General features: G+C 72.8%; 104 protein-coding genes and 1 tRNA gene (1 of these 105 only partly in view). 45 read left to right on the forward strand and 60 right to left on the reverse strand.

The genetic code is table 11. The features are described from left to right. Window positions 1-172: 172 nt before the first annotated feature. Window positions 173-727, reverse strand: coding sequence for an N-acetyltransferase (locus ACGF0J_RS22665; protein WP_393148845.1), 555 nt, complete (start codon window positions 725-727; stop codon window positions 173-175). Between the two features lie 61 nt (window positions 728-788). Then, window positions 789-1,646 carry an ABC transporter permease gene (locus ACGF0J_RS22670; protein ID WP_393148847.1) on the reverse strand — a complete coding sequence of 286 codons (858 nt, stop codon included), beginning with the start codon at window positions 1,644-1,646 and terminating at the stop codon, window positions 789-791. A 582-nt stretch (window positions 1,647-2,228) separates the two neighbouring features. On the opposite strand from ACGF0J_RS22670, the gene ACGF0J_RS22675 reads away from it, so the two are divergent. Both ACGF0J_RS22675 and ACGF0J_RS22680 read left to right on the forward strand, forming a co-directional pair. Further along, window positions 2,229-3,215, forward strand: a complete 987-nt coding sequence (locus ACGF0J_RS22675) for an aldo/keto reductase (RefSeq protein WP_393148849.1) — start codon at window positions 2,229-2,231, stop codon at window positions 3,213-3,215. Between the two features lie 49 nt (window positions 3,216-3,264). Then, window positions 3,265-4,539, forward strand: coding sequence for an activator-dependent family glycosyltransferase (locus ACGF0J_RS22680; protein ID WP_393148851.1), 1,275 nt, complete (start codon window positions 3,265-3,267; stop codon window positions 4,537-4,539). Between the two features lie 21 nt (window positions 4,540-4,560). On the opposite strand, the gene ACGF0J_RS22685 is transcribed toward ACGF0J_RS22680, so the two are convergent. The 4 genes from ACGF0J_RS22685 to rfbA form a co-directional block, all read right to left on the reverse strand. After that, window positions 4,561-5,379: an SAM-dependent methyltransferase gene (locus ACGF0J_RS22685; RefSeq protein ID WP_393148853.1), complete on the reverse strand. Its 819-nt coding sequence runs from the start codon at window positions 5,377-5,379 to the stop codon at window positions 4,561-4,563. After that, complete coding sequence (locus tag ACGF0J_RS22690; RefSeq protein ID WP_393148855.1) at window positions 5,376-6,914, reverse strand: aromatic amino acid lyase; 1,539 nt, start codon at window positions 6,912-6,914, stop codon at window positions 5,376-5,378. The genes ACGF0J_RS22685 and ACGF0J_RS22690 overlap by 4 nt, the downstream gene beginning before the upstream one ends. Window positions 6,915-6,996: 82 nt before the next feature. Further along, on the reverse strand, window positions 6,997-7,992 hold the full coding sequence (gene rfbB, locus ACGF0J_RS22695; protein ID WP_393148857.1) for a dTDP-glucose 4,6-dehydratase: 996 nt from the start codon (window positions 7,990-7,992) through the stop codon (window positions 6,997-6,999). Between the two features lie 6 nt (window positions 7,993-7,998). Next, window positions 7,999-8,886 carry a glucose-1-phosphate thymidylyltransferase RfbA gene (gene rfbA / locus ACGF0J_RS22700; RefSeq protein WP_393148859.1) on the reverse strand — a complete coding sequence of 296 codons (888 nt, stop codon included), beginning with the start codon at window positions 8,884-8,886 and terminating at the stop codon, window positions 7,999-8,001. Between the two features lie 112 nt (window positions 8,887-8,998). Between rfbA and ACGF0J_RS22705 the strand changes: the two genes are divergently transcribed. Further along, window positions 8,999-10,252: an activator-dependent family glycosyltransferase gene (locus ACGF0J_RS22705; protein ID WP_393148861.1), complete on the forward strand. Its 1,254-nt coding sequence runs from the start codon at window positions 8,999-9,001 to the stop codon at window positions 10,250-10,252. On the opposite strand, the gene ACGF0J_RS22710 is transcribed toward ACGF0J_RS22705, so the two are convergent. Then, complete coding sequence (locus ACGF0J_RS22710) at window positions 10,230-11,522, reverse strand: activator-dependent family glycosyltransferase (RefSeq protein ID WP_393148863.1); 1,293 nt, start codon at window positions 11,520-11,522, stop codon at window positions 10,230-10,232. The two genes, ACGF0J_RS22705 and ACGF0J_RS22710, sit on opposite strands and share 23 nt — an antisense overlap. Window positions 11,523-11,614: 92 nt before the next feature. Beyond that, window positions 11,615-14,494 (reverse strand): AAA family ATPase, encoded by a 2,880-nt coding sequence (locus ACGF0J_RS22715; RefSeq protein WP_393148865.1) that lies wholly within the window; start codon window positions 14,492-14,494, stop codon window positions 11,615-11,617. Window positions 14,495-14,769: 275 nt separating this feature from the next. Between ACGF0J_RS22715 and ACGF0J_RS22720 the strand changes: the two genes are divergently transcribed. The 5 genes from ACGF0J_RS22720 (at window position 14,770) to ACGF0J_RS22740 (ending at window position 18,677) form a co-directional block, all read left to right on the forward strand. Continuing rightward, window positions 14,770-15,522 (forward strand): NAD-dependent epimerase/dehydratase family protein, encoded by a 753-nt coding sequence (locus ACGF0J_RS22720; protein ID WP_393148867.1) that lies wholly within the window; start codon window positions 14,770-14,772, stop codon window positions 15,520-15,522. A 50-nt stretch (window positions 15,523-15,572) separates the two neighbouring features. Continuing rightward, window positions 15,573-16,133 carry a GNAT family N-acetyltransferase gene (locus tag ACGF0J_RS22725; protein ID WP_393148869.1) on the forward strand — a complete coding sequence of 187 codons (561 nt, stop codon included), beginning with the start codon at window positions 15,573-15,575 and terminating at the stop codon, window positions 16,131-16,133. A 48-nt stretch (window positions 16,134-16,181) separates the two neighbouring features. Further along, window positions 16,182-16,466 (forward strand): hypothetical protein, encoded by a 285-nt coding sequence (locus ACGF0J_RS22730; protein ID WP_393149218.1) that lies wholly within the window; start codon window positions 16,182-16,184, stop codon window positions 16,464-16,466. Between the two features lie 95 nt (window positions 16,467-16,561). Continuing rightward, entirely contained in the window at window positions 16,562-17,914 is a 1,353-nt protein-coding gene (locus ACGF0J_RS22735; RefSeq protein WP_393148871.1) for a nucleotide sugar dehydrogenase, read from the forward strand. 49 nt (window positions 17,915-17,963) lie between these two features. Next, window positions 17,964-18,677, forward strand: coding sequence for a class I SAM-dependent DNA methyltransferase (locus tag ACGF0J_RS22740; protein WP_393148873.1), 714 nt, complete (start codon window positions 17,964-17,966; stop codon window positions 18,675-18,677). On the opposite strand, the gene ACGF0J_RS22745 is transcribed toward ACGF0J_RS22740, so the two are convergent. Beyond that, window positions 18,620-19,954, reverse strand: coding sequence for an activator-dependent family glycosyltransferase (locus ACGF0J_RS22745; RefSeq protein ID WP_393148875.1), 1,335 nt, complete (start codon window positions 19,952-19,954; stop codon window positions 18,620-18,622). The two genes, ACGF0J_RS22740 and ACGF0J_RS22745, sit on opposite strands and share 58 nt — an antisense overlap. Window positions 19,955-20,424: 470 nt before the next feature. On the opposite strand from ACGF0J_RS22745, the gene ACGF0J_RS22750 reads away from it, so the two are divergent. The 3 genes from ACGF0J_RS22750 to ACGF0J_RS22760 are packed head-to-tail and all read left to right on the forward strand — an operon-like array spanning window position 20,425 to window position 24,549. Beyond that, complete coding sequence (locus ACGF0J_RS22750; protein ID WP_393148877.1) at window positions 20,425-21,042, forward strand: flavoprotein; 618 nt, start codon at window positions 20,425-20,427, stop codon at window positions 21,040-21,042. Between the two features lie 25 nt (window positions 21,043-21,067). Further along, the gene (gene lanKC / locus ACGF0J_RS22755) at window positions 21,068-23,599 is read left to right on the forward strand and encodes a class III lanthionine synthetase LanKC (RefSeq protein WP_393149219.1); all 2,532 of its coding nucleotides are present in this window, start codon (window positions 21,068-21,070) and stop codon (window positions 23,597-23,599) included. Continuing rightward, on the forward strand, window positions 23,596-24,549 hold the full coding sequence (locus ACGF0J_RS22760; protein WP_393148879.1) for an ATP-binding cassette domain-containing protein: 954 nt from the start codon (window positions 23,596-23,598) through the stop codon (window positions 24,547-24,549). Before lanKC ends, ACGF0J_RS22760 begins: the two co-directional genes overlap by 4 nt. Window positions 24,550-24,696: 147 nt before the next feature. On the opposite strand, the gene ACGF0J_RS22765 is transcribed toward ACGF0J_RS22760, so the two are convergent. From ACGF0J_RS22765 to ACGF0J_RS22775, 3 genes are all read right to left on the reverse strand, one after another. Then, window positions 24,697-24,770 (reverse strand) — tRNA-Lys (locus ACGF0J_RS22765). A gap of 46 nt (window positions 24,771-24,816) precedes the next feature. Next, the gene (locus tag ACGF0J_RS22770; RefSeq protein WP_393148881.1) at window positions 24,817-25,743 is read right to left on the reverse strand and encodes a nucleoside hydrolase; all 927 of its coding nucleotides are present in this window, start codon (window positions 25,741-25,743) and stop codon (window positions 24,817-24,819) included. A gap of 261 nt (window positions 25,744-26,004) precedes the next feature. Continuing rightward, window positions 26,005-26,397, reverse strand: coding sequence for an OsmC family protein (locus ACGF0J_RS22775; RefSeq protein WP_393148883.1), 393 nt, complete (start codon window positions 26,395-26,397; stop codon window positions 26,005-26,007). 112 nt (window positions 26,398-26,509) lie between these two features. Here ACGF0J_RS22775 and ACGF0J_RS22780 point away from each other — a divergent pair, with 112 nt between their 5' ends. Beyond that, window positions 26,510-27,289 (forward strand): FAD:protein FMN transferase, encoded by a 780-nt coding sequence (locus ACGF0J_RS22780; RefSeq protein WP_393148885.1) that lies wholly within the window; start codon window positions 26,510-26,512, stop codon window positions 27,287-27,289. A gap of 15 nt (window positions 27,290-27,304) precedes the next feature. Here ACGF0J_RS22780 and ACGF0J_RS22785 read toward each other — a convergent pair whose 3' ends face one another. Next, window positions 27,305-27,580, reverse strand: coding sequence for a hypothetical protein (locus ACGF0J_RS22785; protein ID WP_393148887.1), 276 nt, complete (start codon window positions 27,578-27,580; stop codon window positions 27,305-27,307). Between the two features lie 127 nt (window positions 27,581-27,707). On the opposite strand from ACGF0J_RS22785, the gene ACGF0J_RS22790 reads away from it, so the two are divergent. Further along, on the forward strand, window positions 27,708-28,088 hold the full coding sequence (locus ACGF0J_RS22790) for a phage holin family protein (RefSeq protein WP_393148889.1): 381 nt from the start codon (window positions 27,708-27,710) through the stop codon (window positions 28,086-28,088). A gap of 13 nt (window positions 28,089-28,101) precedes the next feature. On the opposite strand, the gene ACGF0J_RS22795 is transcribed toward ACGF0J_RS22790, so the two are convergent. Further along, window positions 28,102-29,067 (reverse strand): LacI family DNA-binding transcriptional regulator, encoded by a 966-nt coding sequence (locus ACGF0J_RS22795; protein ID WP_393148891.1) that lies wholly within the window; start codon window positions 29,065-29,067, stop codon window positions 28,102-28,104. Window positions 29,068-29,282: 215 nt separating this feature from the next. On the opposite strand from ACGF0J_RS22795, the gene ACGF0J_RS22800 reads away from it, so the two are divergent. Both ACGF0J_RS22800 and ACGF0J_RS22805 read left to right on the forward strand, forming a co-directional pair. After that, window positions 29,283-30,146, forward strand: coding sequence for an amidohydrolase (locus ACGF0J_RS22800; protein ID WP_393148893.1), 864 nt, complete (start codon window positions 29,283-29,285; stop codon window positions 30,144-30,146). Between the two features lie 61 nt (window positions 30,147-30,207). Then, window positions 30,208-30,798 (forward strand): cysteine dioxygenase, encoded by a 591-nt coding sequence (locus tag ACGF0J_RS22805; RefSeq protein ID WP_393148895.1) that lies wholly within the window; start codon window positions 30,208-30,210, stop codon window positions 30,796-30,798. Here the strand turns inward: ACGF0J_RS22805 and ACGF0J_RS22810 are convergent. The 4 genes from ACGF0J_RS22810 to ACGF0J_RS22825 all read right to left on the reverse strand — a co-directional run bounded on the left by ACGF0J_RS22810 (window position 30,776) and on the right by ACGF0J_RS22825 (window position 33,962). Next, entirely contained in the window at window positions 30,776-31,435 is a 660-nt protein-coding gene (locus tag ACGF0J_RS22810; protein ID WP_393148897.1) for a hypothetical protein, read from the reverse strand. The two genes, ACGF0J_RS22805 and ACGF0J_RS22810, sit on opposite strands and share 23 nt — an antisense overlap. A gap of 110 nt (window positions 31,436-31,545) precedes the next feature. Further along, entirely contained in the window at window positions 31,546-31,992 is a 447-nt protein-coding gene (locus ACGF0J_RS22815; protein WP_393148899.1) for a DUF6640 family protein, read from the reverse strand. Between the two features lie 76 nt (window positions 31,993-32,068). Then, the gene (locus tag ACGF0J_RS22820; RefSeq protein WP_393148901.1) at window positions 32,069-33,172 is read right to left on the reverse strand and encodes an FAD-dependent monooxygenase; all 1,104 of its coding nucleotides are present in this window, start codon (window positions 33,170-33,172) and stop codon (window positions 32,069-32,071) included. 37 nt (window positions 33,173-33,209) lie between these two features. Continuing rightward, complete coding sequence (locus ACGF0J_RS22825; RefSeq protein WP_393148903.1) at window positions 33,210-33,962, reverse strand: siderophore-interacting protein; 753 nt, start codon at window positions 33,960-33,962, stop codon at window positions 33,210-33,212. Window positions 33,963-34,213: 251 nt separating this feature from the next. Between ACGF0J_RS22825 and ACGF0J_RS22830 the strand changes: the two genes are divergently transcribed. After that, window positions 34,214-35,194, forward strand: coding sequence for a LacI family DNA-binding transcriptional regulator (locus ACGF0J_RS22830; protein WP_393148905.1), 981 nt, complete (start codon window positions 34,214-34,216; stop codon window positions 35,192-35,194). Here ACGF0J_RS22830 and ACGF0J_RS22835 read toward each other — a convergent pair. After that, on the reverse strand, window positions 35,160-36,389 hold the full coding sequence (locus tag ACGF0J_RS22835) for an MFS transporter (protein ID WP_393148907.1): 1,230 nt from the start codon (window positions 36,387-36,389) through the stop codon (window positions 35,160-35,162). The two genes, ACGF0J_RS22830 and ACGF0J_RS22835, sit on opposite strands and share 35 nt — an antisense overlap. Before the next feature lie 90 nt (window positions 36,390-36,479). On the opposite strand from ACGF0J_RS22835, the gene ACGF0J_RS22840 reads away from it, so the two are divergent. The 9 genes from ACGF0J_RS22840 (at window position 36,480) to ACGF0J_RS22880 (ending at window position 46,567) form a co-directional block, all read left to right on the forward strand. Then, window positions 36,480-37,484 (forward strand): ArsR family transcriptional regulator, encoded by a 1,005-nt coding sequence (locus ACGF0J_RS22840; RefSeq protein WP_393148909.1) that lies wholly within the window; start codon window positions 36,480-36,482, stop codon window positions 37,482-37,484. 62 nt (window positions 37,485-37,546) lie between these two features. Beyond that, window positions 37,547-38,560: a sugar-binding transcriptional regulator gene (locus ACGF0J_RS22845; RefSeq protein WP_393148911.1), complete on the forward strand. Its 1,014-nt coding sequence runs from the start codon at window positions 37,547-37,549 to the stop codon at window positions 38,558-38,560. 202 nt (window positions 38,561-38,762) lie between these two features. Next, entirely contained in the window at window positions 38,763-39,860 is a 1,098-nt protein-coding gene (locus tag ACGF0J_RS22850) for a sugar ABC transporter substrate-binding protein (RefSeq protein WP_393148913.1), read from the forward strand. Window positions 39,861-39,876: 16 nt separating this feature from the next. After that, window positions 39,877-40,707: an ATP-binding cassette domain-containing protein gene (locus ACGF0J_RS22855; protein WP_393148915.1), complete on the forward strand. Its 831-nt coding sequence runs from the start codon at window positions 39,877-39,879 to the stop codon at window positions 40,705-40,707. Between the two features lie 5 nt (window positions 40,708-40,712). Then, complete coding sequence (locus ACGF0J_RS22860) at window positions 40,713-41,939, forward strand: sugar ABC transporter permease (protein WP_393149220.1); 1,227 nt, start codon at window positions 40,713-40,715, stop codon at window positions 41,937-41,939. Then, window positions 41,939-43,423: an FGGY family carbohydrate kinase gene (locus tag ACGF0J_RS22865; protein WP_393148917.1), complete on the forward strand. Its 1,485-nt coding sequence runs from the start codon at window positions 41,939-41,941 to the stop codon at window positions 43,421-43,423. The genes ACGF0J_RS22860 and ACGF0J_RS22865 overlap by 1 nt, the downstream gene beginning before the upstream one ends. Then, window positions 43,420-44,940 (forward strand): FGGY-family carbohydrate kinase, encoded by a 1,521-nt coding sequence (locus tag ACGF0J_RS22870; RefSeq protein WP_393148919.1) that lies wholly within the window; start codon window positions 43,420-43,422, stop codon window positions 44,938-44,940. Before ACGF0J_RS22865 ends, ACGF0J_RS22870 begins: the two co-directional genes overlap by 4 nt. Further along, window positions 44,937-45,551: a histidine phosphatase family protein gene (locus ACGF0J_RS22875; protein ID WP_393148921.1), complete on the forward strand. Its 615-nt coding sequence runs from the start codon at window positions 44,937-44,939 to the stop codon at window positions 45,549-45,551. The genes ACGF0J_RS22870 and ACGF0J_RS22875 overlap by 4 nt, the downstream gene beginning before the upstream one ends. Further along, complete coding sequence (locus ACGF0J_RS22880; RefSeq protein WP_393148923.1) at window positions 45,548-46,567, forward strand: 2-hydroxyacid dehydrogenase; 1,020 nt, start codon at window positions 45,548-45,550, stop codon at window positions 46,565-46,567. Before ACGF0J_RS22875 ends, ACGF0J_RS22880 begins: the two co-directional genes overlap by 4 nt. A gap of 15 nt (window positions 46,568-46,582) precedes the next feature. Here ACGF0J_RS22880 and ACGF0J_RS22885 read toward each other — a convergent pair whose 3' ends face one another. From ACGF0J_RS22885 to ACGF0J_RS22895, 3 genes are read right to left on the reverse strand one after another with little or no spacing between them, the layout of a single operon-like run. Then, entirely contained in the window at window positions 46,583-47,437 is an 855-nt protein-coding gene (locus ACGF0J_RS22885) for a carbohydrate ABC transporter permease (RefSeq protein ID WP_393148925.1), read from the reverse strand. Next, window positions 47,434-48,321 carry a carbohydrate ABC transporter permease gene (locus tag ACGF0J_RS22890; RefSeq protein ID WP_393148927.1) on the reverse strand — a complete coding sequence of 296 codons (888 nt, stop codon included), beginning with the start codon at window positions 48,319-48,321 and terminating at the stop codon, window positions 47,434-47,436. Before ACGF0J_RS22890 ends, ACGF0J_RS22885 begins: the two co-directional genes overlap by 4 nt. A gap of 50 nt (window positions 48,322-48,371) precedes the next feature. Then, window positions 48,372-49,679 (reverse strand): ABC transporter substrate-binding protein, encoded by a 1,308-nt coding sequence (locus ACGF0J_RS22895; RefSeq protein WP_393148929.1) that lies wholly within the window; start codon window positions 49,677-49,679, stop codon window positions 48,372-48,374. 177 nt (window positions 49,680-49,856) lie between these two features. On the opposite strand from ACGF0J_RS22895, the gene ACGF0J_RS22900 reads away from it, so the two are divergent. Next, window positions 49,857-51,719, forward strand: a complete 1,863-nt coding sequence (locus tag ACGF0J_RS22900) for an ABC transporter ATP-binding protein (RefSeq protein WP_393148931.1) — start codon at window positions 49,857-49,859, stop codon at window positions 51,717-51,719. Window positions 51,720-51,880: 161 nt separating this feature from the next. Here the strand turns inward: ACGF0J_RS22900 and ACGF0J_RS22905 are convergent, their stop codons facing one another. Together ACGF0J_RS22905 and ACGF0J_RS22910 are read right to left on the reverse strand one after the other, a co-directional pair. Beyond that, entirely contained in the window at window positions 51,881-53,263 is a 1,383-nt protein-coding gene (locus ACGF0J_RS22905; RefSeq protein ID WP_393148933.1) for a penicillin-binding transpeptidase domain-containing protein, read from the reverse strand. Between the two features lie 59 nt (window positions 53,264-53,322). Continuing rightward, the gene (locus tag ACGF0J_RS22910; protein ID WP_393148935.1) at window positions 53,323-53,682 is read right to left on the reverse strand and encodes a MerR family transcriptional regulator; all 360 of its coding nucleotides are present in this window, start codon (window positions 53,680-53,682) and stop codon (window positions 53,323-53,325) included. 81 nt (window positions 53,683-53,763) lie between these two features. On the opposite strand from ACGF0J_RS22910, the gene ACGF0J_RS22915 reads away from it, so the two are divergent. Next, a complete protein-coding gene (locus ACGF0J_RS22915; RefSeq protein WP_393148937.1) occupies window positions 53,764-54,687 on the forward strand; it encodes an aldo/keto reductase in 924 nt (307 codons plus the stop codon). A 134-nt stretch (window positions 54,688-54,821) separates the two neighbouring features. Here ACGF0J_RS22915 and ACGF0J_RS22920 read toward each other — a convergent pair whose 3' ends face one another. Beyond that, a complete protein-coding gene (locus ACGF0J_RS22920; protein ID WP_393148938.1) occupies window positions 54,822-55,460 on the reverse strand; it encodes a TetR family transcriptional regulator in 639 nt (212 codons plus the stop codon). Window positions 55,461-55,551: 91 nt separating this feature from the next. On the opposite strand from ACGF0J_RS22920, the gene ACGF0J_RS22925 reads away from it, so the two are divergent. Further along, entirely contained in the window at window positions 55,552-56,862 is a 1,311-nt protein-coding gene (locus ACGF0J_RS22925; protein ID WP_393148940.1) for a GH1 family beta-glucosidase, read from the forward strand. A 52-nt stretch (window positions 56,863-56,914) separates the two neighbouring features. Here ACGF0J_RS22925 and ACGF0J_RS22930 read toward each other — a convergent pair whose 3' ends face one another. Continuing rightward, a complete protein-coding gene (locus ACGF0J_RS22930; protein ID WP_393148942.1) occupies window positions 56,915-57,811 on the reverse strand; it encodes a coiled-coil domain-containing protein in 897 nt (298 codons plus the stop codon). Window positions 57,812-58,068: 257 nt separating this feature from the next. Between ACGF0J_RS22930 and ACGF0J_RS22935 the strand changes: the two genes are divergently transcribed. Next, window positions 58,069-59,502, forward strand: coding sequence for an aldehyde dehydrogenase (locus tag ACGF0J_RS22935; RefSeq protein WP_393148944.1), 1,434 nt, complete (start codon window positions 58,069-58,071; stop codon window positions 59,500-59,502). A gap of 229 nt (window positions 59,503-59,731) precedes the next feature. Here the strand turns inward: ACGF0J_RS22935 and ACGF0J_RS22940 are convergent, their stop codons facing one another. The 4 genes from ACGF0J_RS22940 to ACGF0J_RS22955 form a co-directional block, all read right to left on the reverse strand. Beyond that, a complete protein-coding gene (locus ACGF0J_RS22940) occupies window positions 59,732-60,475 on the reverse strand; it encodes an alpha/beta hydrolase (protein WP_393148946.1) in 744 nt (247 codons plus the stop codon). A 139-nt stretch (window positions 60,476-60,614) separates the two neighbouring features. Beyond that, window positions 60,615-61,004 (reverse strand): AMP-binding protein, encoded by a 390-nt coding sequence (locus ACGF0J_RS22945; protein WP_393148948.1) that lies wholly within the window; start codon window positions 61,002-61,004, stop codon window positions 60,615-60,617. Between the two features lie 55 nt (window positions 61,005-61,059). Further along, window positions 61,060-63,921 (reverse strand): LuxR C-terminal-related transcriptional regulator, encoded by a 2,862-nt coding sequence (locus tag ACGF0J_RS22950; protein WP_393148950.1) that lies wholly within the window; start codon window positions 63,919-63,921, stop codon window positions 61,060-61,062. A gap of 52 nt (window positions 63,922-63,973) precedes the next feature. Next, entirely contained in the window at window positions 63,974-64,714 is a 741-nt protein-coding gene (locus tag ACGF0J_RS22955) for an AMP-binding protein (protein WP_393148952.1), read from the reverse strand. 187 nt (window positions 64,715-64,901) lie between these two features. On the opposite strand from ACGF0J_RS22955, the gene typA reads away from it, so the two are divergent. Beyond that, complete coding sequence (gene typA, locus ACGF0J_RS22960; RefSeq protein WP_393148954.1) at window positions 64,902-66,752, forward strand: translational GTPase TypA; 1,851 nt, start codon at window positions 64,902-64,904, stop codon at window positions 66,750-66,752. Between the two features lie 155 nt (window positions 66,753-66,907). On the opposite strand, the gene ACGF0J_RS22965 is transcribed toward typA, so the two are convergent. Next, the gene (locus tag ACGF0J_RS22965; protein WP_393148956.1) at window positions 66,908-67,537 is read right to left on the reverse strand and encodes a response regulator; all 630 of its coding nucleotides are present in this window, start codon (window positions 67,535-67,537) and stop codon (window positions 66,908-66,910) included. Then, window positions 67,453-68,712, reverse strand: a complete 1,260-nt coding sequence (locus tag ACGF0J_RS22970; protein ID WP_393149221.1) for a sensor histidine kinase — start codon at window positions 68,710-68,712, stop codon at window positions 67,453-67,455. The genes ACGF0J_RS22965 and ACGF0J_RS22970 overlap by 85 nt, the downstream gene beginning before the upstream one ends. Window positions 68,713-68,842: 130 nt before the next feature. Between ACGF0J_RS22970 and ACGF0J_RS22975 the strand changes: the two genes are divergently transcribed. Both ACGF0J_RS22975 and ACGF0J_RS22980 read left to right on the forward strand, forming a co-directional pair. After that, window positions 68,843-69,853, forward strand: a complete 1,011-nt coding sequence (locus tag ACGF0J_RS22975; protein ID WP_393148958.1) for a hypothetical protein — start codon at window positions 68,843-68,845, stop codon at window positions 69,851-69,853. A gap of 69 nt (window positions 69,854-69,922) precedes the next feature. Further along, window positions 69,923-72,457, forward strand: coding sequence for a hypothetical protein (locus ACGF0J_RS22980; RefSeq protein WP_393148960.1), 2,535 nt, complete (start codon window positions 69,923-69,925; stop codon window positions 72,455-72,457). On the opposite strand, the gene ACGF0J_RS22985 is transcribed toward ACGF0J_RS22980, so the two are convergent. Both ACGF0J_RS22985 and ACGF0J_RS22990 read right to left on the reverse strand, forming a co-directional pair. Further along, window positions 72,420-74,033 (reverse strand): DUF2079 domain-containing protein, encoded by a 1,614-nt coding sequence (locus tag ACGF0J_RS22985; protein ID WP_393148962.1) that lies wholly within the window; start codon window positions 74,031-74,033, stop codon window positions 72,420-72,422. The genes ACGF0J_RS22980 and ACGF0J_RS22985 overlap by 38 nt on opposite strands. A gap of 47 nt (window positions 74,034-74,080) precedes the next feature. Continuing rightward, complete coding sequence (locus ACGF0J_RS22990; RefSeq protein WP_393148964.1) at window positions 74,081-74,731, reverse strand: DUF2461 domain-containing protein; 651 nt, start codon at window positions 74,729-74,731, stop codon at window positions 74,081-74,083. Between the two features lie 165 nt (window positions 74,732-74,896). Here ACGF0J_RS22990 and ACGF0J_RS22995 point away from each other — a divergent pair, with 165 nt between their 5' ends. After that, window positions 74,897-75,844, forward strand: a complete 948-nt coding sequence (locus ACGF0J_RS22995; protein WP_393148966.1) for an anti-sigma factor RsbA family regulatory protein — start codon at window positions 74,897-74,899, stop codon at window positions 75,842-75,844. A gap of 28 nt (window positions 75,845-75,872) precedes the next feature. On the opposite strand, the gene ACGF0J_RS23000 is transcribed toward ACGF0J_RS22995, so the two are convergent. Then, on the reverse strand, window positions 75,873-76,457 hold the full coding sequence (locus tag ACGF0J_RS23000) for a sigma-70 family RNA polymerase sigma factor (RefSeq protein ID WP_393149222.1): 585 nt from the start codon (window positions 76,455-76,457) through the stop codon (window positions 75,873-75,875). A 248-nt stretch (window positions 76,458-76,705) separates the two neighbouring features. Here ACGF0J_RS23000 and ACGF0J_RS23005 point away from each other — a divergent pair, with 248 nt between their 5' ends. Further along, window positions 76,706-77,779: a PLP-dependent cysteine synthase family protein gene (locus ACGF0J_RS23005; protein ID WP_393148968.1), complete on the forward strand. Its 1,074-nt coding sequence runs from the start codon at window positions 76,706-76,708 to the stop codon at window positions 77,777-77,779. Between the two features lie 46 nt (window positions 77,780-77,825). Here ACGF0J_RS23005 and ACGF0J_RS23010 read toward each other — a convergent pair whose 3' ends face one another. After that, the gene (locus tag ACGF0J_RS23010) at window positions 77,826-78,821 is read right to left on the reverse strand and encodes an ABC transporter substrate-binding protein (protein ID WP_393148970.1); all 996 of its coding nucleotides are present in this window, start codon (window positions 78,819-78,821) and stop codon (window positions 77,826-77,828) included. A gap of 105 nt (window positions 78,822-78,926) precedes the next feature. On the opposite strand from ACGF0J_RS23010, the gene ACGF0J_RS23015 reads away from it, so the two are divergent. From ACGF0J_RS23015 to ACGF0J_RS23025, 3 genes are read left to right on the forward strand one after another with little or no spacing between them, the layout of a single operon-like run. Beyond that, entirely contained in the window at window positions 78,927-79,961 is a 1,035-nt protein-coding gene (locus ACGF0J_RS23015; RefSeq protein WP_393148972.1) for a FecCD family ABC transporter permease, read from the forward strand. Then, complete coding sequence (locus ACGF0J_RS23020; RefSeq protein WP_393148974.1) at window positions 79,961-81,004, forward strand: FecCD family ABC transporter permease; 1,044 nt, start codon at window positions 79,961-79,963, stop codon at window positions 81,002-81,004. Before ACGF0J_RS23015 ends, ACGF0J_RS23020 begins: the two co-directional genes overlap by 1 nt. Further along, window positions 81,001-81,789 carry an ABC transporter ATP-binding protein gene (locus ACGF0J_RS23025; RefSeq protein ID WP_393148976.1) on the forward strand — a complete coding sequence of 263 codons (789 nt, stop codon included), beginning with the start codon at window positions 81,001-81,003 and terminating at the stop codon, window positions 81,787-81,789. Before ACGF0J_RS23020 ends, ACGF0J_RS23025 begins: the two co-directional genes overlap by 4 nt. A gap of 83 nt (window positions 81,790-81,872) precedes the next feature. On the opposite strand, the gene ACGF0J_RS23030 is transcribed toward ACGF0J_RS23025, so the two are convergent. The 6 genes from ACGF0J_RS23030 to ACGF0J_RS23055 all read right to left on the reverse strand — a co-directional run bounded on the left by ACGF0J_RS23030 (window position 81,873) and on the right by ACGF0J_RS23055 (window position 90,629). Further along, window positions 81,873-83,543: a tetratricopeptide repeat protein gene (locus tag ACGF0J_RS23030; RefSeq protein ID WP_393148978.1), complete on the reverse strand. Its 1,671-nt coding sequence runs from the start codon at window positions 83,541-83,543 to the stop codon at window positions 81,873-81,875. A gap of 324 nt (window positions 83,544-83,867) precedes the next feature. Next, the gene (gene ftsY / locus ACGF0J_RS23035; protein WP_393148980.1) at window positions 83,868-85,049 is read right to left on the reverse strand and encodes a signal recognition particle-docking protein FtsY; all 1,182 of its coding nucleotides are present in this window, start codon (window positions 85,047-85,049) and stop codon (window positions 83,868-83,870) included. A gap of 73 nt (window positions 85,050-85,122) precedes the next feature. Continuing rightward, complete coding sequence (gene smc, locus ACGF0J_RS23040) at window positions 85,123-88,818, reverse strand: chromosome segregation protein SMC (RefSeq protein ID WP_393148982.1); 3,696 nt, start codon at window positions 88,816-88,818, stop codon at window positions 85,123-85,125. Window positions 88,819-89,045: 227 nt separating this feature from the next. Beyond that, a complete protein-coding gene (locus ACGF0J_RS23045; RefSeq protein ID WP_055505123.1) occupies window positions 89,046-89,240 on the reverse strand; it encodes a hypothetical protein in 195 nt (64 codons plus the stop codon). 191 nt (window positions 89,241-89,431) lie between these two features. Further along, window positions 89,432-89,707, reverse strand: coding sequence for an acylphosphatase (locus ACGF0J_RS23050; RefSeq protein ID WP_393148984.1), 276 nt, complete (start codon window positions 89,705-89,707; stop codon window positions 89,432-89,434). Window positions 89,708-89,729: 22 nt separating this feature from the next. After that, window positions 89,730-90,629 carry a LysR family transcriptional regulator gene (locus tag ACGF0J_RS23055; RefSeq protein WP_393148986.1) on the reverse strand — a complete coding sequence of 300 codons (900 nt, stop codon included), beginning with the start codon at window positions 90,627-90,629 and terminating at the stop codon, window positions 89,730-89,732. 79 nt (window positions 90,630-90,708) lie between these two features. Here ACGF0J_RS23055 and ACGF0J_RS23060 point away from each other — a divergent pair, with 79 nt between their 5' ends. Continuing rightward, window positions 90,709-91,890 (forward strand): MFS transporter, encoded by a 1,182-nt coding sequence (locus ACGF0J_RS23060; RefSeq protein ID WP_393148988.1) that lies wholly within the window; start codon window positions 90,709-90,711, stop codon window positions 91,888-91,890. Here ACGF0J_RS23060 and mutM read toward each other — a convergent pair. The 8 genes from mutM to ACGF0J_RS23100 all read right to left on the reverse strand — a co-directional run bounded on the left by mutM (window position 91,838) and on the right by ACGF0J_RS23100 (window position 99,850). Continuing rightward, window positions 91,838-92,683 (reverse strand): bifunctional DNA-formamidopyrimidine glycosylase/DNA-(apurinic or apyrimidinic site) lyase, encoded by an 846-nt coding sequence (mutM, locus tag ACGF0J_RS23065; RefSeq protein WP_393148990.1) that lies wholly within the window; start codon window positions 92,681-92,683, stop codon window positions 91,838-91,840. The genes ACGF0J_RS23060 and mutM overlap by 53 nt on opposite strands. Before the next feature lies 1 nt (window position 92,684). After that, the gene (gene rnc / locus ACGF0J_RS23070; RefSeq protein ID WP_393149223.1) at window positions 92,685-93,404 is read right to left on the reverse strand and encodes a ribonuclease III; all 720 of its coding nucleotides are present in this window, start codon (window positions 93,402-93,404) and stop codon (window positions 92,685-92,687) included. Between the two features lie 208 nt (window positions 93,405-93,612). Then, complete coding sequence (rpmF, locus tag ACGF0J_RS23075) at window positions 93,613-93,792, reverse strand: 50S ribosomal protein L32 (RefSeq protein ID WP_033409409.1); 180 nt, start codon at window positions 93,790-93,792, stop codon at window positions 93,613-93,615. 1 nt (window position 93,793) lies between these two features. Further along, entirely contained in the window at window positions 93,794-94,345 is a 552-nt protein-coding gene (locus ACGF0J_RS23080; RefSeq protein ID WP_393148992.1) for a YceD family protein, read from the reverse strand. A 71-nt stretch (window positions 94,346-94,416) separates the two neighbouring features. After that, a complete protein-coding gene (gene coaD, locus ACGF0J_RS23085) occupies window positions 94,417-94,893 on the reverse strand; it encodes a pantetheine-phosphate adenylyltransferase (RefSeq protein ID WP_393148994.1) in 477 nt (158 codons plus the stop codon). 26 nt (window positions 94,894-94,919) lie between these two features. Continuing rightward, window positions 94,920-95,618: an RsmD family RNA methyltransferase gene (locus ACGF0J_RS23090; RefSeq protein ID WP_393148996.1), complete on the reverse strand. Its 699-nt coding sequence runs from the start codon at window positions 95,616-95,618 to the stop codon at window positions 94,920-94,922. A 426-nt stretch (window positions 95,619-96,044) separates the two neighbouring features. After that, window positions 96,045-98,234 carry an ATP-dependent DNA helicase RecG gene (gene recG, locus ACGF0J_RS23095; protein ID WP_393148998.1) on the reverse strand — a complete coding sequence of 730 codons (2,190 nt, stop codon included), beginning with the start codon at window positions 98,232-98,234 and terminating at the stop codon, window positions 96,045-96,047. Window positions 98,235-98,305: 71 nt separating this feature from the next. Then, complete coding sequence (locus ACGF0J_RS23100) at window positions 98,306-99,850, reverse strand: DAK2 domain-containing protein (protein WP_393149000.1); 1,545 nt, start codon at window positions 99,848-99,850, stop codon at window positions 98,306-98,308. Window positions 99,851-100,049: 199 nt separating this feature from the next. Between ACGF0J_RS23100 and rpmB the strand changes: the two genes are divergently transcribed. Next, the gene (gene rpmB / locus ACGF0J_RS23105; RefSeq protein WP_101787934.1) at window positions 100,050-100,235 is read left to right on the forward strand and encodes a 50S ribosomal protein L28; all 186 of its coding nucleotides are present in this window, start codon (window positions 100,050-100,052) and stop codon (window positions 100,233-100,235) included. 119 nt (window positions 100,236-100,354) lie between these two features. On the opposite strand, the gene thiD is transcribed toward rpmB, so the two are convergent. The 3 genes from thiD to ACGF0J_RS23120 all read right to left on the reverse strand — a co-directional run bounded on the left by thiD (window position 100,355) and on the right by ACGF0J_RS23120 (window position 104,091). Further along, entirely contained in the window at window positions 100,355-101,149 is a 795-nt protein-coding gene (gene thiD, locus ACGF0J_RS23110; RefSeq protein WP_393149002.1) for a bifunctional hydroxymethylpyrimidine kinase/phosphomethylpyrimidine kinase, read from the reverse strand. Between the two features lie 30 nt (window positions 101,150-101,179). Then, a complete protein-coding gene (locus ACGF0J_RS23115) occupies window positions 101,180-103,003 on the reverse strand; it encodes a hypothetical protein (RefSeq protein WP_393149004.1) in 1,824 nt (607 codons plus the stop codon). 125 nt (window positions 103,004-103,128) lie between these two features. Continuing rightward, window positions 103,129-104,091 (reverse strand): thiamine-phosphate kinase, encoded by a 963-nt coding sequence (locus ACGF0J_RS23120; protein ID WP_393149224.1) that lies wholly within the window; start codon window positions 104,089-104,091, stop codon window positions 103,129-103,131. 68 nt (window positions 104,092-104,159) lie between these two features. Here ACGF0J_RS23120 and ACGF0J_RS23125 point away from each other — a divergent pair, with 68 nt between their 5' ends. Both ACGF0J_RS23125 and ACGF0J_RS23130 read left to right on the forward strand, forming a co-directional pair. Then, window positions 104,160-104,393 carry an Lrp/AsnC family transcriptional regulator gene (locus ACGF0J_RS23125; RefSeq protein ID WP_101787931.1) on the forward strand — a complete coding sequence of 78 codons (234 nt, stop codon included), beginning with the start codon at window positions 104,160-104,162 and terminating at the stop codon, window positions 104,391-104,393. Between the two features lie 15 nt (window positions 104,394-104,408). After that, the gene (locus ACGF0J_RS23130; protein ID WP_393149006.1) at window positions 104,409-104,837 is read left to right on the forward strand and encodes a DUF3515 family protein; all 429 of its coding nucleotides are present in this window, start codon (window positions 104,409-104,411) and stop codon (window positions 104,835-104,837) included. Here ACGF0J_RS23130 and ACGF0J_RS23135 read toward each other — a convergent pair. The 3 genes from ACGF0J_RS23135 to ACGF0J_RS23145 form a co-directional block, all read right to left on the reverse strand. Further along, window positions 104,820-105,914 carry a D-alanine--D-alanine ligase family protein gene (locus ACGF0J_RS23135; RefSeq protein WP_393149008.1) on the reverse strand — a complete coding sequence of 365 codons (1,095 nt, stop codon included), beginning with the start codon at window positions 105,912-105,914 and terminating at the stop codon, window positions 104,820-104,822. The genes ACGF0J_RS23130 and ACGF0J_RS23135 overlap by 18 nt on opposite strands. A gap of 96 nt (window positions 105,915-106,010) precedes the next feature. Further along, window positions 106,011-107,021 carry an NAD(P)H-dependent glycerol-3-phosphate dehydrogenase gene (locus ACGF0J_RS23140; protein ID WP_393149010.1) on the reverse strand — a complete coding sequence of 337 codons (1,011 nt, stop codon included), beginning with the start codon at window positions 107,019-107,021 and terminating at the stop codon, window positions 106,011-106,013. A gap of 4 nt (window positions 107,022-107,025) precedes the next feature. Next, window positions 107,026-107,736 carry a lysophospholipid acyltransferase family protein gene (locus ACGF0J_RS23145; protein WP_393149012.1) on the reverse strand — a complete coding sequence of 237 codons (711 nt, stop codon included), beginning with the start codon at window positions 107,734-107,736 and terminating at the stop codon, window positions 107,026-107,028. An 80-nt stretch (window positions 107,737-107,816) separates the two neighbouring features. Between ACGF0J_RS23145 and cofC the strand changes: the two genes are divergently transcribed. Continuing rightward, window positions 107,817-108,452: a 2-phospho-L-lactate guanylyltransferase gene (cofC, locus tag ACGF0J_RS23150; RefSeq protein ID WP_393149014.1), complete on the forward strand. Its 636-nt coding sequence runs from the start codon at window positions 107,817-107,819 to the stop codon at window positions 108,450-108,452. Between the two features lie 19 nt (window positions 108,453-108,471). Further along, window positions 108,472-108,678 carry a hypothetical protein gene (locus ACGF0J_RS23155; RefSeq protein ID WP_393149015.1) on the forward strand — a complete coding sequence of 69 codons (207 nt, stop codon included), beginning with the start codon at window positions 108,472-108,474 and terminating at the stop codon, window positions 108,676-108,678. 60 nt (window positions 108,679-108,738) lie between these two features. Here the strand turns inward: ACGF0J_RS23155 and ACGF0J_RS23160 are convergent, their stop codons facing one another. The 4 genes from ACGF0J_RS23160 to leuC form a co-directional block, all read right to left on the reverse strand. Then, a complete protein-coding gene (locus tag ACGF0J_RS23160) occupies window positions 108,739-109,038 on the reverse strand; it encodes an HU family DNA-binding protein (RefSeq protein ID WP_393149017.1) in 300 nt (99 codons plus the stop codon). A gap of 101 nt (window positions 109,039-109,139) precedes the next feature. Continuing rightward, window positions 109,140-109,391: a hypothetical protein gene (locus tag ACGF0J_RS23165; RefSeq protein ID WP_393149019.1), complete on the reverse strand. Its 252-nt coding sequence runs from the start codon at window positions 109,389-109,391 to the stop codon at window positions 109,140-109,142. Next, a complete protein-coding gene (gene leuD / locus ACGF0J_RS23170) occupies window positions 109,370-109,957 on the reverse strand; it encodes a 3-isopropylmalate dehydratase small subunit (RefSeq protein ID WP_393149021.1) in 588 nt (195 codons plus the stop codon). Before leuD ends, ACGF0J_RS23165 begins: the two co-directional genes overlap by 22 nt. Window positions 109,958-110,028: 71 nt before the next feature. Continuing rightward, on the reverse strand, window positions 110,029-111,414 hold the full coding sequence (leuC, locus tag ACGF0J_RS23175) for a 3-isopropylmalate dehydratase large subunit (protein WP_393149023.1): 1,386 nt from the start codon (window positions 111,412-111,414) through the stop codon (window positions 110,029-110,031). A gap of 87 nt (window positions 111,415-111,501) precedes the next feature. Between leuC and ACGF0J_RS23180 the strand changes: the two genes are divergently transcribed. After that, the gene (locus tag ACGF0J_RS23180; RefSeq protein WP_393149025.1) at window positions 111,502-112,218 is read left to right on the forward strand and encodes an IclR family transcriptional regulator; all 717 of its coding nucleotides are present in this window, start codon (window positions 111,502-111,504) and stop codon (window positions 112,216-112,218) included. Between the two features lie 58 nt (window positions 112,219-112,276). Next, window positions 112,277-113,400, forward strand: the 5' portion of a protein-coding gene (locus tag ACGF0J_RS23185; protein WP_393149027.1) for a hypothetical protein. 619 nt of this gene lie beyond the right edge of the window; only the first 1,124 of its 1,743 coding nucleotides appear in the window; it begins with the start codon at window positions 112,277-112,279; its stop codon lies off the right edge, out of view.

Here is a 113,400-nt window from a genome sequence, read left to right on the forward strand (position 1 = left end):
CGCTGAAAGATCTCCCATAACTCATCAGGCACCAGCCGCTGCAGGAACACTTCCACGACCCATACAACGAGCAACCACCAAATGAGTCACGCTCTTAGCGCGGCCGGTCTTAGCGCGGCCCGTCCTCGCGCGGCCCGTCCCGCGCGCATGGACCAGGCGCGAACGGCCCGCCCTAGCAGGGGGTGCGCGGCCGGGAGAGCCGCTGGAGCAGGTCCTGGCCGATGCTCTGCCACGCCTCGCGGTAGACCGCGAAGATGTTGAGGTCGCGCAGCTCGCCGCGGTCGTGGACGAACTGCCGGAGCGTGGCCTCCCGGCGCACGATCTCGGAAACGCCGCTCAGCTCGCCGACGGCCTGCTCCACCGTCCACAGGTACACCTTGCGAACGCTCCAGCCGGAGAAGGCGTAGTTGACGGTCAGCGCCGCGGCCGCGGCGCCCGTCTCCGCGCCGGCGGCCGGGTCCACGAACACGCCAGCCTGGACGTGACCGCCGTTGAGATCGAGCCGGTGCAGGCCGCTCAGCCCCGCCGGCGGGCCGCCGTCGCGTGGTGCGACCTCGAACTGGGCCGCGACCTCGCCGGGCGAGGACGCCCACAGCTCGGTGAGGACGTCGCGGCTGACCGCGCCCGCGAGCCCGTGACGGTCCAGGAAGCGGTGGACGCCGGCCCCGTCGAGGGGATCGATGGGCCGCAGCGTCGTGGTGCCGACATCCAGATGGGGAAAGATCACGACATGTTCTCCTTGTCCCGCTGGCGAGACATCGGGACGCCCTGAGCCTGGCGGACACGGGTCAGTCGACCTTCCTGAAGCGGGCGACGGCGAGCCCCGCGAACAGCACGCCCGCTCCCCCGACGAGGGCGATCTCCAGCGCCACCGGGACGGTCCAGCCGAACCACGAGATCCCGGGGTTGAACATTAACTCCACGCTCGCCGGGGCGTCGACATACGCGAACACGGCCTGGCGCATCGGGTCGACCGCGTACGTGAGCGGGTTGACCAGGGAAAGCGCCGACAGCCACCCGGGCAGGTTGCCCACAGGGAACAGTGCGCCGGACAGGAAGACCAGTGGCATCACGGCCAGCTGCGAGACCCCCAGATAGGACTCCAGCCCCCGCACCCGCGTGGCGACCATGATGCCGAAGGCCGAGAGGGTGAAGGCCGCCAGCGTCATCAGGGCGAACAGTTCCAGCATCAGCAGCGGGTGGTACGGGACTCCCGCCAGCCCTGCGGGCACCAGCAGCACCGCCCCCTGGACGGCCGACAGCAGGGTGCCCGACAGCACCTTGCCGGCCACGAGGGACGTGCGGCTCACGGGAGCGACGAGCATCTCGCGCAGGAAGCCGAACTCGCGGTCCCAGACCACCGAGGACGCCGAGGAGATCGACGTGACGATCACCGTCATGGCCACGACCCCGGGGAAGATCGCTGTCTCCAGCCTGATCCCGCCCGCGTCGGCGGGCATCAGCCCGCCGAACCCGCCGCCGACGACGAACAGCCACAGGATCGCCTGCAGGAACATGGCCACGGCCCGCGACACGTCGTGCACGAAGCGGATCAGGTCCCGCTGGAGCACGACCTTGACCACCCGCAGGCTCCGGCGGGCCCCCTGCCGGGAGCCCGGCGCCTCGACGACCGTCCGCACCGCCACAGCTCACCGTCCCAACGGGGAATTCGTCATGGTTTCGGATAATGGGCGTTCCCATGGGGCGGGCGGCGGGCGGGCGCTGTCAAATCTCGGCCTATTTCCGTCCCGCTGGCGAGACGTGGCCGGGCGGCGGCGACCGGGCGACGGCTCTTGAATTGGCGGCGACGGTCCGCGTAGGTTCGCCATCGAGTGAAATGGGCGGCGCATTGCCACCGGGTGGCCATTATGCGATTGCCGGGCCGCCGGAAACGTCAGGCCGACGGGGGCGATAAGACTACAGGTTAGCCGCCTTTCTCATGCCACCCGGGAGAACCGGCCCACGGCCGGCGCCGTCCCGGGAATCCTTCGCGAAAACAGAAGGGAGGTGTGAAAATGGATCTGTCCAACATTCTTGAGCTCCAGGAGCTCGAGGTGGCCCCCGAGTACGCCGAACTGCCTGGGAGCAACAACAGCACGATCACCTGCTGATGATTGACGGTGCGGGGGATCGGCGACGGTCCCCCGCATCCGTCCGCCGGGTGGGCCGCGGGCGCTCCAGGCGTCTCCTCGCCCCGTCGAAGGGCGGAATCAACGGACAGAGGGACGATGCAGCACACACATCTCGGCCGGACGGCGCTGGAGGTAAGCCGTCTCTGCCTGGGCACGTTGAACCTCGGCATCAACATGACCAGGGCGGAGAGCTTCCAGCTCCTCGACGAGGCACTGGCCCGGGAGATGAACTTCGTCGACACCGCCAACCACTACGGCTGGCAGGTCCACCGCGGGATGACCGAGGAGCTCATCGGCGACTGGTTCGCCCAGGGCGGCGGGCGGCGCGGCAAGGTCGTGCTGGCCACCAAGGTCTTCAACCCCATGAGCGACTGGCCCAACGACCGCGGCCTGTCCGCCCGCCACATCGTCGCCGCCTGCGAGGACTCCCTACGCCGGCTGCGCACCGACTGGATCGACCTGTACCAGATGCACCACGTCGACCGGCACGCCTCCTGGGAGGAGGCGTGGCAGGCGATGGAACTGCTGATCCAGCAGGGCAAGGTGCGTTACGTAGGCTCGTCCAACTTCGCGGGCTGGCACGTGGCGGCGGCCCAGGAGGCCGCCCGGCGCCGCAACATCGTCGGTCTGGTGTCGGAGCAGTGCATCTACAACCTGATCACCAGACACGTGGAGATGGAGCTCATCCCGGCGGTGGTCTCCTACGGGCTGGGGCTGCTGGCCTGGTCGCCGCTGCACGGCGGCCTCCTCGGCGGCGCGCTGCGCAAGCTGGAGGAGGGCACCGCCGTCAAGACGGCCAGGGGGCGGGCGATCGTGGCGCTGGACAAGCACGGCGAGACCGTCGCCGCGTACGAGAAGTTCTGCCACGAGATCGGCATGCGACCCGCGATCGTCGCGCTGGCCTGGGTGCTGTCCCGGCCCGGCGTCACCTCGGCGGTGATCGGGCCGCGCACGCTCGCGCATCTCGACGACGCCGTGGAGTCGCTGGACCTGCGGCTGGCCGACGACGTCCTGGACGAGCTGGAGAGGATGTTCCCGCCGATCGGCAACGGCGGCCCGGCGCCCGAGGCGTGGGCCTGGTGACCCGCCGGCCCGCGGCGGCGGGAGCCGCCCGCCACCCGGAGGTTCGCCCGTGCGCGTCCTGATCGCCACCGTCGCCGAGCGCACCAACTTCCTCGGGATGGTCCCGCTCGCCTGGGCCCTGCGCACCGCCGGGCACGAGGTGCGGGTGGCCAGCCAGCCTCGGTTGACGGACGTGGTGGCCGACACGGGCCTCACCATGGTCCCGGTCGGCCGGGACCACGACTTCTGGCGCGTCATGCGCAGCCACCGGTTCTTCGACCCGCTGCGTGACAGCGTGCCGCCGTTCGACCTGGCGGGGCTGCCCGACGAGGAGATCGCCTGGGAGCCGCTGCAGAGCGGGTACCGGCAGGTCGTGCCCTGGTGGTGGCGGATGGTCAACGAGCCGATGCTCGACGACCTGACCGCCCTGTGCCGGGCGTGGCGGCCGGACCTGGTGATCTGGGAGCCGAGCACGTTCGCGGGCGCGGTGGCGGCCAAGGCGTGCGGCGCCGCGCACGCCCGCTTCCTGTGGGGGGTGGACGTCTTCGCCCGCCTCCGGCACCGCTACCTGCGGCTGCTGCAGGCGCGGCCCGCCGGGGACCGTGCGGACGTGCTCGCCGGCTGGCTGCGCGCCTGCGCGGCCCGCTACGGCGAGACCTTCTCCGAGGACCTGACGACCGGCCACTTCACCCTCGACTGCCTGCCCGACGAGATGCGCCTGCCCGGCACCGGCGTCACGTACGTGCCCGTGCGGTACGTCCCCTACAACGGTCGCGCCGTGGTGCCCGCGTGGCTGCGCCGGCCGCCCGAGCGGAGGCGGATCTGCCTGACCCTGGGGACGTCGGCGACCGAGCGGCAGGGCGGCTACGTGCTGTCCGTGCAGGACGTGCTGGAGGCGCTGGACGGCCTCGACGCGGAGATCGTCGTCACGCTGCCGGATGAGGAGCAGCGGCGCCTGACTCGGGTGCCCGGCAACGCGCGCCTGGTGTCGTACGTGCCGCTGCACGCGCTGGCGCCGACGTGCTCGGCGGTGATCGACCACGGGGGCGCGGGCACCGTGCTCACCACCCTGTACTACGGGGTGCCGCAGCTCGTCATCCCCCGGCCCACGTTCGACGAGCCGCTGACGGCCCGGCAGGTGACCCGCGAGGGCGCCGCCCGCACGATCCCCAGCGGCCAGGCGACCGGTGAACGGGTGCGGGCGGAGCTGGAGGCGCTGCTGTCCGACGAGGAGGTCCGGCTGGGCGCCGAGCACCTGCGCCGGCGGCTGCTGGACCTCCCGGCCCCCAACGACGTGGTCGCCGTGCTGGAACGGCTCGCCGCCCGCCGGACCCTCGCCGGATAGCGAAGGGCTCGGCGGGCGCGATCACCAGCCGGCCGGGCGGGCGGCCAGCGAGGCGGCCCACGGCGGCAGCGGGCGCAGCAGCATCGTGACGAACCCCATCACCTCGCGGTAGCCCCGCCACCAGGCCTCGCGGTAGTCGGCCGCGTACCTGAGGATCTCCCGGCCGTCGCGTCCGCCGGCCGTCACGCCCCACCGGGTCAGGCCGCTGACGCAGGCCCACAGGAAGTCGTCCCACTCCTGCACGGTGCTGACGTGGCCGTGGACGGGCAGCCAACCGGCGGCGGCCACACGCTCGACGGTCGTGGGCAGGTCGGTGAACGCGTGCCGGTCCAGCTCCAGCGCCTTGAGCGCCGCCGCGGGCGGCTCCCGCTCCCAGAAGGGCTCGCCGATGAGGACGAGCCCGTCCGGTTCGACCAGCCGTCGCAGGTAGGCCAGGTTGTCGCGCAGACCGCCGAAAGCGTCCGACAGCCCCACGCACAGCACCAGGTCGTACCTCTCCCCCGGCGCGAACCGCAGCGCGTCCACCGCCTCGAACGTGGCGCGCCCACTCAGCCCCCGGCCGCCGGCCGCCGCCGCGGCCGCCTCGACGTGCGAGGCGGAAGCGTCGATCCCGTGCCCAGTGGCCCCCGGATACAGCTCCAGGGCGCGCAGCAGCCACGCGCCCAGCCCGCAGCCGACGTCCAGCACCCGCGCGCCGGGCCGCAGCCGGGCCGGCTCCAGCACGCGGTCCACGGACGCGTCGGACAGCGGGGCGATCACCGGGTGGGTGTCGCGGAGCAGGTTCCAGGTGGACTCGGTGTCGATCTCGTCGTACGTCACCGCCCGGCGGTCGTCGTTCACAGGCCGGCCTCCCCCGTGCGCCCGAGGTCCTCCTCCAGCACCCACTGACCCGCGGCGCGCGTCATCAGGTCGCGGGCGGCGCGCACCTCGGCGGCGAGCGGCCGGTCCCGGTCCAGGGGCGGCGACAGCTCGCCCAGTTCGGCCCACAGGGACCCGGCCTCGCCGAGGTCGCGGCCCGTGAGCGCGGCGTACTGGGCCACTCCGACGGCCAGCGACCCGCAGACCAGCCAGGCCAGCTCCACGGCCTCGGCCACCCCGTTGGCCCCGTTGAGCGCCATCGGCACGTGGTCCTGGTTGGTGCCGTTCGTGGGCAGGGCGGTGAGCGAGGCCGGGTAGACGAGCTGGCGGATCCGCGAGACGAACGATGTCGCGCTGATTTGCACCCCCGCCAGGCCGCTGCCGCTGCCGGGCCGGGGCGTGAGCATCGGCGGCAGGCCGCCGTTGGTGGTGGGCGCGCACAGCACGGCGAGCTGACGCTCGGCCAGGAAGGCGACCTGCTGCAGGCACAGCCCGAGCTGGTCGGAGCAAAGGCCGACGGGCATGGCGTGGAAGTTGCCGCCGTGCAGGATCTCGCCCTCGTAGCAGATGGGGTTGTCCGTGCAGCCCAGGGCCTCGCGGACGAGCACGTCCTCGGCCGACCGGAGCTGGTCCAGCACCGCGCCGAGCACCTGCGGCGCGCACCGGAGGCTGTAAGGCTCCTGCAGCGGGCGCGAGGTGTCGCGGGCGAACCCGGCCGGCAGTTCCGCACGCACCCAGCCGGCGACGGTGAGCTGGCCCGGCTGCCCGCGCACGTGCCCGAGGCCGGGATGGTACGCCTCGGGATTGGCTCCCAGCAGGCACGCGAGCCGGCCGGTCAGCGCGGCCACCGCACGGGTCAGCAGGGTGATGGCGTGGTGGTTGACGATGCTCACCGCCAGGCCGACGCTCGTCCCGTTCACGAAGGCGAGCGCCTCGCGGGCGGGCCACTCGACCGGTGTCGCGCCGAGCCCGGCGAGTGCCTCGGCCGCGGGCCGCACGGACCAGCGGCCGCTCATGTCGCGCACCCACGCCTCCCCCTGCCCGGCGTAGGCGAGCGCGGCCTGTGCCAGGGTCTGCAGGTCGCCGCTGGCGCTCACCGTGCCGTGGCGCGGGATCGCCGGGGTGAAACCGAGGTTCCACAGGTCGGCGAGGACCTGCCAGAACTCGGGCGACACCGCCGAGTGGCCGCGGCGCATGCTCTGCAGCCGCAACCAGACCACCAGGCGGCACACCTCGGGCGACAGCGGCTCGCCCTGCGCGGTCCCGAGGTGCGCGATCAGGCCGCCGCCCTGCTCGAACGAGGACTCCGACGCGGCGAAGTCCACGAGGGCGCCGAACCCCTGGGTTATCCCGTAGACCTTCTCCTTCGCGGCGATCGCCGTGGTGAGCACCTCGACGCTGGCCCGCATGCGGTCGATGTCGTCCTCGTCGCACTTGTCCAGCACCGCCTCCCACCCCGCGCTGCGCAGGATGTCGGCGAGCCCGCTGTTGCGCTGCCGCTCGGCAAAGACTGTCACGTGTCACTCCATGGGGTTGGTCCGGCTCCCGCCGCCGGAACGTCTCGCCGGCGGGACGCCCTGCGTCGGGTCACCGGCTCGGTCAGGAGCCGACCGGCTCGAACAGCTCCCGTTTCAGGGGCTCCCACCAGCTCCGGTGCTCGGCGTACCACCGCACCGTGCTCCGCAGGCCGTCGGGCAACGGCACCTCCGCCCGGTACCCCAGCTCACGGGCGATCTTGGCGCTGTCCAGGGAGTAGCGCCGGTCGTGCCCCTTGCGGTCGTCCACGAAGCGCACCGCGGACCAGTCGGCTCCGCAGATCTCCAGCAGGTGCCGGGTGGTGTCGAGGTTGGTCAGCTCCGTGCCGCTGCCGATGTTGTACACCTCGCCCGGACGGCCCCGCTCCGCGACGAGGGCGACGCCACGGCAGTGGTCGTCGACGTGGGTCCACTCCCGCACGTTGCGCCCGTCGCCGTAGACGGGGAGCTGCTCACCGTCGAGCAGACCGGTGATGAACAGCGGGACGAGCTTCTCGGGAAACTGGTAGGGCCCGTAGTTGTTGGAGCACCTGGTGACGCAGACCGGGAGCCCGTGGGTGTGGAAGAACGCCAGCGCGAGCATATCGCCGGCGGCCTTCGAGGCCGAGTACGGCGAGCTGGGCCGCAGCGGCTCGTCCTCCCCCCACGAGCCGGCGTCGATCGACCCGTACACCTCGTCCGTCGACACCACGACGACCTTGTCGACGCCGTGGCGCAGCCCCGCCTCCAGCACGACGTGGGTCCCCAGGACGTTCGTCGTCACAAAGGCGGAGCCGTCACGGATCGACCGGTCCACGTGCGTCTCGGCGGCGCAGTGCACCACCGTGGACACGTCCTTCACCAGGCCGTCGACCACGTCCGGATCGCAGACGTCGCCCTGCACGAAGGTCAGGCGCGGGTCGTCCGCCACGGGGGCGAGGCTCTGCCTGGTCCCGGCGTAGGTGAGCTTGTCGAGCACGACGATGTCGGCGCCGGCGAACGCCGAATAGGCTCCCGACAGGGCCCGACGGACGAAGTTCGACCCTATGAACCCGGCACCGCCGGTCACCAAGACGCGCATATGGATTCACCTTTGCCGAGAGTCGCTCCATGAGCGGGCCACGTCCATGACATATCTGCCATATTCGGAGTGCCTCATCTCGAGGCCCCTTTTATAACACGTCTCCGCGTCTATAAAACCCATTCCGAGCGCCGTCTCCTCAATGCAGGCTATCCGCCGGCCGGTCCGCCGCTGGGTCTCGCGCACATACTCCGCGGCCTCCAGGAGCGAGTCGCAGGTGCCGGTGTCGCACCATTGATATTCGCTGCCCATGGACACCAGCGACGCTTTTCCCTCGGCCAGGTAGACTCGGTTGACATCGGTGATCTCCAGCTCGCCGCGCGCCGAAGGGCGCACCTCCTTGGCGATGTCGACGACCTCCTTGTTGTAGAGGTAGAGGCCGGTGACCGCATGGCGCGAGCGCGGCCGCGCCGGCTTCTCCTCAAGCGACAGCAGGGCGCCCCGCCCGTCCAGCTCGCCGACCGCGTAGCGCCGCGGGTCGTCCACCTCGTAGCCGAACAACACGCAGCCGTCCACCTGCCGCCGCGCACTCGCCAGAAGTCCGCGCAGGTCAGGGCCGTGGAAGAGATTGTCGCCAAGGACCAGGGCGCACTCCTCGCCGTCCACGAAACGCTCGCCCACGAGGAAGGCGTCGGCGATGCCGCGCGGCTCCGGCTGCTCGGCGTAGGACAGGTCGATGCCCAGCTTCGAGCCGTCTCCCAGCAGGACGCGCAGCGCGGGCACGGTGGCGGGCGTGGAGACGACGAGGACGTCCCGAATTCCCGCCAGCATGAGAACCGACAGCGGATAGTAGACCATGGGCTTGTCGTAAACCGGTAACAATTGCTTGGACATCGGCAGGGTGACAGGATGCAGCCGCGTTCCGCTGCCGCCCGCGAGAACGATTCCCTTCATATTCCCTCCCGCATTGGTCGGTCCATTTCGATGCTAGGCGCCGGCCCCCTGCGCTCAACCCCTACCGACCCCCTCAAAGGCCGGCCCACATCCCGCCGGAAAGGAGCCCCGGATGCGTGTCCTCATCGCCACCCAGGCGGAGCGGTCGCATTTCTTCAGCCTTGTGACGCTCGCCTGGGCGCTGCGCACGGCCGGGCACGAGGTGCGGGTGGCCAGCCAGCCGGAGCTGGCCGAGACGATCGCCGACAGCGGCCTGACCGCGGTGCCCGTCGGCCACGACCACAGGTTCCGGCAGGTCATGAAACGCGTCGTCGACGCCCAGTGGCCGCGCTTCGACATGACGGTGGACCCGTCGGCGGAGGTGTCGTGGGAGTACGTGCGTGACGGGTTCCGGCGGCTGGTGCCCTGGTGGTGGAAGGTGGTCAACGAGCCGCTGGTCGGCGATCTGGTCGCGTTCTGCCGGCAGTGGCGGCCGGACCTGGTCGTGTGGGAGCCGACCACCTTCGCCGGCCCGGTCGCTGCGAGGGCCTGCGGCGCGGCCCACGCCCGCCTCCTGTGGAGCGTGGATCTGTTCGCGCGGATGCGCGGGTTGTATGTGGAGTTGATGGCCGGCCGGCCGGCGGGCGAGCGGGAGGACGTGCTGGCCGAGTGGCTGGACGGGCATCTGGGCCGGTTCGGCGAGCGGTTCGCCGAGGACGTGGTGTGCGGCCAGGTCACGGTCGACTACCTGCCCGCCTCGCTGCGACTGGAGACGGCCGGGGTGGAGTACGTGCCGATGCGGTACGTGCCCTACAACGGCCGGGCCGTGGTGCCGTCCTGGCTGCGCACCCCGCCGGAGCGCCCCCGCGTCGCCCTCACCCTCGGCAACTCCTGGACCAACCGTCTCGGCCGCTACGCCGTCCCTGTCCAGGACGTCCTGGACGCCCTGGCCGGGCTGGACGTCGAGGTCGTCGCCACGCTGTCGACCAAGCAACAGGCCGAGCTGACGCGGGTGCCGGACAACGCCCGCCTGGCCGAGTACGTGCCGCTCCACGCGCTCGCGCCGACGTGCCGGGTGGTCATCAACCAGGGCGGCCCCGGCACCGTCTGCACCACCGCCTCTCACGGGGTGCCCCAGCTCGTCCTCCACTACGACTGGTTCGACGAGCCACTGCTCGCGCGCGGGCTCGTCCGGGCCGGGGCCGGCGCCGCCGTCCCCAGCGCCGAGGTGACCGCGGCCGGGGTTCGAGAGCAGGTCGTACGGCTGCTGGAGTCCCCGTCCTTCGCCGAGGGCGCCGACCGGCTGCGCGCGGAGATGGCCGCCATGCCGGCTCCCAACGACATCGTCGCCCGGCTGGAGAGGCTCACCGCCGAGCACCGGCGGTGAGCCGGCTGCGGTGCTCCTCGGTGAGCCGTTCCAGCTCGAGCACCACCTGGTTGGGGCTCGGCATGGCCAGCACCTCCGCGCGCAGCCGCCGGGCCGCCTCGGCGAAGGACGGGTCGGCCAGCAGCCGTTCGAGGCCGGCGCGCACGTTGGCCGCGGTCGTCTCCTCCTCGCTCAGGGCGAGCCCGGCGCCCTGACGGGCGACGGCCCGCGTAAGCAGGGGCTGGTCGAGCAGGTTGGGCAGCATGAGCTGCGGCACGCCGCAGGCCGTCAGCGTGGCCAGGGTCCCCCACCCGCCGTGGTGGACCGCGGCGGAGCAGGTCGGCGCCAACGCGTGCAGCGGCGCGTAGTCGACCAGGCGGGCGTTGTCCGGCACCCGTGCCAGCTCGGCCTGCTGCCTGGCCGACAGCGTGGCGACGACCTCGACGTCCAGCCCGGCCAGGGCGTCGAGCAGGGCCTGCCCCGTCCCCATGTGCTCGTCCTGCCGGCTCGCGGCCGAGATCCCCATGGTCAGGGCCACGCGCGGGCGCTCCGGCGGCGTGCGCAGCCAGCCCGGCAGCACCGACCGGCCGTTGTAGGGCACGTACCGCATCGGCACGCGCGTGAGGCCCGCGCCGGCACCCGGCCGCAGCGAGCCCGGAACGCAGTCGATCGTGAACTGGCCGCAGGCCAGATCCTCGGAGAACCGCTCACCGAACCGCGCCAGACGGCCGCCCAGCCACCCGGCCAGCGCGTCCTCCCGCTCCTCCGGCGGCTGCTCGTCCCGCAGCCGCAGGAAGTGGCCCCGCATGAGCGCGAACTTGTCGGCCCCCCACACCAGCCGCGCGTGCGCGGCGCCGGCGACCTTGGCCGCGACGGCGCCGGCGAAGGTCACCGGCCCCCAGATCACCAGGTCCGGCCGCCATTCCCGGCAGTAGGCGACCAGGTCGTCCATCATGGAGTCGTTGACCATCCGCCACCACCAGGGCACCACCCGGCGGTAGCCGTCCCTGACGTACTCCCAGGTGATCTCCTCTGCCGGGCGGTCCGCCCGGCCGAAGAGCGGCGCCCGCTCCCTCAGACCGTCGAGCACCCGGTAGGTGTTCATCACCCGCCAGAGATCGCGATCCCTGCCCACGGGCACCGCGGTCAGGCCACTCCCGGCGACGGCGTCGACCAGCCGGGGCTGGCTGACGACGCGCACCTCGTGGCCGGCCGTGCGCAGCGCCCAACCCACCGGCACCATGCCCTGCAGGTGGGCGTTCTCCGCGATGGTCGCGATGACGACGCGCATCGCGTCTCCCTTCGGCTCGTGGAGCTCGGTCCGTGGAGCTCGGTCCGTGGCGGCTCGGGCTCGACTCGTGGGGCGCGGCCCGGGGCTCGCGGTCACGCGTCCGGGGCTCGGGGGCGCAGCCTCCCGGCGAGCCCGCCCCGGCCGTCGACGCCGAGCTTGCGGTAGATGCGGGTGAGGTGCTGCTCCACGGTGCTCACCGTGACGCTGAGCAACTCGGCGATCTCCCGGTTCAGGTACCCCTCCGCGGCCAGGGACGCCACCCGGTGCTCGGCGTCGCTGAGGAGCGGACTGGTCTCGTAGGCGCTCTCCGGCGGGTACGGCCCGGCGTCGCTGTCGCGGGGCACCTCGCTGAGCGCCAACGCCCGCCGCAGCGGTTCGGCCCGGCACTCGGCGGCCAGACGCAGCGCCCGCCGTCGCGCCTGGCGGGCCCGCGACCGGCCGCCCAGCACCTGGTGGGCGTGGCTCAGGTCGGCCAGCACGCGGGCCGTGCCCAGGCGGTCGCCGGAGCCCTCCAGCAGCGCGAGCGCCTCCGTCAGCAGCGGCACCCGCTCCACCGGGTCCCGCAGCGCGGCGCACAGCCGCAGCGCAGTCCCCCGCACCCGGGCCGAGGCCGCCGCCGGCTCGCTGAGCTGCTCGTCCAGCAGTTCCCGGCAACGGTCGCGGCGGCCGATCCGCAGGTGCGCCTCGGCTGCCCCGAGCCGCCACCGCGGGAACACCGGCAGGTCGGCCCCCCACCCGCTCATCAGCTCGCCGCAGGCCAGGAAATCGTCGAGCGCGGCGTGGGGCCTGCCCGTCGCCAGGTGGTAGTGGCCGCGAGCGTCCAGGTAATGCAGGCCGAACCGGGTCTGGAACAACGCGTCCGGAATCGGCCGACCGAGGTGGTGCGCGGCCAGGTCGTAGCTGCCCATCCCGGTCGCCGCCCGGACCAGCGTCGCCACCGGCATGCCGACGGCCACCCCCCAGCTCCGCGGCGGCAGATGACTGATCGCCCAGCTCGCGTGCCGCTCCGCCAGGGGCAGGTGGCCCTGCCGGACCGCGATCTCCGCTCGCAGCGCGGTCAGCAAGGCCCGCCACGTGGGCGCCCGCCGCCTGGCCGCCTCCCGCATCGCACGGTCGCACCACAAGGCCGCCCGTTCGGCGGCGTCCGAGCACATCAACGCCAGCAGCGCCGCCTCGACGGCCGGCAGCGTCGCATCGTCCAGCCGGGCCCCGCGCAGCACACCCTCCGCCTCGGCCACCGCGTCCCCCCGCGCGGGCTTCGCCACGCCCGGGCCCACCGGCGCGAGAGACCCCTCACCCTCCGCGGGTCTCGCCGGCGGGACTCCGGCACCACAAGCCCCCCGCCTCCCATTCCCGGCCGGGCTCACGGCCGGGCTCACGGCCGGGCTCAGGGTCCTGGGGTCCGTTGTGGTGAGTGGTGGGGTCGGCGGGTGAGGGAGGTTGGCCAGGAGTGGGGGGCATACGGCCGACAGCCATTCCCGCGTGGCCGTCAGCCCGGGTTCGTCGGCCCGGCCGGCGAGGGACGCCAGCGTCTGGCCGGCCTCGTGCAGCCGTCCGTGCCACAGCAGGGCCCGCACCACGTCGCCCGCCTCGCGCCAGGGCAGGCTGCCCTCACGCAGCGCCGTGGCCAGCATGGTGAGGTGCCGGTCGGTGGTGGCGGGGTTGAGCCGCCACCCGGCCCTGGCCAGCATGAGCGTCGTCTCCGCCCGCTGCGCCTCGTCGGCGCAGGCCCGGACCGCGAGGTTGAGGCAGTCGACGGCGAACTCGGCCTCGTCGTCCAGCAACGCCTGCGCCGCGGCCTCCTGAAGCAGCGGCACCACCCACGGGTCGGGCGCGTACAGGGCGGCCACCAGGTGCCTGGCGATGGCGGTGCGGGATCCCCCGTGGTCGCGCAGCAGCTTGGCGGCCCGCCGGTGCATGGCCGCGCGTTCCCGCGGGTCCATGTCGCCTAGGACGGCCATGCGCGCCTCCTGGTCGCGGAAGCGCCCGGCACGCAGGACGCCGATCCGGTCGAGCTCGTCCAGCGCCTGGCCGGCCGAGGCGGGGTCGATGCCGAGCAGCCGGTGGAGATGGTCCGGCCCGTCCTCGTCGAGGACGGCGGCCGCGCGGCCCGCCCACAGTCCCGTAGGCCGGCCCCGGTGCAGGCAGGCGAGCACCGCCCCGGCGTAGGCGTCCAGCGGCGGCCGATCACCGGACCGATCACCGGCCATGGGCCGGGCGGCGGTGCGGGCGGCGGTGCGGGCGGCGCGGACGTCCTCGGCGAAGGCGCGCACCAGCGCCGGGTTGCCGCCGCTCAACTCCCAGCACGCCGCCGCCAGACCGTCACCGGCGTCCGCCACGTGCCTGCGGAGCAGGGTCGCGACCCCGTCCTGGGTCAGCGCGCCGAGCTCGACCCGGTGGCCGTGCGGGTAACCGAGCAGTTCGATGTCGATGGCCTCCAGCAGCCGCCGGGGCCGGGCCGGCTCGGCCAGCGCGATGACGACGCGGGTCCGCTCCACCCGGCGGGCGAAGTACAGCAGGCACTGCAGCGACGCGGCGTCGGCGTGGTGCGCGTCGTCCACGGTGATCAGGACCGGCCGGCGTCCGGCCAGGCGGGCGACCTCGGACCACAGCCGGTGCACGAGTCTGGACTGCGCCGGCGTGCCGTGGACGGGCAGGGTCCACGTCCGGGACAAGGCCTCGTCCATCAGTGCCGCAAGCGGGCCGAGCGGGCCGTCGGCCGGCCCGGCCGGTGCGGGGAAGAGCTGGTTGAACAGCCCCATCGGCACCATGTTCTCGGCCCGCGACCCGATGGCGCCGAGGGTCAGGAAGCCGGCCGCGCGCGCCCGCGCGGCCCACTCGCGCAGCAGCGCGGTCTTCCCGCTGCCGGCGAAGCCCTTGATCGAGACCAGGCCGCCGCGGCCGGCCCGGCAGCCGGCGAGCAGCGACTCCAGCCGGGCGAGGGCGTCGTCGCGTTCCGTGAGATCGGTCATCGTGGTGCGTCAGCCCTTCGGACGGCACAATAACGCCGAGGCCCCGTCACCGCCACGGGCGTCATTCACCCGGACGCCGTCTGACGGGTCACCCATTATCGTTCGCGGGCGCCGCTCGGTTTGTCCCGCCAGCGGGACGCGCAGCCGGACGGATGCGTTATTCGGCACGGCGCGATGACGGCTTTGTCTTGGTCGCCGGCGACATGTTCTCATCTCGTACGGCGGGCCCGCGCCGCGGGTTCCGCGCATTTCCGGTCGAAAGGCGGTTCGCGGCAGTGGAGATCATCGGAAATGGTTTCCTGGCGAAACACCTGCGTCCGCTCGGCCACCGGCACGCCGGGGTGACCGTGCTGGCCGCGGGCGTGCCTCGCCAGGACCTGCCGGAGTCCGAGCACGCGCGCGAGGTGGCCCTGGTCGAGCAGGCGATCCGCGACTGCCGAAAGCGGGACCACAAGCTGGTCTTCTTCTCCACCGCCAGCATCTACGGCGGCGGCCGCGGCTGCCAGGGGCGCGAGGACGAGCCGATGGCGCCGCTGACCGAGTACGGCCGGCACAAACTGGGGCTGGAGGCGCTCATCCGCGACTCCGGCGTCCGCTACCTGACGCTGCGGCTGTGCTACATGCTGGGGCCGTACGCGCCACCGTTCAGGCTGATCCCGTCGCTGATCACGCAGATCCTGTCGGGGTCGGTGCGCGTCTACCAGGGCGCCTACCGCGACCTGCTGCACGTGGCCGACGCTGTGATGATCATCGACAGGCTCCTGGAGACCGGGATCGAGCAGGAGATCGTGAACGTGGCCTCGGGCGACTGCGTGCGCGTCGAGCTGATCGTGGACCATATCGAGAAGCGACTCAACGTGACTGCCGAAAGAGATTTCGCCGGTCTCGGGACGGCTCATTGCCTCTCGGTGGAGAAGCTCCACGGAATTATTCCGGAGCTGGCCGGCATGAACTTCGGTCCGGGCTATTACCAGCTCGCCATCGATCGGTATTTTCGGGAATCCGGGCACCTGCCGGGAAGCTTCTGAACATCCCGGTCCCGGTTAATCAGAATCGAATCAACCAGGGGCGGCGAACCATGCTCATTCCCCATGTCATAACGCGGCGCACGACGCTCGTCCCGGTGGACCCGGTGGTCGCCGGGCCGGACGTGCGGCGGGTCCTCGACAGCGAGGGGCTCGCCCGGCTGCCCGATCTGGAGGCGTTCCTGGCCACCGGCACGGACGACGCGGCGGAGACGGCCGCCCAGTTCTTCGTCGTGCGGACCGACACCGGGGACAAGGTCGGCTTCGCCTCGATGACGCACCTCGACACGGCGCTCGGCCAGGTGCGCGTCGACGTGGTCACCGACCCGCTCAGGACCGGGTTCGGCATCAGTCTCGAAGCGACGATGCTCGTGGTGAACTACGCGTTCGCCACCTGGGAGATCGGCAAGATCTACTTCTGCGCCACGCCACGGAACTTCGACACCCTGGCCGCCTTCCCCGCCATGATCACCGAGGAGGTGGAGCCTCCCGCCCAGGTGCGCGATCTCGGTACGGCCCACGGCCTGCGGGTGCTGTCGATCCACCGGGACCGGTGGGAGAAGTACGGCACCAGGTTCCTCGACCGGCTGGTGAAGAGCCCGATCGGCCGTTGACGGCTCGGTGACGAGAAGCGAAGACCTGACGAAGGGGACGTGAGCGAGATGCTCGAGATCGAGCGGAACGAACTGATCACGCAGATCAAGGTCCAGGCGATGACGATCCTGATGTTCACCTCCAGCGAGCCCGAGTTCGAGTTGCCCGAGCCCAGCAAGATGGACGACCTCGACTCGTTCTCGGTCGTGCAGCTCATCCTCACGCTGGAGGACATCTACGACGTGCGCCTGCTGGAGGACATGCAGCAGTTCGAGGGGAAGACCTTCGACGACCTGGCCGACTTCGTCGCCCTGCGCATCTCCCAGAACGACCAGGCCGTCCCACCCGCCTGACCGCGCGCACGTCCGCCGGGCCCGCAAGGCACACCCACCACGAAAGCGTGACATGAACCGACACATCACCCGTGCGACGAGATTCGGGGGCTGACATGCGCTTCCTGCCCGACTGGGAGAGCATCACGGTGTCCGTCATCGGTCTGGGCTACGTCGGGTCCTGCGTGGCCGCGGCCCTGACCGACCAGGGCATCCGCGTGGTCGGCGTGGACAACGACGCCTCTCTGGTCGCGGAGCTGACCGCCGGGCACTGCCGGTTCCGCGAACCCGGCCTGCCCGACCTGCTCGCCCGCGGAATCACCTCATCACGACTGAGCGTCACGACGGACTACGACGCCGTGTCCTCGACCGACATCGTCATCGTGGCGGTCGGCACCCCGGTCCGGCCGGACGGCGCCCTGGTGGACACCCAGCTCCGCGGCGCCTGCGAAGAGCTGGCCCGTGGGATCCGGCCCGGCCAGCTCGTCATCTTCAAGAGCACGGTGCCCGTGGGCACCACGCGCGGCCTCGTGGCGCCCTTGCTGGAGAGCTCAGGGCTGTCCTGCGGCGCAGACTTCGGCCTGGCCTTCTGCCCGGAACGCCTGTCCGAGGGCGTCGCGCTGAGCGAGCTGCGCCGCTTCCCCATCGTCATCGGCGGCTGGTGCCAGGACAGCGTCGACGCCGCCGCGGTGTTCTGGCAGAAGAGCATCGGCGTGGATGTGGTGCCCTGCGGGTCCGTCGAGGCCGCGGAGCTGGTGAAGCTGACGAACAACTGGTGGGTCGACCACAACATAGCCCTGGCCAACGAGCTCGCCCAGGTCTGCGCCAGGTCCGGCGTGGACGTGCTGGAGGTCATCTCGGCGGCCAACTCCATCCCCAAGGGAGAGGGCAGCGTCAACGTCCTCCTGCCGAGCGTCGGGGTCGGCGGGTCGTGCCTGACCAAGGACCCGTGGATGCTGTGGCGCTCGGCCCGCGAGCTCGGCGTCGAGCTGCGCACGATCCCCGTCGCCCGGACGGTCAACGACTCCATGCCCGGATTCACCGTGCGGCTCATCGTCGAGGAGCTGGCCAAGCTCGGCAGGAGCCCCGAGACGGCCACGATCGCGGTGCTGGGACTGGCGTTCAAGAACGACACGGGCGACCTGCGGGCCACCCCGGTCGCGCCGGTCGTGGCCGCGCTGCGGCAGGCCGGCGCGCAGGTGCGGCTGTACGACCCGCTCGTGACGGCCGGGGAGACCGAGAAGACCTTCGGGTCGGGTCAGGCGGAGTCCCTGAGGGAAGCGGTCCGTGACGCCGACTGCGTCGCCGTGCTGGCCAGGCACAAGCAGTTCGACGCGGTGGACTTCGCCGAGGTGCGCCGTGCCGCGGCGCCGTCGTGCGTCGTGGTGGATGGGCGCGCCTACTACTCACGGGACATGATCGACCGGCTTCGGGAGCTGGGCTTCTCCTACCGTGGGATCGGGCGTTAGGCGTAACGGACACGGCCGCCCGACGCCGGCCGGGAAACCGAGGGAACAGATGTACCCAGCGGAGCTGGCGGAGAGCTACAACCGGGTCTACCTGGGCCGGGGCAAGGACTACGCGGGCGAGGCCGCCGACGCCGTCCGGTGGGTCCGGCGCCACGCGCCCGGCGCCGCCTCGCTGCTGGACCTGGCCTGCGGCACCGGCAACCACCTGCGCCGCTACGCCGAGGCGTTCGACCGGGTGGAGGGCATGGACCTGTCGCAGGACATGCTGGCCATGTCGAAGGAGTCGCTGCCCGGCGTGCCGCTGCACCTGGGCGACATCCGTGACTTCGAGCTCGGCCGCACGTACGACGCCGTCTCGTGCCTGTTCGCCATCGGCCATCTGCAGTCGGCCGAGGAGCTCGACGCGGCCCTGGCGCGCATGGCCGCGCACGTGGTCAGCGGCGGGGTGGTGGTGGTCGAGCCGTGGTGGTTCCCGGACACGTTCGACGCCGGGCACGTCTCGGCCGAGGTGTTCGACGACCGGCAGCCCGTACTGGCCCGCATGTCGCACTCGGTGCGCACCGGCCGCAAGGTCCGCACCGACGTGCACTGCCTGGCCGCCCACCCGGGCGCGGGGGTGCGGCACTCGTCGCACAGCTTCGAGCTGACGCTGTTCACGCGGGAGGAGTACGAGGCGGCGTTCACGCGGTGCGGGCTGTCGCCCGTCTACGTCGAGGGCGCGCCCTGGGACTGCGGCCTCTTCGTGGGCGTGCGGGAGGGCTGACGCGCCGCGGCTCCGTCCGCCCGGTGCAGGGCCGTGAGCCGTTCCAGCTCCGCGACGACGTCGTTGGGCGTCGGCAGGGCGAGCATCTCGTCCCTGAGCCGCCCGGCCCCCCGGCGCAGGTCCGGCTCGCGGAGCAGTCGCACCAGGTGCTCACGGGTGCTCTCCTCGGTGACGTCGTCGCTCGGGATCATCAGCGCCATGCCCTGATCGGCCAGCCCGCGGGCCACCAGCCGGTCGTCGAGCAGCCGGCGCGGCAGGATGAGCTGCGGCACCCCGTGGACGGCCGCCGTGCACACCGTGCCCGGCCCCCCGTGGTCGATGACGGCCGAGCAGGTGGGCATCAGCGCGTGCAGCGGCACGAACGAGACCAGCCGGGCGTTGGGCGGCACGCTCGCCAGCTCGGCCCGCTGCCGGGGCGGCACGGTGGCGACGATCTCGACGTCGAGGTCGCCCAGCGCGTCCAGCAATCCCTGCATGGAGACGGCGTAGCGGCCGAGCCGCTCGGTCGCCGACAGCCCGAGGCTGAGGCAGACGCGCGGCCGTTCGGGCGGCACCCGCAGCCATGCGGGGACGACGGCCCGGCCGTTGTACGGGACGTACCGCATCGGGACGTAGTGCAGGCCGGCGGCCCGGCCCAGCGAGGCGGGCATGTGGGTCACGGTGAAGTGGCCCCGGGCCAACTCCTCCGTGAACCGTCCGCCGAAGCGCCCGGCCTGCGCGCCGAGCCACCGGGCCAGCACGTCGTCCCGCCGTCCCGCCGGCTGTTCGGCCAGCACGCGCAGGAACCGCTCGCGCATCCACCCGAAGAGGTCCACGCTCCACAGCACCCGGGCGTGAGCGGCGCCCGACGCCTGGGCCGCGATCGCCCCCGCGAACGTCCCCGGCTCCCAGAGCACCAGGTCAGGCTGCCACCGCAGGCAGAAGTCGGTCAGGTCGTCGATCATCGGACCGTTGACGGTGCGCCACCACCATGACACGACCTCGCGGTATCCCCAGGTCAGCTCCTGCCACGTCAGGTCGCCGGGCCAGCTCTCCCCCATGTCGAAGAACCCCGACCCCTCCTCCTCGCCGAACCGCCGGGCCCACTCGCGGTGGCGGTACAGGGCGTGGTCGCGGCCCACCGGCACCACGGTGAGCCCGGTGCCCGCGACGGCGTCCGCCAGCTCGGGCTGGGTCGCCACCCGCACCTCGTGGCCGGCGGTCCGCAACGCCCAGCCCAGCGGCACCATGCTGAGGAAATGCGTCTTCTCGGCGTAGGAGACCAGCAGGACCCGCATGTGTTTCTCCTCCCGCACGCGTGGGAATAGGAAAGCGCGCCGGACGGCTTCCGCGCCGCTTTCCCCGCGATGCGCGCGGGGGAAATGCCGAGCCGGCGCCCGCACCGTTCCGCGGGCCTGTCCGTGACGGTAGGCACCCACTCCCCCGCCCGCAACGCCGCAGCCCGCCGGGGCGGTCCGGCCGCTATCCGGCGTCCCGCCGGCGAGACGGCCGGACCTGCCGGAATACCGGTTGAATGCCGATGGGACACCCGGCGGAATACCGGTCGGAATATCGCGGAACGGGACCCGAATGGCGCCGGCAGGACGGCCACGGAGCATTCCCGGCCGCGGGTCACCGCCGGAAATTGACGCCGGCCCGCACCGAAAACTAACGTGCCGCGGGAGGCGGAATTCCAACGGGCGAGCGGCCACGAGCCGATTCGCCATGTCCCCAGGGAAAGGCCGATGTCCTGTCGCGAGGGCCCCACGTGACCAAGCCCCGCCGCGTTCCCGAGCTCGGCGCACGGCGCCTGCTGATCGTGGGCACCGGCGCCGTCGCCGCGATGCACCTGCCGTCCTGGCTCACCTGGCTCACCACCTCCTACCCGGACCTCGAGGCGCGGGTGGTGCTCACGCGCAGCGCCGAACGGTTCGTCAGCCGCGAGGCGCTGAGCGTGCTGATCCGCGGCGAGGTCCTTCCCGACCGCTGGCCGGACGAGCCCGGCCCCGAAGCGCTCCACGTGCGGCTCACCGAGTGGAGCGAGGCGATCGCCGTCTATCCGGCCTGCCTGAACTACGTGTCCAGGCTGGCGCTGGGCCTGGCCGACACGCCTTCGCTGCTGGCCCTGCAGTGCACGTCAGCGCCGATCGGCGTGGCTCCCTCACTGCCGCCGGGGGCGCTGGACAACCCCACGTTCCGCGCCCACCTCGACACGCTGGCCGAGCGGCCCAACGTGGTGGTGGCGCCCACCCTACCCGCGATCAGCGCCACGACCCGGCGGGCGGACGCCGCGGGCGCGCCCCCGCTGTGGACGCTGATCGACCTCGTCGAACGGCTGCGCCGGAGCCTGTCGCCCGACGCGGTCCCGCCCGCCGACGTCGTGTGACACGCGGAGGCAGTGCTTGAACGACATGGTGCAGTACTACACGCTGGCCGACCCGCTGTTCTACGAGGACGCCACCCGCTGGTCGGCCGGCGCCGGCCACCTCGGCGACGCCGCCTTCGGCGTGTCCGCCCGGCCCACGCCCGACGGCTGGACGCGCAGGCGGCGGACCGTGTGGGAGTCGCTGGAACCCGTGGGCCACACCTCGCCGGAGCAGGGCTGGAAGATCCACCTCTCGGCCACGCTGGAGAACGCCGACCGGATCTGCACCGCGGTCTGGGACTACTGCGTCGAGCACGGCGTGCCGTTCAAGCACCTCATCGACCGCAACATGCTGCTGGTGTTCAACGCGAAGTACACTCCGCGCGGCACCAGCGGCAAGCTGGTCACCGTCTATCCGCCGCCCGAGCGGTTCGCGGCCGTCGTCACCGACCTGGCCGAGCTGACCCGGGGCGAGCGGGGCCCGTACGTCCTCAGTGACCTGCGCATCGGCGACGGCCCTGTCTACGTGCGGTTCGGCGGTTTCGTCCGGATGCGGTGCGTGGACGACCGCGGCCGGATCACGATGGGCATCCGGCGGCCCGACGGGGTGCTGGTGCCCGACCGGCGCACGCCCTCCTTCGCCCCGCCCGACTGGGTGGACATTCCCGAGGTGCTGCGGCCGCACCTGGAGGCGCGCAGAGCCGCCGCCGCGCACGCCCCGCCGTACCGGGTGGAACGGGCGCTGCACTTCTCCAACGCGGGCGGTGTCTATGTGGCGACCCGGAAGGCCGACGGCCTGCGGGTGGTGCTGAAGGAGGCGAGGCCGCACACCGCGATCGACAACAACCACCTCGACGCCCCCGCCCGCCTGCGCGCCGAGAGCCGGGCGCTGCGCGCGCTCGCCGGCGTGCGGGGGGTGCCCGCGCTGTACGACGAGTTCGCCGCGGACGGGCACCACTTCCTCGTCCAGGAGTACGTCGAGGGCGAGCCGCTGGCGGTCTGGATCGCGCTGAACCACCCGTGGGCGACCATGGCCGAGCCGGCGCCGGCCGACCTGGCCGCCTACACCAGCAAGGCGGAGCGGATCGTCGGGTCACTGGCCGGCGTCCTCGGCGAGATGCACGCCCGGGGCGTGGTCTTCGGTGACCTGCACCTGGGCAACGTCATGGTGACGCCGGAGGGCACGGCCGCCCTGGTGGACTTCGAGCTGGCCTTCGACGCCGGTCGTGCGGGGTGGCGGCCGGGCCTCGGGGCCATGGGGTTCGTCGGTAAGGACAGGCGCGGCGCGGACCTGGACCGGTACGCGCTCAGCGCGGTCATGCTGGCGATGTTCCTGCCGTTCAGCAAGATCCATGTGTTGCAGCCAGGCAAGGTCCACCAGCTCGTCCGGGTGGTCACCCGCCACTTCCCGGTGCCGACGGGCTGGGCGGAGACCGTCCTGCGGGAGCTCGCCCCGGCCGGGTCCGCCGAGCGCACCGGCGAGCCGGACGACACGCCGCCCGACTGGTCCGCGATGTCGAAGAGGGTCGCGGCGGGCATCCTCGCCTGCGCCACCCCCGAACGCGAGGACAGGCTGTTCCCCGGCGACGTCCAGCAGTTCGTCTCCGGTGGCCTGTCGTTCGGCTACGGCGCGGCGGGGGTGCTGTGGGCACTGGACGTGACCGGGCACGGCCGCCATGCGGAGCACGAGCGGTGGCTGCTGCGGGCCGCGGAGCGCGCGGAGTTCCCCTATCAGGGCTTCTACGACGGCGTCGCGGGCATCGCCTACGCGCTCGACCACCTCGGCCACGCCGAGGCCGCGGCGGCCCTGCTCCGGCGGCACCCGCCGCCCGAGCGGGCGGGCGCCTCGCTGGCCTCCGGCCTGGCCGGGATCGGCGGCGCGCACCTGCACCTCGGCCTGCGGTGGGGCGACCGGGACCGGGTCCGGGCCGCGCTGGACGTCGCCGAGCGGCTGGCCGGCGCCTTCGCCGGCGGGGCCGCGCCCGCCGCGCCCGCCGCGCCGCCCGCCGGACTGATGCGCGGCTGGTCGGGCGTGGCGCTGTTCCTCCTACGCGTGTACGAGCACACCGGCGACCGGGTCTGGATCGACACAGCCGTGCGGGCGGTGCACCGCGACCTCGACGCCTGCGTGACCGGCCCGCACGGCGCGATCATGGTCGCGGAGGCGGGCGTGCGGCTGCTGCCGTACCTGGAGACCGGCAGCGCGGGCATCGCGCTGGTGATCGACGAGCTGATGCCGCACACCGGCGACGCCAGGATCCGGGAGAGCCTGCCCGGCCTGCTTCGCGCGTGCACGCCGTGGCTGGCCGTCCAGGCCGACCTGTTCCGCGGCAAGACAGGGCTCCTCCTGACCCTCGCCCGGCTCGGCCGGCCGGGCTGGGAACGGCACCGCGAGGTGCTGACCTGGCACGCGATCGAGTACCGCGGGCACCTGCTCTTTCCCGGCAACCTCGGCTACCGCCTGTCCACGGACCTGGCCACGGGCTCCGCCGGCGTGCTGCTGGCCCTCGCGGGCCAGGGCGGCGCCGGCGTGCCGTTCCTGCCGTTGTTCTCCCAGCGGCCGGCGGGCGCGCCGTGAGCGGCCCGGCGATCGCCGTCGAGCGCCTGGCCAAGCGTTACGGCGACCTGGAGGCCGTGCGCGGCATCGACTTCGAGGTGGCGAACGGCGAGGTGTTCGGCTTCCTCGGACCGAACGGGGCGGGCAAGTCCACCACGATCAACATGCTCTGCACGCTGCTCGCCCCCACCTCGGGGCGGGCGGCCGTCGCGGGCCACGACGTGGTCGCCCAACGCGACCGGGTCCGGCGCTCCCTCGGCCTGGTGTTCCAGGAGTCCACACTCGACGGGTACCTCACCGCCGTGCAGAACCTGCGCTTCCACGCCGAGCTGTACGGCGTGCCACGCGCCGCCGCGTCGGAGCGGATCGCAAGCCTGCTGGAGTTGGTCGGGCTCTGGGAACGCAGGGACAACTTGGTCTCCACCTTCTCGGGCGGCATGAAGCGCCGCCTGGAGATCGCCCGGGGCCTGCTGCACACCCCGCGCGTCCTCTTCCTCGACGAGCCCACGATCGGGCTGGACCCGCAGACCCGGGCGGCGATCTGGGGCTACCTGGGCGAGCTGCGCTCGCGGGAGGACATCACCGTCTTCCTGACCACGCACTACATGCAGGAGGCGGAGTACTGCGACCGCGTCGCGATCATGGATCACGGCGCCATCGCCGTGATCGGCGCCCCGGACGCGCTGAAGTCCGCGGTAGGCGAGGACCGGCTGTGGATCCGTACCGCCGACGACGCGGCCGCCGAGGCCGCGCTGCGTGAGCGGTTCGGCCTGGAGGCGGCGCGGCAGGGGGACGCGCTCACGTTCACGGTGCCGGAGGGCGAGTCCTTCCTGCCCGGGTTGATCACCGGGCTCGGCGTCCCCATCAGCGCGGTCCAGTTCGCCAGGCCGACCCTGGAAGACGTCTTCCTCGCCCACACCGGCACCACCATCAGGGACGACACCGGCCTGCCCCCCGCCACGGCGCACTGAGATTCTCGCCTTGGTGGGGGCCGAGGGGATGGCCGCTACCTCGGGGTTTCATACCCGTGTGTCCGGCCTGGTGGAACTCCGGGCCCGGATGATGCCCCCGGCTCACATGGAAAACCCCAGGCCACCGACCTGGGGTTTTCTGTGCTGTGCGCCGCCAGGGACTCGAACCCCGGACCCGCTGATTAAGAGTCAGCTGCTCTGACCAACTGAGCTAGCGGCGCCTGCAACACGTGTAACTGTAGCAGCCGCCGAGCATCGTTCGCACACTCAGCCGAGCCGGGAGGCCAGCCGCCCGTACGCCTCCAGCACCCGGTCCCAGAACCGGTCCACCTCCAGGGCGGTCGCCACCAGGGCGTTCGCGGGCCGGCCGCGCAGTTCGAAGTCGGTCACGGTCATCCCCGAGGTGTACCGGCCGGCGGTCTCGACGTGCACCACCGCGGGCAGGCAGGTGAACAGTGACGGGTCCAGGACGTACGCGACGGCGCAGGCGTCGTGGATGGCCGGGCCGCCCTCGGCCGTGACCATGCCGTACGAGGTGGTGGCGGGGATCAGCAGGTCGGCGGCCAGCCGGCCGAGCGGGCGCAGTCGTCGCAGGACGGCCTCGGTGACCAGGGCGGTGAGGGTCACGTCGAGCCCGAGCATCTTCACGGTCCAGCCGGCGTCGAAGACGATCGAGGCCGCCTCGGGGTCGGCGAGCATGTTGAACTCGGCGGCCGGGTTGTGGTTGCCGCGCGTGTAGGTGCCGCCCATGATGACGAAGTCGCGGGCCCACGCGGCGACGCGTGGTTCCCGGCGTACGGCGAGGGCGATGTTGGTCAGCGGGCCGGTGGCGGCGAGGGTGATCTCGCCGGGGGCGGCGCGCAGGGTGTCGACGATGAAGTCCACGGCGTGGCCGTCCGCGGCGGCGCGGGTGGGCGGCGGGAGGACGGCGTCGCCGAGGCCGGTGGAGCCGTGCACGTGGGCGGCACGGACGGTGTGCCGCAGCAGCGCTCCGGCGCTGCCCGGGATCACCGGCACGTCGCCGAGCCGCAGGAACTCGCGCAGTGCCAGGGCGTTGCGCGTGGTCTGGTCGAGGTCGACGTTTCCGCCGACGGTGGTGATCCCGACGATGTCCAGGGCCGGGGAGCCGCCGGCCAGGGCGAGCGCGAGCGCGTCGTCGATGCCGGGATCACAGTCGATGAGGAGCTTTGTCACGGAACCGCACCTTACGCAGCGTCCGGACATGAGTCGGGGCCGGGCAGTTCCCCCAAAGCTGCCCGGCCCCGATCGAAGGCGGTCCAGGCCGGCGATTCCCCCAAAACGCCGGCGGTCCCGCACTGCGGACTGCGGTCCCCCTCCGCGTCCGCCTCGGTAAAGGCTCTGCAGGCCAGTCGCTGTGCTCCCGACCTGCCTCGACATTACCGAGACGAATGCAACGGACGCGTCATAACGGGGTCGAATATCTGCCTAATCGGGCTACGAAAGCTCCAAACGGACCTCCGTGCCCTCCATGAGGGTGCGACTGACCGTGCAGTACTTGTCGTGCACCCGCTGGGCGACCGCCCGGTAGACCTCGTCGGCCTCCTCGGACGGCAGCTCGACATCGTAGGTGATCGTCACCGGGCCGAGCAGGTTGGACTCGACCTTGTCGGCGGCCACCGTCATCGCCAGGCGGACCAACTGGTGGCCGCGCTTGGCCGTGAGCGGCTCCACGGTCACGATGTTGCACCCGCCCACCGCCGCCAGGAGCAGCTCGACCGGCGTGAAGACGCCGTCCTCCTCGCCGCCGCCCATGCGCACCTCGGCGCCCCGGTCGTTCGTCGCTCTGAACCCGCCGTCGTCGGTCCGCTCCACACGCACGTTTGCCATGCCCCAGACCCTACTCATCCGGTCGTACGCCGGATGCTGGGCATACCGTTCGGTGAGCGGCTTAGCGTGACATTACGGCCCGCATGCAACGGTTGGCAGCGGACAAGGAGGCATGGTGACGACTTTTCCCGGAACCACCCGCGCTGAGACGATCAGCGGCATCCCCGTGAGCGTGGACATCCGCACGGCCCTGCCCCGCCGGGAGCTGGCTCCTCTGCTCGACGACGCCTTCGCCTGGCTGCGGTGGGTGGACGAGACGTTCAGCCCGGCCCGCGCGGACAGCCAGATCGGCCGGCTCAACGGCGGGCGGACCATCGAGCAGATCCCCGAGCTGGTCGAGGTGCTGCACCGGTGCGACGCGCTGAGCGAGCGCACCGGCGGATGGTTCGAGGCGCGGATCAACGGCGTCATCGACCCGTCCGGATACATCAAGGGGTGGGCCCTGGAGCGGCTGTCCCGCGCGCTGACCAACGCCGGCGCCGTGGACCACCGCCTGGACGCGGGCGGCGACATCAGGCTGCGCGGCTCGGCCGCGCCCGGCAGGCCGTGGCGGACCGCGATCCGCGACCCGCGGTCCGGGCTGCCCCGCAGGACGGTGGCGGCGTACGACCTCGCCATCGCCACCTCGGGGGGCGCCCCAGTGCTGAACCCGCGCACGGGCGGCCGCCAGTCCTGGCCGGGCGCGGTCACGGTGGTCGGGCCCGACCTCGGGGTCGCCGACGCGTACGCCACCGCCATGTACGCGATGGGACCGGTCCTGGCCAGGCGGTTCGCCACCGAGCTGGCCGAGGCGGAGCCGTACCAGACGCTGGTCATCGGCCGTGACGGCAAGGAGGTCGCCACGCCCGGCTTCGCGGCGTACACGGTGGCGGAGGACCGCCTGGTCGGGTAGGCAGGCGGTGCGGGGTCAGGCGTCCGGATGCTTGGACAGGTAGTCGATGTAGACGGGGCGCAGGGCGTCGCCGAGGTCGCCCTCGCCCGCGGCGAGAGCGTCGCTCAGCAGGGCGGACACCCGGCTGAGGTCGGCGGCCGTCTCGGTCTCGTGCCCGGACGCGGCCTCGGCCGCGGGGATGATCTTCAGCAGGTTCCACAGGAAGCCGACGTCCCCGTGGCGAACCGCGTAGCGGACCGCACGCTCGTGCAGTTCGCCGGCGGGCAGTGACTCCAGTCCCTCGATGCTCATCTCGTTGCCTCCCGGGCCCCTCTTTCCCTCGTTGCCGACCCGATAACGCCCCCGGACGGCCGGGCCACGTGAGCGTCGCGCCGGTGGGCTATCCGAACGCCAGGCCCGGATGGGAGGATCATCCAGCGTGAGATTCATCATCAGAACCCTCGCGGCCGCGGCCGCGCTGTGGGTGGCCGTCCAGCTCCTCGATGGCATCGAGGTCACCGCACCGACCGACTCCCCCACCTACTGGGGCACGCTGCTCATCGTCGCGCTGATCTTCGGCCTGATCAACGCCATCGTGAAGCCGATCGTCAAGGCGCTCGGCTGCGCGATCATCGTGCTCACGCTCGGGTTGTTCCTGCTGGTCATCAACGCGGCCATGCTGCTGCTGACGAGCTGGATCGCGGGGCAGCTCGACATCCCCTTCCACGTCGACGACTTCTATCCGGCCGCCTTCTGGGGCGCGATCATCATCAGCGTGGTGAGCTGGCTGCTGGGACTCTTCGTCCCCGACGGCGACTGACCCACGCCCTCGCTCAACCCCCGGGCGGGCCGGTGACCGAGCCGCGCTCGCGCAGGGTGGGCTGCTGGACGACGCGGCGCCGGCGGGCTGAGCCGTCGGCCGCCGCCGACACCAGCCGGACCGCGGCCCGCACGATGCCGTCGATGTCCCAGTCGACGGTGGTGAGCCCCGGCGTGAGCAGCTCCGACATGGGGTGGTCGTCGTAGCCCATGACCGAGACGTCTCTGGGGATGGACAGCCCCAGCTCGGCCGCCGCCGCGTAGACGCCGTAGGCGATGGAGTCGGCGAAGCAGAACACGGCGCTCGGCCGGGCGTCGCTCAGCACCCGGTGGGCGACCCGGGTGGCGGCGGCCAGCCCGTGGGGGGCGGTGGCGACGGTGATGTCGAGGCCGAGCCGGTCGGCCTCGGCCGTGACGTGCACGTCGGCCGGGCGGTCGGGGGTGCTGGCCCGGGTGGGGGTGAGCACGCAGACGCGCCGGTGTCCCAGCCCGCGCAGGTGCTCCAGTGCGAGCGTCACGCCGCGGCGGTTGTCGAAGACGACCTCGCCCGCGGTGCCGGCCAGCGAGTCGCCGATCGCGACCACGGGCACGGACTCGCACAGCTCCGGCCAGAACGCCGCCGCGGGGTCGAGCGGCTGCACGATCATGCCGTCGACCCGCTGGTCGCGCAGTTGCTGGGCGAGGGCGCGCTCGCGGGCCGGGTCGCCGACGGCGTCGAGGATCAGGGCATAGCGGTCTTTCTCCCGCAGCCCCCGGCTGATGCCGACGGCGAGCGACTGCTGCCAGAGGTCCTCCAGGGAGCCGCAGAGCAGGCCGATCATGCCGGTGCGCCCGCTGGCCAGCGCGCGGGCGATGGGGTCGGCCTCGTAGCCGAGCTCGGCGGCCGCTGCGCGGACCCGCTGCATGGTCTCCTCCGAGACCTGCATTCCGCGCAGCGCATAGGAGACGGCCGCAGGAGACAGCCCTGTCGCACGGGCCACTTCCCGGATCGTCGCTCTCTTCCGGGGCATCGCCCCAGACTATTGCGTGACGCCGACACTTTTCGGAAAGCCGTCCTACCGGCTCGCCGCCGCATTGACACGTCCTTAGGTGAAGCGGTTCACTGAACCGTATCACTGAACCGCTTCACAGAGTCGATTCGGCAGATCGACCAAGTTACCTATAAAGTCAGTAGGAAATACAGGGAGGTGTGATCGTGACCATCGACGTGCACCAGCACGTGTGGACCCCGTCCTTCGTCGAAGCGCTGCGCGCCCGCCGCGCGCCGCCCCGCCTGGACGGCTGGACGCTGCTGCTGGACGGCGAGCCTCCCTACGAGGTGGACCCCGCCGACCACGAGTCCCGTGACACCACCGGCCTGGAGCTGGCCCTGGTGTCCCTGTCCAGCCCGCTCGGCGTCGAATCCCTGCCGCCCGAGGAGGCGTGGCCGCTCATCGACGCCTACCACGAGGGCGCGCTGGGGCTCGGCGAGCCGTTCGGGGCCTGGGCCGCCACCTGCCACAGCGAGCCGGACCCCGGCCGCCTCGCCGCGGACCTCGACCGAGGCTTCGCCGGGCTGCAGATCCCGGCGACCGCCCACCCCGACGACGGGCTGCTGGAGGTGCTCACCGAGCGTGACCTGCCGCTGTTCGTCCACCCCGGCCCGGCCGCCCCGGCGCCCGCCGCGCACCCGGCCACGCCGGCGTGGTGGCCCGCGCTCGTGCCGTACGTGCAGCAGATGCACGCGGCCTGGCACTACTTCCACGCCGTCGTCCGCCCCAGGCACCCGGCGCTGCGCGTGTGCTTCGCGCTGCTCGCCGGGCTGGCGCCGCTGCACACCGAGCGGCTGCTCGCCCGGGGCGGGGACGGCCGCGGCCGGGTCGATCCGGGCTTTTACCTGGAGACCTCCTCCTACGGCCCGCGCGCCATCGACGCGATCGTCCGCGAACTCGGCGTCGACGTCGTGGTCAACGGCTCCGACGCCCCGTACGCCACCGCACCCGAGCCCGGACTCGGCGAGGCCGCCTCGCACGCGATCCGGGTCGTCAACCCCCGTCGTCTCCTGAGCAGAGTCTCCTGAGCAGAGTCTCCTGAGCAGAGTCTCCTGAGCAGAGTCTCCTGAGCAGAAAGGAAGCACTCACGTGACCGAGGCCGCCCAGCCGACCATCGAACGCAGCCGTCCCATCCAGGACGCGAGCGTGTGCGCCGGTCTCCCGGAGCGCACGCTCGACCGGCGCGAGCTGCGCGCCCTGGTCGACGATCTCGCCACCCGCCCGCAGGAGTGGGCGCACCACGTGGCCTTCCCGGACGACGGGGGCCGCCACTACGCCTCGCTGCACCGGGACGCGTACGTGGACGTCTGGCTGCTGTGCTGGCGTCCCGAGGACGACACGGGCTGGCACGACCACGACATCTCCTCCGGCGCGGTGCGCGTGGTGCGGGGCGCGCTGCTCGAATGCAACCCGCGGATCGGCGGCGAGCACCTGGAGACGGTGGTGGCGGAGGGCCAGTCGTTCTCGTTCGGGCCGGAGCACATCCACCGGCTGACGGGCGCCGTGCACGGCAGTGTGTCGATCCACGCCTACTCGCCGCCGTTGTGGCGGCTCGGGCAGTACTCGATCGACGGCACCGGCGTGATGCGCCGCGTCTCGGTCAGCTACGCCGACGAGCTGCGCCCGCTCGACCCGGAGCCGGAGGCGGGGCCGCCGGCTAGGGACGACGCCGTGGCCTGAGCACGCAGCAGGTCCCGCAGGCGTCCGCGTCCGGCAGCGTGACCCACAGGCAGCACGTCCTTCGGAAGTAGCCGTCGCCGTGGGGCTCGATCAGCCCGTCGACGGGCTTGCCCACCTGGCGCAGCAGCTCCATGAAGTCGCCGGGCACCACGCTGGTCAGCGGGTGGGCCAGGGCCTCGGCCGTCGAGCCCCACAGCGTCCGCTCGCCCACCTTGGCCAGCGAGGCGAGGGCCCGCACCAGCGGCTCCTGCGACTCGGCCAGCGCCCGCGAGATGGCCGCGGCGCCGGTGCCCCACTCCAGCCGGGAGGCGGCGATGGTCACGCCGGCGTCGGAGACCTTGAAGAAGGTGTCGTCCAGCGGCATGAGCGGGATCGGCGCGTCGAGCGCCCAGCCGAGGGCCATCGGCATCGTGTGCCAGTAGGCGTAGGTCTTCCAGAACAGCGCCGCGCCGACGTGGCGCGGGGCGTTGTAGCGCGCGGCCGTCTCGTCGGCCAGCTCGCCCAGCAGCGTGTACGGCTCGCGCAGCAGCTCGGCGGCGGAGGTCCAGCTGTCGTCCGGCGAGACGGTCAGCCCGGGCGCCAGCCCGATCACGCCGCCACGCTCGGCGGCCACTCGGTCGAGCACGTCGGTCACCACGCCGGAAGTCCCTTCCCCGCTTGCCGTAGGTAAGCCTTACCTAAGGTAGCAGGCTTCCCCGTGGCGGCCGCAACATGCGTCCCGGTACGGGATCGCGGCGCGAGCGCCGCTCAGCGCCGGACGGCGGGCTCCACGGGCCCGCGCGCCACCGCTGTCGCCGCGCCGAGCAGGACCAGGAGCAGGACGATCGCCATGAAGACCTGTCCGTGCAGACCGAGGACGAAGACGGTCCGGTCGGAGAACTCCGGGTCGTAGGTGGCGGTGTCGGGGAACAGCAACGCGCCGAACATCCCGAGCCAGGGAGTGGCCAGGACCGCGGCGGCGCACAGCAGCCTGCCGCGCTCGTTCCCGCCCCGCCGCCGGGCCAGGGCCAGGCCGATGAGGCCGAGGAGCACCGTCATGACCATGTACTGGGCGTCGTGGAACTTGGCGTGGGGCGGCCAGGCGGGGTTGAAGGCGTGCTGCGCCGCGAGGTCGGGGATGACGAGGTCGGCGAGCACGGCGCTGGTCGTGGTGATGCCTCCGACCATGGTGATCAGGGTCCGCGGGAGGGACATGGGCAGCCTTTCTGGAGGGAAGGGGGGTTCGCCGGTGGGCCGCCGCCGCGCGCGCGGCCCCGGGCGTGCGGAGATGTCAGGGTGTCCAGGTGTAGGCGGGGGTGAGCGAGCGGGCGAAGAACGCGCGGGGCAGCAGCGGCACGGCCGCGTCGCGCAGCGTGGTCAGCGGCGCGGACGTCCAGTGCGCGGGTGCGCCGACCTGGCGGGACAGGCGGGCGATCAGCTGGGTGCGCGGCCTTCGGGCGCTGTCGTAGGCCGCCAGGCCCCCCCGTACGCCGAGGGTGTCCACGGCCTTGGCCAGCGTGACGGCGTCCTCCATCGCCTGGCAGGCGCCCTGCCCGAGGTTGGGGGTCATGGCGTGGGCGGCGTCGCCGAGCACGGCGGCCTTCCCGTGGACGTAGCCGGGCAGGTCCGGCAGCTCGTAGGTGTCGTGTTGCAGCACCGACTCGTGCTCCGCGGAGTCGAGCAGCGCGGGGATCGGGTCGTGCCAGTGCGCGAAGCGTTCGCGCAGCTCGTCCAGGCCGACACGGGAGCCGGCGGGCGCGTTGGCCATCAGGTAGCAGTAGACGCGGCCGTCCGGCATGGGCACGTGCCCGAACCGGGCGCCTCTGCCCCACGTCTCCACGCTCCCCTCGACGGCCCGTGGCGGGGCGATGAGTCGCCAGGTCGTGTATCCGACGTAGCGCGGCCCGGGGAGGTCCGGCCAGAGCGAGCGACGGGTCACGCTGTGCACGCCGTCGGCGCCCACGACGAGATCCGCGGTGGAGGTGCCGTCGCCGTGGACGACCGTGCCGTCGGGCCGCACCTGGCGCACGTCGGTGCCCGGCCGCAGGCACTCTCCGGGCACCGCTTGGCGCAGCAGGTCGACGAGGGCGGCCCGGTGCACGGTCACCCACGAGCCGAAGCGGCGCCTGAGGCCGTCGACGTCGTTGCGGATCAGCCAGCCGCCGTCGACGCGGCGGATGCCCGCGGGCGGGCCGGCCGGGCAGGTGGCGCGCAGGCCGTCGCCGAGGCCGAGGGTGTCCAGGGCGCGCAGGCCGTTGGGCTGGATGGCCAGTCCCGCGCCGACCTCGGTGAACGCGGGGGCGCGCTCCAGGACCTCCACCTGCCAGCCGCGCCGGTGGAAGGCGACGGCCGCGGTCAGCCCGCCGATGCCGCCGCCCACGATGATGACTTTCACTGCCGGGTCTCCTTGTTGTGGTCGTGGCGTGCCGGGCTCAGTGCAGGCCCCGCTTGCCGGGTGTCCAGAACGGCTTCACCTTGATCGAGGTACGCGGCCAGTTGCGCTCGCGTACCAGGAAGTCGCGTACCAGCTGGCAGGTCCTGGCCTCGCCGGCCACGTATGCGGCGCCGGCGTTGTTCGGCAGGTCGAGCTCGGCCACCGCGGCCAGCAGCAGCCGGGAGGACGCGGCCGGCGCGCCGTGGCGGTGGACGCGGCGCAGCGGCGCCGGAGCCGGGACGGGCAGGTCGTGCTCGGGGGCGTCGCTCTCCAGGACCCCGTACACCTCTGCCGAGGCCCCCAGCGCGCGGATCATCGGCCCGAAGGCGGCGCTCGCGGTCTCCTCGCCGATGAACACGTGGTATTCCGCCTCGCGGGTGAAGAAGTCGCCCTGCGGCCACCAGAAGGTCACCGGGTCGCCGGGCCGGGCCTCTCGCGCCCACCTCAGCCCGATGCCGTCGCCCTCGTAGAGGTGGATCCGCAGTTCGAGGGCCCGCTCGTCGAAGTCCCAGATCGTGTAGGTGCGCAGCGTGTCGGCGGGGCGCAGGATGCCCGAGACCGACAGCGGGTCCTTCAGCTCGATCCGGACGTGCTGGCCGGGGGTGTAGGGGAAGGCGATGGGCCGGTCGGTCTCCAGCCGGAGGCGCCGCATGGTGGGCGTGACCTGTTCGGTGACGGTGACGGTCGCCGCCATGGCGTACTTGCCGAAGACGCCGGCCAGCGGGTTGCGCGTCCTGCGGGCCGTCGTCACGCGCCCCCACGCTCCCCGTGACGGCGGCGGCGGGTGTGAGCGCGCCGGGACATGCCCCACCACACGGCCGTCACCAGCAGCAGCGCGACGAGCGCGATCCCCCATTGAAGAGCCACAGACACTCCTATGCCATGTAGATGTGCTTAGAGCCATTAAGGAAACATAGATGCCCTAGAATGTCAATCGGCCCGTACGCTGACAGGGAGGGTGACAACGTTGTCCATGCGAGCGACATGGGACATGATCCAGGCGTGAGACCGACGATGAGGGACGTCGCCTCCGCCGCCGGCGTGGCGCTCAAGACCGTGTCACGGGTGGTGAACGGCGAGCCGGGCGTCCACCCGGGCACGGCCGAGCGGGTGCGCGAGGCCATCGAGAGGCTGGGCTACAGCCGCAACGAGAGCGCGCGCGTGCTGCGCCGCGGCCGCACCGCCACCGTCGGCCTGGTCATCGAGGACGTGGCCGACCCCTTCTACTCCGCGCTCGGCCGCGCGGTCGAGGACGTGACCACCGCGCACGGCTGCCTGCTGCTCAGCGGCTCGTCCGGCGAGGACCCGGCCAGGGAGCGCGAGCTGATCCGCACCTTCTGCGCGCGCCGGGTGGACGGGCTGATCGTCGTGCCGGCCGGCGAGGAGCACTCCTTCCTGCGGCCCGAGCTGGACGCGGGCACGCCCGCCGTCTTCGTGGACCGGCCGCCCGGCCCCGGCCTGGACGTGGACACCGTGCTCTGCGACAACGACGGGGGCGCCCGCCTGGCCACCCGCCACCTGCTCGCCCACGGCCATCGCCGGATCGCCTTCCTCGGCGACCGGCCGTCGATCTACACGGCCTCCCGGCGGCTGCACGGCTACCGCGCGGCGCTGGGCCGCCTGTTCGACGAGCGTCTCGTGTCGATGCGCGCACCCGCGCCCCGGGACGTGCGGGCCGACCTCGACCGGATGCTCGCCCTGGACAGCCCGCCGACCGCGCTCTTCACCGGCAACGGCAGGCTCACGACGACCGCGCTGCGCGCGCTGGACGGCAGGCCGATGGCGCTGGTCGGGTTCGACGACTTCGAACTGGCCGACCTGCTGCGCCCGGGGGTGACCGTGGTGGCGCAGGACCCCGCCTCGATGGGCAGGCTGGCGGCCGAGCTGCTGTTCCGCCGCCTGTCGGGCGACGGCGGCCCGGCCGAGCACCTGAGCCTGCCCGTCCGCGTCATTCCCCGTGGTTCGGGAGAGCTTCCTCCTTGACCGGCGCGGGGCGTTCCGGGCGCAGCACCCCCGCGAGGGCGAGGGCCACCACGACGCCCAGACCGCCGGCCACCGCGATCGCCGGGCCCGGCCCGGCCAGCTCGCCGAGCACGCCCACCAGTGCGGCCCCCGCCGCCTGCCCGGACATCAGGCCCGCCGACAGCAGCCCGAACGCCTGCCCGCGCACCTCCTCCGGCACCGCGTCCACGAACCGCCGCTGCAACCCGAGCTGGTACGCCAGCCCGGCCGTCGCCACCCCCGCGAGCGCCGCCGCCCCCGCCAGGCCGGGCCCGGCGGCGAAGGCCAGCCACGGCAGCCCGAGCAGCACGGCCAGCGGCAGCGACAGCCGTTCGCGCAGCGCGGGCGGCGCGAACCTGCCCACCGTGAACTCCCCCACCGCCATCCCGACGGCGGCCATCGCCAGCACCAGGCCGGCCCGGCCCTGCCCGCCGAGGTAGGGCACGACCATCGCCTCGGCTCCGGCCACACACGCCGTGGGCAGCCAGGAGGCCAGCAGCAGCCCGCGTACCCGCCGGTCGGCCAGCAGCCGCCCGTTCACCCGCAGTGTCTGCCCGACAGCCCCACGCGAGCCGGCGCCGGCGCTCCTCGCCGGCCGGCGTGGCAGTCCACGGCGGAGCAGCACGGCCGCGACCAGCGACAGGCCGGCCGTCGCCGCGAGCGCCCCGTCCGGCCCCACGGCCGCGAGGAACGCGCCGCCCACGGCCAGTCCCGTCACCTGCGCGGCGGCCGAGGTGACTCCCATGAGCGACCGGCCCAGCACGAAGGCGTCGCCGGGCAGCACGTCGGGCAGCAGCGCGGTGCGCGCCGCGCCGAACACCGGCGAGAACACCCCCGTGACCAGCACCAGCCCGATCATCGCCCAGACCGGCAGCCCCGCGTAGGCCAGCAGCAGGCAGGTGACCGCCCGCACCAGCTCCCCGGCGATCATCAGCGCCCGCGGCGGGAGCCGGTCGGCCAGCGACAGCAGGAACACCCCGCCGGCGATGTAGGGCAGCCAGCCCGCCATGTACGCGGCGGCCGACAGGCCGGGCGAGCCCGTCTGCGCGTACACCAGCACCGACAGGGCCAGCATCTTCACGGAGTCACCGGCGACCAGCAGCGCGAAGCTGCCGAACAGCACCTTGAACTCCCGGACGGCGAACACCTCGCCGAAGGTGGCCCCTCGCTCGCTCACGCCGCGCCCTCCCCCATCCCGCGTTCCGGACAGGGCCGATGCTCGCGCCACCGGCCGGCCAGGGGCCAACGTTTCGGATATAACCGAAAGGTGATCCGGATCGAGGTCACGTCGCAGGACGTGGCGGCCAGCAGGTTCGCCATCTCCCCGCTGATCGAGACGATGCACGCGCACTGGGTCCTCGCGCGCCGGATCGAGGCGGGGCCGCACCGGGACTGGGCCGCGCGGTGGCGCGGGTGCTACCTGGAGCTCGAACGGGCGCATCCCGCGCTGCGGGCCACGGCGGCGATCACCGGGATCAAGGGCGACAACGTCGACTTCGTCGCACCGCCGCCCGCCGGGGTGGGGGTGCCGTTCGAGACGGAGCTGGCCCGGATGCGCGCGACCCCGGTGGAGCAGGCGCACGCGGAGATCACCGCGGTGCTGGCGAGCCGGCCGCCCGTCCCGGACTGGGTCAGGGAGCTGCTGCTGGGGCCGGACGTCGTCCACGTGCTCGCCCGGGGGTGGGAGGCGCTGTGGCGGGAGATCGTGTCGCGGGAGTGGCCGCGCCTGCACGCCCTGCTGGAGCGCGACGTGGCGCGGCGGGCGGGGCGGCTGGCGGCGTACGGCTGGGCCGCCGCGCTGGAGGATCTGAGCAGGCAGGTGAGCTGGCACGACGACGGGCACATCGCGGTCCGCATGCGCGGCGACGGCGACCGGGCCGGCGGGCGGGACGGGCGGCACCGGCTCGGCGGCCGGGGCCTGCTGTTCGTCCCCTCGGTGTTCACCGGCAGAGTCGGGGCCTACCTGGAGGACGCCTGGCCGTACGCGCTGGTCTATCCGGCGTGGGGCGTGGCGGCCGGACCGCCGGCGCCGGACGGCGCGGCCCTGGCGGCGGTGCTGGGCCGCAGCCGGGCGCGGGTCCTGGCCGAGTTGGCCGTGCCCGCCACCACCACGCACCTGGCCGCGCTGCTCGGGCAGAGTGTCGGCACCACCGGCGGCCATCTGGCGGCGTTGCGCGGCGCCGGTCTGGTCACCGGGACACGCACCGGGCGCAGCGTCCGCTACTCCCGCACGCCGCTCGGCGACGCCCTGGTGGCGGGCGGCCTGCCGTGAACCGCCCCTGGGCGGGCGCGGGGCTCGCTAGCCTGGGGGCCGAGAGCACGGAGGTATAGTCGGTGGGCATCGGTTCCGCACACCTGTTCACGGACGAGGGAGAGGGCGCGCGCATGAAGGCCGCCGACGTCGCACCTGAGCCCCAGGGGACCAGGTTCCCTCCGGAGCTGATGTACGCGGCCGCGTCGCAGTACTACCTTGAGGACGCCACGCAGGCCGACATCGCCAAGCGGCTGGGCGTCAGCCGCGCCACCGTGAGCCGCCTGCTCACCGAGGCGCGCCGGCACGGCATCGTCGAGATCAAGGTGCACCGCCCCTCCACGCTGGAGGAGGGCCCCCTCGCCGCGGACGTGGCCGAGGCCCTGGGCCTGGAGCGGGTCTACCTGGTGCCCAAGGTGAGCGGCCCGGCGCTGGGGCCGTGGCTGGCGCCCGGCCTGGCCAGGGCGCTCGCCGGTGTGGGCCTGACGCCGGGCGACGTCGTGCTGGTGTCGTCGGGCAGCACCGTCTACGAGTGCGCCCGCGAGAGCCTCGGCCACTTCCCCGGCGTCACGATCGCGCCGGCCGTGGGCGGGCAGGAGGACCCGCAGCCCTGGTTCCAGACCAACGAGACCACCCGGCTGCTCGCCGAGCGGGTCGGCGGCGTGCCCGCCTACCTGTACGCGCCGGCCCTGCCCGGCCCCGAGCTGTTCTACTCCCTGCAGCACGAGCCGTCGGTGCGCAAGGTGATGGACCTGTGGGCGCACGCCAAGTGCGCGATCGTCGGCGTGGGGTCGCCGCCGCTGATGCGGCAGATCGTGCCGGCCTTCGTGCCGCGCTACGCCGACAGCCTGCGGCGCGCCGTGGGCGACGTGTGCTCGCGCTTCTACGACCGCGAGGGGCAGCCGGTGGGCTATCCGGGCAGCGAGCGGCTGGTGGCGACCGGCCTGGAGGAACTGCGCGGCATCCCCTGCTCCATCGCGGTCGCGGTGGGCCCGGAGAAGGTCGTCTCGATCATCGCGGGTGCCCGGGGCGGCTACTTCAACCGGCTCGTCACCGACGCGCTCACGGCCGAGAGCCTGCTCGCCGCCGTCGCCTGACCGGCCGTCCCGGCACCGGGGATCTACCTTCCACGGACGAACAGCAGGTCACCCATGTCCGAACACTGTGAACACTTTTGCTGGACAAAGGTTCCGAAGCCGCGCTAGCGTGAAGTGCACCACAACGCACCGCCGGGTGTGAGACGGCTCGGGTGCGGCGCTTGGGGGAACTCAAGGGACCCAGCAAGGTGAGGAACAACCCGTGAAAAGTGCGAAGAAGCGGACTACGACGTTCGCCGCGGCGGCGGTCGCGGCCAGCGTGGCCCTGGCCGGTTGCGGCTCCGGAACCGAATCGGGCTCCGGCGGCACCGGCTCACCGGCCGGCGGTGGCGGCGTGGAGAACGCCAAGGTGGCCTTCCTGATGCCCGACCTGGCCTCGACCAGGTACGAGCTGCAGGACAAGCCGCTGTTCGAGGCCAAGATGAAGCAGCTCTGCCCGAGCTGCACGGTCATCTACCAGAACGCCGACTCCGACGCCGCCAAGCAGCAGCAGCAGGCCAACTCGGCCCTCGCCCAGGGCGTGAAGGCCATCGTGCTCGACCCCGTCGACTCCGCCGCGGCGGCCACCATCGTCCAGACCGCCCAGTCGCAGCAGGTGCCGGTCATCGCCTACGACCGGCCCATCCCGGACAAGCCCGCCGACTACTACGTCTCGTTCGACAACGAGAAGATCGGCTCGATGATCGCCCAGTCACTGGTCGACCACCTCAAGGAGCAGAACGCCGAGGGCGGGCTCCTGCAGGTCAACGGCTCCCCGACGGACGCCGCGGCCGGCCTGATCAAGAAGGGCATCCACAGCGCGATCGACCCGAGCGGCTTCAAGCTGCTCGCCGAGTACGACACCCCCGACTGGCAGCCGGAGAAGGCGCAGACCTGGGTGAGCGGCCAGATCACCCGCTTCCGCGACCAGATCGCGGGCGTGGTGGCGGCCAACGACGGCACGGGCGGCGGCGCCATCGCCGCGTTCAAGGCCGCCGGAGTGAAGGTCCCGCCGGTCACCGGCAACGACGCCGAGCTCGCAGCGGCCCAGCGCATCATCGCCGGCGACCAGTACAACACCATCTCCAAGCCCATCAAGATCGTGGCCGAGGCGTCGGCGAACATCGCCTACGAGTTCATGCAGGGCAAGAAGCCCGCCGGCAAGACCACGCTCTACAACACCCCGTCCGAGCTGTTCGTCCCCACGGTCGTGACCAGGGAGAACATCAAGGAAGTGCTGTTCGAGAGCGGGATCATGAAGGCCGCCGACGCGTGCACCGGCGAGTACGCCAAGGGCTGCGCCGAGCTCGGCATCCAGTAGACCTCCGGGAGTCCCGTTGACCTCCACCCAGCAAGCGGCCGAGCAGCGGACGGACAGCGTCGTGCTGTCCCTGCGCGGCATCAGCAAGCACTTCGGCGCCGTCGCCGCACTCACCGACGTGGACCTGGACGTGCCCGCCGGGCACGTCGTCGCGATCGTCGGCGACAACGGCGCCGGCAAGTCGACGCTGGTGAAGATCCTGTCAGGGGTGCACCCGCCGGACTCGGGCACGATCTGCTTCGACGCGAAGGAGGTCTCCATCCCGAACCCGGCGGCGGCCCACCGGCTCGGCATCGCCACCGTCTTCCAGGACCTCGCGCTGTGCGAGAACCTCAACGTGATCCAGAACCTGTTCCTGGGGCAGGAGGTCCGCCCGCTCCGCCTGAACGAGGTGGAGATGGAGACCCGCTCGTGGGAGCTGCTCCGCCAGCTCTCGGCGAAGATCCCCAGCGTGCGGGTGCCGGTCGCGTCGCTGTCCGGCGGCCAGCGGCAGACCGTCGCGATCGCCAGGTCACTGCTCGGCGAACCGAAGGTCATCATCCTCGACGAGCCCACGGCCGCCCTCGGCGTCGCGCAGACCGCCGAGGTGCTCAACCTGGTCGAACGGCTCCGCGAGCACGGCCTCGGCGTCATCATGATCAGCCACAACATGGCGGACGTGAAGGCCGTGGCCGACACCGTGGCGGTGCTCAGGCTCGGGCGCAACAACGGGGTGTTCCCCGTGGCCGACGTGTCCACCGAGGACATCATCGCCGCGATCACCGGGGCCACCGACAACGCGGTGTCCCAGCGGAACGAGCGCAACCAGACGCGGCAGGCGCGGCACAAGGAAGGGCTCACCTCGTGAACACCATGGTCACCACCGACCGTCAGGACGAGCGGCTGCAGGCCCGCGTCGGCGTGCGCGGCGCGATCACCGACGTCGTCGAGCGGGCCCGCGGCGGCGACCTCGGGGTGATCCCCGTCGTCGTCGGCCTCGTCGTCATCTGGAGCGTGCTGCAGGCGCTCAACCCGGTCTTCCTGTCCAGCGCCAACCTGGTGAACCTCACCCTGGAATCGGCCGCGGTCGGCATCATCGCGCTCGGCATCGTGTGCGTGCTGCTCGTCGCCCAGATCGACCTGTCCGTGGGCTCGATCAGCGGCCTGTCCGGCGCGGTGGTCGGCGTGCTGTTCGTGCTGCAGGGCCTGCCCGTCTGGGCGGCCATCGCCGCCGCCGTCGCCATGGGCGCGGTGATCGGCTGGCTGTACGCGCAGCTGTTCAACCGGTTCGGCGTGCCCAGCTTCGTCATCACGCTGGCCGGGCTGCTCGCCTTCCTCGGGCTGCAGCTCTACGTGCTGCGCAGCCGGGGCTCGATCAACCTGCCCTTCGACTCCGGCCTGGTGCACTTCGCGCAGCTCGCCTTCGTCCCGGCCTGGCTGTCGTACACGTTCGCGGTGCTCGCCGCCGCCGGACTGTTCGCCAGCGGGTACGTCCACGCGCGCGAGCGCCGCAAGGCGGGGCTGTCGGCCAACAGCGTCACCATGCTCGCGGTGCGCAGCGCGGCGCTGCTGGCCGTGCTGGTGTTCGTGGTCTGGTACCTCGGCCGGACCCGCGGCGTCGGCTGGATGTTCGTGCTCTTCGTCGGGCTCGTGCTGGTCATGCACTACCTGCTGTCGCGCACCAAGTGGGGCCGGTCCGTCTACGCCGTCGGCGGCAACGTGGAGGCGGCCCGGCGGGCGGGCATCAACGTCAAGGCCGTCTACACCTCCGCGTTCGTGCTCTGCACCACCTTCGCCGCCGTGGGCGGCATCCTCGCCGCCGCCCGGCTCGCCGCCGTCAACCAGAGCAGCGGCGGCGGCGACGTCAACCTCAACGCCATCGCGGCCGCGGTGATCGGCGGGACGAGCCTGTTCGGCGGGCGCGGCACGGCGTTCAGCGCGCTGCTCGGCATCATCGTCATCCAGTCCATCTCCAGCGGCCTGACCCTGCTCAACCTCGACTCCTCCATCCGCTTCGTCGTCACGGGCGTGGTGCTGCTGCTCGCCGTGGTCGTCGACTCGGTCGCCCGCAAGTCGCGCACCTCCCACGGACGGGCCTGATGGCGGTCATCTGCGTCGACGCCGGCACCACGGTGATCAAGGCGGTCGGCTACGACGAGACCGGGGCGGAGGTCGCCCTCGCCCGGCACGAGACCGGCGTGTCCAGGCCCGCTCCCGGCCACGCCGAGCAGGACATGGCCGCGGTCTGGGACGCGGTCGCCAGGACCGTGCGCGACGTCGCGGCCAGGGTCGGCCCGGCCGACTTCGTCGCGGTCACCGCCCAGGGCGACGGCGTCTGGCTCGTCGACGCGGCCGGCGAACCCACCGGCCCGGCCATCCTGTGGAACGACGGCCGGGCCGCCGCCACCGTGAACGCCTGGCACCGCTCCGGCCTGGCCGAGCAGGCCTTCCGCGTCAACGGCTCGGCCGCCGCCTCCGGGCTGCCGCACGCGATCCTCACCTGGCTGAAGGAGCACGACCCCGGCCGGCTCGACCGCTCCGCCGCCGCGCTGACCTGCGGGGGCTGGATCTTCTCCAGGCTCACCGGCGAGATCGCCGCCGACGAGTCCGACGCCTCGGCCCCGTTCATGGACCTGCGCGCCCGCGCGTACTCGCCGGAGCTGCTCGCCCTGTTCGGCCTCGACTGGGCGGCGCGGCTGCTGCCCGAGCCGCGCGGCGACGCCCGCCGCGTCGCGCCGCTCACCCCGGACGCCGCCGCCCTGCTGGGCCTGCCGGCCGGCACCCCGGTCGTGCTGGGCCCGTACGACATCGTCGCGACCGCCATCGGCGCCGGCGCCGTCAGCCCGGGGCAGGCGTGCGGCATCCTGGGCACCACCCTGTGCACCGAGACGCTGATCTCCGAGCCGGACCTCGACGGCGACCCGGTGGGCATCACGGTCGCGGCGCCCGGCGGCTACCTGCGGGCCTTCCCCACCTTCGCCGGCGTCGAGGTGGTCCAGTGGGCGTGCCGCCTGCTCGGGCTGCCCGGCCCGGAGGCGCTGGGCGAGCTGGCCGCCGCGGCCCCGCCGGGCGCGGCCGGGCTGGCGTTCCAGCCGTACTTCTCCCCGGCCGGCGAGCGGGCGCCGTTCTCCGACCCGCTCGCCCGCGGCGCCTTCCTCGGCATGTCGTTCGAGCACGGCCGCGAGCACGTCGCCCGTGCCGTCCTCGAAGGGCTCACCCTCGTCATCCAGGACTGCCTGGCCGCCTTCGCCACGCCCCCGCGCGAGCTGCGGGCGTGCGGCGGCGGCTCCGCCAGTGAACTGTGGGTACGGATGATCGCCGACGTGACCGGCCTGCCGGTGCTCCGCTCGGCCGACGCCGAGGTCGGCGCGCGGGGCGCCCACCTGGTCGGGCTGGTGGCCACCGGCGCCGCGCCCGACCTCGCGGCCGCCGCCGGCAAGTACGTCCGGCTACGCGACCCCGTGCGCCCCGAGCCCGGCCCGTACCGGACGGCCTACCACGACTTCCTGGCCCTGCGCGAGACCACCGCGCGCACCTGGCCGCTGCTCGCCGGGATGCGCGCCCGGGCCGGGGGCCGGCCATGAGCGTGTGGATCGGCGTCGACCTGGGCACGCAGAGCGTCCGGGCGATGGCCGTCGCCGACGACGGCCGGGTGCTGGGCGCGGCCGGCCGACCGCTGACCAGCCACCGCGACGGGCCTCGGCACGAGCAGGACCCCGAGCAGTGGTGGCGCGAGCTGGCCGCCGCCACCCGCGAGGCGCTGCGCGACGTGCCGCCCGGGCGGGTCGGCGGGGTGGCCGTGGACGCCACTTCGGGCACCGTCCTGCTCGCCGGCGGCGACGGCCGGCCGCTCACGCCGGGCCTGATGTACGACGACCGGCGCGCCGCCGGCCAGGTGGAGCGGGTCAACGCCGCCGGAGCTGCGGTGTGGGAGACGCTCGGCTACCGGCGGATGCAGGCCACCTGGGCGCTGCCCAAGCTGCTGTGGCTGCTGCGGGACGCGCCCGCGGGGGCCCGGCTGACGCACCAGAGCGACTTCGTCAACCGGCGGCTGGTCGGCCGGGACGTGGCGACCGACCTGAGCAACGCGCTCAAGACCGGCGTGCACCTGATCGACGAGCGCTGGCCGGCCGAGGTGTTCGACGCGCTGGGCGTGCCCGCCTCCCTGCTGCCCGCCGTGGTCCGGCCGGGCAGCGTGCTCGGCGAGGTCTGCGCCGAGGCGGCCGCCGCCACCGGCATCCCGGCGGGCACCCCCGTGGTCGCCGGCACCACCGACGGCTGCGCGGCGCAGCTCGGCGCGGGCGCCCTCGTCCCCGGGAGCTGGAACTCCGTGCTCGGCACGACGCTGGTGCTCAAGGGCGTCACCCGCGACCTCGTCCACGACCCGCTGGGCGTCGTCTACTCGCACAAGGCGCCGGACGGCTCCTGGCTGCCGGGCGGCGCGTCGAGCACGGGCGCCGGCGTGCTCGCGCGTGACCTGCCCGGCCGCGACCTCGACGCGCTCGGCCACCTGGCGGCCGAGCGGTTCGGCCGGGGGCCCGGGGGCGGGCGCGCCCCTGACGCCACCATCTACCCGCTGGTGTCGCGCGGCGAGCGGTTCCCCTTCGCCGCGCCGGACGCGGAGGGCTTCACGCTCGGCGAGGTGACCGACGACGTGGACCGCTACGCCGCGATCCTGCGGGGCGCCGCGTACGTCGAGCGTCTCTGCTTCGACTACCTCGACCTGCTCGGCGCGCCCGCGGACGGCGAGATCATTCTCACCGGCGGCGCGGCCCGCAGCGCGTACTGGAACCGGCTGCGCGCCGGCGTCCTCGGCCGGCCCGTCACGTTGCGCGAGAACGCCGAGCCCGCACTCGGCATGGCGCTGCTCGCCGCGGTCGGCGCCGCCTCGCGCGGGGCGGGGCCCGACCGGACGCGCGAGGCGAGCCGTGAGATCACGGCGCGCATGGTGCGCACCCGAGAGATCGTCGAGCCGGGCGGCGAGGACCTGACCGAGCACTACCTGCGTTTCGTCGGCGAGCTGGAGGACCGCGGCTGGCTGGCCGCGCCCGCCGCCGCCCACGCCCGCACCCGCGCCGCACGCGAAAGGACCGCCCCATGACCCGGCTCGTGCTCGTCCGCCACGGCGAGACCGTCTGGCATGCCGAGAACCGCTACGCCGGGCTCAGCGACGTCGAGCTGACACCGCGCGGGCACGACCAGGCCCGGCAGCTCGCGGTCTGGGCCGCCTCCGCCGGCCTGTCCGCCGTCTGGGCGTCCACGCTCAGCCGGGCCCAGATCACCGCCGCGGCCAGCGCCAAGGCCGCGGGCGTGGAGCTGCGGGTGGACGACCGCCTGCGCGAGCTGGACTTCGGCCGCGGCGACGGGCTCACCGCCGCCGAGATGCGCGAACGCTTCCCCGAGGCGCGCGCCGCCTTCGAGGCCGACCCGGCCGCCCACCCGCTGCCGGGCGGCGAGGACCCGCACGAGGCGGCCACCCGGTTCACGGCCGCCCTGGACGACATCTGCGCCGCCCACCCCGGCGAGCGGGTGCTCGTCGTGGCCCACACGACCGCGATCAGGCTCGCCCTGTGCCGGCTCATCGGCGTGCCGCTGGGCTCGTACCGGCGGCTGTTCCCCCGCCTCGACAACTGCGCGGTCACCGAGCTGCGCCTGCGTGACGACGAGGTCGCGGTCCTTCAGTTCAACAGCCCGATGGGAGCCGTTTCTTGACCGTCCGAGTATTGGCCGCCGGAGACCATTTCGTCCACAACCGCCTGTTCGTCGACGCGCTGCGCGACGAGGTGCCCGGCGAGCTGGACGTCCGCGAGCTGACGCTGCCGTGGCCGGTGGTGCCCTTCGGGCCCGTGAGCGAGGTGAACGAGGCGTCCGACGTGGAGGACGAGCTGATCGAGGCGCTGCGCGGGGTGGAGATCTGCGTCACGCAGATGGCGCCGCTGACCCGGCGCGTCCTGGAGGCGTCCCCCGACCTGCGGCTGTTCTGCGTCAGCCGCGGCGGTCCGGTCAACGCCAACCTGGAGGCCGCCACGGCGGCCGGAGTCGCGGTCACCTTCGCCCCCGGGCGCAACGCGGTCGCCACCGCCGAGCACACCGTCGCCATGCTGCTGGCCGCCACCCGCCGCATCCCGCAGACGCACGCCGATCTCGCCGGGGGCGTGTGGCGGGGCGACTACTACAGCTACGACAAGGTCGGCCCGGAGCTGGAGGGCGGCACGGTCGGCCTGGTCGGCTACGGCGCGATCGGCCGGCGGGTGGCCCGCATGCTGGCGGGTTTCGGGGCCGAGGTGCTGATCTACGACCCGTACGTGGAGACGCCCGGCTCCGTCGAGCTGGACGAGCTGCTGTCGCGCTCCGGGTTCGTGTCCCTGCACGCCCGGGCCACGCCGGAGACCGCCGGGATGATCGGCGCGGCCCAGCTCGCGCTGATGCCGCCCGGTTCGGTGCTGGTCAACTGCGCGAGGGGGGCGCTGCTCGACTACGACGCGCTGTGCGACGCGCTCGACTCCGGTCACCTGTTCGGCGCCGCGCTGGACGTCTTCCCCGAGGAGCCCATCCCGCCGGGGTCGCGCCTGCTGACGACGCCGAACCTGGTGATGACCCCGCACCTGGCCGGGGCCAGCAAGGAGACGGCGGTCAAGGCGGCGCGGATCGTGGCGGCGGACGTGGCCCGCTACCTGCGCGGCGAGCCGCTCGCCCACTGTGCCAACCCCGCGCCGGCCAGCCGCTGACCGCCGCCGCCCGGGCTAACCCTTCAGCGCGCCCGCCATCAGGCCGCGCATGAAGAAGCGGCCCAGCAGCACGTAGATGAGCATCGTCGGCACCGACGCCAGGACGGCCGCCGCCATCTGCTGGCTGTACGGCGTGGCCTGGGCCCCGGCGATGTTGTTCAGCATCACGGTGGCGGGCCAGCTCTGCGGCCCGGTCAGGAAGACGGCGAACAGGAAGTCGTTCCACAGCGACGTGAACTGCCAGATGATCACCACGGCGATCGCCGGGCCGGAGACCGGCAGCACCACCGACCAGTAGGTGCGCAGCATGCCCGCGCCGTCCACCCGCGACGCCTCGATCAGCTCGCCCGGGATGGTGACGTAGTAGTTGCGGAAGATCAGCGTGCAGATCGGGATGCCGTAGACCACGTGCGCCAGCACCAGTCCAGGGACGGCGCCGTAGAACTGCAGCCCGGTCAGCTCGTTCAGGCCCACGAGGAGCTGCACGAGCGGAATCATGACGCCCTGGTACGGGATGAACATCCCGAACAGGAACAACGTGAACACCAGGTCGGCGCCCGGGAAGCGCCATTTCGACAGCACGTAGCCGTTCATGGAGCCGAGCGCGCACGACAGCAGCGAGCCGGGCACCGCGAGCAGCACGCTGTTCCACAGGCCTGGCGCCAGCTTCTCCCAGGCCACCCGCCACGCCTCGACGGTCCAGGTCCGCGGCAGGTTCCACGCCTGGCCCGGGTCGGCCTCGGTGAGCGGCTTGAAGCTGGTGACCAGCAGGACGTAGATCGGGATCAGGAAGACGGCCACGAACACGAGCAGCACGCCGGTCCGCACTGCGGTGGACGCCCTGCGGCGTCCGGCCGCGACCGCCGTCATGACCGCCGCTCCCTGCGTACGGACCAGACGAGGTACGGGATGACGAAGACCGCCACGCTGAGCACGATGTAGGAGGCGATGGTGGCGCCCTTGGCGGGGTCGTGGGAGTCGAACACCGCCACCCACATGAACACCGCGGGCACGTCGGTGATGATCTGCTTGCCCGACACCGCCACGATGAGGTCGAACACCTTCAGCGAGATGTGCCCCAGGATGATCAGCGCCGACAGCGTCACCGGGCGCAGCAGGGGCAGCACCACGTGCCGGTAGACGCCCCACTCGGTGCAGCCGTCCACCCGCGCGGCCTCGCGCAGTTCCTCGGGCACGCCCCGGAAGCCCGCCAGGAACAGTGCCATGACATATCCGGACATCTGCCAGATGGCGGGGAGGGCCATGGCCGCCATCCCCCAGTCCGGGTCCCGGAACCACTGCCACTGCGGCAGCCCGACCGCGTCGAACAGCCGGTTCAACCCGACCGCCCGCTCCTCCATCCCCGAGTTCATCAGCCACCGCCACACGATGCCCGTGGCGACGAACGAGATGGCCATCGGGAAGAGGTAGACGGCCCGGAACGTGCCCTCGCCCCTGATGCCCTTCTCCATGAGGAAGGCGAGGAACCAGCCGAGCACCAGGGCGCCCAGCACGAACACGATCGTGAACATGATCGCGTGGTTGACCGATATATGCCATCTGGGCTGATCCCAGAGGCCGATGAAGTTCTCCAGGCCGACGAACCTGCCCTCCGACACCTCGTCGTGCTTGTCGGTCATCGCCAGCCGGAAGTTCCAGCCCAGCATGCCGTACACGAACACGCCGATCGCCACGATCGACGGGGCGACGAGGAGCAGGCCGGGCAGCCAGGTGCGTACCCGCCTCACGAGCATCTCCTCCAAGCGGGCGCGGCGGGCGCTCCCGGCGCCCGCCACGCCCCGGGTCACTGGGCGTTGGCCTGCGCGGCGTCGGCCAGCGCCTTCTGCAGCGCGGGCACGTCCTTCGTGCCGATGAACAGGCCCACGGCCTCGTTGATCGCGGCCAGCCACGGCTGGTTCACGGCCACGCCATGCTGGACGGACCCTGCGAGCTTGTCGCCCGACCAGTCCTCCAGCGCGTCGCCCAGGTAGTCGGTGTAGAGCGACCGGTCGGCGTCCTTGCGGGCCGGGATGGAGCCCTTCTTCGGGTTGAAGGCGTCCTGACCCTCCTTGCTCGCCGCCACCTTGAGCCAGGCGAGCGCCCCCTCACGGTTCTTGGCGCCCTTGGGCAGGGTGAAGCTGTCGGACAGCCACAGGTAGGTGCCCTCGGTGCCGGGCGCGGGCGCCCAGTCGAAGTCGGTCTTCGACTGCTTGCCCAGGCCGCCCTCCGGCGGGTTGTGGAAGTAGCCGTACGCCCAGTCGCCCATGACGTTGAAGGCGGCCTCGCCGTCGGCGACCTGCTTGGCCGCCGGCTGCCAGTCGTCCTGCGGGTCGCCCGCGTACGACAGGATCGTCTTGAACTGCTCCAGCGCCTTGGTCACCTGCGGGCTGTTCCAGTCGGCGCCCGGCTTGAACAGCGCGTTGTAGGCGTCGGTGCCGAGCGAGCCGAGCAGGACGCTCTCCATCAGGTGGGTGACGGTCCACTCCGAGCCGACGGACAGCGGGACCTTGCCCTTGGCCTTGACCTTCTCCAGCGCCACGACGAACTCCTCCAGCGTCTTCGGCGCGCCCGCGACCCCGGCCTCCTTCAACACCCCGGGGTTGAACCACAGGACGTTGGACCGGTGGATGTTCACCGGCACCGAGTAGATCTTGCCCTCGACGCTGATCTGCTCGACGAGCTGGGCCGGGAAGACGTCCCTGAGCTTCAGCTCGTCGTAGAGGGAGTTGAGGTCCTCCAGGTCGCCCGCCTTGATGTAGCCCTGCAGCTCCGCCCCCGCGTGCCCCTGGAAGGTGTCGGGAGGGGTGTCGGCCTGCAGCTTCGACTGCAACAACGCCTTGGCCTTGTCACCGGAGCCGCCGGCCACCGCGGCGTCGAAGAACGTGTAGGACGGGTTCCGCTCCTCGAAGATCTTCCGCATCGCCTGCAGGCCGTCCGCCTCTCCCGGTCCCGTCCACCAGGAGAACACCTCGACCTGCTTCTTCGCGTCGCCGCCGCCCTGGGCGGGCTGCGTCGCCTGATCGCCACCGCCGCCACAGGCCGACAGGCTCAACGCGCCCGCCATCACGGCCGCCGCGACGGCCGTCCAGCGGGATCGTACCTTCAGCCGCATCGCACACCATCCCTTCGTGAAACCCCCGAAGTGGTGATTTTGACAACGTTGTCAGTACGGCCATCAACCCACCTGTCACTCCTCACCGTCAAGGCATACGTGGATAACAGCTCCGCAACTCAGACCCACCCGATTCAGCAGGAGGAAACACCGGCCCCCGCGGGCACACTCCTCAGCATGTCCGACGAGCCCCTCGAACTCGGTGAGATCTCCCTGTCCGACTGGCACGCCCACCTGGACACCATGAGCGAGGCGGGCTTCCTGGCCATCGCCCGGCGGCTGCCCTCCCTGGTGCGCCAGGCCATGACCCTGGCGTGGCGGGCCAGCCCCCGCGACACCTCGGCGACCGTCCTGCTCAACCTCCTGGGCGGCGTCTTCACGGCGTTCGGGCTGCTGGCCACCACAGAGGTGCTGACAGCGCTGTTCCAGGACGGGCCGACCCCCGAGCGGGTGCGGGCCGCCCTGCCCGGTCTCGCGCTGGTCGCCGCGGCGGCGGCACTGGGCACCGCCGTACGTGCCGGGGCCGGGTGGGCGCAGTCCCGCCTGGAGCCGCAGATCACCCGCCGGACCGAGGAACGCCTCTACGGCCTGACCAGCCGGGTCGATCTGGTCGCCTACGACGACCCCGAGTTCCACGACTCGCTCCAGCGGGCCAGGATGCGCGGCGTCGCCATGGCCGACTCCGTGGTCAGCTCCGCCGTCGACGTGGTGACCGCCCTCGTCGGCATCGCCGCCGTGGCCGGGGTGCTCGGCGTGCTCCATCCCGCCCTGCTGCCGCTGCTGCTGCTCGCCGTGCTGCCCGACGCCTGGGCGGCCGTGCGCAGCGCGCGGATGCGCTACGGCACGCTGACCGCCCTCATCCCGGCCGTGCGCCGCAAGTGGATCATCGCCGACCTGCTGGCCGACCGCGATCCCGCGGCTGAGGTCCGCGCGTTCACCATGCGCGCCTTCCTGCTGCGCATGTACGACGCGGTGGCGCGGGCCGAGCAGGACGTCATGCTCCGGCTGGCCAGGCGCCAGACGATCACCCGTCTCGTCGGCGAGGCGCTGGGCGGGGTCGGCAGCGCCCTCGTCTACGTGGCGCTCGGCATCCTGCTCGCCATCGGCGCGATCCCGCTCGCCGTCGCGGGCACCGCCGTCCTCGCCATCCGGTCCGGCCAGTCGTCGCTGGCCAACCTGCTGCACTCCACCAACCGCCTGTACGAGGACGGCCTCTACTTCACCGACTTCCTGGAGTTCTGCGCCGACGCCGAGCGCCGCCTGGCCGCCCCGCGCACCGCCGCACCGCCCGAGCGCTTCGAGCGGATCAGTGTGGTCGACGCCGCCTTCACCTACCCCGGCGCCGACACGCCCGCACTGCGCGGCGTGTCCATGGAGATCAAGCGGGGCGAGGTGATCGCCTTCGTCGGCGAGAACGGCTCGGGCAAGACCACCCTGGCCAAGATCCTGGCCGGCCTCTACGAGACCGACACCGGCACCGTGCTGTGGGACGACGTCGACCTGCGCGAGGTCGCCCCCGAGGGGGTCCGCGCGCGCATCGCCGTCATCGCCCAGGACCACACCCGCTGGCCGCTCACCGCCCGATACAACATCACGATGGGCACCGGCAAGGGCGAGCCCGCCCTGCACGCGGCCGCCTCCGTCGCGGGCGCCCACGAGGTGATCGCCGAGCTGCCGCACGGCTACCGCACCCTGCTCGACCGCCGCTTCAAGGACGGCCACGAGCTGTCGGGCGGCCAGTGGCAGCGCATCGCCGTGGCGCGCGGCTTCCACCGCGACGCCGACCTGCTCATCTGCGACGAGCCCACGGCCGCCCTCGACGCACGGGCCGAGCACGCCCTCTTCGAGCGCATCCGCGGTCACTCCGACGGGCGCACGGTGCTGCTCATCACCCACCGGCTGGCCAGCGTCCGCTACGCCGACCGCATCTACGTCCTCGACCACGGCAAGATCATCGAGGAGGGCGACCACGCCACCCTGATGTCCCTCGACGGGCTCTACGCCGAGCTCTACACCCTCCAGTCCTCCGCCTACCGCTGACCCGGACCCGACCGCCCCGCGCTCGGCCGTCCCGCACTCGGCCGTCCCGCGCTCGGCCGCCTCGCACCGACCGTCCCGCGCTTGACCGTCCCGCGCCCGACCGCCCCGCGCTCGGCCGTCCCGCACCAGGCCGTCCCCCCACCAGGTCGTCGGCCGCCGGGTCAGGACAGGGCGGCCCGCAGGATGGCGCGGGCGACGGGGGCGGCACGGGCGGGACCCGGTTCGAGGACCACTCCGACCGCCACCTCCGGCGCCGTGGCCGGAGCGAAGGCGGTGACGACGGCCGGGCTCGACTTGGCGGCCACCTCCACCCCCTCCAGGGCGAGGCCGGGGCGGGTGGCGGTGGCCATGAGGACGGTGAGCTGCCCGGCCAGCTCTGGCGGCACGGCGGTCCGGTAGGGCCTGGGATCGGCGCGGTTGATGATCGACCCGTCCGGGAGGCGCACCTCCTGCACCAGGTACGGCCGCATCGCCACGCCTCCGTTGGCCACGGCCGCCGAGAGCATGGCGATCATCAGGGGGGTGGCCCGGTCCTGCGGCCCGGCCTGCACGACGGCGCCGGGCCGGTCGGGCCCGGCCGGGAAGGTGCTGGCCGCCACGCGCAGCGGCACGGCCAGGTCCCCGGCGTTGAACCCGAACGCCTCAGCCTGGTCGCGCAGCAGGTCCTGACCGAGCTGGCGCCCGAGGGCGGCGAACGCGCCGCCGCAGGACCGCCGGAAGGCGTGCGCCAGCGTGGGAGTGCCGTTCCCGCAGCGCCGCTCATCCGATCCGGGCGGGGTCCCGGCCGGGTGGTCCGGCGGTGGCGTCACCTGCCCGTCGGGAGCCGAGATCAGCGAGGCGATCGTGTACTCGCCGGAGGCGAGCGCGGCCGCGGCGGTGACCACCTCGAACGCCGGGCCCGGCGGGTAGGTGCCGTGCAGGGCCCGGTTGAGCAGGGGCCGCGCCGGATCGCGGCGCAGCAGCAGGTCGGCCGCCAGCACGGCGGCGGCGTCCTGCGCGGCGTGACCGGCCGGGTCGTACGACGGGTAGCTGGCCAGGGCGAGGATCGCGCCCGTCGCCGGGTCGATCGCCACCGCGGCTCCGGGCCGGCCGGCGCGGGCGAGCTCCTGGTAGGCGGCCTGCTGGACGCGGTGCCTGAGGGTGAGCCGCACGTCGGCGCCCTCGTGCGGGCCGTCCTTGACCAGCGCCCGCATCCTCACCTTCGGATCGGCGCCCGACAGCACGGCCTGCTCGGCCCGCTCGATGCCGGTGGCCCGGTGGAGCGAGAAGTGCCCGGTCACGGGCGCGTACATCTTCGCGCCGGGGTAGACGCGGCGGTGCCGGTAGGGGCCCGTGCCCGTCGCGGCGCTGGTGGCGAGGATCCGGCCGTCGTAGGTGAGGATGTCGCCGCGCGGATGGGCGTACCTGGCGAGCAGGGCGCGCTCGTCACGGCGGTCGGCCGCCAGGTCCCGCGCGCCGAACGCCTGCAGGTGCGTGACGTGGGCCAGCAGCACGAACAGCAGCACCGCGCACGTCACGCAGACGCGGCGCAGCGGGAGGTCCATCCGTCTCGCCCCGGGCCCGGCCATGCGTCCTGATTAGCAGCCGGACCGCCAAGGCGGGGCTACCTGACGCTGCGGTAGTAGGAGATCTTGTGGTGGATGTAGCGCTGTCGTTCGGTGAGGTTCGCGATCTGGCCCTGGACACGGCGGTCGTGCTCCTCCAGCAGCCTGATCCGGTCAGGGATCGTGTGGTCGCCCGCGCGCACCAGCTCGGCGAAGCGGAGCATCTCGGCGATCGGCATGCCGGTGTCGCGCAGGCAGCGGATCAGCCCCAGCCAGCTCAGGTCGCTGTCGCTGAACCTGCGCTGGCCCGCCGCGTTGCGCTCGACGGGCTCCAGCAAGCCGATCTTCTCGTAGTAGCGCAGGGTGTCGAGGGTGAACCCGGTCTCCTCGACCACCTCGGCAGGTGTGTACACGCTCACGCGTCCGAGCATCCCACCTGGAGTGGGCTCCAGGTCAAGCCCTTGACCTGGAGCCCACTCCAGCCGCCAGAGTGATCGACCATGAACATCGCACTCGGCACCATTCCCTTCGGCACGAGCGTCAGCGAGCGGGACTCGTTCGCGATCCTGGACCGCTTCCACGAGGCCGGCGGCACGATGCTGGACACCGCCAACAACTACCCGTTCTGGGTGGACGGCTGCTCGGGCGACGAGAGCGAGCTCACCGTCGGCGCCTGGATGGCCGCGCGGGGCAACCGCGACGCGATCGTCCTCGGCACGAAGATGGGCGCCCGGCCCACGGTCCCCGGCGATCGGACGCTGGACTCGGCGGAGGGGCTGTCCGGCGCGGCCGTCGCCCGGGCCGCCGAGGACAGCCTGCGGCGGCTGCGCACCGACCGCGTCGACGTGTACTGGGCGCACATCGAGGACCGGTCCGTACCCCTGGAGGAGACGCTGGGCGCCTTCGACGCGCTCGTCCGGGACGGCAAGGTCAGGAGCGTGGGCGCCAGCAACGTGCCGACCTGGCGGCTGGAGCGCGCCCGGAGCGTCTCCGCCGCGCACGGCTGGGCGCCCTACACCCACGTCCAGCTCCGGCACAGCTACCTGCGTCCGCGCCCGTTCACCCGGCTCGACGAGTCGGGGCACGTGATCGCCTCGGACGAGATGCTCGACTACGTGCGCAGCGAGCCGGACGTGACGCTGTGGGCGTACAACACGCTGATGGCGGGCCGTTACACGCGCGCCGATCGGCCGATGCCGGAGTACTACGACCATCCGGGGACGACGCGGCGGCTGGCCGTGCTGCGGGAGGTGGCCGCGGAGCTGGGGGTGACGGCCAACCAGGTGGTGCTGGCCTGGATCCTGGCCGACGGGCACGTCCCGATCGTCGGCGTGTCCGGCCTGGAGCAGCTCGACGAGGCCATCGCGGCGACGGAGGTCAAGCTGGACGACGAGCTGCGCGCGCGGCTGGACGCGGCCTGCTGATCAGGCGGGGACACGGATCACACCGGGTCGCGCCACAGCAGGTCGCGGGTCACGGCCGCGCACGGGTCACGGCCGGTCGCGGGTCACGGCCGGTCGCGGGTCACGGCCGGTCGCGGGGCACAACCGCGGGCGGGTCACGGCAGGTGGTCGGCGAGGTAGCGGCGGACCAGCAGCTTGCACTCGGCGATCATCGCCTGGTCGCCCTCGGGGTCCATGCGGAAGGCGAGCTTCAGCACGGCGTCGGTGGCCTCCACCGCGACGAGGAGTGCCCGGTCCAGCCCCGGGCCCGCAGGCGCGTCCAGCAGGTCGAGCGTGAGCGCCCGCAGCCGGTCGGCCACGACCGCGTTGTTCTCCAGGGCGGTGTCGAGCATCCGGTTGGTGCCCTGCAGGGCGGGCCCGCCCGGGGTGGTGAGCACCTCACCGAAGTCGACCACCGCGAATCCTGGGACGCTGCGCTTCATCGCGACGAACTCGTCCACGGCCAGCTCGACGAGGTCGGTCCAGTGGCCCGGGTCGGCGGCGGCGATCCGCTGGGTCACCCGCTGCAGGAACGCGTCGAGGTTGCGCAGCGCCAGGGCGCGCACCAGCCCCTGCTTGTCGGGGAAGAACTGGTAGAACGTGCCGATCGGCACCTCCGCCCGGCGCGCGACCTCCTTGGTGGTCAGGCCCTCGTAGCCGACCTCGTCGAGAAGCCGGGCGCACTCGTCGAGCATGCGCTCGACTCGTTCGACGCTGCGGCGTTGCGCCGGGCGGCGCCGCAAGGTACTCGTCATGACACCATCCTGGCGCATTACCGATCGGTAAAGGCCGTTCCCGTCCCGTCAGATAACATGAGCTTCACTCATAGCTTACTGGGGAGACGGGATGTTCCTGTGGGGCACGGCCACGGCCGCGTACCAGATCGAGGGCGCCGCCGACGAGGACGGCCGAGGGCCGTCCGTCTGGGACACCTTCACGCACGAGCCCGGTCGCGTCCGCGACGGTCACACCGGTGACGTGGCGTGCGACCACTACCACCGGTGGCGCGAGGACGTGGCGCTCCTGGCCGGGCTGGGCGCCGGGGCCTACCGGTTCTCGATCTCCTGGCCGCGCGTCCTGCCCGAGGGCACCGGCGCGCCGAACGCCAGGGGGCTCGACTTCTACGACCGGCTGGTGGACGGGCTGCTGGCCGCCGGGATCACGCCGGTGCCGACCCTGTTCCACTGGGACCTGCCGCAGGCGCTGCAGGACCGCGGCGGCTGGCTGAACCGCGACGTCGCCGGCTGGTTCGCCGACTACGCGGCGATCGTCGCCGAACGCCTGGCCGACCGGGTGCGGATGTGGATCACGTTGAACGAGCCGTTCATTCACATGGCCTTCGGCTACGGCATGGGCGTTCACGCGCCGGGTCAGGCGCTGCTGCTCGACGCGCTGCCGGTGGCCCACCACCAGCTCCTCGGCCACGGGCTGGCCGTCCGGGCGCTGCGGGCGGCCGGCGCCGGGGAGGTGCTGCTCACCAACAACTGCACGCCCGTCCGGCCCGCCTCCGACTCTCCGCAGGACGTGGCCGCCGCCGACGCCTACGACGTCCTGCACAACAGGCTCTTCGCCGACCCGGTGCTCCTCGGCCGCTATCCCGACCTGTCGGCGTACGGCATCGGCGATCCGGACGGCGCGCTGGGCGTCCGCGACGGCGACCTGGCCGTGATCACCGCCCCGCTGGACGGCCTGGGCGTCAACTACTACAACCCGACGCGCATCGCCGCGCCGGCCGAGCCGGGCCTGCCGTTCGCCGACGTCGGCATCACCGGCCACCCCACCACCGCCTTCGGCTGGCCGGTCGTCCCCGACGGCCTGCGCGAGCTGCTCACCGGCCTGCGCGCCCGCTACGGCGCGGCCCTCCCGCCGGTCTACGTCACCGAGAACGGCTGCTCCCAGCCGGACGAGCTCACCCCCGAAGGGGTGGACGACCAGGAGCGGATCGCGTTCCTGCGCGACCACATCGCCGCCGTGGAGGAGGCCCGCGCCGAAGGCGTGGACGTGCGCGGCTACTTCGTCTGGTCGCTGCTCGACAACTTCGAGTGGGCCGAGGGCTACCACCAGCGCTTCGGCCTCGTCCACGTGGACTTCGCCACCCAGCGGCGCACCCCGAAGGCGTCCTACCACTGGTTCAGGGACTTCCTGGCCGCCCGCTGAGCGCTCCCACCACGGGTGGCGGCCTCACCTGATGGCGCCGCGCACGCCCGGGTCAGAACACCGACACGTGGACGTGGTCGTAGTGGTTGGCGGTGGGGCCTCCGCGGTCCGACATGGGGTCCCAGCCGCCGCCCGAGCGGATGTCGTAGTAGCGCTGCTTCCAGATGATGTACATCACGCCCAGCCGTGACCCGTTCTGGATCAGCCACGCCGCCAGGGCGTCGCCCCGCGCGGCGTCGGAGCCGCCGGCCACCGTGCCACCGCTGGAGATCATGAAGTCGCAGGCCCGGCCCTTGCCGTGCTCGCCGGGGTCCCCGCGGCGCAGGCAGCCGACGCCGTGCGGCATGGGGAAGTTCTGCATGACGGCGGCGCGGACCGAGATCATGCGCTGGGTGAGGCCCTCGGCTCCGCCGGGCTGCTGGAAGCCGTACTTGGCGAGCAGTCGCTCCATCTCCCGGCGCTTGCCCTGCAGGGCCCTGACCTCCTGCTCCATCTTCTTGATCTTGTCGTTGGCGGCGAGCTTGGCCTTCCTGGCGTCCGCGATCATCTTCTCGACGCGCTTGACCTTGTGGATGCGCTCCTCGGCCATGTGGCCGAGGTTCGCCACCTGGCCCAGCATCGCGTGCGGCTCGATCTTGAGGGAGAAGAGCGCCAGGCCGTCGATCGGGCCGGCCATGTAGGCGGTCTGCGCGATGGCGCGCGCCTCCGCCCTGGCGGCGTCGAGGCGCCTCTGCAGCCCGTCGGAGTTGTCCAGGGCACGTTTGGCCTGGATGCGAAGCTCCTCCAGGCTCTGGATCTGGCCGCGGTAGAGCTCGTTGAGCCGGGCGGCGTCCCGGGTGAGCTTGCGGAGCTGGGCGGGACTGGGGTCGGCGGAGGCGACAGGCGGGGAAGGGAGCAGGAACAGTCCAGCAAGGAGGACGACAAAAAGGGCAAAACGACCCGTTTTCACGCCCACCCTCCCCTCATAGACGGTCCGAAACTATAGAAGATGATCTTGATACCTGTCACCTGAACAGGGCAACCGGTAGGTATTGGCGCCCACTATCAACATTTCTCCGTACATAAGACCCCGCTCAAGGATGGGTCCTCGCCGGAGGGGTGCGGCGCGCCCCGCACCCCTCTTGCGCGGGTGCACAGAACATGATTCGGTCGCCTTGGGACTGTCCCTGAGCAAGCAAGCATTCGGTCAACCAGGAGGCTCACGACATGCGCCAGCACGACACGCTGTACATCGGGGGCGAATGGGTGGCCCCGGCCGGCACCGGAACCATCGACGTCATCTCCCCGCACACCGAGCAGGTCGTGGGCCGGGTGCCCGACGGCACCGCCGCCGACATGGACCGGGCCGTCGCCGCGGCGCGCGAGGCGTTCGACCGCGGCCCGTGGCCGCGGATGACGTTCGCCGAACGCGCGGCGGTCATCGGCCGGCTGGCCGAGATCTACGCGGCCCGGCAGGAGGAGATGGCCGCGCTCATCACCGAGGAGATGGGCTCCCCCATCACCTTCTCCCAACTCGCCCAGGCCCCGCAGCCCCTCGGCATGCTGCAGTACTACGCCGAGCTGGGCAGGACGTTCCAGCAGGAGGAACAGCGGCCCGGCCTGTTCGGGCCGACGACCGTGCGGCGCGAGCCGGTCGGCGTCGTGGCCGCCATCGTGCCGTGGAACGTCCCCCAGTTCGTCGCGATGACCAAGATCGCTCCGGCGCTGCTGGCGGGCTGCGCGATCGTGCTCAAGCCCGCCCCCGAGACGCCGCTCGACGCGTACCTGCTGGCCGAGATGACGCAGGAGGCCGGCCTCCCGGCCGGCGTGCTCAACATCGTGCCGGCCGGCCGCGAGGCCGGCGAACACCTGGTGTCCCACCCCGGCGTGGACAAGGTGGCCTTCACCGGCTCGACCGCCGCCGGCCGGCGCATCGCCGCCATCTGCGGCGAGCAGCTCAAGCGGGTCAGCCTGGAGCTCGGCGGCAAGTCGGCGGCCATCATCCTGGACGACGCCGACCTGGCCTCCAGCATGGGCATGCTGGCGCTCGCCTCCCTCATGAACAACGGGCAGGCCTGCGTCGCGCAGACCCGCATCCTCGCCTCCAGCAACCGCTACGACGAGGTGGTGGAGGCCGTCGCCGGCATGGTCACCTCCCAGCCCGTCGGCGACCCGGCCGACCCCGCCACCGGCATCGGCCCGCTGGTCGCCCAGCGGCAGCGGGAACGCGTCGAGGGCTACATCAGGATCGGCATGGAGGAAGGCGCAAAGGTCGTCGTGGGCGGGCTCGACCGGCCGTACGAGCGGGGCTGGTACGTCGCCCCGACGGTCTTCGCCGGCGTCGGCAACGACATGCGCATCGCCCGTGAGGAGATCTTCGGCCCGGTGCTCGCCGTCATCCCGTACGAGGACGAGGCCGACGCGATCCGCATCGCCAACGACAGTGACTACGGCCTGGCCGGCACCGTCTGGACGGCCGACGCCGACCACGGCATGGAGGTGGCCCGGCAGGTGCGCACCGGCACCTACGGGGTGAACTGCTTCATGCTGGAGTCCAACGCGCCGTTCGGCGGCTACAAGGCGAGCGGCATCGGGCGCGAGCTCGGCCCCGAGGGGCTCAACGGCTACCTGGAGTACAAGACCATCGCCCGGCTGGGCTGAGCGTCTCGGCAGGGCTCCGGCGGCGCCGCCGGAGCCCGTTCGCCGCGGATGGCACCCAGCGCGCCCCCGCAACGCTAGGTGCCATCCCACCGGCCCACACACGTGGGCACGGTGAGCGACCATCCCGCTACGAGAAGTATGTCCTACGACAGCCGCCTGCGACGGCCGCCTTCCCCAAGGACTTCTCCCGGCGGATTTCTTCCATCCGCCCTAGGTAGACGCATTTCACTCAGGAAAGGTTCGTTGTGATCCACTTTCCGATGCGATGGATGAGGTCGGGAGTGGCCGCGGTCTCCGCGTGACCGTACCCAGGCTCGACCCACAGCTCCCTGGGCTCGCGGGCGCCCGCGTAGAGCTGGTGCGCGTGCTCCAGCGGGAAGAAGGCGTCGCGGTCGCCGTGCACGACGAGCAGCGGCGCCGGCGAGACCAGCCCGGCGGCCTCGTGCGGCGGCATCGGGATCGGGTCCCACCGGCCGCGCGCGATCCTCGTGCGCTTGGCCATCCGGGCCGCCAGCCGCCCCATCGGCTGCTCGATGGCCCAGTGCACCTGACGCATCGGCTTGGTGCCCCGGTAGTACCAGCGGGCCGGGCCGCTCACCGCCACCACCGCGTCGACACCACGGTGCAGGGCCGCGTGCCGGACGGCCACCGCCGCGCCCATCGAGAAGCCGACCACCGCGATCCTGGAGTAGCCGACGATCCGCGCGTGCCTGACGGCCGCCGCCACGTCGAGGATCTCCAGGTCGCCCACGGTGGACTCGCCACCCGACCGGCCGTGCCCCCGGAAGTCGAACGCCACCACCCCGCCGTAGCGGCTCAGCACGTGCACGATCCGCCGCGCCGCCCGCTCCCGCCACGATCCCGTGAACCCGTGCGCCACCACGATCCCCGTCCCGCCGCCCGGCCCGGAACCGGCGTCGACGGGCGGGGTGTGCGCGGCGTCGATCCGCACGCCGTCGTCGGTACGGAGCATGACGGGAAAGCTGGACGCGAGCGGCATACCCCGAGCCTACGGTCGCCCACCCGCATCCACCCGCACGGCCGATCACCCCGCGGCACTCCCGCCGCACCACTCGCGCGGCCACTCACCTCGCAGCGCCCCGCGCGGCCACTCACCCCGCATCCACCCGTTTGCCGACGGCCTCGCCGCCGCCCAGGTCGGCCACGCTCATCACCATCCGCACGCGCGACCCGTCGGCGGCGTCCACGGCATGCGGCAGGTCCGAGATCATCACACGCGCGTGGCTGGCCAGGATGCGCCTGCGCAGGGCCGGCGCGTCCAGCTCGGGCGGCACCGGCCAGACGACCGCGCCGGCGGCGATCACCGCGTCGGTCGCCACCAACAGGTCGGGCCCGACAGGCAGGCAGACGAGCACCGAGTCGCCCGCCCGCACCCCGCGGCGCCGCAGTCGCACCGACGCGGCGGCCGACCGCGCGTCGAGCTGCCCCTCGGTGAGACCCAGCCCCGTCCCCGAATCGACCATGACGATGCGCTCACCCATGCACCCACGGTAGGCAGGGCACCTCATCCCGACATGAGGCGGAATATGCAGATCCCTATGCAGACACCTTCAGGTGTTCGGCCGCCCACACCGCGATCTGCGCCCGGGAGGTGTGGCCCAGCTTGTCCATGATGTTGGCGATGTGTCGCGCCACCGTCGCCGGGCTGATCACGAGCTCCTCGGCGATGGCCCGGTTGGACAACCCCCGGGTCAGCAACGCGGCGATCTCCTGCTCGCGCGCCGTCAACGGCGAACGCCGCATCCCGCCACCGACCGACCCGCCCCCTCCGCCGACACCCGAGTAGACGCCGCCGCCCGCGCCGAAACTCGACGCCGTGGCCCCACCCACGCCGACGACCGAACCGACAGTCCCACCCGCGCCCACACCCGGATCCCCGCCCGGGCCGGGGCGCGGACCGTCCCTTCCGTCCACGCCCGAACCGGCAGCCCCATCCGCGCCCACCCCGAAGCCCGAACCGGCGCCTGTCCCCCCGCACGTCCCTGCGCCGACCCGGACGCCACCGCCGCCCCCGCTGCCGACCCCGCCCCCTGCCTCGCCGCCCCCTGCCTCGCCGCCGACCCCACCGCCGATCCCGCCACCGACGCTGCCCTCGGCCGACGCCCCGGCCGGCAGTCGCGTCGTCACCTGCGTCAGTGCCCCCTGCGTGTGCCGGGAAGGCAGGCAGCTCGTGACCACCCCGGCCGTCTCACCATCCTCCGGACCGGTCAGGACGGCGCGGTCGAGGACGTGGTGGGCGGCGTCGTCGGGGCTCATCGTCCCGCCCCGCGCCCACAGCGCCACGGTACGGGCGTCGCCGAGCTTGGCCCGCGCCCGTACCAGCAGCCCCTCGACGCGGCTGCTCACGCTGTGCTGGCGGATCTCCTCGCGCAGGCCGGCCGCCGCCGCCGCGGTCAGCACGGCGCCCGCCAGGTCGCCCTCGGCCTCGGCCAGCACCGACAGCCCGACCAGGCACCGGGCCACGCCCTGACGCTGCCCGGTGCACCTGCTCAGCGCGAGGCTGCGGGCGAGGCGTTCCCTGGCCGCCGGGAACTCGTGCAGCATGGCCGCCACCCGGCCGCCGCGCGCCAGGCAGCGGGCCAGCTCCACGCCGCTGCCCAGCTCGCACAGCCACGGCACGGCCATCTCGTAGTGGGTCATCGCCGTCATGAGGTCGCCACGCGCCTCGGCCACCGCGCCGAGCTGCGTCGCCGCCCTCGCCATGATCCACCGATGGCCGTGCTCGCCGGCCAGCCGCAGGGCCTGCTCGCCGTGCCGCTGGGCCTCGCGCAGCCGCCCGCGGACGAGCGCCACGGCCGACAGCCCGGCCAGCCCGGACGCCTGGTTCCACGGGTCGTCGGCGGCCGTGGCCAGCTCCAGGCCCTGCCGGGCGTGGAGCAGCGCCTCCTCCGGGCGTCCGAGGCGCAGCAGCACCATGACGAGCAGGCTGTGCATCACGCCCATGGCGTACGGGCCGGCGCCGTCGAGCTCGTCCAGTGCCTCACGGGCCAGCCGTAACGCGCGCTCCAGCTCGTCGCGTGCTTCCAGCCCGTACGCGAGGTAGCCCTTGGCCTGGGCGATCTGCCAGCCGGGGACGCCGGTGAGGTCGAGCGCGAGCAGCCGCTCGGCCCAGCCCACGATCTCCGTCAGCCCGCTGACCGGCAGCAGGCCGGTGCTGTGGAAGCACAGGTGGAGCCCGAGCGGCACGTTGCCGGACTCGACGGCCCAGTCGAGTGCGACGCGCAGGTCGTCGGTCAGCAGCCGGCCGGCGTTGAACGCGGCCAGCCGGCGCGGCCACGGCAGGCGTGGCTCGACCAGTTCGGTGGTGAAGTGACGGCGCTGCAACTCGCAGAGAGCGGCCAGGTGGCGATCGCGGACGTCGTCGCGCTCGCCGGCCTCGGCCAGCCGCCCCGCCGCGAACCGCTTGATCGTCTCCAGCAGCCGGTAGCGCCTGCGGTCCTCGTCGCACTGCACCAGGGACTTGTCGACCAGGCCGCCCAGCAACTCGACGATCTCCGTCGTGGCCAGGGGCGGGCCGGCACAGATCAGCTCGGCCAGGTCGAGGTCGAACGCCCCGGCGAACACCGACAGCCGGCGCAGCAGCACCTGCTCGCGGGCCGACAGCAGGTCGTGGCTCCACTCGACGGCCGCGAGCAGGGTGCGCTGCCGGGCGGGAGCCGTCCGGCCGCCCGTGGTCAGCAGCGAGAAGCGGTCGTCGATGCGGTCGGCGATCTGGCCGGGGCTGAGCAGGCTCGTGCGCGCCGCCGCCAGCTCCAGCGCGAGCGGCAACCCGTCGAGGGCACGGCAGAGTCGCACGGTGTCGGCCAGGCTCTCCTGTCCCAGGCGGGTGCCCGCGGCGGCGGCCCGGTCGAGGAACAGCCGGACCGCCTCCGCGAGCGGCTCGCCGGGACGCGGCGGGCCGGACTCGGGCAGGTCGAGGGGCGGCACCCGCCAGACCAGCTCGCCGGCGATGCGCAGCGGCTCCCTGCTGGTGGCCAGGATGCCCAGCCGCCCGCAGGCCGCGACCAGCCGGGCGCTCACCTCGGCGCACCGGTCGACCAGGTGCTCGCAGTTGTCGAGGACGAGCAGGCAGCGCGCGTCGCCGAGCCGGGCCGCCACGGTGTCGAGCAGGGACCGGCCGCTCTCCTCGCGCACGCCGAGGACCCGGGCAAGCTCCCGCTCGACCTGGTCGGCGTGGCCGATCCTGGCCAGCTCGACCAGCCACACGCCCGCCGGATAGGCGGGCACGAGGCGCGCGGCCACGCGCAGGGCGAGGCGGGTCTTGCCGATGCCGCCGACCCCGCACAGCGTCACCACGCGCGTGTCGACGAGCAGCTCGCACAGCTCGTCAAGATCTCTGTCACGTCCGACGAACCGGTTGGGCTCGGCCGGAAGATTGTGCCTGGGGGGCTGCGGCATGTGGTCACCCTGCGTCGCGGAAGGATCACACTCTCCCACAGTGTCGCACTTTTCACAGGGCCAGCGAACCGGCCAGCGCCCTTTCGTCGACGACACGCAGCGAAGGATCGCCGACCAGCCGCCTCGCCAGCTCGAACGGGGCGACGGCCAGGGTCGCGGCGTGCTCGTGGGCCAGCACCCGGCAGCCCGTCAGGGTCGGCTCCTGGGCGATCACCACGTGCGCGCCTGACATCAACGCCAGGTCGAGGACGCGCAGCCCCTTGACGAGGTCGCTCACCGCCGCGAGCACCACGTCGTCCTTGCCGAGGACGAAGCGGGCCGACAGCTCGCGCAGGTCGTCGGCCAGCTCGTCGTGGTGCAGGACGCGCCCGCCCGCCACGCCGAGCGCCGGACCGGCCAGCGGCCCGAACTCCACGGTCTGCTCGCCGATCAGCTCGGCGAACGGCGTGGCCCCCGGGACCGGCTCCAGCGAGAAGACCCGGTCCACCTCGGCGGCGGGATCGAGGCGGCGGTGGACGACCATCATGCGGGCCACGCCCCGCGAGCCCAGCACGGCCACCCCGCCCGACCAGGCCACCGCGTGCACCGCCACGGCGAACCCGGCGCCGAGCGGCACGTCGACGAGCACCCGGTCGCCGTAGCGCAGGCCGTGGCGGCGCAACCCGGCGGCCGCTCGGGTGACCCGCCGGGCGAAGGCCGCATGGGAGAGGACCTCGCCGGTGCGCACGTCGGTCACCGCGGGCTGGTCGCCACGGGTCGGGGCCGCCCCCATCACCAGCTCTGTCCAGCTCATGCCGCCAACGTAGGGACCCGGAGCCCCGGGGGCATGCGTACAAATGTGCAACCGCATATGTACGTGCGCGCCCCGGCGGTGGGCGGGGACCGCGGGTGGACGCCGAGGGCATGAGACGGGATCAACTAGACTTGATGGCGCCGCGACATCGCGCGGCGGCCCCCACGACACAGAGCGAGACGTCATCATGCCTTTGAACAGCCGCGACGACCTGCGGAACATCGCGATCATCGCGCACGTCGACCATGGCAAGACCACGCTGGTCGACGCCATGCTCTGGCAGTCCGGGGCCTTCCGCGCCAACCAGGACGTGGACGACCGGGTCATGGACTCCAACGACCTGGAGCGCGAGAAGGGCATCACCATTCTCGCCAAGAACACCGCCGTCCAGCACGGCGGCATGACGATCAACATCATCGACACCCCCGGCCACGCCGACTTCGGCGGCGAGGTCGAGCGCGGCCTGTCGATGGTCGACGGGGTCGTGCTGCTGGTCGACGCCTCCGAGGGCCCGCTGCCGCAGACCAGGTTCGTGCTGCGCAAGGCGCTGGCCGCGAAGATGCCGGTGATCCTGTGCATCAACAAGGTCGACCGGCCCGACGCCCGCATCAAGGAGGTCGTCGACGAGGTCTACGAGCTGTTCATGGACCTCGACGCGACCGAGGAGCAGATCGACTTCCCGATCGTTTACGCCTCGGCCAAGGCCGGCCGCGCCTCGCTCGCCCGGCCCGAGGACGGCGGCATGCCCGACGCGGAGAACCTGGAGCCCCTGTTCGAGATCATCAAGTCGACGATCCCGGCTCCGACGTACGACCCCAGCGCGCCGCTGCAGGCCCACGTGACCAACCTCGACGCCTCCTCCTACCTCGGCCGCATCGCGCTGTGCCGCATCCACCAGGGCGTACTGCGCAAGGGCCAGCAGGTGGGCTGGTGCCGCACCGACGGCACGATCCAGCGCGTGAAGATCACCGAGCTGCTGATGACCGAGGCGCTGGAGCGCAAGCCCGCCGAGGAGGCCGGGCCCGGTGACATCATCGCCATCGCCGGCATCCCCGACATCATGATCGGTGAGACGCTGGCCGACCCCGACGACCCGCGCCCGCTGCCGCTGATCACCGTCGACGAGCCGGCCATCTCGATGACGATCGGCACCAACACCTCCCCCCTGGTCGGCAAGGTCAAGGGCTCCAAGGTCACCGCCCGCATGGTCAAGGACCGCCTCGACAAGGAGCTCGTCGGCAACGTCTCGCTGCGCGTGCTGCCCACCGACCGGCCCGACGCCTGGGAGGTGCAGGGCCGTGGCGAGCTGGCGCTGGCCATCCTGGTCGAGCAGATGCGCCGCGAGGGCTACGAGCTGACCGTCGGCAAGCCGCAGGTGGTCACCAAGACGATCGACGGCAAGGTGCACGAGCCGGTCGAGCGCCTCACGGTCGACTGCCCGGAGGAATACCTGGGCGCGGTCACCCAGCTCCTCGCCGTCCGCAAGGGCCGCATGGAGCACATGACCAACCACGGCACCGGCTGGATCCGGATGGAGTTCGTGGTGCCGGCGCGCGGCCTGATCGGCTTCCGCACCGAGTTCCTCACCGAGACGCGCGGCACCGGCCTGGTGCACCACGTCTTCGACTCCTACGAGCCGTGGTTCGGCGAGCTGCGCACCCGCAACAACGGTTCGCTGGTGGCCGACCGGTCCGGCCCGGTCACCGCGTTCGCCATGCTCAACCTCCAGGAGCGCGGCACCCTGTTCGTCTCCCCCGGCACCGAGGTGTACGAGGGCATGATCATCGGCGAGAACTCCCGGTCCGACGACATGGACGTCAACATCACCAAGGAGAAGAAGCTCACCAACATGCGCTCCTCCACCAGCGAGGAGACCGAGAAGGTGATTCCGCCGCGCGTCCTGTCGCTGGAGCAGGCGCTGGAGTTCATCCGCGAGGACGAGTGCGTGGAGATCACGCCGGAGGCGGTGCGCATCCGCAAGGTGGTCCTCGACGCCGCCACCCGCGGTCGCACGGCCGCCCGCGCCAAGCGCTCCTGACCTGAGCCGCCCGGCCGCCCGCGCGCCGCACGCACCTGACCCCGGCCCGCACGGCCCGTACGACCTAGCGGCGCGCGCGCCGACCGGAGCCGCCCCGAGCCGTCAGCACGGCCGGGGCGGCTTCGGCGTCCCGGGCGGGGTGGGCGTGGACGCGGTCACGGTTCGGCCCTGCCGGTTGCCCAGGCCCAGGCCGCGACGGCGACCCGGTTGCGGGCCCCGGTCTTGCGCTGGACGGCCGCGACGTGGTTCTTGACCGTGCCCGGGGAGAGGAAGAGCTCGGCCGCGATCTCGGCGTTGGTCCGGCCCTGCGCGACCAGCCGCACGATGTCCTCCTCCCGCTCGGTCAGGACGACGTCGGACGTCTGCCGCGGCAGGCCACGCTCGCGCAGCAGCGGGACGGTCAGCTGCGGGCTGATGAGCATGTCACCGTTCATCGCGGCCCGGACCGCCTCGACGAGCAGGGTGGGGCCGGACCGTTTGAGCACGAATCCGGCGGCCCCGTGCCGCAGCGCGGTGTGCACGTACTCGTCGAGCCCGAACGTGGTGACGATCACCACGTGGATGCCGGTGCCGGCCAGCGCGCGGGTCACCTCGATGCCGTCGGCTCCGGGCATGCGGATGTCGGCGAGCACCACGTCGGGCCGGATCGCCGTGGCGGTGTCGATCGCGGCGCGGCCGTCGGCGGCCTCGGCGACGACGGTCATGTCGGGCTGGGCGTCGAGGATGATGCGGAAGGCGCTGCGGATGCCCTCCTGGTCGTCGGCGACGAGAATGCGGGTGGCCACCCCAGCGATTGTGCCAGTGGCAGGCGGGCCGCCAGCGACCAGCCGTCCGGCACGGCCCGCGCGACCAGCTCGCCGCCCTGTGCCCGGACCAGCTCGGTCAGGCCGGGCAGGCCGGTCCCACCGCGCCCGGCGCCGCGGGTGCGGCTCACGCCGTCGTTGGTCATCGCGATCTCCAGGGCTCCACTACCGGCTCTGACGTCCAGCTCGACCCGCCGCGCTCGGGCGGCGTGCCGCCGGACGTTGGTCAACCCTTCGATCACGATGCGGTAGGCCAGGGCGGCGACGTCGGCCGGAACCGTCACGGCCGGGTCCATGCGCAGGTGGACCTTGGCCGGGCCGGCGGCGGTGAAGCGTTCGGCGGCCTCGCGGATGCCGTCCAGGTCGCCGACGGGGGTGAGGGGCCGGTCGTGCTGCAGCGTGTCCAAGGTGCGGTCCAGAGTCGACAGGGCCCGTTGACCCGCGGCCTCGACGCGTTCGAGGGCCTGCGACGGATCTCCCGCGATCCGGCCCGCCTGGGCGTGCGCCACCATCTCGCTGATGTCGTGGGCGACGAAGTCGTGCAGGTCCCTGGCCAGCCGCAGCCGCAGGACCGTGCGCAGGTCGGTCATGGCGCGCTCCTGCCGTGCTTCGACAGCACGCAGGTGGGCGCCCACCGTGGCGGCCAGCACCGCCCCCAGCCCCCAGAACGCGGCCGCGCCCACCCCTTCCAGCGGCGAGGCGGGCGCGAAGAAGCGCAGCAGCCAGACGGCCGAGGCCAGGCCCGCCGCCAGCGCCGCCGGCGCGGCCCGCCGTACCGGCGCGTGGCGGACGACCAGGCCGGCCAGTGTCATGAGCGCGACGCTCTCGACCATGCCGAGCGCTTCGGCGCCCCACGCGGGCCGCGCGGGGCCGACGGCGTGCGCGAGGGTGACGGCTGCTGACGCGGCCGCGGCCACGGCGGCCGGCACGGGCAGCCGCGGGCCGAGCCGCGGCCGGCACAGCCCGGCCACCGCCACCGCCACCGCCACCGCCGCCGACACCCACACCGACACCCACACCGACACCGACACCGACACCGACACCCAACCCGGCATCGACAAGGGCACCGACAGCGGCACCGACACCCAGCCCGACACCCAGCCCGACAGCAACCCCGACACCCAACCCGGCACCGGCACCGGGGCGACGACCCACATCCAGCTCACCGGAGCAACTGTACGTCCGCGTCAGCTCCGCCCCTCAGGTGCCGAACGGCACGTGCGCCGGCGGCAAGGAGTGCCGAACGGCATCTGGGCCGAAGACCCGCCGCCCCGGAACGCTGAACTCATGAAAACTTTCACTGCCGGCCGGTACGGGTATGCGGCGGCCCTGTGGGCGCTGGGCTACGGGCTGCTCGGCTCGGCGTGGGCGCTGGGAATGCCCGGCTTCCCCTGGGGCGCCGCCGATCCCGACCCCGATGGGGCGCTGTCGATCCTGGCCGCCACGACACCGCGCTTCGGCTGGTGGATCGCCGCCTTCTCGCTGCTCGTCGCGGTGACGGCGCTGGCGCTGACCCGCGGGAGCAACCACCGTGCACCCGTGTTCGCGGCCTGGCCGATCGCCGCGCTCCTGGTCCTGGTGATCCCCGACTCCCGGCTGATGATGGGCGTCGCCTACACACCGCTGTTGCTGGTGGCCCCCGTCTTCGGCTGGGATCTGGGCGGTGCGACCTTCGCCGACGCCTGGCCGTGGCCGGTGCTCAACCAGCTCGTGTGCGTGCTGGGCGGCCTGCTGATGGCCGCCGCCGCGCTGGCCCACACCCGCGGGCAGGGGCGCAGGAGCTGGTTCACTCCGGAACGCGGGCGTGTCGCGGTCTACGTGGCGAGCGCGGTGCCTTTGGTGTACTGCGCGACCCGGTGGGCGTGGGCGCTGGGCATCCCGCTCGGTGTGAGCGAGGAGTTCCTGGCCGAGGGTGCGGACGGCCTGTGGCTGGCGGGCGCCTACCTGGCGACCTTCGGCGCGTTCGGCGGCGTGCTCACCCTCGGGCTGACCCAGCGGTGGGGCGAGATCTTCCCCCGCTGGATCCCCGCGCTGCGCGGCAGGCGCGTGCCGCCGCTGCTGGCGGTCGTCCCGGCCGGGTTCGTCTCGATCATCATCACTGTGGCCGGGCTCACCTACATCCGCTGGACGATCGCGGGACGGTTCGCCATGGCCGAATGGGGGGCCTGGCTGCCGGAGTGCTTCTGGCCGGTCTGGGGCGCCGCGCTGGCCACCGCGACCATCTCCTACCACCGGCGCCGACGGCACGACACCGCGTCCCCGTACCCGCACAAAGCCCATCCAGCACGGACATCTTGACAGCCGTCGTGACAACACTGTTACCCCCTGAGTGTAAACCTCCGCATCTCCCCAAGGATCATCCACACTGTGGGGAACCTCCGGATCGTCCTGGCGTTCGGGCTGGCACTGCTCTCGGTGGGTGCCGTCGTATGGTGCACGGCGGCGGCGCGGCCGGTGGGCGACCCCCCACGGCCGCCGGTCACCGCCTCGCCCGATCCGTGGGAGCCGGTCACGAGCCCGTCCGGGCCGGAGGCGCCGCCCGCGCGCGAGGCCGCCACCGAGGTGGCGGTCACCAGGGCCGTGCACGCCGACCTGACCGGAGTGCCCGACGGGCGGCTTGACGAGCGGCGGCGGCAGGTGAAGGTGTCGATCAGGCACCAGTTGCTGATGGACGCCGACGACCCGCTCGCCGCGACCCTGCGGCGGGGCAGCGGGTTCCCCGAGGGCATCCAGCGCTTCACCGACGACGGGTTCGGGCCGCTCAAGGTGGGCGGCACCGTGCTCGCCCCCACGACGCGGCGGGCGCCGACACTGACCACGAAGAACGGGCGCACCACCGTCGAGTTCCGGGCGACGCTGCTGCGGCAGCTCGAACCGGGCGGCCTGCTGGAGCTGTGGTTCGGGGCGCCCGCCACCAGCCCGCCGCTCGTCGGCGAGCGCGTGGTGACGCTGCTGCCCGGCGAGTGGACCGTGCTGCGGACGTGGGGGGTCCTGCCGTCACGCGAGGAACCCGACCGCCTGCGGTTCCGCGCGGGGGCGCACTCGGCGAACGTGACCCTGGCCCACGAGCGGCACGGCTTCCCCGACGTGCAGCAGGAGGACGACTTCTCGTGGGAGACCGCCCTCGGCGTGCTGACCGCCGTGGTGATGGTGGTGCTGCTGCTGCGCGCGCTCGGCCTGGCATGGTGGGAGCGGCTGCCGAACCGAGAGCTGGCCGTCGGCCTGGCGCTGGCCGCCCCCGCGACGCTGGTCACGATCGTGGCCACGGAGTGGAAGCCGGTCGCGTACGTGATCCTGTTCGTCGCGGTGCCGCTGCTGGCCGTACGGCATGCGGGGCGGTCCCTGCCGACGAGCCCGCCGTGGACGGTCCGCGAGCTGCTGGGCGCGACCGCGCTCGGCGTCCTGCTGGCGGTGGGCATGCTGTCCTGGTCGTGGCTGCACGGCCAGTTGCCCGGCCGGACGCTGGTCGTCGGCGCCCTGGTGGCGGCGCTGTCGGCGGCCGGCGCGGCGGCGGCGTTCAGCGCCGACCTCGGCGTCCGCGCCGTGCTCGTACGGCTGCCCGTGCTGGCGGCCGGCGCGGCGGTGACCCTGCTGGCGGTGGCGCTGTGGGCCAAGGCGCTGCTGACCGGGGCCTACCCGCCCGACAGCGTCCGGCTGGTGCTCGCCCTGGCGTGGGCCCTGATCCCGTTCTCCGCCGTGGCCGTGGCGACCCGGCAGTGGACGCACGGGGGGCTGCTGGCCGCCGTGGCGGCGAGCCTGATGGTGCAGGGCTGGCCGACGGAATGGCTGGACGAGGGCTCGTGGAGCCTGCCGCTGCTGTCCCAGGCCCAGCCGCCGAAGATCGGCATCCTGGTGCTCGACCCCCTGACCCGGGGGCTGATCGGGCTGCTGCTGCTCGGGTTCGCGCTGCTGGTGCTGCGGTTGCGGCGGCTCGGCGACACGGTGTCGGCGATCAGCCACCCCTCGGCCGAACCCACCATGATCGTCTGCCTGATGGTGCTGTACCTCACGCCGCGGGGCAGCATCGTGATCGCCGGCAGCACGGTGCCGCTGCCGCTGCTGTCCATCACCTCGATCGTCGCCTGGATCGCCGTCCGGGGGCTGCTCGTGAGCCCGCACCCGGCGATCGTCGAGCCCACCTCGGCCGACGAGCACCGCGAGCTGGTCAGGAAGGCCCTGCACAAGCGGCTGCTGCTCGTCTCGGAGCAGGAGCTCTACCGCATCGGCCGGGGCAGGATCGGCGCGGGCGAGATGTCGATGGCCGAGTTCGACAACCGCCGCCACCATCTGGAGGAGGCGCTGCGGCTGCACGGGCGTGACCCGGAGACGGCCTTCGCCACCGCCGCGGGCTGCCCGCCGTGGGTGAACGGCGGGTACGGGTTCGTCGTCGGGCTGCTGCTGAGCCTGCCGTTCGCCTTCCTGTACGGCTGGCCGTCGGGGGTGGACCTGAGCAGTTTCGTCTTCGACGCCCGCTACCTGCTCACGCTGCCGGCCTTCGGCTTCCTGTTCGGCTACTTCTACCCGCGCGTCCGCGGCACCCAGCCGATGACCAAGGCACTGCACCTGATGGCCGCCGCGCTGCTCACGGAGCTGTCCGGCTACGTCTCGACGCTCGTGGAGCCCGACATCGGCGTCATGGACAAGGTGCAGGCGGTGGCCATCGTCGGCGGCCAGGTGGCGCTGGTGTGCATCGGCCTGGGACTGACGTGGGAGTGGCGGCTGATGCACCTGGCGGGCGAGCCGTGGGGGCGGGTGCGCAACGTCCGCAGCCTGCGCAGCCTGGCCACGCCGCTGCTGGCGATCGTCATCGCGGCGGTCACCGCGGCCGCCACCTCGGCGGCCGGTCAGACGGTCGAACGCATCCTCAAGGGCGACGACCACCTGACGAGCGGTCCGCGCTGAGCACCACGTACCCCTCACGCTCGAACCTCACCCGGTAGCCGCGCTCGACCAGCATGCGGACGCGGACCCGCTGCTCGTCCACGTCGCGGAACGGGAACGTCCTGCGTCCCACGTCGGCCACCACCCACGGCGCCCAGCGCGGCGTGCGGTCCCACAGCAGCACGGTGCCGCGCCCGGACAGCGCGGGCGCCAGGTTGTTGGCCGCCTCCACGAGCGCGTGGTCGGGCACCGCGGCGACGGCCTCGGCAGCGGCGCGCTGCCGCGCGTCGTGCCGGTAGGTCGCGGGGTCGGCGAGGTCGGACAGCGCGAAGAACGGCACGGTGGCGACCGCGAACGCCGCCACCCCGGCCGCCCACCCGGTCCCCGCCCACCTGGTCCCCACGCGCCCGCCCCGCGCCCGCTCTGCGGCGGCCGCCTCGTCCGGGGGCCCGCTCCCCTCCCGGTCGGCGCCGGCCGTGGCGCTTGCGGGCCGCCGTGACCGCCGCTCCCGCAGCCGCCGCGCCCCGTCCACCCCGGCCGCGAGGACGATGACGATCACGAACGCGTTGTAGTGGTATTCGGGCACCCACCAGTTGGGGAACGAGCCGGCCAGCATCCGCTCCGCCAGCAGCGGCACGGCCGCGAGCACGAGCGGCGAGAGCAGCGCGGCGAACAGCGTGGTGCCGAGCAGCAGCGCCAGCGTGACCAGCTTGACGGGCGGGGTGCCGAGCTGGGCGGCCACGGCGAGCGGGTCGGTGAGGGCGGTGCGGACGACGGCCGGCGCGTCGGCCCCCAGCGCGCCGTACGCCCAGTAGTAGTCGGCCCGCCCGCCGAACAGCGGGATCAGCACCTGGGACGCCAGCCAGGTGGACCCGAGCCCGCCCACGACGAACGCGCCCCCCAGCGGCCGCCAGCCGCGCTGCCCGAGCAGCACCACCCCGAACCCGGCCACCAGCAGCCCCATGTCCTCCTTGACGCAGAGCAGCGCCAGCGCGGCGAGCGCCACGTGGGCGTGCCGTCCGGCCTGCCGGCGTTCGAGCAGCACGGCGGTGAGCAGCGGCGCGAACGCGGCCTCGTGGAAGTCGAACGCCGCGGTCTCGACGACGGGCCACGCCAGCACGTACGCCACCGCCACCAGGTGGGCCGCGACGGAGCTGCCGAGCGCCCGCCTGGCGAACACCCACAGCGGCACCGCCGCCGCGGCCAGCAGCACGGCCTGCGCGAGGAGCAGCGTCTCGGGCCCGTCGTGAATCCAGTAGAGCGGGGCGAGCACGGCCAGGATCGGCGACCAGTGGTCGCCCAGCACGGAGAAGTGCGGGCCGAAGTCGTTGTGCACGCCCTTGACGATCGCCACGGGCGGCCCGAACCGCGAGTAGGACCGGACCGCCTGGTCGAAGATGACCAGGTCGTAGGCGCCGGCCCGGAAGCCGGCGAGCTTGGCCAGCGAGAGCACGGCGTACCCGACGGCCGCCGCGCCGGTGATGGCCGCCACCACCGTCCGGTCCCGCCGCCACCACGCCCGGCCGCCCGGGCGCCGCGCCCCGCCGCCGGCCTCCGGGACCGCGCAAGTGCCGGTGTGTTCCCCGCTCGCCGTCACGACCTTGCCACGTCCTTCCACCACCGCCCGTCGAAGCGCCCGCCGCGTCAGCGGCGCGGCAGCTCGCTGCCCCGTACGTGCGTGCCCAGCCAGCCGACCAGCGGCTCGAAGGCGTGCCAGCACTCCCGCACCCGCTTCACCACCTCCGCGGTGTGCACCCACGGCTCGGGCTCGAAACGCCGACCGGCGTACAGCGACCTGTGGCGCAGCAGCTCGATGCGCGGGTGGTCGTCGGTGAAGCCGCGCGGCCTGGTCTTGAGCCGGTCTCCCTCGACGGCGTAGCCTGCGGACGCCAGCGTGGCCACCACGGCCGCCAGGGGCCCGCCGGTGAGGTCCTCGTCGACGGCCGCGCGGTAGCGGGTGATCTGGTCGGACGCCTGGCTGTAGAGGCCGCCCGCCGTCCAGAGGCCGGCTGCGTCGATCTGGACGTACAGCCCGATGCCGGGCTGCTTCTCGACGAAGGCCCCCTGGTGAGTCTTGTACGGGGACTTGTCCTTGGCGTAGCGGACGTCACGGTGGGGCCGGAAAAGGTGGGCCGGCCCGAACTCCTCGGCCAGTTCCTCGGCCAGGGCGAGCATGGGGGCGCGCACGGCCTCCTCGTAGAGGTGCCGGTGGCGGGTGAAGTAGGTCTTGGAGTTGTCCGCCTCCAGTCCCTCGTAGAACAGGAAAGCCTCGTCGGGGAAGCCGCTGAAACCCATGGGTCCAAGCCTCCCATGCCGCACCGACGGTCACCGTCTCGCGGCCGGAGGTCAGGTGTCGCGGGCCGCGCCGGCCTCGTCGGCGGCCTCGTCGGCAGCCGTGGTGAGCCGGTGAGCATCCGCACAGCCGTTGCACAACAGGCAAGCGCTTGCTACTTTTCGGCCGTGCGCCCTGGCCGGCCTCCACCCGACGGCGAGCCGTTACGGCACGTCGCCCTGCCGTACGACTCCGACGAGCGGTTCGCCGCCCTGGTGCTGCCCCGCGTGCGCGAGGCCCTGGACGAGGGCAGGCGGGTGCTCGTGGTCACCTGCACCGCCAAGCTCGCCCTGCTGGCCGAGGCGCTCGGCCGCGACGCGGGCCGGATCGACGGCAGGATCGCGGCCTCCTGGTACAGCCATCCGCAGCGGACGCTCGCCGCCTGCCACGAGTACGCGACGGAGGGGCGGTCCCTCATCGTGGGCGAGCCCGTCTGGGCGGGCCGCAGCGAGCGCGAGACCCGCGCGTGGATCCGCTACGAGTCGGTGCTGAACGTGGCGCTGCGCGGCACGGCGGCGCGGCTGCTGTGCGCCTACGATCGCCGCAGGGTGCCCCCTGACGTGCTCGCGCACCTGGCGAGCACCCACCCTTTCGTGCTCGGCCCCGGCGGCGAGGCGGCGAGCGAGGCGTACGTCCGGCCGCACGAGCTGGTGCTCGACGGCGACCACGCGCCGCTGCCGGACCCGGACGGACGGGTGGAGTCGCTGCGCTTCACGGCGCCCGAGCTGAAGGCGCTCCGGCACGCGGTCGGCGACTACGCCAGGGCGGCCGGGATGGACCGCGACCTGGTCTCCTCGCTCGTGCTCGGAGTCTCGGAGATCGCCGCCAACAGCGTCGAGCACGGCGCCGGGCACGGAACGATCAGGATGTGGGTCAACGGCAGGGAGCTGGTCTGCGAGATCGCCGACACGGGTGGCGCGCTGGACGACCCGCTGCCCGGCTACCTGCCGCCGGAGCGAGAGGCCTCTCGGGGGTACGGGCTCTGGATCAGCCGGCAACTGTGCGACCACGTCGAGCTGCGCGCCGATCGGGGGACGCTGCGCGTGCGCCTGCACATGCGCCTGAGCGCCGGCTGAGGCCGGCGCTCGGTCAGGCGGCGCTCGCTCAGGCGGCGCTCTGGGCGGGGACGCGGATGGCGCCCTCCTCGCGGGCGTACGACTCGAGCATCCCGCGGAGCTGGCGGCGGCCACGGTGCAGGCGGGACATCACCGTGCCGATCGGGGTGCCCATACGCTCGGCGATCTCCTTGTAGGGGAAGCCCTCGACATCCGCCAGGTAGACGGCGACGCGGAAGTCCTCGGGGAGGGAGCGCAGGGCGTTCATCACGACGCTGTCGGGCAGCCGGTCGAGCGCCTCCGTCTCGGCCGACTTCAGGCCGGTGGAGGTGTGCGACTCGGCGGCGTGCAGCTGCCAGTCCTCGATCTCCTCGGCGGCGGACAGTTTGGGAGAACGCTGCCGCTTGCGGTAGTCGTTGATGAAGTTGTTGGTCAGGATGCGGTGCAGCCAGGCCTTGAGGTTCGTGCCCTCGCGGAACTGGTGGTAGGAGGTGTAGGCCTTGGCGACCGTCTCCTGGACGAGGTCCTCCGCGTCGGCCGTGTTGCGGGTCAGGCGCATCGCGGAGGCGAAGAGCTGCGACGTCACAGGCACGACGTCGCGCTCGAACCAGTCCTGACGCTGCTCGTCGGTCATAGTGATCAAGTCATATCCCCCTAGCGATGTATCCCCATCCCGGCACAGGCCGCCGATAGTAGAACCCATGATGGCAGCGCGCCCGTAAGGGCGGCGTTAGCGGTTACGCCTGGTCAGAGAGGTGAGAAGTCCATCTGGCTCGCGGCGTGCGTTATCACGTCCACGGCTGGACTTGTCTCGTTACCATAACACTGCCCTTCCAATTTGCCGAAAAAAGTGGCAAGAGTCACATGAGATAGCGTATGACCATGGATTTCGTCGATCGTCATGACACCGGCACGCGTCACTGGGTGGCGGAGGCCATCCGGAAGGTGGAGGCCGACGCCAACCGGAGCTGTGACACCCATCTGCATGTCTTTCCGCTGCCCCCGCAGTGGGGGGTAAACCTCTACCTGAAAGACGAGTCGGTGCACCCGACCGGTTCACTCAAGCACCGGCTGGCCCGCTCCCTGTTCCTGTACGGCCTGGCCAACGGCTGGATCGGCCCCACCACCACGATCGTCGAGGCGTCCAGCGGGTCGACGGCGGTGAGCGAGGCGTACTTCGCCCGGCTGCTGGGCCTGCCGTTCATCGCGGTGATGCCCGCCTCCACGTCACCGGAGAAGTGTCACCTGATCGAGTTCTACGGCGGCAAGTGTCATCTGGTCGACGACCCCACCACGATCTACGAGGAGTCGCACCGGCTCGCCGCCGAGACGGGCGGCCACTTCATGGACCAGTTCACCTACGCCGAACGGGCCACGGACTGGCGCGGCAACAACAACATCGCCGAGTCGATCTTCGCGCAGCTCGCACTTGAGCCCCATCCCGTGCCGACCTGGATCGTCGTCGGCGCCGGCACCGGCGGCACGTCCTCCACGATCGGCCGCTACATCCGCTACCGCCGTCACCCGACGCGGCTGGCCGTCGCCGACCCGGAGGGCTCGGCCTTCTACCCGAGCTGGGTCTCGGGCGACGCCTCGGTCACCGCCCGCGGCTCGCGCATCGAGGGCATCGGACGACCCCGGGTCGAGCCGTCCTTCCAACCGACCGTGATCGACCGGATGGTGACCGTGCCCGACGCCCGGTCCATCGCCGCGATGCACTGGGTGCGCGAGGTGACCGGCCGCGACGTCGGCGGCTCCACCGGCACCAACGTCGCCGCCTGCGTCGAGCTCATCAAGGAGATGCGCGAGGCCGGCGAGCGGGGCAGCGTCGTCACCCTCATCTGCGACGGCGGCGAGAGATACCGGGGCACCTACTGCGACCCGGCCTGGCTCGCCGCCCAGGGCCTCGACATCCACCCGCACCTGGCCGACCTGCGCTCCTTCCTGCCCGCCTGACGGGGCCTGCCCGCCTGACGGGACCTGCCCGCCTGACCGGCGGGGGTCAGGAGGTGACCTTCGCCGGGTCCACCTCGAAGATCTTGGCAACGTCGTCGAGCACCGCGTGGGCGCCCTGGATGCCCACCGCGGTCATCCACGTCTGGTCGTTCACCTCGTGCTTGTCGCCCTTGAGCTTGCCCCACAGCGGGTTGGCGACGAACTTCGCCTTGGGCCCGTCGCTGGTGGGGTCGGGGTAGGTCGCGACGAAGATGTGGTCGGCGTCGAGGTCGGCGATGCGCTCCTGGCTGACGTCCACCACGATCGAGTCCGTGGCGGTGGGCTGGCCCTCGGGGCGGGGGAAGCCGATGTCCTTCATGATCAGGCCCGAGTACGACTTCTCCACGTACAGCCGGACCGTGGGCTCGCCGGCGAAACGGGCGATGGAGATGGACGGCAGCTTGCCGTCCCGCTTCTCCTTGATCGCCGTACCGATCTTGGCCGCGCGGTCCTCGAACTCCTTGAGCGTGGTGTCGGCCAGATCCTCCTTGCCGAGCGCCTGGCCGACGAGGCGGAGGTTCTCCTTCCAGATGGCGCCGGTCGTCTCACTGAAGACCGTCGGAGCGATCTTGGAGAGCTTGTCGTAGAGGGCCTCGTGCCGGACCTTGGCGGAGAGGATCAGGTCGGGCTTGAGCGCCGCGATCTTCTCCAGGCTCGGCTCCTCCAGGGTGCCGACCGGGGTGGCCTCCTTGCCGTACTCGGTGGCGACCGCGCCGAGGTAGTCGGGGAGCTTGTCCTCGATCGACCGGTAGGTCGTGTAGCCGACCACCGGCGTCTGCAGCGTGAGCGCCGCGTCGACGAAGCTCTGGTCGAGGGCGACGACCCGCTTGGGCTGGGCCGGGATCGCCGTCTCGCCCATGGCGTGCTTGACGGTGCGGAACGCCGCTCCGCCCTCGGCGCTGGCCTGCCCGGAGGCCGCCGGCGACGCGGAGTCTGTCGAGCCACAGGCCGCCAGCCCGGCGACCAGGGCCATGGCGCCCACGAACGCGCGCAACGGTCTCATCGAAAGTCCCTCTCCCTGGTAAAAGTTTAGGCAACCCTAATTTAGGTTAGCCCTGCCTAAGCTGGCATACTTCACCGGGATCGGGCAAACGCTTGGAGGGACCACGTGACCGCAACAGCCGTCGCGCCGCGCCTCCACGGCCTCCGCCGCCGGCGGCTCCTCGTGCTCACCGGCCTTCTCACGGCCCTGGCACTGGCGGTCGTGCTCAGCATCACCATCGGAGCCAAGGCCGTCCCGCTCCCCGACGCCTGGCGGGCGCTGACCGACCCGGCCGGCACCGAGAACGACATCGTCATCCGCTCGCTGCGCCTGCCCCGGACGGCGCTCGGCGTGCTGGCCGGCCTCGCGCTGGGCGTGGCCGGGGCGCTCATGCAGGGCCACACCCGCAACCCCCTCGCCGACCCGGGCCTGCTGGGCGTCACCCAGGGCGCGGCGTTCGCGATGGTGTCCTCGATCATCCTGCTCGGCGCGCAGAGCCTGTTCGCCTACATCTGGTTCGGCCTGGCGGGCGCCCTGCTCGCCAGCGTCGGCGTGTTCGCGCTCGGCATGGTGGGCGGCCGGGGCGGGCCCACGCCGGTGACGCTGGCGCTCGCCGGCACCGCCGTCAGCGCCTTCCTGTACGCGCTGACCTCCGCCATCGTGCTGCTGGACGAGCAGGCCATGGACGTCTTCAGGTTCTGGCAGGCCGGCTCGATCGCCGCCCGCGGACCCGACGTGGTCTGGCAGGTGCTGCCGTTCATCGCGGCCGGGCTGGTGCTGGCCATGGTCAACACGCCCGGTCTGAACGCGCTGTCGCTCGGCGAGGACGTGGCCCGTGGCCTGGGCCAGAACATCGCGCTGACCCGCGCCGTCGGCGTCACCGCCGTCACGCTGCTGACGGGCGCCTCGGTGGCGGCGTGCGGGGCGCTGGCGTTCGTGGGCCTGCTCGTGCCGCACCTGACCCGCCCGCTGTCCGGCACCGACCACCGCTGGCTGGTGCCGTACGCGGGACTCGCCGGCGCGGCGCTGCTGCTGCTCGCCGACGTGATCGGCCGGGTCGTCGCCCCGCCGGGAGAGCTGGAGGTGGGAGTGGTGCTCGCGCTGGTCGGCGCGCCCTTCTTCGTCGCGCTGGTGCGCCGCAGGAAGCCGGTGAGGCTGTGATGACCGCCTTCCCGCTGCGCGTGGCCGGCCTGTCCTGGCAGGTACGGCTGCGCGGCACCGTGCTCACGCTGGGCGGGCTGCTGCTGCTCGGCCTGCTCATGGCGCTGAACATGCGTCTCGGCGACATCGACATGAGCCTCGCGGAGGTCGTGCGGGCCACGCTCGACCCGGCCGACGCCGGCCACTTCGTGGTCATGGAGCTGCGCCTGCCGCGCGCGCTGACCGGCGCGCTGGTGGGCGGCGCGCTCGCGCTGTCCGGCGCGATCATCCAGTCCATCGCGCGCAACCCGCTGGCCAGCCCGGAGATCCTGGGCGTGACCACCGGAGCCTCGGTCGCGGTCGTGGCCGGCGTCGTGCTCAGCGGCAGCGCGTACGGCGGCGCCAGCGGCCTGTTCTCGGCCGTGGGCATCCCGATGCTCGCCCTGCTCGGCGGCCTGGTCGGCGCGGTGACGGTCTACGCGCTGGCCTGGCGGCGCGGCCTCGACGGCTACCGGCTGGTGCTGGTCGGCATCGGCGTGGCCGCGGTGTTCACGAACGTGAAGTACTGGCTGCTGACGGTCGGCGACGTCAACGACACCGGCCGGGCCATGGTGTGGATCAGCGGCTCGCTGAACGGCCGCGGCTGGGAGCACGTCGTGCCGGTGGCGCTCGCCCTGGCGGTGCTGGTGCCGTCGACGATGCTCGGCACCCGCTCGCTGGGGGCGCTGCGGTTCGGCGACGACACGGTCACCGCGCTGGGCGTGCGGATGAACCTCTCCCGCGCGCTGATGATCTTCGCCGCGGTGCTGCTGGCCGCCGTGGCCACCGCCTCGGCGGGCCCGATCGCGTTCGTCGCCCTGGCCGCGCCGCAGATCGCCCTGCGGCTGGCCCGCTGCGCTCAGCCGCCGCTGTTGTCGTCGGCCGTCGTCGGCTCGGTCCTCACCGCCGGCGCCGACCTGATCGCCCGCACGGCCTTCTCCCCGCTCGAACTGCCCGTGGGCATCGTCACCGCCGTACTCGGCGCCCCGTACCTGATTCACCTGATCTGGAGGGCCAGAAAATGAGGCTGCAGGCGGCCGGCGTCACGCTCGGGTACGGCGAACGCACCGTCGTCGAGAACCTCGACCTCGGCGTCCACTCCGGCACGGTGACCACGATCATCGGCCCCAACGGCTGCGGCAAGTCCACGCTGCTGCGCGCCCTCGGCCGGCTGCTCAAGCCGCAGGGGGGCGAGGTGCTGCTCGACGGCAAGCGCATCGACCGGATGGCGACCCGCGAGGTGGCCAAGGTGCTCGGCGTGCTCCCCCAGGCGCCGACCGCCCCCGAGGGCCTGACGGTGGCCGACCTGGTCGCCCGGGGCCGGCACCCCCACCAGACCTGGTACCGGCAGTGGTCGTCGGACGACGAGGCGGCCGTGGGCCGGGCCCTGGAGATGACCGGTCTGGCCGACCTGGCCGAGCGGCCGCTGGACGAGCTGTCGGGCGGGCAGCGGCAGCGGGCCTGGATCTCGATGGCCCTGGCGCAGGGCACGGACCTGCTGCTGCTCGACGAGCCGACCACGTTCCTCGACCTGGCGCACCAGGTGGAGGTGCTGGAACTGGTCCGGCAACTGCACCGGGAGGCGAGCCGGACCATCGTGATGGTCCTGCACGACCTCAACCTCGCGGCCCGCTACGCCGACCGGCTGGTGGCCATGCGCGAGGGCCAGGTGGTGGCCGCCGGCGACCCGCACGACGTGCTGACGGAGGACCTGCTGCGCGAGGTGTTCGACCTGGACGCCAAGGTCATTCCCGACCCGGTGGCGGGGACTCCTCTGGTCGTCCCGATCGGCCCCCGTTCCCGCTCCTGAGCACCCGTCCGGGGCGCGGCCCGCGAGACTCCCGCCGCGCCGGCGACCCGGCGACGGCCGCGGCGACGCCTCGCCCCCACGGCTCACCCGCCCGCTGACGCCCGCGCGATGTCGGGGTCGTCGGGCGCCAGCTCGGCGGCCCTGAGCAGGTCCTGCCTCGCCTCGTGCGCACGGCCGGCGGCCCGCAGGACCAGAGCCCGGTTGAACAGCAGCTCGGGCGACTCGGCGAGCTTCAGCGCCCGGGTCAGGTCGCCCAGCGCGGCCTCGTGGTCGCCCGCGTCGAACGCCAGCGCGCCCCGGCTCGCCCAGGCCGCCACCAGGTCGGGGTCCAGCTCCAGCGCCAGGTCGAAGGCGGCCATCGCCGCGGCCCGCCGGCCCGCGGCGGCCTCCACCTGGCCGAGCACGCACCTCAGGTGCGGATCGCGGGGTGCGAGCGCCAGCCCGTGCTCGGCGTCGCGCCGCGCGCCGGCGTGGTCGCCGGCGGCCGCCAGCAGGCCGGACCTGTTCGCGTACGCGGGGACGAAGTCGGGGTCCAGCTCCAGCGTGTGGCCGAGGTCGGCGAGGGCGCCGTCGAGGTCACCGGTGGCGTAACGCACCTCCGCCCGGTTGTAGTAGGCCTCGGGAAAGGGCGGGCTGAGCCGGATGGCGGCCTCGAAGTCGGCCAGCGCGTCGGCGTGCCGGCCCAGCCGGTGCAGCACGGCGCCGCGGTCGAGGTAGTAGTCGGGGTAGCCGGGGTCGGCGCTGATGGCGACCGCGTAGTCGGCCAGCGCCTCCTGGACGCGGCCGGCCTGGGCCAGGAGCTGGGCGCGGTTGGCGTACAGCACGAGCCGGTGGATCGGGTGCTCGCCGGGCAGGTCGCGCTCGGCCAGGTCGAGGGCCTCCTCGACCAGGTCGAGGGCGGCCTGCGTCCGCCCCCTGCGCACCTCGACGAGGGCCTTGCCGTTGAGGTCGAACCCCAGGTGGAAGGCGCGCTCGCGGCGGCCGGGCAGCAGCGAGGTGATCGCGACGGCCTCGTTGATCCAGGCCAGCGCCTCCTCGGGGTCGCGCCTGGCGTGGTCGTGGTGGCGCACCAGGATCATCGCCGTGCCGTAGGCGATGGTGGCGCGGTGCTTGGGGTCGACGCTGTCCCTGCGGGCGCGGTCGTACAGGGCGCGGGCCTCGTCCTCGCGTTCGACGGCCTCCAGCGCCGCCGCCACCCGCTGGACGAGCAGCCGCCGGCGTTCGGGCGTCGCCGCGTACGTCGTCCCGCGCAGCGCCTCCAGCCCGGACTCCACCATCGCGTGGTGGAACCCCTCGTCGCGGAAGCGGTCGAAGTCGGCACGCGGCGGGCCGGTGCGGGGTGCGGTGCGGCCCGGGACGATCCGCAGCAGGCAGGGGTCGAGCCGCCGCCGCAGCACCTCGACCAGCTCGGTGTCGGTGGGGTCGGCCTCGCCGAGGTTGTCGACCGTGACGGTGAGCGGGCCCGTGCGCACCAGGTGGTCGCGGACGAACTCGGCCAGCCCGTTGGCGATCCGCAGCGTCCGCCGGGCACCGGGGATGAGGATGCGCTGCGCTCTCGGCAGGCTTTCGGCCAGCGTCCGCCTGCGGGCCGGCACGCCCAGCGCGGGCGCGGCGGCGCGGATCTCGATGTCGTACGCGGCCACCAGGCCGGGCCGGTGTTCCAGTGCCTCGGGCACGAGCCGACCCAGCAGCGCGGCCCCGAGCGTGTACGGGCCGTGGATCCTGCGGTCGGCGTCCAGAACGATCGTGTCCATGCGTCCTTCTCCGTGGTCCGTGTCGGGCGCGGCCGCGCCGGCGTCCCCAATGCGGGACGCCGGTGCGGAGCCGTGTCAGACGCCGTGCCGCGGTGCGGCGCTCCCGGAAGGCTTCACGGTTCCGGGTTTGTGAACGACGATCTTCTTCATCGGGACCCTCTCACGTTCAAGCATGACGAGACCGGCGAAAGGCGATCTCGGAGATGACCGGTTCATGTGAACACACGCCAACTCGGCGATCAAGGCTTGGCTCGGTAAGAGGTATTTCCTATCGCCTTACATAAAAGGCCGAAACATCCACCATCTATCGCCAAAAGGCGGGATTCAGTCCCCCAGGATGGCGTCCACGAAGACCTCGGGGTCGAACGGCGCGAGATCGTCGGGCCCCTCGCCGAGACCGGCCAGCTTGACCGGCACCCCCAGCTCCCGCTGCACCGAGATGACGATGCCGCCCTTGGCCGTGCCGTCGAGCTTGGTCAGCGCGATGCCGGTGATGTTGACCACCTCGGCGAACACCTGGGCCTGCCGCATGCCGTTCTGGCCCGTCGTGGCGTCGAGAACGAGCAGCACCTCGTCGACCGTGGCCTTCTTCTCGATGACCCGCTTGACCTTGCCCAGCTCGTCCATCAGGCCCGTCTTGGTGTGCAGCCGGCCGGCGGTGTCGACGATGACCACGTCGGCCTTGGCCTCGATGCCCTTGGCCGCCGCGTCGAAGGCCACCGACGCCGGATCGGCGCCCTCAGGTCCGCGCACGACCTCCGCCCCGACCCGGTCGCCCCACGTCTGGAGCTGGTCGGCGGCGGCGGCGCGGAAGGTGTCGGCCGCGCCGAGCACGACCTTCTTGCCGTCGCCGACGAGCACCCGGGCCAGCTTGCCGGTGGTCGTCGTCTTGCCGGTGCCGTTGACGCCGACGACGAGGACCACCGCCGCCCGCTCGCCGTGCCTGGCCACGTTGAGCGTGCGGTCGAGGTCGGGGTTGATCTGCACGAGGAGCTGCTCGCGCAGCAGGGCGCGCACCTCGTCGGGGGTGCGGCTGCCGAGCACCTTGACCCGGGTGCGCAGCTCCTCCACGATCGCCTGCGTCGGGGACACGCCGACGTCGGCCGTGAGCAGCAGCTCCTCGATCTCGTCCCACACCTCGTCGTCGAGCCGGTCACGCGAGAGCAGGTCGAGCAGCCCACGGCCGAGCGAACTCTGCGAGCGGGCCAGCCGCGAGCGCAGCCGCACCATCCGGCCGGCGGACGGCGGCGGCACCTCCACCTCGGGCTTGACGACGACCGGCTCGGCCGGCTTGACCGGCGGCGGGACCGTGGTCGTCGCGCCCTCGCCCTCCTCGCCCCCCGGAGCCGGGCGCTTCTCCTTCTCCTCGGGAAGCGGCACGGTCTCGGGCGGCTTGACCGGCGGCGGCGCCGCCTTGCCACCCGGGCGGAACAGCAGGAAGAGGCCACCCGCCGCCAGCAGGGCGACGAGTGCCACGATCACGATGACACCGAGGTAACCATCCACAACATGTCAGTTTTCCAGATCAACCGGCATGCTCGGGCACAGGGCCACGCCGATCGGCCGCCCTTGTGGCTGATCAGGCGGGTTCGCGCTCGCGCAGGCGCTGGCTGACCACCTGGGTGACGCCGTCGCCGCGCATCGACACGCCGTACAGCGCGTCGGCGATCTCCATCGTCCGCTTGTTGTGCGTGATGACGATCAGCTGGGAGCTCTGCCGCAGCTCCTCGAACAGTGTCAGCAGCCGCTGCGTGTTGGTGTCGTCGAGCGCCGCCTCGACCTCGTCCATGACGTAGAACGGCGAGGGCCGCGCCTTGAAGATGGAGATCAGGAACGCCACCGCGGTCAGCGACCGCTCACCGCCCGACAGCAGCGACAGCCGCTTGACCTTCTTGCCTGGCGGCCGGGCCTCCACCTCGATGCCGGTGGTCAGCATGTCCTCGGGGGCGGTCAGCACCAGCCGCCCGTCGCCGCCGGGGAACACCCGGGTGAAGATCTGCTCGAACTCGCGCGCCACGTCCTCGTAGGCGGAGGCGAACATCTGCTCCACCCGGTCGTCGACCTCCTTGACCACCGTCAGCAGGTCGCGCCGGGTCTTCTTCAGGTCCTCAAGCTGCGAGTTGAGGAACGCGTGCCGCTCCTCCAGGGCCGCGAACTCCTCCAGCGCCAGCGGGTTGACCTTGCCGAGCTGCTGCATCTGCCGCTCGGCGATCCGGGCGCGCTTCTCCTGCTCCGCACGCACGTACGGCGTGGGCGGCTCGCCCGGCACGGGCGCCTGCGGGCCGTACTCGGAGATCAGTGTCTCGGCCGCCACGCCGAACTCCTCCAGCGCGCGCTGCTCCATCTGCTCCAGGCGCATCCGCTGCTCGGTGCGGGCCATCTCGCTGCCGTGCACCCGGTTGACCAGCTTGTCGAGCTCCTGCCCCAGCTCGCGCACGCGGACCCGGACCTGCTTGAGCTCGGCGTCGACGGCCACCCTGGCCAGGTCGGCGTCGTCGCGCTCGCGAGCGGCCAGCCGGACCGACTCGGCGAGCGTGGCGAGGACCTGCTTGGCTCCCCTGCTCACGGCCTCGGCCACGGCGGCCTGGCGCCTGCGCCTGGCCCGCTGGGCGGCGGCCTGAGCCCGCTCCTGGCGTTCGCGCTGGGCTGCGCGGACCAGGCCGTCGGCCCGGCCCTCGATGCCCTTGACGCGCTCCTCTGCGGTGCGCACCTGCAGGCGGGCCTCCACCTCGCGCTGCCGGGCGCTCTGGCAGGCGGCGGCCAGCTCGTCGCGGACGTCGGTGGTGGGCTCGGTCTCCAACTCCTGGGCGTACTCGGCCTCGGCCAGCCGGATCTCCAGCTCGGCCAGCTCCGCCTGGCCCTCGGCGCGCGCCTCCTCGGCGGCGGCGACACTCCTGGCCAGGCGTTCGGCCTCCTCGTGGGCGGCCTTGGCGGCGGCCTCGAACTGGGCCAGCCGCCTGGCGACGGCGGCCTGCCGCTGGTCGGCCTCCCGCTGGCGGGCCCTGGCCTGGTCGAGCGCGCTCTGCGCCGCGCTCACCCCGGCCTGGGCGGTGCCGGCGGCGGTCTGCGCCTCGCTCACCAGCGACTGGGCCGCCTCCAGGGCGGCGCGCGCCTCGTGCTCGGCCGACGACGTCTCCTCCAGGGCCGCGGCGGTGCGCTCGGCCCTGGCCTCGGCCTCCGCCAGGTCGGCGACTGCCTCGTCCAGCGCGGCCCGCACCTGCAGCACGGACGTGCCGCCCGCGGAGCCTCCGCTGGCCAGGTGGGGGCCGACGACGTCGCCCTGCCGGGTGACGGCGCGCAGCCCCGGATGCCGCTCGGCCACCCGGCGCGCCGCGTCGAGGTCGTCCACGACGACGACGCCGGCCAGCACGTGACCGACGGCCGCCCGCAGGTGGCCGGGCACCGTCACCAGCTCCGCCGCCCACTCCCCGTCCTCGGGGGCGGGCCCGCGCTCCTCCGCGCCGCCGGTGGCGGCCGCGCCGGGCGCGCCCGCGACCAGGAGGGTGGCCTGGCCCCCCTCCTTGGCCCGCAGCAGGTCGAGTGCCTGGACGGCCGCGCCGAGCGAGGCGACGGCGACCGACTCGGCGACCGGTCCGAGCACCGCCGCGACCGCCGGCTCGGCGCCGGGCGTGACCTGGAGCGAGGCGGCGAGCGGCCCCAGCACCCCGTCGAGCCCGGCCTCCAGCAGGCTGGCGCCGCCGTCGCCACCGCGGGCCAGGCCCAGCTCCAGGGCCTCGGTGCGCGCCCTGAGCGCCGCCACGGCCCGCTGTGCCTCCTGGTCGGCCGCCCGGGCCGTGCCGACGGCCGACGAAGCGGTCTGCAGGGCCGCACGGGGCGCCGCGAGAGCGGCCTTGGCCTCCTCGACGGCGGCGCGGGCCTCGTCCGCGACGGCCTTGGCCTGCTCGACCAGCTCCTGCGCGGTGGCCAGCTCAGCGGCCGGCGCCGGGTCGGCGGCGGGCTCCTCCTGCCGCTGCGTCTCCAGCTCGTCGAGGGCGCGCCGCTCGCGCTCGGCCGCGTCGGCGACGGCCCGGTTGAGCCGGCCGATCTCCTCCTCGGCGGCGCGTGACCTGCTGCGCACCGAGTCGACCTGGCCGCGCAGCCGGGCCAGGCCCTCGCGCCGATCGGCGGCGGCCCGCGCGGCCAGCGCCAGCCGCCGCTCCTCGGCGCCCAGCGCGGCCTCCGCCTCGGCGCGCCGCTGCACGGTGTCCTCCAGCAGCTCCTGCGTCTGCTCCAGCTCGGCCTGGCGGATGAGCTCCTGCTCACGCGCCTCGGCGGCCTCGCGTTCGAGGTCCTCGGGGTCGCGTCCGCGGCGCTCGACCGCCGCCGCGTCGACGGCGTGACGGTGGCGTTCGGCGGCGAGTTGCTCCAGGCCGGTGATGCGCTCGCGCAGGGAGGCCAGCCGGAAGTAGGTCTCCTGGGCGGCGCTCAGCCGCGGCTGGGCCTCGGCCTCGGCGCTCTCCAGGGCGGCCTCGCGCTGCAGGGCCTCGGCCAGCTCGGTCTCCACCTGGGTGCGCCGGGCCAGGATCGCCGCCTCGTCGGCCGCCTCCCGTTCGAGGGTGTCGCGCAGGACGCACATGTCGTCGGCGAGCAGGCGCAGCCGGGCGTCGCGCAGGTCGGCCTGGATCACGGCGGCCTTGCGGGCGATCTCGGCCTGGCGGCCGAGCGGCTTGAGCTGGCGGCGCAGCTCGGTGGCGAGGTCCTGGACGCGAGTGAGGTTGGCCTGCATCGCGTCGAGCTTGCGCAGCGCCTTCTCCTTGCGCTTGCGGTGCTTCAGGACGCCCGCCGCCTCCTCGATGAACGCCCGCCGGTCCTCGGGGCCGGCGTGCAGCACGGCGTCGAGCTGCCCCTGGCCGACGATGACGTGCATCTCACGGCCGATGCCGGAGTCGGACAGCAGCTCCTGGATGTCCAGCAGGCGGCAGGTGTCGCCGTTGATGGCGTACTCGCTCTGGCCCGACCTGAACATCAGGCGGCTGATCGTGACCTCGGTGTAGTCGATCGGCAGCGCGCCGTCGGAGTTGTCGATGGTCAGCGTCACCTCGGCCCGGCCCAGGGGCGGCCTGGACGAGGTGCCGGCGAAGATGACGTCCTCCATCTTGCCGCCGCGCAGCGACTTGGCGCTGTGCTCGCCCATGACCCAGGCCAGGGCGTCGACGACGTTGGACTTGCCGGAGCCGTTGGGGCCCACGACGCAGGTGATGCCCGGCTCGAAGCGCAGGGCGGTCGCCGAGGCGAAGGACTTGAAGCCGCGCAGGGTGAGGGTCTTCAGGTACAAGCGCCGGCCCCCTTCTCCCTGGACGACTCACGACGGACGACTCACGACGTGTCCGGCGTCCCTGGACGGGACCCGGAAAAGCCTACTGGTCCTCACCGACAGGCGCTGGCAGCCGCGGCATCCTCAGTGGACGGCCAGGCAAAAGGCCGGGAAAGGGCTTCCGGAAGAGGGCAAATAACAAGGGACGCCTCGTTGAGACGTCCCTGGATCTTGCGTTCCGATCACTCTCAGGTGAGTGCCGGCTCGCGCTCCTGCATGCGGCTGAGTGCCTCATCGCGGGTTTGCGCCGCAAGAGCGTCATTCTGGGCCTGAAGCCGGATGAGTTCTGCCTCCAGGTCACGGATGCGCTGCTGCAAGCGACGCATCTCGGAGACCATCCGAGGGTCAGGACCACCGACGTGGCCGAGTAGAGCCTTCGCCATGGTAAAGGGTCCTCCACGCTGAGTGACCAGACTGGTTCGCGCACTTCTTATTCCGCGGGAGGGGTGCGCGTGGTACTTAACAAGAGTCGCACCGGCAGTGTGGACGGTCAAGTCGAGCGGACCGCCACGCCCCGCCGAGGGGCACTCCCGGCACACAACTATACCCCATTTGGGCGGTTTAGTGAAAGCGGCTACCGCTCCCGGAAACCGCCCAAACTACCTCGGACTTCACTCCATCTTTCCACTACTCCATCGACTCTACCCGGCGTGTCGCAACCCCTCAGCAGCTCCAGCAACTTGACGCACGCTTGACGCCGCCCCTGGGCCACCACCTCGACCCGGCCGTCGTCCATGTTGCGCGCCCAGCCCTCCAGCCCCAGCTCCAGCGCCCGCGACCGGGTCCACCAGCGGAACCCGACGCCCTGCACGCGTCCCCTGACCCACGCGGTCAGCCGTACGTCCTCCACGTTCCCCCTCTCTTCGCGCCTGTCACGCCGCCCGCGGCCGCCCCGCCGCCTCCGCCACGGCCACCTCGACGAAGGCCCGCACCGCGGCCGTCTCGGCCGCGCCCAGCCACACCAGCCCGAGCACCGAGGCGGGCAACCCCGTGACGGGGACGAAGGTCACGTCGTCCCGCTCGTGATAGGCCGCCGTCGGCGTGCAGAACAGCATCCCGCCCCGGCCGAGCGCCACCAACGTGATGCCCTCCTGGCTGGTGGCGACCGTACCCCCCAAGGAGATGCGCCGGCCCGCCGGGGTGCAGGAGGGGGCGACCAACTCACGCCAGCGTCGCGGCGCCGGCCCGTCCAGGCCGATCAGCGGCAGGTCCGCGAGCTCCTCGGCCCCGATGGCGGGCCGACGGGCCAGCGGATGCCGCACAGACAGCCCGAGCCGTACCGGCACCTCGTTCAGCCCGGGACCCGTGCGCAGGTCGGGCTCGTCCACCGGCAGCAGCGTGAAGGCCACGTCCACCAGCCCCGCCCGCACCTTGCCGAAGGGATCGGCGAGCGGCACCTCCACCAGGTGCACCTCGCACGACGGGTACAGCCGCTCGAACGCCCGCACGGCGTCGGTCACCAGGTCGGTCGGCGTCCCGAGGAACCCCGCGCGCAGGACGCCCGTCACCTGGCGCGCCGCCGACCGGGCCCGGCCCACCGCATCCGCCAGACCGTCGTAGGCCGGCCGCAGATCGGCCAGGAAGCTCTCACCGAGCGGCGTGAGCCGCACCCGCCTGCTGGTCCGCTCGAACAGCCGGGCCCCGATCCGCGTCTCCAGCGCCCGGACGAGCTGGCTGACCCGGCCCGGCGACACGTACAGCCGCTCGGCGGCCCGCGCGAAGTGCAACTCCTCGCTCAGGACGACGAAGCACTCCAGTTCCCTGAACTCCATGTCACCCCTTAGTCCAGCTAAACCAAGCCTCAGCGTCCTGTCATTGTTCCCCCGCCGCCACGGCCCGACGCTGGAACGCATGACCACGACCATGACCACACCCCAGGACACCGGGGCCGCCCGGCTCGCCGTGACCGCGGTCGCGGTGGGCACGTTCACCGTCGTCACCAGCGAGATGCTGCCGGTCGGGCTGCTCACCTCGATCGGGACCGACCTGCGGGTGTCCGAGGGCACGGCCGGGCTCACGATGACCGCCCCCGGACTGGTCGCCGCCGGCTCGGCCCCGCTGCTGACCGTCGCCGCCCGGCGCCTCGACCGGCGGACCGTGCTGAGCGGGCTCATGGCGCTGCTGGCGGCGGCCAACCTGCTGGCGGCGCTGGCCCCCGCCTACCCGGTGCTGCTCGGAGCGCGAGTGTTGACGGGGATCAGCATCGGCGGGTTCTGGGCGTTCGCCTTCGCCATGGCGGGTCGGCTCGTGCCCCCGTCCGGCGCCGGCAGGGCCGTGGCGGTCATCTCGTCCGGCATCGCGGTGGCGTCCGTGCTGGGCGTGCCCGCCGGGACACTCGTCTCCTCCCTCGCCGGGTGGCGGGCGGCGTTCGCCGCCGTCGCGCTGCTCGCGGCGGCCCTGTGCGCGGCCCTGATCCGGCTGCTGCCGCCGCTGCCCGCCGAGCGGGCCGGCCGCCTGTCCGACCTCGGGCGGGTGTGGCGCTCCGGCCCGCTGCGGATCGTCCTCATCGTCACGGCGCTCGTCGTGACCGGCCACTTCGCGGCCTACACCTACGTCAGGCCGTTCCTGGAGCAGGTGGCGGGGACGGGCGCGGCCGCCGTCAGCGCGATCCTGCTCGGGTACGGCCTGGCCGGCGTGCTCGGCAACTTCGCCGCCGGCGCCCGCGTGCCGCGGCGGCCCGGGCCCGTGCTCGTCACCCTGGCCGTGCTGATCGGCGTCGCCACCGTCGCCCTGCCGCCGGTCGGCGCCGCGGGCCCGGTCGCCGCCGGCGCGCTGCTCCTGCTATGGGGCGTCGCCTACGGAGGCGTGTCGGTGACCCTGCAGATCTGGGTCGGCAAGGCGGGCGGCGGCGAGGCCGGCATGGCCCTGTTGACCGCCGTGTTCAACGCGGCCATCGCGCTCGGCGCACTGGCCGGCGGGCTGGTGGTGGACCGCGTGTCGATCTCCGCCGTGCTGTGGCTCGGCGCCGGCCTCGCGCTGGTCAGCGCGGGCGTCGCTGGCATCGGGGGCAGGAGAACGACGAACGGTTCATGAACGCCTCACGCATGATCGGGGTGCCGCAGCGCGAGCATGGGCGGTCACGCCGGCCGTACACCTCCAGGGAACGCTCGAAGTAGCCGCTCTCGCCGTTGACGTTCACATAGAGGCTGTCGAACGACGTGCCGCCCTGGTGCAGGGCCGCGGTCATCACCTCACGGACCGCCGCCAGCAGCTCGGCGACCTTGGGCCGGGTGAGGGTCTGGGTCGGGCGGGCCCCGTGCAGTCTGGCCAGCCACAGCGCCTCGTCGGCGTAGATGTTGCCGACGCCGCTGATCAGCGACTGGTCCAGGAGAGCCCGCTTGACCTCGGTCCGCCGGCGGCGCAACGCCGCGGCGAAGCGGTCGTCGTCGAAGGACGCCTCGAACGGGTCAGGAGCTATGTGCGCGATCGGCGCGGGAACGCCGTCGAGCAGCGGGCTGAGCATGATGTGGCCGAACGTCCGCTGGTCGACGAACCGCAGGTCGGAGCCGCCGTCGCCGAAGCCCAGCCGGACCCGCAGGTGTTTCTCCGGCGGCGAGCCGGGCTCCACCACGAGAAGCTGACCGCTCATCCCGAGATGGGCGAGCAGCGCCTCCTCGGCGCCCGACAGCGGGAGCCACAGATATTTGCCGCGGCGTTCGGCGGAGAGCACGACCCGGCCCTTCAGCCGGGCGGTGAAGTCGTCGGGGCCCGCGAGATGACGGCGGACGGCCCGCGGATGCAGCACCTCGGCAGCGACGATCTGCCGGCCGGCCACCCACTGCGCCAGCCCCCGCCGGACCACCTCGACCTCGGGCAGCTCGGGCACCTCAGCCCGCCGGCTGGCTCTCGCGCTGCTCGCGGCGCGCCCGGATGCGGGTCCAGGCCGCCTCGGCCGCCTGCTGCTCGGCCTCCTTCTTGCTGCGGCCGCTGCCCGCGCCGTAGGACTCGCCGCCCACCCGCACCTCGGCGGTGAACGACTTGGCATGATCGGGGCCGCTCTCCTCGACGTGGTATTCAGGCACGCCGAGCGCCTCGGAGGCGGTGAGCTCCTGCAACGAGGTCTTCCAGTCGAGCCCGGCGCCGAGCGAGGCCGAACGGACGATCAGCGGGTCGAAGAGCAGATGGACCACGCGGAACGCCTCGTCGAGACCCTTGTCGACGTAGACCGCGCCGATCAGCGCCTCCAGCGTGTCGGCCAGGATCGACGACTTGTCACGCCCGCCGGTGCCCTCCTCGCCGCGGCCCAGCCGCAGGAACCGGCCCAGGCCCAGACCCCGGGCCACGTCGGCCAGGGCACGCATGTTGACCACCGCGGCGCGCAGCTTGGCCAACTGCCCCTCGGGCAGGTCGGGGTGGTTGCGGTAGAGGGTGTCGGTGACCACCAGACCCAGCACCGAGTCGCCCAGGAACTCCAGGCGCTCGTTGGTGGGCAGGCCGCCGTTCTCGTACGCGTACGAGCGGTGCGTCAGGGCCCGCTCCAGAATGTCGGGGCCGAGACTGACGGACAGCACCCGATCGAGCTCTTCCCTGGCGACCTCCACGGCCACCGGCTTGGGACCTGCGCCCACGGCTTCCTCCTCGGACATCTTCACATGGCGCGACGGCTGCGGAGATGCCCGAAAACGTGGTGGGCGTCGGGGAGACTGAGCCCCGGCGTCCACCACGACCGCGGGCGAACCACTACCGCACGCATCTAGACGTTAACGCCGACCGGGGCACAATGGCACCCGGTCGGCAACACGTCAACTACGCGGATCAGGCAGACGGCTCGATGACCTGACGGCGGTTGTAGGTGCCGCAGGTGGGGCACGCGATGTGCGGCTGCTTGGGCGAACGGCACTGCGGGCAGCTCACCAGGGCGACAGCAGTCGTCTTCCACTGGGAGCGACGGGCGCGGGTGTTGCTCCGCGACATCTTTCGCTTCGGGACGGCCACGTCACTTCTCCTGATCGTTATCGTTCTCGGTAACCAGACCTTGCAACGACGCCCAACGAGCGTCGATCTTCTCGTGCCGGTGATCGGCGCCGGCCTCGGCCAGCTTGATCCCGCACTCCACGCAGAGCCCCTCGCAGTCGTCACGACAGACGGGGCTCAGCGGCAGTGCAAGCACCACCGCGTCGCGGAACGTCGGCTCGAGGTCGAGCAGCTCCCCGTCGAGCAGCGAGTCGTCCTCCGAGGCGTCCTCGTCGGAGTAGAAGAACAGCTCCTGCAGGTCGACCTCGATGTCCGAGGACACCGGATCGAGGCACCGCGCACACTCCCCGGCGAGCGGGGCCTGCGCCGTGCCCGACACGAGCACGCCTTCCATCACTGCTTCGAGCCGGAGGTCCAGCTCGACTTCGGCGTCCTTGGGGACACCGATCATGTCGACGCCGAGATTCGCCGGAGCCGGGAGGGTCAGGGTCGACCGCCGCATCGTGCCCGGCCGCTTTCCCAGGTCGTGAGTGGAGATCACCCAAGGGGAGCGGGGGTCGAGGTGCTGAGTCATCCTGCTCTCGCTAGGCATGGCGGAATGGTCGCCGTCGTACAAGGCCGAAATGAAAGGATAGCAGGTGCCGCTCAGCCCCCGAGCCGCTCGGCCAGGAGCTGGTGCACCAGGTCCGGCACCAGGCCCGACACGTCGCCCCCGTACCTGGCGATCTCCTTGACCCGGCTGGACGACAGGAACGAGTATTCCGGGTTCGTCGGCATGAACAGCGTCTCCACGCCCGACAGCCGGTAGTTGAGCTGGGCCATCTGCAGCTCGTAGTCGAAGTCGCTGACGACCCTGATGCCCTTGACGATGGCCGGGATGTCGTTCTGCTTGCAGAAGTCGACCAGCAGGCCGTGGAACTTGCGCACCTTGACGTTCGCGAACTCCTTGGTCACCGTCTGCAGGATCTCGATCCTCTCGTCGACCGTGAACAGGCTGCTCTTCTCCAGGTTGATGAGCACGGCCACGGTGACCTCGTCGTACAGCCGGGCGGCCCGGCCGATGATGTCGAGGTGACCGTTCGTGATGGGGTCGAACGACCCCGGGCAGACAACGCGGCGCAAGACGCCTCCCAGCTCTACGGGCAGGTCTACGGGTTCCAGGCGGCGCGACCGTACCAAACGGACGCTTCGCCATAACGACGGACCCTCTCCTCAACGTAGCCCTCCGGCCACATCAGGGCCTTTCCCCGCGTCTCCCTCTCGAACGCCACCAAACCGCCTTCAACCAGCCACCCGTTGTCCCGCAACGACTCCAGCACCCGGACGACCTCCTCTCCGGACACGGCATAGGGCGGATCGGCGAACACGATGTCGTACGGCCCGCCGTACGCGCCGGACGGCACGTCCCGCGCGCCGGACCGCTCCCCCTCGCCCCGCCCGCCACGGTCGTGTCCGGCACCGCAAGGACCACGGTCGAGTCCCGCACCCCCCGGACCACGGTCGAGTCCCGCACCCCCGGGACCCCTGGCGAGCAGACGCTCCACCCTGTCCGCCACCACCTGGGCGCCCCCCAGCCCCAGCGACCGGACGTTGGCCTTGATCGTGCTGACCGCCTTGGGGTCCGACTCGACGAGCAGCGCATGGGCCGCCCCCCGCGACAACGCCTCCAGCCCGACGGCCCCCGAACCCGCGTACAGGTCCACCACCCGAGCGCCCGCCAGCCCGTACAGGGAGTCGAGCGTCAAGAAGATCCCTTCTCGCGCCCTGTCGCTGGTCGGCCTGGTGCCGCGCCCCGGCGGCACGACCAGGCGGCGTCCACCCGCGACGCCCGCGATGATCCGAGTCATGAGGGCCATTGTTCCGCATGTCGGCGCAGGTCAAGAGTGGACAAGTGTCGGCCTCGACAGCGCAAGGGTGATTCACAACGCCCCACCTGCCACGCATGATGAGTCTGCGGCCTTCGAGGTGACCCATAAGAAGGCCGACCGGCGTGGTCGTGAGCCCTTCCGCACGCCGGTTCCCTCGGCACCTGACCCGGGGGGGTGGGCCCAGCCGGGGACGGCATTCGGGGGGAGGCCGTCCCCAAGGCTGGGCCCAACGCCTTTTTCACACCGGCCACACGCCGCCGATCCCGCTCTGCGACCGGCGACGCCCGGTCCCCGCCTACCGGCCGCGCCGAACCGCCGCTCCCCACGCCGCGCCGACCTGCGACGCCCCAAAGCGATGCGCAGCCGCCGGAACGCCAGGACGAGGAGTCAGGTCTGCTCCACGTATCAGGTCTTCTCCAGGTATTCGGCCCGCTCGTCCGCCAGCAGCCGGTCGATCTCCGCGCGCAGCCCCTCGTACGCCACCAGCTCCGGATCATCGGCCAGCAGCCGCGCCGCCTCCTCCCGCGCCGCCTCGATGACGTCCTCGTCGCGCAGCAGTTGCAGCAGCTTGAGCGACGACCGTTTGCCCGACTGGGCGGCGCCGAGCACGTCGCCCTCGCGCCGCTGCTCCAGGTCCACCCGGGACAGCTCGAACCCGTCGAGCGTGGCGGCCACCGCGTCGAGGCGGGCGCGCGCCGGGGTGCCCCCGGGGAAGTCGGACACGAGCAGGCACAGCCCCGGCAGCCCGCCCCGGCCCACCCGGCCGCGGAGCTGGTGGAGCTGGGAGACGCCGAACCGGTCGGCGTCCATGATGACCATGACGGAGGAGTTGGGCACGTCGACGCCCACCTCGATCACCGTCGTCGCCACGAGCACGTCCAGCTCGCCCTTGGTGAACGCGCGCATCACCGCGTCCTTCTCCTCCGGCGGCAGCTTGCCGTGCAGGACGCCGAGGCGCAGACCGTGCAGCGGCCCCTCGGCCAGCAGGTCGGCCACGTCGAGCACGGCCAGCGGCGGCCGGCGCTCGTCGTCGGCCGGCGGCTGGTCGGCGGACGCCCGCAGGTCGCCCTCGTCGCCCTCCACGTCGCCGATCCGCGGGCAGACGATGTAGGCCTGCCGGCCGAGGCTCACCTCCTCCCGGACCCGCTCCCAGGTGCGCTCCAGGAAGTGCGGCTTCTCGGCGGCGGGCACCACGTGGGTGGTGATCGGGGCCCGGCCGGAGGGGAGCTGCGACAGGGTGGAGACCTCCAGGTCGCCGAAGACGGTCATGGCGACCGTGCGCGGGATCGGCGTGGCGGTCATGACGAGCACGTGGGGGCGGCCGCCGCCGGCCTTCTCGCGCAGGGCGTCGCGCTGCTCGACGCCGAAGCGGTGCTGCTCGTCGACCACGACGAGGCCCAGGTCGGCGAACTGGACGTGCTCCTGCAGCAGGGCGTGGGTGCCGACGACGATGCCGGCCGTGCCGGAGGCGGCGTCGAGCAGGGCGGAGCGGCGGGCGGCGGCCCCCATCGAGCCGGTGAGCAGCGTGACGGCGGTGCCGCCGAACATGCCGCCCTGCGCCAGGTCGCCCAGCATGGCGGTGATCGAGCGGTGGTGCTGCTGGGCGAGCACCTCGGTGGGAGCCAGCAGCACCGCCTGGCCCCCGGCATCGACCACCTGCAGCATCGCGCGCAACGCGACCACGGTCTTGCCGGCGCCGACCTCGCCCTGCAGCAACCGGTGCATGGGGTGCTCGCGCGCCAGGTCGGCGGCGATCTCCTCGCCGACGAGCGCCTGCCCCTCGGTGAGCGCGAACGGCAGCCGGGCGTCGAAGTCGGCCAGCAGCCCGTCGCCGCGGCGCGGGCGCGCCTTGGCCGGCCAGGCGACCGCCGCCTGCCGGCGCTGCAGCAGCACGGCCTGCAGCACGAACGCCTCGTCGAACTTCAGCCGCTGCCGCGCCCGGTGCACCTCGGCGAAATCCTTCGGCCGGTGGATCGCCACCAGCGCCTCGCCCAGGTCCTGCAGCCCGTGGCGGACGCGCAGGTCGTCGGGGAGGGGGTCGTGCAGCGGCCCGAGCGTGTCGAGCACCACGCCGACCGCCCGCCGGATCACCCACGGCGTGAGGTCCTTGCCGGCGGGATAGATCGGCACCGGTGCCACCGAGAACTCCTCGGCGCTGGCCTCGCTCTCCTCGAACAGCTCGAACTCGGGATGCGAGAGCTGCCAGCGGGGATGGGAACGCGAGCCGAACAGCCCCACCTTGCCGGCGAACATGCCGCGCCGCCCGGTCTTCAGCCGCGTCTCGGCCACATGGGAGCCCTTGCCGAAGAACGAGAGGTAGATCTTGTTGCGGGCGCCGTCGACGACCTCGACCTCCAGCCAGGTGCCGCCACGGTTGCGCATGGGCTTGCGCATGAGCCTGCTGACCTCGCCCACCACGGTGACGTGCTCGTCGACCTCCAGCGCGTCGAGCGAGGTGAGCTCACCGCGCTCGGCGTAGCGGCGTGGATAGTGGCGCAGCAGGTCGCCGACCGTCTCCAGGCCGAGCACACTGTGCAACAGCTTGGCGGTCTTCGGGTCGAGCGCCTTGGTCAGCGGCTCGTCGAAACGGCTCACGGCTCTATGTTCTACCGCCTGGGACCGACAGGAACCACGCGCGCCGCGGCCTCGCACGGAAGCCCGCCGCCTCACTCCACGCCGATGAGCAGCGGGTAGCCGCCCTGCTCGCCGTCGTAGACCACGAGGTCGGCGTCCGGCCGCGTCCTGCCCAGATGGCGTTCGAGTCGTACGGCCAGCCCGGCCGGCGCGGCCGCCCCCGTCACCAGCGTCACCAGTTCGCCGCCGCCCGCCAGCATCCGGTCCACCACGGTCTCGGCCACCTCGTCGAGCCCGCCGCCGATCACCGCGACGTCGCCGTCGATCAGCCCCAGGACGTCGCCGGGGCGGCACGGGCCGGCGCTCGTGACGGCCTCCCTGTCAGCCACCACGACGTGCCCGTGCCGGGTGTGCCCCGCCGCGTCGGTCATCGCGACCACGTCGTCGTCGAACCGGCGCAGCGGGTCGTGGACGGCCAGCGCCGCCAGCCCCTGCACGGTGGCCCTGGTGGGCAGCACGCTGACCGCCGCCCCGTCCTCCCTGGCGATCTCCGCCGCGGCGACCGCGACCGCTCGGGCGCCCTCGTCGTTGGGCAGCACGGCGACCTCGCCGCCCGCCTTCCTGATCGCGGCCAGCATGTCGGGCAGGGAGGGGCTGGTGCCGGGCTCCCGCCGGACCACGACCGCGCCGCTCTCCTCGAACAGCGCCGCGATGCCGTCACCCGCCGCGACCGCCACGACGCCCCTGCCCGCGCCGCCGCGGTGGGTCCGCTCGGCCAGGTACGTGATGCGGATCCGGTGCGGCCGGCCCGCACGCAGCGCCGCCTCGACGGCCGGCCCGGCCTCGTCCACGTGGACGTGGACGTTCCACAGCCCGTCGCCGCCCACCACGACCAGCGAGTCACCCATCGCGTCGAGCTCGCGGCGCAGCTTCGCCACGGCCGCGTCGTCGGCGTCGAGCAGGTACATGACCTCGTATCCGGCGCCCACCTCGCTCATCGGCGTCACCCGGCCGGTCGGCGCGGGCACCTCGAAGCGTTCGCTGGTGGCGCCGGTGACCACGGCCACCAGGCACTCCAGGATGATGGCCAGCCCGGCGCCGCCCGCGTCCACGACGCCGCTGCGTGCCAGCACGTCGAGCTGTTCGGGGGTGCGTCGCAGCGCCGAGCGGGCCGCGCCCGCCGCCCGCCGGGCCACCTCCGCCGGCCCGCCGTCACAGTCCTGTACGGCCCGCGCCACCGCGCCGAGCACGCTCAGCACGGTCCCCTCGACGGGCCTGGCCACGGCCTCCCGCGCCAGCGACGCCGCCCTGGCCAGCCCGTCACGCAGGTCGGCGCCGTCCTTGAGGACGTCGGCCAGCCCGCGCAGCGCCTGGCTGACGATGACCCCGGAGTTGCCCCTCGCGCCGACCAGCGCGCCGTACGAGAGCGTCTGCCACACCACCGACGCCTCCACGTCGTCGGGCAGCGCCTCGACGGCCTCGGCGGCGGACAGCATGGTGAGATGGAGGTTGGTGCCGGTGTCGCCGTCGGCGACGGGAAAAACGTTGAGCGCGTCGATCTCGGCGCGGGCCCGCCCCAGCGCGTCAGCGGCCAGACGTATCCAGCGGCGCACCCCGGGTGGGTCGAGGACCTCCATACGCGACGTTCCAACCTCCCGGATGCGCTACCGTTAGACGAGGAGAATATCTCCGCATCCGCCCGAGTCCAGTGCTCGAGTTCGCCCCCGGGGGTGCGGATCGGATATCCTCGTCTGGCTAGCCGGTTGTCCCGGCATGCCCTCCGCCCGACAGCATCAAGCGGACTGGGCTACATCGACTGTAAAAAGGAGCGATACCGTGGCTGCCGTCTGCGATGTCTGCCGCAAGGGGCCGATCTTCGGCAACAACGTGTCCCACTCCCACCGCCGCACCCGCCGTCGTTGGAACCCCAACATCCAGACGGTTCGCGCGGTCGTCGGCGGCACGCCGAAGAAGCTCAACGTCTGCACGTCGTGCATCAAGGCGGGTAAGGTCACCCGCTAGTTCGACTTCCGCGAAGGCCCGCCGCCCGTGACGAACGAGCGGCGGGCCTTCGTCGTGCCCGGCACCACTCCGCGCGCTCGTAACGGGCAGGTGGTGGCCGTCGTGGCTGATCCGGCAGGTCAGCGCCAGCGCCAGGCGTGGTCCACCGGGCCGATGCCGTCGCCCAGCGGGAAGCCCCGCCTGATCGCCCCCGTCACGTACTCCTTGGCCCGGCCCACGGCGGCCGGCACGTCCTCGCCCAGCGCCAGGTACGAGGCGACGGCCGAGGCGAGCGTGCAGCCGGTGCCGTGGGTGTGCCGGTTGTCGAGCCGCTCGGCGGTGAACCGGTGCTCGCTCGTGCCGTCCGTCAGCAGGTCGACCGGCTCGCCCGGCAGGTGACCACCCTTGATCAGCGCCCACGTCGCCCCCAGCTCCAGCACCGCGTCGGCGGCGCGGCGCAGGTCGCCCTCGTCCTCGACCTTGACGCCGGTGAGCTGCTCCACCTCCCACAGGTTGGGGGTGACGACGGTGGCGACGGGCAGCAGCCGCGTCCTGACCGTCTCGACGGCCTCCGGGGCGAGCAGCGGGTCTCCGTGCTTGGACACGCCCACGGGGTCCACCACCACCGGGGCGTCGTACCCGCCCAGCACGGCGGCCACGACCTCGACGAGCTGAGGCGAGGCGAGCATGCCGGTCTTGACGGCCTGTGCGCCGATGTCGCCCAGCACGGAGTCGAGCTGGGCGCGGACCGCCTCGGGCGGCAGCTCCCAGTAGCCCTGGACGCCCAGGGAGTTCTGGGCCGTGACCGCCGCGATGACGCTCATGCCGTGCACGCCGAGCGCGAGCATGGTCTTGAGATCTGCCTGGATGCCCGCCCCGCCGCCGGAGTCGGACCCGGCGACGGTGAGCACGCGGGGAGGGGTCATAGCGGTCATGGGCCTATCCAACCACTCCCCGCGCGAACCTCAGCTGACGGCGCAGTCCCCGCCGACGAGCCCGCAGTTGGCCGGCTGGGCGGCCTTGCCCGTGGCGGAGAACGTGATCGCGGCCGACCCACCCGCCTCCAGGGAGCCCGTCACGTCGATGATCAGCAGGTCGCCGTCCTGGGACCACTCGGCGCCCTTCACGCTCACCACGCGCCCCTCGACCGGCATGGACAGGGTCGGCGACCGCAGCGGCTCGGCGGAGGCGTTGACGACGTCCACCCGCGCCGTGTAGCCGGTCACGCGCTGGCGCACGACGTCGAAGTCGACGTTCACCGTCTGCCCGGCGCCCTGGGGTGCGGCGGTGGTGCTGCCGGTAGGCAGCGGGGCCGCGGTCGTGCCGTCGGTCGGCTTGCCGCCCGGATCGATGATCGTCGTGACCTCGTCGGTCGGCGTCTCGGTCGGCGTGCTCTCCTCGAAGGTCGGCGGGGACGGCTCGTCGGACGGCCTGACCTGTGCCTTCTTCGTCCGGGTGGGCCTCGGCTCCGGCGAGCTGGTGCGGCGGGGCGCCGGCGCGGTGGCCGTGGCCCGCGGCGTCGCGCTGCCGGACGGCGTGGCGTCGTCGGCCGGCTTGCCGGTGGGCTCCTCGCTGGGCTCCTCGATGTCCTCCTCCATCGGGTCACCGGCCCCGTCGGCGGGTGAGGAGGCCAGCGGCCCGGGCTGGTTGGTGCCCTGTACGGCGGCGCAGGTGGCGCCCTGGCACTGCTCGGACGCACCGGAGCCGCTCATCAGCTTCACCCCGGCGACGGTGCCGCCGAGCACGACGACCACGGCGGCGACGGAGAGCAGCGCGAGCCGCCCCCTGCGTCCGCCGCCCGGGGCGTCCGTCCGGTCGTCGTCGCCACCGCCGGGAGGCGACGTGCGGCGGCCGCGCCGGCGCGAGACCGGCTCCTCCGCCTTCGGCTCGTCGGACGACCAGCCGGAGCCAAGGAAGCCGTTGTCGCGTTCGGACCATTCGGGGGCCGGGGCGTCGACCATCGTGGGGCTGCCGTACACCTTGACGTCGCCCGGCTCGGGCGGCCCGCCGGGTGCCTGGAGCGCCTGCGTGCGCTCGGAGCCGTCCGGGCCGTCCTGGCCGTTCAGACCGTCCGGGCGGCCGCCGGGCGCGCCGAACGCCTGCGTGGCATCACCGCCGGCAGGCCCGAACCCCTGCGTCGCGTCACCGCCGGCAGGCCCGAACCCTTGGGGTCCGGTGCCGCCGGGAGCGCCGCCGCCCTGCGCGGCCATGGACGGCCCGAAGACGTGGGTGTCGGACGGCTCGGGCGCCGATGACCGTCCGGCCGCCGCGAACGGGCCGGAGCCGCCGCCGAAGGGGTCGGCGGGCCGGGGGGCGTCGAAGGCGGGCGGGCCGAAGGTCTGGGTGCTCTCCACGGCCTCACCGGCCGCGGGCGCGTCCCACTCCGGCGGCCGCGCGAACGCGCCCGTCGTCTCGAACGGCCGGGCGGCCGGCGGCACCGCGCCGCCGTCCGCGCTGCCGTCCGCGCGGGGCGGTGGGGCCGCGAAGGCCCCGGTCGTCTCGAACGGGTCGGACTGTGACCGGCGGATGGTCTCGCCGGGCTCGCGCTGGGGCATGGGCGCCCACTGTCCGGTCACCTCGGCCCGGTCGGGAAGCTCGGGCCAGCCGGGCGGGTCGGACCGCGGCTCGTCCACCCGATCCCAGAAGGAGCTCTTGGCGGACGGGTCCGGCACGGCGGCCCACTGCGCGGCGCGGTCGGCGTTGATCTCGAGGTCCCCCTCCGGAGAGTCGTCGGATCTGCCGTTCCCCCGTTCATTCGCGTCGTCGGATCCACCTGTGTGGCGGCCCATGGCTGCCCTTTCTGCCGGTTACCGATGGCCGCCAATCTTCATAACACCTTTGCTACGCCTTTGTCACAGCAATCCCATGAGTCAAACCTCATATGCGGGAAATTTCACGCAATTCGAATACAGGGTCACCGAAAGTGATCCCATCCGCCTCGAACCGCGGACCGGCCCGGTACGTACACCCCTTCACCGGTCACCACCCGCCCCACGACCTGCCACGACGACGGCAGCACCACCTCCGGCGGGAACGTCGCGGCCAGCGCGTGATCCTCACCGCCCGTGAGCACCCAGTCGAGCGGATCGGCCCCCAGTTCCTTCGCGGCGGCGGCCACCGGCTCGCCCACGGTGAACGCCGCGGGGTCCAGCTCGACCCGCACGCCGCTGGCCTTCGCGACGTGGCCGAGGTCCTGGAGCAGCCCGTCGCTCACGTCCAGCATCGCGCCCGCGCCCAGCCGCGCCGCCTCGGGCCCGCACCGGTACGGCGGCAGCGGCCGCCGGTGCGCCGCCACGGCCGCCCCCAGCGCCGTGCCCTCCCAGGCGGGCACCTCCTCCCGCAGGCCCGCCTCGAGCAGCGCCAGCCCGGCGGCGGCGTGTCCCAGCCGTCCCGCCACGGCCACCACCTGACCCGGCCGGGCGCCCGCCCGGGTCACCGGAGCGCCCCCGCCCAGGTCGCCCAGCGCGGTCACCCCGAGGACCAGCAGGTCGCACCCGGTGACGTCGCCACCGGCCACGCTCGCCCCCACCTCGGCGCACTCGTCACGGAACCCGTCGGTCAGCGCGTCGAGCCAGGCGACCGGCAGGTCCGCCGGCATTCCCAGCCCGACCACGAGGCAGGTCGGCACGGCGCCCATGGCGGCCACGTCGGCGAGGTTCTGGGCCGCCGCCTTGCGGCCGACGTCGTAGCCGCTGGACCAATCGCGGCGGAAGTGCCTACCCTCAATCAAGAGGTCCGTCGACACCACGACACGCCCGTCGGGCGCGCCGACCACCGCGGCGTCGTCGCCGGGGCCGAGCAGAACGGCCGCGCCCTGGGGCAGACGTCCTGAAATCCGACCCACCGCTCCGAATTCGCCTAGATCTCCTACTCTGATGACACACCTCCTGACGCTCTCAGGGTACGGTGGCCCTTCGGCGTGATCCAATCGCCCGGGAGGACGTAATGGTGCAGGCCTACATCCTTATTCAGACCGAGGTGGGCAAGGCCGCGAGCGTGGCCCACGAGATCTCCGGCATCCAGGGGGTCACACAGGCGGAGGACGTCACGGGACCCTATGACGTCATCGTCCGCGCTGAGGCCCACAACGTCGACGAGCTGGGCAAGCTCGTCGTCGCCCAGATTCAGGCAGTGGAGGGGATCACACGTACCCTGACGTGCCCGATCGTCCACATCTGAGGTAGACCGTTTCCCATGCGTGCCGCTGCCGTCCCGCTGCTCCTGCTCGTGCTCGCCGGGTGCGGCGCCGTTCACGTGGAGCCGCCCGCCCCTCAGGGCGAGGCGGCTGCGGCATGTGACCGGCTCGCGCCGCGGCTGCCGCGGACGCTCGACGGCGTGGAGCGCACCGCGTCCACGCCCGAGTCGCCGTACGTCGCCGTGTGGGGCGAGGCGGAGATCGCGCTGCGCTGCGGCGTGCCCCGGCCGTCGCGGATGGCGCCCACCGACCGGCTGGACGAGATCAACGGGGTGGGCTGGTTCGCCGATCCCGACAAGCCGGCCCTCTACACCGCGATCCAGGCCCCCCTCTACGTGGAGGTGACGATCGCGGGCACGCGCACGGCCGGCGCGGTGCTCGCCGACCTCTCCGGCCCGATCGCCCAGGTGTCAGCGCAGCCCCGGTGACCGGTGCAGCGCGAGCTGGACGAGCCGGTCGACCAGGGCGGGATAGGGCAGCCCGGACGCGGCCCACAGCTGCGGCGCCACCGACAGGGAGGTGAACCCCGGCATCGTGTTGATCTCGTTGAGGACCAGCTTCCCCTCCGGCGTGTAGAAGAAGTCGACCCGGGCCAGCCCCTCGCACTCCAGCGCCTCGAACGCCCGCACCGCCATCGCCCGCAACTCCTCGGCCACCTCGCCCGGCAGGTCGGCGGGCACGGTGAGCGACATCTGGTCGGGGTAGTACTTGGCCTCGAAGTCGAAGAACTCCTGCCCGCCCTCGATCTTCACCTCGCCGGGCAGCGACGCGCCGGGCGGCTCGTCGCCGAGCGACTCCAGCACCGCGCACTCGATCTCCCGCCCGGCGATCGCCGCCTCGATGAGCACCTTGGGATCGTGCCGCCGGGCGAACTCGACGGCCTCCTCCAGCGCCGCGCGGTCGTGCGCCTTGGAGATGCCCTGCGACGACCCCGCGCGGGCCGGCTTGACGAACACCGGCCAGCCCAGCGCCTCGGCCTCCTTGAGCACCCGCTCGCGGTCCAGCCGCCAGTCGCGCTCGCGCACCACCACGTACCGCCCGACGGGGAGCCCGGCCGCCGCCATGACGGTCTTCATGTACGCCTTGTCCATGCCGACCGCGCTGGCCAGCACGCCGGAGCCGACGTAGCGCACCCCGGCCATCTCCAGCAGCCCCTGGATGGTGCCGTCCTCGGCGAACGGCCCGTGCATCACGGGGAACACCACGTCGACCGAGCCGAGCTCGACCGGGATGCTGCCCGGATCGTAGGCGACGAGCGTGCCCTCGCCCGACGGCAGCGCCAGCGCCGCGCCCGAGGTGTCGACCTCGGGCAGCTCGCCCTCCTCGATGGCGAACCGCTGGCCGGACGCCGCCAGCACCCATCTGCCGTCCTGGGCGATCCCGATGGGGATCACCTCGTACTTGCTCTTGTCGATCGCCTCCAGCACGCTGCCCGCGCCCATCAGGGACACGGCGTGCTCGGAGTTGCGACCACCGAAAACGACGGCGACGCGTGGCTTGCTCATGAGGTCCGAATCTACCGGCGTGTCCCACCTACAGCGAGTCAAGCCCGGGCGTGGTGTCCGCAACGGTCGTTCCCGCCCTGGCCGGCGGGGCGCCGGTCACACGCCGTACCGCTCGGGTTTGGGCGAGCGCGACATGAGCAGCATCCCCGCCTCGCCCGGCGACATGCCGTCGTGCACGACGCCCACGACCACCTCGGTGATCGGCATCTCGACGTCGTGTTTGCGGGCCAGCTCCAGCACGGACTCGCAGGACTTGACGCCCTCGGCGGTCTGCCGGGTGGCCGCGATCACCTCGGCCAGGGTCATGCCCTTGCCGAGGCGCTCGCCGAACGTCCGGTTGCGCGACAGCGGCGAGGTGCAGGTGGCCACCAGGTCGCCCATGCCGGCCAGCCCGGCGAAGGTGTGCGGGTCAGCGCCGAGCGCCGCGCCGAGCCGGGAGATCTCCGCCAGACCCCTGGTCATGAGCATGGCCGAGACGTTGTCTCCCATGCCCATGCCGACGGAGACGCCCACGGCCAGCGCGATGACGTTCTTGACCGCGCCGCCCAGCTCGACGCCCACGACGTCGGGGTTGGTGTAGGGCCGGAACCACGGCGGCAGGTGGCAGGCCTCCTGCAGCCGGGCGGCCACGCTCTCGTCCGCGCAGGCCACGACCGTCGCGGCGGGCTGACGCTGGGCGATCTCCTTGGCCAGGTTGGGCCCGGAGACGACCGCGACCCGGTCCTCGGGCACGCCGGCGACCTCGCGGATGACCTCGCTCATCCGCTTGGTGGTGCCGAGCTCGATTCCTTTCATCAGGCTGACCAGCACCGCGTCGCGCGGGATGTGCTCGCGCCAGGCGGCCAGGTTGGCCCGCAACGACTGCGAGGGCACGGCCAGCACCACGAAGTCGGCCCCCTCCAGCGCCTCGGCCGGATCCGTCGTGGCGCGCAGGGACGTGGGCAGCGCCACACCCGGCAGGTAGTCGAGGTTGGTGTGGGTGCGGTCGATCGCCTGCACCAGCTCCGGCCGGCGTCCCCACATCGTGGTGCGGGTGCCCGCCTCGGCGAGGATCATGGCGAACGTGGTGCCCCACGAGCCGGTGCCGAACACGGCGGCCTTGGTCATCGGGTCACCGTCCGGCCGGGTCGTAGGGCGTCTCGGGCGCTCTCTGGCCGCGCAGCTCGGCGAGCTGCGCGGTGATGGCGGCGATGATGTCGGCGGTCGCCTCGCGCAGCACGCTCGCGTGCGGGGGCCGGCCCGCGTACTTCGACAGGTCGACCGGCGGTCCCACCGACACCCGGAACGTCTTGCGCGGGAACAGCCGCGGCCGCTTCTCCCCGTACGGCAGCAGCTCGTGCGCTCCCCAGTGGGCCACCGGGATCACCGGGGCGCCGCTCTCCAGCGCGAGCCTGGCCGCGCCGGTCTTGCCGACCATCGGCCACAGGGCGGGATCGCGGGTGCACGTGCCCTCCGGGTAGAAGAGGATCGCCCCGCCGTCCTTGAGCCGCTGCGCCGACTCGTGCAGCGACCTGGCCGCGTCGGCGCTGCCGCGGTAGACGGGGATGGCGCACAGCGAGCGCACCGCGTGGCCGAGCAGGGGCACCTTGAACAGCGCCGACTTGGCCAGCACCACGGGCCAGCGCCCGTTGTTGTACAGGAAGTGCGCGAGCAGCACCGGATCGGTCCACGACAGGTGGTTGGCGACGATGATGATCCCGCCCTCTCGGGGGATCCGTTCCCCGTGCCGCCAGTCCCTGTTGACCAGGAGCAGCGACAACGGCTTCACGATGACCACGGCCAGGCTCTCCCAGAAACGCGATGGTCGCGTGAGGCGCCTCATGCTCTCCTCCAAGCCGAACGGTGTGCGCCCCAAGTCTCCCGGTTGGTCGCCGGGGATGTCGAGGCGCGATGCTTAAGCCTATGAGCAACCGCTGGTCACTGGTCATCCCGGTGAAGACGCTGGTCGCCGCGAAGACCCGGCTGGCCGCCGCGACGGGCCCGCACCGGACGCGGCTGGCCGTCGCGGTCGCCTGCGACACGGTCTCGGCGGCGCTCTCCTGCCCGGTGGTCGAACGGGTCATCGTGGTGACCGCCGACCCGGCCGCCGCGGGGCCGCTCGCGGCGCTGGGCGCCGACGTGGTGCCCGACCCGGACCGGGGGCTCAACACCGCGCTGCGGACGGGCGCCGCCCATGCGGCGCGGCTCGCGCCGGGCTCCCCCGTGGGCGCGCTGCAGGCCGACCTGCCGGCGCTGCGCCCGGCGGAGCTGGCCGTCGCGCTGGCGGCGGCCGCCGAGTTCGACCAGGCGTTCGTGCCGGACGCGCTCGACGTCGGCACCACGTTCTACGGGGTACGGCCGGGTGTGCCGTTCACGCCGCGGTTCGGCGGGGAGTCGCGGGCCAGGCACCTGGCCGGCGGCGCGAAGGAGGTGTGCCCGGACGGCATCGAGTCGGTCCGGTGTGACGTGGACACCCCCGCCGACCTGCGCGCCGCCCGCGCGCTCGGGCTGGGCCGGCACACCGCGGCCGTGGTCGAGGAGCTGTGGCCGCGGCCCTGAGACGGTTTACCCTGGTTGCGTGCAGGCCACGGTGCGCAGTTTCGACGAGACCACCCGTTCCGGCACGGTCTTCCTCGACGACGGGACGGTGCTGTCCTTCGGCGCGCCCGCGTTCGACGCGGGGCCGCTGCGGCTGCTTCGGCAGGGGCAGCGGGTGCGCCTGGTGACGCGCGGCGAGGAGATCACCTACGTCACGCTGTCGACGTTCCCCGTGCCCCTGGAGTGAGGCCCCGGAACGCGAGACGCCCGGCTCCCCAGATGTGCGGAGCCGGGCGTGCGGGCTGCGTTACTTCTTCTTCGCGGCCTTCTTGCCGCCGGCGTTGACCAGTTCCTTGAAGTCGGAGCCCGGACGGAACTTGGGCCCCCAGCTTTCCTGAACCTTGATCTCCGCCCCCGTCGACGGGTTCCTGGCCGAGCGAGCCGGCTTGTGAACCATCTCGAACGCGCCGAAGCCCGTGATCGAGACCTTGTCCCCGCTCGCTACCGTCTTCTGGACGACATCGATGATGGCGTTGACGGCTTCGGTGGCAGTGCGCCGGTCGCCGACCCGCTCTACGATGGCGTCAACGAGCTCTCGCTTGTTCATATACGTTGTGCTCCCCCCGTTACGGCTCGGGGTTCCAGCTCACGAAGCTAAGACGTAGAAACCCCTTACTCTCCCGAAACTAAGCCTGATTGCGGGCGAACTCAATCACCCGGCGTGCTTTCGGCTGCGCGTGGCGTGTCGGATCCGCCGTCCAGCTCGGCCAGGAGAGCCTCCAGCCGGGCCGTGGCCCGGTCGGGATCGCGCTTGGCGAGGTCGCAGATTGCCAGGTATCTACGGGCATATCGCGCTTTGTCGGCGCTGGGCAGCGCGCGTACGCGGCGGTGCGCCTCGCGCAACCGCCGCGCCAGCTCGTCGTCTTCGAGGTCGTCCGTCAGACGGTCGTCGGCAGCCATGGCTGCCGACCATTCTCGTACGCCGCCACCTCGTCGGCGTGACGCAGGGTCAGCCCGATGTCGTCGAGGCCCTCCATCAGGCGCCAGCGGGTGTAGTCGTCGATCTCGAAGCCGACGGCCTCCCCCGCCCAGCGCACCTCCCGGCCGGCCAGGTCGACCGTCACCTGGAGCGACGGATCGGCCTCTACGGCGGCCTGCAGCGCCTCCACCTTCTCGCCCGGCAGCACCACCGGCAGCAGGCCCATCTTGGTGGAGTTGTTGCGGAAGATGTCACCGAACCGCGCGGCGACGACCACGCGGAAGCCGTACTGCTGCAGCGCCCAGACGGCGTGCTCACGCGAGGAGCCGGTGCCGAAGTCGGGACCGGAGACGAGGATGGAGGCGCCCTGGTAGGCCGGGTCGTTCAGCACGAACGCCGGGTCCTCGCGCCAGGCGGCGAACAGGCCCCGCTCGAAGCCGGTGCGGCTGACCTGCTTGAGCCAGACGGCCGGGATGATCTGGTCGGTGTCCACGTTGCTGCGGCGCAGCGGCACCGCCGTACCGGTGTGGGTGGTGAAAGCGTCCATGGTCGAAATCTCCTAGAGGTCGGCAGAGAGAGGCACGTCGGCGGGGCGGCGCGCGCCCCGCCGTGACCTCGCTAGAGGTCCGCCGGGGCGGTGAGGCGGCCGGTGACCGCGGTCGCGGCGGCGACCTGCGGCGACACCAGATGGGTGCGACCACCCTTGCCCTGGCGGCCCTCGAAGTTGCGGTTGGAGGTGGAGGCGCTGCGCTCGCCCGGCTGGAGGGTGTCGGGGTTCATGCCGAGGCACATCGAGCACCCGGCCTCCCGCCACTCGGCCCCGGCCTCCTTGAACACCTCGTGCAGCCCCTCCTGCTCGGCCTGCAGCTTGACCAGCATCGAGCCCGGCACGATCAGCGTGCGGGTCCTGACCTTGCGGCCGCGCAGGATCTCGGCGGCCGAGCGCAGGTCCTCGATGCGGCCGTTGGTGCACGAGCCGACGAACACCGTGTCGACCTCGATCTCGCGCAGCGGCGTGCCCGCGGTCAGGCCCATGTACTCCAGGGCCCGCTCGGCGGCGGAGCGCTCGATCGGGTCGGCGAAGCTCTCCGGCTCCGGCACGGCCGCGTCCAGCGGCAGGCCCTGGCCCGGGTTGGTGCCCCAGGTGACGTAGGGGGTGAGCGTCGAGGCGTCGATCTCGACGACCTTGTCGAAGACGGCGTCGTCGTCGGTGCGCAGCGTCCGCCAGTAGGCGACGGCCTGGTCCCACAGCTCGCCGGAGGGCGCGTGCGCGCGGCCCTTGAGGTAGGCGAACGTGGTCTCGTCCGGGGCGATCATGCCGGCCCGGGCGCCCGCTTCGATGGACATGTTGCACACGGTCATCCGGCCCTCCATGGAGAGCTTGCGGATGGCCTCGCCGCGGTACTCGACGATGTAACCCTGGCCACCACCGGTGCCGATCTTGGCGATGATGGCCAGGATCAGGTCCTTGGCCGTGACGCCCACGGGCAGCTCGCCCGACACCTCGATGGCCATCGTCTTCGGCCGGTAGGCCGGCAGCGTCTGCGTGGCCAGCACGTGCTCGACCTCGGAGGTGCCGATGCCGAACGCGATGCCGCCGAACGCGCCGTGCGTGGAGGTGTGGGAGTCGCCGCACACGATGGTCATGCCCGGCTGGGTGAGGCCGAACTGCGGGCCGATGATGTGCACCACGCCCTGACCGGCGTCGCCCATCGGGTGCAGCCTGACGCCGAACTCGGCGGCATTCTTGCGCAGCGTCTCGACCTGGGTCTTGGAGACCGGGTCGGCGATGGGGCCGAGCACGGTCGGCACGTTGTGGTCCTCGGTCGCGATGGTGAGATCGGGCCTGCGCACCTTGCGGCCGGCGAGCCGGAGCCCGTCGAACGCCTGCGGGCTGGTCACCTCGTGGATGAGGTGCAGGTCGATGTAGAGCAGGTCGGGCTCGCCGTCGGCGCGGCGCACGACGTGCTGCTCCCAGACCTTCTCCGCCAGTGTGCGGCCCATGATCTCCTCCTGTTGGTGCGATGCACCGCTGTCGCAGTGACGCCTCCCGACTTGCCTTCTCATATGTCGAGACGGCAGTATCGGTGTATGGACAACTCTAGCGGAGTCGGAGTACTCGACAAGGCCGTATTGGTGCTCAACGCCCTCGAAGCCGGCCCGGCCTCGCTGGCCCAACTCGTTCAGGCCACCGGATTGGCCCGCCCCACCGCGCATCGACTGGCTGTCGCCCTTGAGCACCACCGCATTGTGAGCCGTGACACACAGGGCAGGTTCGTCCTCGGCCCACGCCTGTCGGAGTTGTCCACAGCCGCCGGCGAGGACCGGCTGCTCGCCGTGGCCGCGCCCGTACTGATGCACTTGCGTGACCTGACCGGCGAGAGCGCGCAACTCTACCGCCGGCAGGGTGACGAGCGGGTCTGCGTGGCCGCGGCCGAACGCGCCAGCGGCCTGCGTGACACCGTGCCCGTAGGCTCGGCGCTGCCCATGACAGCGGGTTCGGCGGCGCAGATCCTGCTGGCCTGGGAGGAGCCCGACCGGCTGCACCGGGGGCTGCGCGGGGCCAAGTTCACCGCAGCGACCCTGGCCTCCGTACGCCGCCGGGGGTGGGCGCACAGTGTGGGAGAGCGCGAGCAGGGCGTGGCGAGCGTGTCCGCCCCGATCCGCGGCAGCGGCGGCAAGGTGATCGCCGCCGTGTCCGTGTCGGGTCCCATCGAACGGCTCACCAGGGCGCCCGGCCGGCTCCACGCGGTGCCCGTGATGGCGGCCGCCGAACGCATCACCGAATCGATGCGCCGCACGTCATGATCAGCCAAACGGCGTATTCGGGGAGCCGACTGCCTCGCGGGCGCACTAGCCTGAGTGCGTGACAGATCGCATCGAGGTAGCCGCCACTGAGCTGCGACCCCTGCTCGAAGAGTTCATCTTGTGGGCGCGCGCCAACGCGCCCGACAGTGACCCCGAGCTCGTGGGACCGGCAGCTCTGTGGCACCGTCTCGCCTTCTCCCAGGATCTCGGCACGTGGAAGCGCGCCGACCTGCGAAATCTGCTGCTCGACCGCATGCCCAAGGTGGTGGAGGACCCCGACTCCGCCGCCGACGGCATGCTCCCGGCCGTGGACGCCTACCTGACCTTCCTCTCGCAGACGGGCAGGCTGACCGAAGGGTCCGACTCGCTGGGCGACCTGCGGGCCGAGCTCGACGACGTCGAGGACGAGTTCGTCGAGCTGATGGAGGACCTCCTCGACGACGGCGAGGGCGACGACGTCGAGGACGAGACCGGCGATCTGGGAGACTTCGAGCCGTTCGCCGACGAGCTGGCCGACCTGCCCACGATCCGGCTGCGGCCCGACAGCGAGCTGGCCGCGGCCGCCCGCGAGGTGCCGCTGATCGCCAAGGCCCGCGACCTGGCGTTGTGGGTCGGCTCGGGACGCCGGGTGGGCGAGGACACGCTGCTGTCCGACGCGGAGGTCGAGGAGGCGCTGACGGCCATCGGGCTGCCGACGCCGCAGACCGACGGCCCGCTCGCCGAGGCCGTCCCCATGCTGTGGAACATCTGGAACCTCGCCGTCGACCTGGAGTTCCTGGAGCCGGGCGAAGGCGACACCGTCGCGGCGCAGGACGACACCTCCGAATGGCCGTTCGACGACGACGAGGACGTGCTCGAGGCCTGGATGCTCGGCCTCCACTCCGTCGACTACGGCGATCCCGAGCTGGCCGACGACGACCTCGCCATGGCGTTGACCGGGCTCACCCGGGCCCTGCTGGTCCGGCTGCTGCTGGCCGGCGGCACCCGCGAGCTCGACGGGCTGCGCCGGGAGCTGGCCGAAGCCGCCGCCGACATCGACGAGCTGGGCGCCGAAGCCTGGCAGGCCGCCGGCGACCCGTTGACGCCGGTCATCGACTGGCTCGTCGGCTACGGGCTGATCACCGTCGAGGGCACCACGGTCGTCGACGGCGTGGCGACCGGAGGCACGCTCGCCCTGACGCC

It is taken from the genome of Nonomuraea sp. NPDC047897, assembly GCF_043204415.1.
GTDB lineage: Bacteria > Actinomycetota > Actinomycetes > Streptosporangiales > Streptosporangiaceae > Nonomuraea.

Bases quoted from the DNA above. Each gene is read 5' to 3' on its own strand.
- ACGF0J_RS22675 (WP_393148849.1), top strand. From the start codon at position 2,229: ATGCAGCACACACATCTCGGCCGGACGGCGCTGGAGGTAAGCCGTCTC.
- rfbB (WP_393148857.1), bottom strand. From the start codon at position 7,992: ATGCGCGTCTTGGTGACCGGCGGTGCCGGGTTCATAGGGTCGAACTTC.
- rfbA (WP_393148859.1), bottom strand. From the start codon at position 8,886: ATGAAGGGAATCGTTCTCGCGGGCGGCAGCGGAACGCGGCTGCATCCT.
- ACGF0J_RS22705 (WP_393148861.1), top strand. From the start codon at position 8,999: ATGCGTGTCCTCATCGCCACCCAGGCGGAGCGGTCGCATTTCTTCAGC.
- ACGF0J_RS22710 (WP_393148863.1), bottom strand. From the start codon at position 11,522: ATGCGCGTCGTCATCGCGACCATCGCGGAGAACGCCCACCTGCAGGGC.
- ACGF0J_RS22715 (WP_393148865.1), bottom strand. From the start codon at position 14,494: ATGACCGATCTCACGGAACGCGACGACGCCCTCGCCCGGCTGGAGTCG.
- ACGF0J_RS22725 (WP_393148869.1), top strand. From the start codon at position 15,573: ATGCTCATTCCCCATGTCATAACGCGGCGCACGACGCTCGTCCCGGTG.
- ACGF0J_RS22730 (WP_393149218.1), top strand. From the start codon at position 16,182: ATGCTCGAGATCGAGCGGAACGAACTGATCACGCAGATCAAGGTCCAG.
- ACGF0J_RS22735 (WP_393148871.1), top strand. From the start codon at position 16,562: ATGCGCTTCCTGCCCGACTGGGAGAGCATCACGGTGTCCGTCATCGGT.
- ACGF0J_RS22740 (WP_393148873.1), top strand. From the start codon at position 17,964: ATGTACCCAGCGGAGCTGGCGGAGAGCTACAACCGGGTCTACCTGGGC.
- ACGF0J_RS22745 (WP_393148875.1), bottom strand. From the start codon at position 19,954: ATGCGGGTCCTGCTGGTCTCCTACGCCGAGAAGACGCATTTCCTCAGC.
- lanKC (WP_393149219.1), top strand. From the start codon at position 21,068: ATGGTGCAGTACTACACGCTGGCCGACCCGCTGTTCTACGAGGACGCC.
- ACGF0J_RS22775 (WP_393148883.1), bottom strand. From the start codon at position 26,397: ATGGCAAACGTGCGTGTGGAGCGGACCGACGACGGCGGGTTCAGAGCG.
- ACGF0J_RS22780 (WP_393148885.1), top strand. From the start codon at position 26,510: ATGGTGACGACTTTTCCCGGAACCACCCGCGCTGAGACGATCAGCGGC.
- ACGF0J_RS22785 (WP_393148887.1), bottom strand. From the start codon at position 27,580: ATGAGCATCGAGGGACTGGAGTCACTGCCCGCCGGCGAACTGCACGAG.
- ACGF0J_RS22815 (WP_393148899.1), bottom strand. From the start codon at position 31,992: ATGTCCCTCCCGCGGACCCTGATCACCATGGTCGGAGGCATCACCACG.
- ACGF0J_RS22860 (WP_393149220.1), top strand. From the start codon at position 40,713: ATGGTCACCACCGACCGTCAGGACGAGCGGCTGCAGGCCCGCGTCGGC.
- ACGF0J_RS22865 (WP_393148917.1), top strand. From the start codon at position 41,939: ATGGCGGTCATCTGCGTCGACGCCGGCACCACGGTGATCAAGGCGGTC.
- ACGF0J_RS22870 (WP_393148919.1), top strand. From the start codon at position 43,420: ATGAGCGTGTGGATCGGCGTCGACCTGGGCACGCAGAGCGTCCGGGCG.
- ACGF0J_RS22875 (WP_393148921.1), top strand. From the start codon at position 44,937: ATGACCCGGCTCGTGCTCGTCCGCCACGGCGAGACCGTCTGGCATGCC.
- ACGF0J_RS22885 (WP_393148925.1), bottom strand. From the start codon at position 47,437: ATGACGGCGGTCGCGGCCGGACGCCGCAGGGCGTCCACCGCAGTGCGG.
- ACGF0J_RS22890 (WP_393148927.1), bottom strand. From the start codon at position 48,321: ATGCTCGTGAGGCGGGTACGCACCTGGCTGCCCGGCCTGCTCCTCGTC.
- ACGF0J_RS22895 (WP_393148929.1), bottom strand. From the start codon at position 49,679: ATGCGGCTGAAGGTACGATCCCGCTGGACGGCCGTCGCGGCGGCCGTG.
- ACGF0J_RS22900 (WP_393148931.1), top strand. From the start codon at position 49,857: ATGTCCGACGAGCCCCTCGAACTCGGTGAGATCTCCCTGTCCGACTGG.
- ACGF0J_RS22905 (WP_393148933.1), bottom strand. From the start codon at position 53,263: ATGGACCTCCCGCTGCGCCGCGTCTGCGTGACGTGCGCGGTGCTGCTG.
- ACGF0J_RS22915 (WP_393148937.1), top strand. From the start codon at position 53,764: ATGAACATCGCACTCGGCACCATTCCCTTCGGCACGAGCGTCAGCGAG.
- ACGF0J_RS22920 (WP_393148938.1), bottom strand. From the start codon at position 55,460: ATGACGAGTACCTTGCGGCGCCGCCCGGCGCAACGCCGCAGCGTCGAA.
- ACGF0J_RS22925 (WP_393148940.1), top strand. From the start codon at position 55,552: ATGTTCCTGTGGGGCACGGCCACGGCCGCGTACCAGATCGAGGGCGCC.
- ACGF0J_RS22935 (WP_393148944.1), top strand. From the start codon at position 58,069: ATGCGCCAGCACGACACGCTGTACATCGGGGGCGAATGGGTGGCCCCG.
- ACGF0J_RS22940 (WP_393148946.1), bottom strand. From the start codon at position 60,475: ATGCTCCGTACCGACGACGGCGTGCGGATCGACGCCGCGCACACCCCG.
- ACGF0J_RS22945 (WP_393148948.1), bottom strand. From the start codon at position 61,004: ATGGGTGAGCGCATCGTCATGGTCGATTCGGGGACGGGGCTGGGTCTC.
- ACGF0J_RS22950 (WP_393148950.1), bottom strand. From the start codon at position 63,921: ATGCCGCAGCCCCCCAGGCACAATCTTCCGGCCGAGCCCAACCGGTTC.
- ACGF0J_RS22955 (WP_393148952.1), bottom strand. From the start codon at position 64,714: ATGAGCTGGACAGAGCTGGTGATGGGGGCGGCCCCGACCCGTGGCGAC.
- typA (WP_393148954.1), top strand. From the start codon at position 64,902: ATGCCTTTGAACAGCCGCGACGACCTGCGGAACATCGCGATCATCGCG.
- ACGF0J_RS22970 (WP_393149221.1), bottom strand. From the start codon at position 68,712: ATGTGGGTCGTCGCCCCGGTGCCGGTGCCGGGTTGGGTGTCGGGGTTG.
- ACGF0J_RS22975 (WP_393148958.1), top strand. From the start codon at position 68,843: ATGAAAACTTTCACTGCCGGCCGGTACGGGTATGCGGCGGCCCTGTGG.
- ACGF0J_RS22990 (WP_393148964.1), bottom strand. From the start codon at position 74,731: ATGGGTTTCAGCGGCTTCCCCGACGAGGCTTTCCTGTTCTACGAGGGA.
- ACGF0J_RS23000 (WP_393149222.1), bottom strand. From the start codon at position 76,457: ATGACCGACGAGCAGCGTCAGGACTGGTTCGAGCGCGACGTCGTGCCT.
- ACGF0J_RS23005 (WP_393148968.1), top strand. From the start codon at position 76,706: ATGGATTTCGTCGATCGTCATGACACCGGCACGCGTCACTGGGTGGCG.
- ACGF0J_RS23010 (WP_393148970.1), bottom strand. From the start codon at position 78,821: ATGAGACCGTTGCGCGCGTTCGTGGGCGCCATGGCCCTGGTCGCCGGG.
- ACGF0J_RS23020 (WP_393148974.1), top strand. From the start codon at position 79,961: ATGACCGCCTTCCCGCTGCGCGTGGCCGGCCTGTCCTGGCAGGTACGG.
- ACGF0J_RS23025 (WP_393148976.1), top strand. From the start codon at position 81,001: ATGAGGCTGCAGGCGGCCGGCGTCACGCTCGGGTACGGCGAACGCACC.
- ACGF0J_RS23030 (WP_393148978.1), bottom strand. From the start codon at position 83,543: ATGGACACGATCGTTCTGGACGCCGACCGCAGGATCCACGGCCCGTAC.
- ACGF0J_RS23045 (WP_055505123.1), bottom strand. From the start codon at position 89,240: ATGGCGAAGGCTCTACTCGGCCACGTCGGTGGTCCTGACCCTCGGATG.
- ACGF0J_RS23055 (WP_393148986.1), bottom strand. From the start codon at position 90,629: ATGGAGTTCAGGGAACTGGAGTGCTTCGTCGTCCTGAGCGAGGAGTTG.
- ACGF0J_RS23060 (WP_393148988.1), top strand. From the start codon at position 90,709: ATGACCACGACCATGACCACACCCCAGGACACCGGGGCCGCCCGGCTC.
- ACGF0J_RS23080 (WP_393148992.1), bottom strand. From the start codon at position 94,345: ATGACTCAGCACCTCGACCCCCGCTCCCCTTGGGTGATCTCCACTCAC.
- ACGF0J_RS23090 (WP_393148996.1), bottom strand. From the start codon at position 95,618: ATGACTCGGATCATCGCGGGCGTCGCGGGTGGACGCCGCCTGGTCGTG.
- ACGF0J_RS23100 (WP_393149000.1), bottom strand. From the start codon at position 99,850: ATGGAGGTCCTCGACCCACCCGGGGTGCGCCGCTGGATACGTCTGGCC.
- thiD (WP_393149002.1), bottom strand. From the start codon at position 101,149: ATGACCGCTATGACCCCTCCCCGCGTGCTCACCGTCGCCGGGTCCGAC.
- ACGF0J_RS23115 (WP_393149004.1), bottom strand. From the start codon at position 103,003: ATGGGCCGCCACACAGGTGGATCCGACGACGCGAATGAACGGGGGAAC.
- ACGF0J_RS23125 (WP_101787931.1), top strand. From the start codon at position 104,160: ATGGTGCAGGCCTACATCCTTATTCAGACCGAGGTGGGCAAGGCCGCG.
- ACGF0J_RS23130 (WP_393149006.1), top strand. From the start codon at position 104,409: ATGCGTGCCGCTGCCGTCCCGCTGCTCCTGCTCGTGCTCGCCGGGTGC.
- ACGF0J_RS23135 (WP_393149008.1), bottom strand. From the start codon at position 105,914: ATGAGCAAGCCACGCGTCGCCGTCGTTTTCGGTGGTCGCAACTCCGAG.
- ACGF0J_RS23140 (WP_393149010.1), bottom strand. From the start codon at position 107,021: ATGACCAAGGCCGCCGTGTTCGGCACCGGCTCGTGGGGCACCACGTTC.
- ACGF0J_RS23145 (WP_393149012.1), bottom strand. From the start codon at position 107,736: ATGAGGCGCCTCACGCGACCATCGCGTTTCTGGGAGAGCCTGGCCGTG.
- cofC (WP_393149014.1), top strand. From the start codon at position 107,817: ATGAGCAACCGCTGGTCACTGGTCATCCCGGTGAAGACGCTGGTCGCC.
- ACGF0J_RS23160 (WP_393149017.1), bottom strand. From the start codon at position 109,038: ATGAACAAGCGAGAGCTCGTTGACGCCATCGTAGAGCGGGTCGGCGAC.
- ACGF0J_RS23165 (WP_393149019.1), bottom strand. From the start codon at position 109,391: ATGGCTGCCGACGACCGTCTGACGGACGACCTCGAAGACGACGAGCTG.
- leuD (WP_393149021.1), bottom strand. From the start codon at position 109,957: ATGGACGCTTTCACCACCCACACCGGTACGGCGGTGCCGCTGCGCCGC.
- leuC (WP_393149023.1), bottom strand. From the start codon at position 111,414: ATGGGCCGCACACTGGCGGAGAAGGTCTGGGAGCAGCACGTCGTGCGC.
- ACGF0J_RS23180 (WP_393149025.1), top strand. From the start codon at position 111,502: ATGGACAACTCTAGCGGAGTCGGAGTACTCGACAAGGCCGTATTGGTG.